The sequence below is a fragment of the Pseudomonas sp. KH_046_1 genome, assembly GCF_057839025.1.
The window spans coordinates 2,140,905-2,249,824 of sequence record NZ_CM174481.1; the positions used below are offsets into that span (position 1 = coordinate 2,140,905).

At 58.7% G+C, this 108,920-nt stretch carries 116 protein-coding genes, 9 tRNA genes and 2 pseudogenes (2 of these 127 cut by a window edge); 88 read left to right on the plus strand and 39 right to left on the minus strand.

Annotation, left to right across the window (positions count from 1 at the left end):
• Positions 1-325 carry the start of an MDR family MFS transporter gene (locus AC3IT9_RS09815; protein WP_489272825.1) on the minus strand. It extends 1,226 nt beyond the left edge of the window, so only the first 325 of its 1,551 coding nucleotides appear in the window; it begins with the start codon at positions 323-325; its stop codon lies off the left edge, out of view.
• Complete coding sequence (locus AC3IT9_RS09820; RefSeq protein WP_150755144.1) at positions 315-1,403, minus strand: HlyD family secretion protein; 1,089 nt, start codon at positions 1,401-1,403, stop codon at positions 315-317. Before AC3IT9_RS09820 ends, AC3IT9_RS09815 begins: the two co-directional genes overlap by 11 nt.
• Positions 1,404-1,633: 230 nt before the next feature.
• Here AC3IT9_RS09820 and gltX point away from each other — a divergent pair, with 230 nt between their 5' ends.
• The 10 genes from gltX to AC3IT9_RS09870 all read left to right on the plus strand — a co-directional run bounded on the left by gltX (position 1,634) and on the right by AC3IT9_RS09870 (position 7,602).
• A complete protein-coding gene (gltX, locus tag AC3IT9_RS09825; protein ID WP_150755143.1) occupies positions 1,634-3,115 on the plus strand; it encodes a glutamate--tRNA ligase in 1,482 nt (493 codons plus the stop codon).
• A 202-nt stretch (positions 3,116-3,317) separates the two neighbouring features.
• Positions 3,318-3,393, plus strand: a tRNA-Ala gene (locus AC3IT9_RS09830).
• A gap of 79 nt (positions 3,394-3,472) precedes the next feature.
• Positions 3,473-3,548, plus strand: a tRNA-Glu gene (locus tag AC3IT9_RS09835).
• Between the two features lie 53 nt (positions 3,549-3,601).
• Positions 3,602-3,677, plus strand: a tRNA-Ala gene (locus AC3IT9_RS09840).
• A gap of 80 nt (positions 3,678-3,757) precedes the next feature.
• Positions 3,758-3,833 (plus strand) — tRNA-Glu (locus AC3IT9_RS09845).
• Between the two features lie 185 nt (positions 3,834-4,018).
• The gene (locus AC3IT9_RS09850; RefSeq protein ID WP_057715584.1) at positions 4,019-4,558 is read left to right on the plus strand and encodes a TetR/AcrR family transcriptional regulator; all 540 of its coding nucleotides are present in this window, start codon (positions 4,019-4,021) and stop codon (positions 4,556-4,558) included.
• Positions 4,559-4,587: 29 nt separating this feature from the next.
• Positions 4,588-5,421, plus strand: coding sequence for an alpha/beta fold hydrolase (locus tag AC3IT9_RS09855; protein WP_150759153.1), 834 nt, complete (start codon positions 4,588-4,590; stop codon positions 5,419-5,421).
• A gap of 49 nt (positions 5,422-5,470) precedes the next feature.
• Entirely contained in the window at positions 5,471-5,920 is a 450-nt protein-coding gene (locus tag AC3IT9_RS09860) for an acyl-CoA thioesterase (RefSeq protein WP_150756484.1), read from the plus strand.
• Positions 5,921-6,074: 154 nt separating this feature from the next.
• Positions 6,075-7,034: a tRNA dihydrouridine synthase gene (locus AC3IT9_RS09865; RefSeq protein WP_150756483.1), complete on the plus strand. Its 960-nt coding sequence runs from the start codon at positions 6,075-6,077 to the stop codon at positions 7,032-7,034.
• 121 nt (positions 7,035-7,155) lie between these two features.
• Positions 7,156-7,602: an Hsp20 family protein gene (locus tag AC3IT9_RS09870; protein ID WP_057715580.1), complete on the plus strand. Its 447-nt coding sequence runs from the start codon at positions 7,156-7,158 to the stop codon at positions 7,600-7,602.
• Between the two features lie 46 nt (positions 7,603-7,648).
• Here AC3IT9_RS09870 and AC3IT9_RS09875 read toward each other — a convergent pair whose 3' ends face one another.
• Together AC3IT9_RS09875 and AC3IT9_RS09880 are read right to left on the minus strand one after the other, a co-directional pair.
• Positions 7,649-10,927, minus strand: coding sequence for a sensor domain-containing protein (locus AC3IT9_RS09875; protein WP_150727100.1), 3,279 nt, complete (start codon positions 10,925-10,927; stop codon positions 7,649-7,651).
• A gap of 65 nt (positions 10,928-10,992) precedes the next feature.
• Complete coding sequence (locus AC3IT9_RS09880; protein WP_008047336.1) at positions 10,993-11,883, minus strand: LysR family transcriptional regulator; 891 nt, start codon at positions 11,881-11,883, stop codon at positions 10,993-10,995.
• A gap of 147 nt (positions 11,884-12,030) precedes the next feature.
• Here AC3IT9_RS09880 and leuC point away from each other — a divergent pair, with 147 nt between their 5' ends.
• The 27 genes from leuC to AC3IT9_RS10015 all read left to right on the plus strand — a co-directional run bounded on the left by leuC (position 12,031) and on the right by AC3IT9_RS10015 (position 40,126).
• A complete protein-coding gene (gene leuC / locus AC3IT9_RS09885) occupies positions 12,031-13,461 on the plus strand; it encodes a 3-isopropylmalate dehydratase large subunit (RefSeq protein ID WP_489272828.1) in 1,431 nt (476 codons plus the stop codon).
• 2 nt (positions 13,462-13,463) lie between these two features.
• Positions 13,464-14,108 (plus strand): 3-isopropylmalate dehydratase small subunit, encoded by a 645-nt coding sequence (leuD, locus tag AC3IT9_RS09890; RefSeq protein ID WP_095943682.1) that lies wholly within the window; start codon positions 13,464-13,466, stop codon positions 14,106-14,108.
• Positions 14,109-14,252: 144 nt separating this feature from the next.
• Positions 14,253-15,020 (plus strand): class I SAM-dependent methyltransferase, encoded by a 768-nt coding sequence (locus AC3IT9_RS09895; protein WP_489272829.1) that lies wholly within the window; start codon positions 14,253-14,255, stop codon positions 15,018-15,020.
• A gap of 51 nt (positions 15,021-15,071) precedes the next feature.
• Entirely contained in the window at positions 15,072-16,154 is a 1,083-nt protein-coding gene (leuB, locus tag AC3IT9_RS09900; RefSeq protein WP_056722174.1) for a 3-isopropylmalate dehydrogenase, read from the plus strand.
• A 66-nt stretch (positions 16,155-16,220) separates the two neighbouring features.
• Positions 16,221-17,333, plus strand: a complete 1,113-nt coding sequence (gene asd / locus AC3IT9_RS09905) for an aspartate-semialdehyde dehydrogenase (RefSeq protein WP_007975660.1) — start codon at positions 16,221-16,223, stop codon at positions 17,331-17,333.
• Positions 17,334-17,573: 240 nt separating this feature from the next.
• Positions 17,574-18,584, plus strand: coding sequence for an aspartate-semialdehyde dehydrogenase (locus AC3IT9_RS09910; protein WP_489272831.1), 1,011 nt, complete (start codon positions 17,574-17,576; stop codon positions 18,582-18,584).
• A gap of 205 nt (positions 18,585-18,789) precedes the next feature.
• Positions 18,790-21,390, plus strand: coding sequence for a motility hub landmark protein FimV (locus AC3IT9_RS09915; RefSeq protein WP_489272833.1), 2,601 nt, complete (start codon positions 18,790-18,792; stop codon positions 21,388-21,390).
• 289 nt (positions 21,391-21,679) lie between these two features.
• On the plus strand, positions 21,680-22,504 hold the full coding sequence (gene truA, locus AC3IT9_RS09920) for a tRNA pseudouridine(38-40) synthase TruA (RefSeq protein ID WP_032829430.1): 825 nt from the start codon (positions 21,680-21,682) through the stop codon (positions 22,502-22,504).
• Between the two features lie 62 nt (positions 22,505-22,566).
• The gene (locus tag AC3IT9_RS09925; protein ID WP_353742524.1) at positions 22,567-23,193 is read left to right on the plus strand and encodes a phosphoribosylanthranilate isomerase; all 627 of its coding nucleotides are present in this window, start codon (positions 22,567-22,569) and stop codon (positions 23,191-23,193) included.
• Positions 23,194-23,410: 217 nt separating this feature from the next.
• Entirely contained in the window at positions 23,411-24,331 is a 921-nt protein-coding gene (gene accD, locus AC3IT9_RS09930; protein WP_008047319.1) for an acetyl-CoA carboxylase, carboxyltransferase subunit beta, read from the plus strand.
• Positions 24,328-25,635 (plus strand): bifunctional tetrahydrofolate synthase/dihydrofolate synthase, encoded by a 1,308-nt coding sequence (gene folC, locus AC3IT9_RS09935; protein WP_489272834.1) that lies wholly within the window; start codon positions 24,328-24,330, stop codon positions 25,633-25,635. Before accD ends, folC begins: the two co-directional genes overlap by 4 nt.
• Positions 25,619-26,287, plus strand: a complete 669-nt coding sequence (locus AC3IT9_RS09940) for an SPOR domain-containing protein (RefSeq protein ID WP_489272835.1) — start codon at positions 25,619-25,621, stop codon at positions 26,285-26,287. The genes folC and AC3IT9_RS09940 overlap by 17 nt, the downstream gene beginning before the upstream one ends.
• 98 nt (positions 26,288-26,385) lie before the next feature.
• On the plus strand, positions 26,386-26,946 hold the full coding sequence (locus tag AC3IT9_RS09945) for a CvpA family protein (RefSeq protein ID WP_110661803.1): 561 nt from the start codon (positions 26,386-26,388) through the stop codon (positions 26,944-26,946).
• A 41-nt stretch (positions 26,947-26,987) separates the two neighbouring features.
• A complete protein-coding gene (gene purF / locus AC3IT9_RS09950) occupies positions 26,988-28,493 on the plus strand; it encodes an amidophosphoribosyltransferase (RefSeq protein ID WP_007975670.1) in 1,506 nt (501 codons plus the stop codon).
• 73 nt (positions 28,494-28,566) lie between these two features.
• Positions 28,567-29,778, plus strand: coding sequence for an O-succinylhomoserine sulfhydrylase (locus AC3IT9_RS09955; protein ID WP_489272836.1), 1,212 nt, complete (start codon positions 28,567-28,569; stop codon positions 29,776-29,778).
• Entirely contained in the window at positions 29,775-30,551 is a 777-nt protein-coding gene (locus AC3IT9_RS09960; protein ID WP_489272838.1) for an SDR family oxidoreductase, read from the plus strand. The genes AC3IT9_RS09955 and AC3IT9_RS09960 overlap by 4 nt, the downstream gene beginning before the upstream one ends.
• A gap of 245 nt (positions 30,552-30,796) precedes the next feature.
• Positions 30,797-30,872: transfer RNA gene (locus AC3IT9_RS09965), tRNA-Val, on the plus strand.
• Positions 30,873-30,925: 53 nt separating this feature from the next.
• Positions 30,926-31,002: transfer RNA gene (locus AC3IT9_RS09970), tRNA-Asp, on the plus strand.
• A gap of 105 nt (positions 31,003-31,107) precedes the next feature.
• A tRNA-Asp gene (locus AC3IT9_RS09975) sits at positions 31,108-31,184 on the plus strand.
• A gap of 378 nt (positions 31,185-31,562) precedes the next feature.
• The gene (locus AC3IT9_RS09980) at positions 31,563-32,072 is read left to right on the plus strand and encodes a sigma-70 family RNA polymerase sigma factor (protein WP_489272839.1); all 510 of its coding nucleotides are present in this window, start codon (positions 31,563-31,565) and stop codon (positions 32,070-32,072) included.
• Entirely contained in the window at positions 32,069-33,019 is a 951-nt protein-coding gene (locus AC3IT9_RS09985) for a FecR domain-containing protein (protein WP_489272840.1), read from the plus strand. The genes AC3IT9_RS09980 and AC3IT9_RS09985 overlap by 4 nt, the downstream gene beginning before the upstream one ends.
• 67 nt (positions 33,020-33,086) lie before the next feature.
• Positions 33,087-35,510 carry a TonB-dependent siderophore receptor gene (locus AC3IT9_RS09990; protein ID WP_489272842.1) on the plus strand — a complete coding sequence of 808 codons (2,424 nt, stop codon included), beginning with the start codon at positions 33,087-33,089 and terminating at the stop codon, positions 35,508-35,510.
• A gap of 78 nt (positions 35,511-35,588) precedes the next feature.
• A complete protein-coding gene (locus tag AC3IT9_RS09995) occupies positions 35,589-36,530 on the plus strand; it encodes an ABC transporter substrate-binding protein (protein WP_489272843.1) in 942 nt (313 codons plus the stop codon).
• A complete protein-coding gene (locus tag AC3IT9_RS10000; protein WP_150727116.1) occupies positions 36,530-37,519 on the plus strand; it encodes a FecCD family ABC transporter permease in 990 nt (329 codons plus the stop codon). The genes AC3IT9_RS09995 and AC3IT9_RS10000 overlap by 1 nt, the downstream gene beginning before the upstream one ends.
• Positions 37,512-38,543 carry a FecCD family ABC transporter permease gene (locus tag AC3IT9_RS10005; RefSeq protein ID WP_489272844.1) on the plus strand — a complete coding sequence of 344 codons (1,032 nt, stop codon included), beginning with the start codon at positions 37,512-37,514 and terminating at the stop codon, positions 38,541-38,543. Before AC3IT9_RS10000 ends, AC3IT9_RS10005 begins: the two co-directional genes overlap by 8 nt.
• A 12-nt stretch (positions 38,544-38,555) precedes the next feature.
• A complete protein-coding gene (locus AC3IT9_RS10010) occupies positions 38,556-39,347 on the plus strand; it encodes an ABC transporter ATP-binding protein (RefSeq protein WP_489272845.1) in 792 nt (263 codons plus the stop codon).
• Positions 39,344-40,126, plus strand: coding sequence for an IucA/IucC family C-terminal-domain containing protein (locus AC3IT9_RS10015; protein ID WP_489272846.1), 783 nt, complete (start codon positions 39,344-39,346; stop codon positions 40,124-40,126). Before AC3IT9_RS10010 ends, AC3IT9_RS10015 begins: the two co-directional genes overlap by 4 nt.
• Before the next feature lie 76 nt (positions 40,127-40,202).
• Here the strand turns inward: AC3IT9_RS10015 and aldA are convergent, their stop codons facing one another.
• From aldA to AC3IT9_RS10035, 4 genes are read right to left on the minus strand one after another with little or no spacing between them, the layout of a single operon-like run.
• Positions 40,203-41,636 (minus strand): aldehyde dehydrogenase, encoded by a 1,434-nt coding sequence (gene aldA / locus AC3IT9_RS10020; protein ID WP_489272847.1) that lies wholly within the window; start codon positions 41,634-41,636, stop codon positions 40,203-40,205.
• Positions 41,637-41,655: 19 nt separating this feature from the next.
• Positions 41,656-42,456: an aldolase/citrate lyase family protein gene (locus tag AC3IT9_RS10025; RefSeq protein ID WP_489272848.1), complete on the minus strand. Its 801-nt coding sequence runs from the start codon at positions 42,454-42,456 to the stop codon at positions 41,656-41,658.
• Positions 42,457-42,470: 14 nt separating this feature from the next.
• Entirely contained in the window at positions 42,471-43,655 is a 1,185-nt protein-coding gene (gene rhmD, locus AC3IT9_RS10030; protein WP_008067008.1) for an L-rhamnonate dehydratase, read from the minus strand.
• A gap of 33 nt (positions 43,656-43,688) precedes the next feature.
• Positions 43,689-44,984 (minus strand): MFS transporter, encoded by a 1,296-nt coding sequence (locus AC3IT9_RS10035; protein ID WP_489272849.1) that lies wholly within the window; start codon positions 44,982-44,984, stop codon positions 43,689-43,691.
• 125 nt (positions 44,985-45,109) lie between these two features.
• On the opposite strand from AC3IT9_RS10035, the gene AC3IT9_RS10040 reads away from it, so the two are divergent.
• From AC3IT9_RS10040 to AC3IT9_RS10060, 5 genes are all read left to right on the plus strand, one after another.
• Positions 45,110-46,051, plus strand: coding sequence for a LysR family transcriptional regulator (locus AC3IT9_RS10040; protein WP_489272850.1), 942 nt, complete (start codon positions 45,110-45,112; stop codon positions 46,049-46,051).
• A 176-nt stretch (positions 46,052-46,227) separates the two neighbouring features.
• A complete protein-coding gene (locus AC3IT9_RS10045; RefSeq protein ID WP_489272851.1) occupies positions 46,228-49,059 on the plus strand; it encodes a xanthine dehydrogenase family protein molybdopterin-binding subunit in 2,832 nt (943 codons plus the stop codon).
• A complete protein-coding gene (locus AC3IT9_RS10050) occupies positions 49,052-49,591 on the plus strand; it encodes a (2Fe-2S)-binding protein (RefSeq protein ID WP_007982256.1) in 540 nt (179 codons plus the stop codon). Before AC3IT9_RS10045 ends, AC3IT9_RS10050 begins: the two co-directional genes overlap by 8 nt.
• Positions 49,592-49,593: 2 nt before the next feature.
• Complete coding sequence (locus AC3IT9_RS10055) at positions 49,594-50,832, plus strand: c-type cytochrome (RefSeq protein ID WP_489272852.1); 1,239 nt, start codon at positions 49,594-49,596, stop codon at positions 50,830-50,832.
• A gap of 1 nt (position 50,833) precedes the next feature.
• Positions 50,834-51,805 (plus strand): XdhC family protein, encoded by a 972-nt coding sequence (locus AC3IT9_RS10060; RefSeq protein WP_489272854.1) that lies wholly within the window; start codon positions 50,834-50,836, stop codon positions 51,803-51,805.
• Between the two features lie 131 nt (positions 51,806-51,936).
• Here AC3IT9_RS10060 and AC3IT9_RS10065 read toward each other — a convergent pair whose 3' ends face one another.
• The gene (locus AC3IT9_RS10065; RefSeq protein WP_489272855.1) at positions 51,937-53,220 is read right to left on the minus strand and encodes an NAD(P)/FAD-dependent oxidoreductase; all 1,284 of its coding nucleotides are present in this window, start codon (positions 53,218-53,220) and stop codon (positions 51,937-51,939) included.
• Between the two features lie 184 nt (positions 53,221-53,404).
• On the opposite strand from AC3IT9_RS10065, the gene AC3IT9_RS10070 reads away from it, so the two are divergent.
• Together AC3IT9_RS10070 and ltrA are read left to right on the plus strand one after the other, a co-directional pair.
• Positions 53,405-53,481, plus strand: a tRNA-Val gene (locus tag AC3IT9_RS10070).
• 492 nt (positions 53,482-53,973) lie between these two features.
• The gene (ltrA, locus tag AC3IT9_RS10075) at positions 53,974-55,395 is read left to right on the plus strand and encodes a group II intron reverse transcriptase/maturase (RefSeq protein WP_151213490.1); all 1,422 of its coding nucleotides are present in this window, start codon (positions 53,974-53,976) and stop codon (positions 55,393-55,395) included.
• A 116-nt stretch (positions 55,396-55,511) separates the two neighbouring features.
• On the opposite strand, the gene AC3IT9_RS10080 is transcribed toward ltrA, so the two are convergent.
• Entirely contained in the window at positions 55,512-55,643 is a 132-nt protein-coding gene (locus AC3IT9_RS10080; protein WP_489272857.1) for a hypothetical protein, read from the minus strand.
• A gap of 1,676 nt (positions 55,644-57,319) precedes the next feature.
• Here AC3IT9_RS10080 and AC3IT9_RS10085 point away from each other — a divergent pair.
• Positions 57,320-57,976 (plus strand): S1 family peptidase, encoded by a 657-nt coding sequence (locus AC3IT9_RS10085; protein WP_150727128.1) that lies wholly within the window; start codon positions 57,320-57,322, stop codon positions 57,974-57,976.
• 282 nt (positions 57,977-58,258) lie between these two features.
• Here AC3IT9_RS10085 and AC3IT9_RS10090 read toward each other — a convergent pair whose 3' ends face one another.
• Entirely contained in the window at positions 58,259-59,683 is a 1,425-nt protein-coding gene (locus tag AC3IT9_RS10090) for a DUF1254 domain-containing protein (protein ID WP_489273498.1), read from the minus strand.
• A gap of 388 nt (positions 59,684-60,071) precedes the next feature.
• Here AC3IT9_RS10090 and AC3IT9_RS10095 point away from each other — a divergent pair, with 388 nt between their 5' ends.
• A complete protein-coding gene (locus tag AC3IT9_RS10095; RefSeq protein WP_150727129.1) occupies positions 60,072-60,266 on the plus strand; it encodes a hypothetical protein in 195 nt (64 codons plus the stop codon).
• Between the two features lie 75 nt (positions 60,267-60,341).
• On the opposite strand, the gene AC3IT9_RS10100 is transcribed toward AC3IT9_RS10095, so the two are convergent.
• Positions 60,342-61,094 (minus strand): carbonic anhydrase, encoded by a 753-nt coding sequence (locus AC3IT9_RS10100; protein ID WP_150752681.1) that lies wholly within the window; start codon positions 61,092-61,094, stop codon positions 60,342-60,344.
• A 203-nt stretch (positions 61,095-61,297) separates the two neighbouring features.
• Between AC3IT9_RS10100 and AC3IT9_RS10105 the strand changes: the two genes are divergently transcribed.
• Positions 61,298-61,753 carry a DUF2214 family protein gene (locus AC3IT9_RS10105; RefSeq protein WP_489272859.1) on the plus strand — a complete coding sequence of 152 codons (456 nt, stop codon included), beginning with the start codon at positions 61,298-61,300 and terminating at the stop codon, positions 61,751-61,753.
• A gap of 186 nt (positions 61,754-61,939) precedes the next feature.
• Here the strand turns inward: AC3IT9_RS10105 and csrA are convergent, their stop codons facing one another.
• Complete coding sequence (gene csrA / locus AC3IT9_RS10110) at positions 61,940-62,131, minus strand: carbon storage regulator CsrA (RefSeq protein WP_053161267.1); 192 nt, start codon at positions 62,129-62,131, stop codon at positions 61,940-61,942.
• Between the two features lie 250 nt (positions 62,132-62,381).
• Between csrA and AC3IT9_RS10115 the strand changes: the two genes are divergently transcribed.
• On the plus strand, positions 62,382-62,747 hold the full coding sequence (locus AC3IT9_RS10115; protein ID WP_150727132.1) for an SPOR domain-containing protein: 366 nt from the start codon (positions 62,382-62,384) through the stop codon (positions 62,745-62,747).
• Between the two features lie 89 nt (positions 62,748-62,836).
• Here the strand turns inward: AC3IT9_RS10115 and AC3IT9_RS10120 are convergent, their stop codons facing one another.
• The 3 genes from AC3IT9_RS10120 to AC3IT9_RS10130 form a co-directional block, all read right to left on the minus strand.
• Positions 62,837-63,526: an endonuclease gene (locus AC3IT9_RS10120; protein ID WP_489272861.1), complete on the minus strand. Its 690-nt coding sequence runs from the start codon at positions 63,524-63,526 to the stop codon at positions 62,837-62,839.
• A gap of 4 nt (positions 63,527-63,530) precedes the next feature.
• A complete protein-coding gene (locus AC3IT9_RS10125) occupies positions 63,531-63,800 on the minus strand; it encodes a DUF1654 domain-containing protein (protein WP_489272862.1) in 270 nt (89 codons plus the stop codon).
• A gap of 182 nt (positions 63,801-63,982) precedes the next feature.
• Positions 63,983-65,071 carry an asparaginase gene (locus tag AC3IT9_RS10130; RefSeq protein WP_095943655.1) on the minus strand — a complete coding sequence of 363 codons (1,089 nt, stop codon included), beginning with the start codon at positions 65,069-65,071 and terminating at the stop codon, positions 63,983-63,985.
• A 353-nt stretch (positions 65,072-65,424) separates the two neighbouring features.
• Here AC3IT9_RS10130 and AC3IT9_RS10135 point away from each other — a divergent pair, with 353 nt between their 5' ends.
• The 8 genes from AC3IT9_RS10135 to AC3IT9_RS10170 all read left to right on the plus strand — a co-directional run bounded on the left by AC3IT9_RS10135 (position 65,425) and on the right by AC3IT9_RS10170 (position 73,123).
• Positions 65,425-65,886, plus strand: coding sequence for a hypothetical protein (locus AC3IT9_RS10135; protein WP_150752678.1), 462 nt, complete (start codon positions 65,425-65,427; stop codon positions 65,884-65,886).
• A 192-nt stretch (positions 65,887-66,078) separates the two neighbouring features.
• On the plus strand, positions 66,079-67,035 hold the full coding sequence (locus tag AC3IT9_RS10140) for a sugar ABC transporter substrate-binding protein (RefSeq protein WP_150752677.1): 957 nt from the start codon (positions 66,079-66,081) through the stop codon (positions 67,033-67,035).
• A gap of 55 nt (positions 67,036-67,090) precedes the next feature.
• Positions 67,091-68,644 (plus strand): sugar ABC transporter ATP-binding protein, encoded by a 1,554-nt coding sequence (locus AC3IT9_RS10145; protein ID WP_489272863.1) that lies wholly within the window; start codon positions 67,091-67,093, stop codon positions 68,642-68,644.
• On the plus strand, positions 68,641-69,618 hold the full coding sequence (locus AC3IT9_RS10150) for an ABC transporter permease (protein ID WP_150727138.1): 978 nt from the start codon (positions 68,641-68,643) through the stop codon (positions 69,616-69,618). Before AC3IT9_RS10145 ends, AC3IT9_RS10150 begins: the two co-directional genes overlap by 4 nt.
• Before the next feature lie 3 nt (positions 69,619-69,621).
• Positions 69,622-70,641, plus strand: coding sequence for a LacI family DNA-binding transcriptional regulator (locus tag AC3IT9_RS10155; RefSeq protein ID WP_489272864.1), 1,020 nt, complete (start codon positions 69,622-69,624; stop codon positions 70,639-70,641).
• A 91-nt stretch (positions 70,642-70,732) separates the two neighbouring features.
• Complete coding sequence (gene rbsK / locus AC3IT9_RS10160; RefSeq protein ID WP_150727140.1) at positions 70,733-71,650, plus strand: ribokinase; 918 nt, start codon at positions 70,733-70,735, stop codon at positions 71,648-71,650.
• The gene (gene rbsD, locus AC3IT9_RS10165; protein ID WP_150727141.1) at positions 71,647-72,051 is read left to right on the plus strand and encodes a D-ribose pyranase; all 405 of its coding nucleotides are present in this window, start codon (positions 71,647-71,649) and stop codon (positions 72,049-72,051) included. Before rbsK ends, rbsD begins: the two co-directional genes overlap by 4 nt.
• 94 nt (positions 72,052-72,145) lie before the next feature.
• Complete coding sequence (locus AC3IT9_RS10170; protein WP_489272866.1) at positions 72,146-73,123, plus strand: nucleoside hydrolase; 978 nt, start codon at positions 72,146-72,148, stop codon at positions 73,121-73,123.
• A 43-nt stretch (positions 73,124-73,166) separates the two neighbouring features.
• On the opposite strand, the gene AC3IT9_RS10175 is transcribed toward AC3IT9_RS10170, so the two are convergent.
• On the minus strand, positions 73,167-73,358 hold the full coding sequence (locus AC3IT9_RS10175) for a hypothetical protein (RefSeq protein ID WP_150752671.1): 192 nt from the start codon (positions 73,356-73,358) through the stop codon (positions 73,167-73,169).
• 132 nt (positions 73,359-73,490) lie between these two features.
• On the opposite strand from AC3IT9_RS10175, the gene AC3IT9_RS10180 reads away from it, so the two are divergent.
• Together AC3IT9_RS10180 and AC3IT9_RS10185 are read left to right on the plus strand one after the other, a co-directional pair.
• Positions 73,491-73,796 (plus strand): hypothetical protein, encoded by a 306-nt coding sequence (locus tag AC3IT9_RS10180; protein ID WP_150727144.1) that lies wholly within the window; start codon positions 73,491-73,493, stop codon positions 73,794-73,796.
• A 165-nt stretch (positions 73,797-73,961) separates the two neighbouring features.
• Entirely contained in the window at positions 73,962-74,282 is a 321-nt protein-coding gene (locus AC3IT9_RS10185; RefSeq protein ID WP_489272867.1) for an I78 family peptidase inhibitor, read from the plus strand.
• A gap of 70 nt (positions 74,283-74,352) precedes the next feature.
• Here the strand turns inward: AC3IT9_RS10185 and AC3IT9_RS10190 are convergent, their stop codons facing one another.
• Together AC3IT9_RS10190 and AC3IT9_RS10195 are read right to left on the minus strand one after the other, a co-directional pair.
• Positions 74,353-74,565, minus strand: coding sequence for a cold-shock protein (locus tag AC3IT9_RS10190; protein ID WP_003179963.1), 213 nt, complete (start codon positions 74,563-74,565; stop codon positions 74,353-74,355).
• Positions 74,566-74,857: 292 nt separating this feature from the next.
• Complete coding sequence (locus AC3IT9_RS10195) at positions 74,858-75,160, minus strand: hypothetical protein (RefSeq protein ID WP_150727146.1); 303 nt, start codon at positions 75,158-75,160, stop codon at positions 74,858-74,860.
• Positions 75,161-75,535: 375 nt separating this feature from the next.
• Here AC3IT9_RS10195 and thrS point away from each other — a divergent pair, with 375 nt between their 5' ends.
• The 9 genes from thrS (at position 75,536) to AC3IT9_RS10240 (ending at position 82,989) form a co-directional block, all read left to right on the plus strand.
• Positions 75,536-77,458 carry a threonine--tRNA ligase gene (thrS, locus tag AC3IT9_RS10200; RefSeq protein WP_423504612.1) on the plus strand — a complete coding sequence of 641 codons (1,923 nt, stop codon included), beginning with the start codon at positions 75,536-75,538 and terminating at the stop codon, positions 77,456-77,458.
• Positions 77,458-78,009 (plus strand): translation initiation factor IF-3, encoded by a 552-nt coding sequence (gene infC / locus AC3IT9_RS10205; RefSeq protein ID WP_172668659.1) that lies wholly within the window; start codon positions 77,458-77,460, stop codon positions 78,007-78,009. The genes thrS and infC overlap by 1 nt, the downstream gene beginning before the upstream one ends.
• A 60-nt stretch (positions 78,010-78,069) precedes the next feature.
• The gene (gene rpmI / locus AC3IT9_RS10210; RefSeq protein ID WP_002553160.1) at positions 78,070-78,264 is read left to right on the plus strand and encodes a 50S ribosomal protein L35; all 195 of its coding nucleotides are present in this window, start codon (positions 78,070-78,072) and stop codon (positions 78,262-78,264) included.
• Positions 78,265-78,292: 28 nt separating this feature from the next.
• Positions 78,293-78,649, plus strand: coding sequence for a 50S ribosomal protein L20 (gene rplT / locus AC3IT9_RS10215; protein ID WP_007905879.1), 357 nt, complete (start codon positions 78,293-78,295; stop codon positions 78,647-78,649).
• Positions 78,650-78,758: 109 nt separating this feature from the next.
• Positions 78,759-79,775, plus strand: coding sequence for a phenylalanine--tRNA ligase subunit alpha (gene pheS / locus AC3IT9_RS10220; protein ID WP_007975711.1), 1,017 nt, complete (start codon positions 78,759-78,761; stop codon positions 79,773-79,775).
• A 26-nt stretch (positions 79,776-79,801) separates the two neighbouring features.
• A complete protein-coding gene (gene pheT, locus AC3IT9_RS10225) occupies positions 79,802-82,180 on the plus strand; it encodes a phenylalanine--tRNA ligase subunit beta (RefSeq protein ID WP_489272869.1) in 2,379 nt (792 codons plus the stop codon).
• Positions 82,181-82,183: 3 nt separating this feature from the next.
• Positions 82,184-82,486 (plus strand): integration host factor subunit alpha, encoded by a 303-nt coding sequence (ihfA, locus tag AC3IT9_RS10230; RefSeq protein WP_002553164.1) that lies wholly within the window; start codon positions 82,184-82,186, stop codon positions 82,484-82,486.
• Entirely contained in the window at positions 82,467-82,823 is a 357-nt protein-coding gene (locus tag AC3IT9_RS10235) for a MerR family transcriptional regulator (protein ID WP_003179985.1), read from the plus strand. Before ihfA ends, AC3IT9_RS10235 begins: the two co-directional genes overlap by 20 nt.
• 89 nt (positions 82,824-82,912) lie before the next feature.
• Positions 82,913-82,989, plus strand: a tRNA-Pro gene (locus tag AC3IT9_RS10240).
• An 89-nt stretch (positions 82,990-83,078) separates the two neighbouring features.
• Here AC3IT9_RS10240 and AC3IT9_RS10245 read toward each other — a convergent pair.
• Positions 83,079-84,191 (minus strand): tyrosine-type recombinase/integrase, encoded by a 1,113-nt coding sequence (locus AC3IT9_RS10245; RefSeq protein ID WP_489273499.1) that lies wholly within the window; start codon positions 84,189-84,191, stop codon positions 83,079-83,081.
• Complete coding sequence (locus AC3IT9_RS10250) at positions 84,191-84,403, minus strand: hypothetical protein (protein ID WP_090318852.1); 213 nt, start codon at positions 84,401-84,403, stop codon at positions 84,191-84,193. The genes AC3IT9_RS10245 and AC3IT9_RS10250 overlap by 1 nt, the downstream gene beginning before the upstream one ends.
• Before the next feature lie 386 nt (positions 84,404-84,789).
• Here AC3IT9_RS10250 and AC3IT9_RS10255 point away from each other — a divergent pair, with 386 nt between their 5' ends.
• Together AC3IT9_RS10255 and AC3IT9_RS10260 are read left to right on the plus strand one after the other, a co-directional pair.
• Complete coding sequence (locus tag AC3IT9_RS10255) at positions 84,790-85,206, plus strand: hypothetical protein (protein ID WP_489272870.1); 417 nt, start codon at positions 84,790-84,792, stop codon at positions 85,204-85,206.
• Positions 85,207-85,208: 2 nt separating this feature from the next.
• Complete coding sequence (locus AC3IT9_RS10260; RefSeq protein WP_489272872.1) at positions 85,209-85,664, plus strand: hypothetical protein; 456 nt, start codon at positions 85,209-85,211, stop codon at positions 85,662-85,664.
• Positions 85,665-86,309: 645 nt separating this feature from the next.
• Here AC3IT9_RS10260 and AC3IT9_RS10265 read toward each other — a convergent pair.
• The gene (locus AC3IT9_RS10265) at positions 86,310-88,133 is read right to left on the minus strand and encodes a DNA cytosine methyltransferase (RefSeq protein ID WP_489272873.1); all 1,824 of its coding nucleotides are present in this window, start codon (positions 88,131-88,133) and stop codon (positions 86,310-86,312) included.
• Positions 88,134-88,192: 59 nt separating this feature from the next.
• Between AC3IT9_RS10265 and AC3IT9_RS10270 the strand changes: the two genes are divergently transcribed.
• The 3 genes from AC3IT9_RS10270 to AC3IT9_RS10280 all read left to right on the plus strand — a co-directional run bounded on the left by AC3IT9_RS10270 (position 88,193) and on the right by AC3IT9_RS10280 (position 90,049).
• The gene (locus AC3IT9_RS10270) at positions 88,193-88,585 is read left to right on the plus strand and encodes a hypothetical protein (protein WP_489272874.1); all 393 of its coding nucleotides are present in this window, start codon (positions 88,193-88,195) and stop codon (positions 88,583-88,585) included.
• 63 nt (positions 88,586-88,648) lie between these two features.
• Positions 88,649-88,828, plus strand: coding sequence for a hypothetical protein (locus AC3IT9_RS10275; protein WP_489272875.1), 180 nt, complete (start codon positions 88,649-88,651; stop codon positions 88,826-88,828).
• 105 nt (positions 88,829-88,933) lie between these two features.
• Complete coding sequence (locus AC3IT9_RS10280) at positions 88,934-90,049, plus strand: GTP pyrophosphokinase (protein ID WP_489272877.1); 1,116 nt, start codon at positions 88,934-88,936, stop codon at positions 90,047-90,049.
• A gap of 411 nt (positions 90,050-90,460) precedes the next feature.
• Here the strand turns inward: AC3IT9_RS10280 and AC3IT9_RS10285 are convergent, their stop codons facing one another.
• The 9 genes from AC3IT9_RS10285 to AC3IT9_RS10325 form a co-directional block, all read right to left on the minus strand.
• Positions 90,461-90,922, minus strand: coding sequence for a hypothetical protein (locus AC3IT9_RS10285; protein WP_489272878.1), 462 nt, complete (start codon positions 90,920-90,922; stop codon positions 90,461-90,463).
• On the minus strand, positions 90,919-91,161 hold the full coding sequence (locus AC3IT9_RS10290; RefSeq protein WP_489272879.1) for a hypothetical protein: 243 nt from the start codon (positions 91,159-91,161) through the stop codon (positions 90,919-90,921). Before AC3IT9_RS10290 ends, AC3IT9_RS10285 begins: the two co-directional genes overlap by 4 nt.
• Before the next feature lie 85 nt (positions 91,162-91,246).
• A complete protein-coding gene (locus AC3IT9_RS10295) occupies positions 91,247-91,909 on the minus strand; it encodes a lambda exonuclease family protein (protein ID WP_489272881.1) in 663 nt (220 codons plus the stop codon).
• Positions 91,909-92,898: a RecT family recombinase gene (locus AC3IT9_RS10300; RefSeq protein WP_489272883.1), complete on the minus strand. Its 990-nt coding sequence runs from the start codon at positions 92,896-92,898 to the stop codon at positions 91,909-91,911. Before AC3IT9_RS10300 ends, AC3IT9_RS10295 begins: the two co-directional genes overlap by 1 nt.
• A gap of 53 nt (positions 92,899-92,951) precedes the next feature.
• Positions 92,952-94,079 carry a coiled-coil domain-containing protein gene (locus tag AC3IT9_RS10305; protein ID WP_489272885.1) on the minus strand — a complete coding sequence of 376 codons (1,128 nt, stop codon included), beginning with the start codon at positions 94,077-94,079 and terminating at the stop codon, positions 92,952-92,954.
• Between the two features lie 158 nt (positions 94,080-94,237).
• Entirely contained in the window at positions 94,238-94,372 is a 135-nt protein-coding gene (locus AC3IT9_RS10310) for a hypothetical protein (RefSeq protein WP_414924193.1), read from the minus strand.
• On the minus strand, positions 94,369-94,602 hold the full coding sequence (locus AC3IT9_RS10315) for a hypothetical protein (RefSeq protein ID WP_489272887.1): 234 nt from the start codon (positions 94,600-94,602) through the stop codon (positions 94,369-94,371). The genes AC3IT9_RS10310 and AC3IT9_RS10315 overlap by 4 nt, the downstream gene beginning before the upstream one ends.
• Positions 94,592-94,846, minus strand: coding sequence for a hypothetical protein (locus tag AC3IT9_RS10320; RefSeq protein ID WP_489272888.1), 255 nt, complete (start codon positions 94,844-94,846; stop codon positions 94,592-94,594). The genes AC3IT9_RS10315 and AC3IT9_RS10320 overlap by 11 nt, the downstream gene beginning before the upstream one ends.
• A gap of 519 nt (positions 94,847-95,365) precedes the next feature.
• Positions 95,366-95,629 (minus strand): hypothetical protein, encoded by a 264-nt coding sequence (locus AC3IT9_RS10325; RefSeq protein WP_489272889.1) that lies wholly within the window; start codon positions 95,627-95,629, stop codon positions 95,366-95,368.
• A gap of 470 nt (positions 95,630-96,099) precedes the next feature.
• Between AC3IT9_RS10325 and AC3IT9_RS10330 the strand changes: the two genes are divergently transcribed.
• Both AC3IT9_RS10330 and AC3IT9_RS10335 read left to right on the plus strand, forming a co-directional pair.
• The gene (locus AC3IT9_RS10330; protein WP_489272890.1) at positions 96,100-96,408 is read left to right on the plus strand and encodes a DUF1654 domain-containing protein; all 309 of its coding nucleotides are present in this window, start codon (positions 96,100-96,102) and stop codon (positions 96,406-96,408) included.
• A 319-nt stretch (positions 96,409-96,727) separates the two neighbouring features.
• A complete protein-coding gene (locus tag AC3IT9_RS10335; RefSeq protein ID WP_489272892.1) occupies positions 96,728-97,333 on the plus strand; it encodes a hypothetical protein in 606 nt (201 codons plus the stop codon).
• A 57-nt stretch (positions 97,334-97,390) separates the two neighbouring features.
• On the opposite strand, the gene AC3IT9_RS10340 is transcribed toward AC3IT9_RS10335, so the two are convergent.
• The 5 genes from AC3IT9_RS10340 to AC3IT9_RS10360 form a co-directional block, all read right to left on the minus strand.
• Positions 97,391-97,906, minus strand: coding sequence for a DUF4411 family protein (locus AC3IT9_RS10340; RefSeq protein WP_489272893.1), 516 nt, complete (start codon positions 97,904-97,906; stop codon positions 97,391-97,393).
• Positions 97,906-99,081 carry an ImmA/IrrE family metallo-endopeptidase gene (locus tag AC3IT9_RS10345; protein ID WP_489272895.1) on the minus strand — a complete coding sequence of 392 codons (1,176 nt, stop codon included), beginning with the start codon at positions 99,079-99,081 and terminating at the stop codon, positions 97,906-97,908. Before AC3IT9_RS10345 ends, AC3IT9_RS10340 begins: the two co-directional genes overlap by 1 nt.
• A 221-nt stretch (positions 99,082-99,302) precedes the next feature.
• Positions 99,303-99,512 (minus strand): hypothetical protein, encoded by a 210-nt coding sequence (locus tag AC3IT9_RS10350; RefSeq protein WP_489272897.1) that lies wholly within the window; start codon positions 99,510-99,512, stop codon positions 99,303-99,305.
• A gap of 103 nt (positions 99,513-99,615) precedes the next feature.
• Entirely contained in the window at positions 99,616-99,804 is a 189-nt protein-coding gene (locus tag AC3IT9_RS10355) for a hypothetical protein (protein WP_489272898.1), read from the minus strand.
• Between the two features lie 70 nt (positions 99,805-99,874).
• A complete protein-coding gene (locus AC3IT9_RS10360) occupies positions 99,875-100,750 on the minus strand; it encodes a LexA family transcriptional regulator (protein ID WP_489272900.1) in 876 nt (291 codons plus the stop codon).
• Positions 100,751-100,833: 83 nt separating this feature from the next.
• On the opposite strand from AC3IT9_RS10360, the gene AC3IT9_RS10365 reads away from it, so the two are divergent.
• The 8 genes from AC3IT9_RS10365 to AC3IT9_RS10400 all read left to right on the plus strand — a co-directional run bounded on the left by AC3IT9_RS10365 (position 100,834) and on the right by AC3IT9_RS10400 (position 104,872).
• A complete protein-coding gene (locus AC3IT9_RS10365; protein ID WP_489272901.1) occupies positions 100,834-101,073 on the plus strand; it encodes a helix-turn-helix domain-containing protein in 240 nt (79 codons plus the stop codon).
• A 29-nt stretch (positions 101,074-101,102) separates the two neighbouring features.
• The gene (locus AC3IT9_RS10370; RefSeq protein WP_457265776.1) at positions 101,103-101,291 is read left to right on the plus strand and encodes a hypothetical protein; all 189 of its coding nucleotides are present in this window, start codon (positions 101,103-101,105) and stop codon (positions 101,289-101,291) included.
• An 18-nt stretch (positions 101,292-101,309) separates the two neighbouring features.
• Positions 101,310-101,489, plus strand: coding sequence for a hypothetical protein (locus AC3IT9_RS10375; protein WP_457265775.1), 180 nt, complete (start codon positions 101,310-101,312; stop codon positions 101,487-101,489).
• Between the two features lie 85 nt (positions 101,490-101,574).
• Complete coding sequence (locus AC3IT9_RS10380) at positions 101,575-102,432, plus strand: replication protein (protein WP_489272902.1); 858 nt, start codon at positions 101,575-101,577, stop codon at positions 102,430-102,432.
• Positions 102,422-103,216 carry an ATP-binding protein gene (locus AC3IT9_RS10385; RefSeq protein ID WP_489272904.1) on the plus strand — a complete coding sequence of 265 codons (795 nt, stop codon included), beginning with the start codon at positions 102,422-102,424 and terminating at the stop codon, positions 103,214-103,216. Before AC3IT9_RS10380 ends, AC3IT9_RS10385 begins: the two co-directional genes overlap by 11 nt.
• A complete protein-coding gene (locus AC3IT9_RS10390; protein ID WP_489272905.1) occupies positions 103,216-103,617 on the plus strand; it encodes a recombination protein NinB in 402 nt (133 codons plus the stop codon). The genes AC3IT9_RS10385 and AC3IT9_RS10390 overlap by 1 nt, the downstream gene beginning before the upstream one ends.
• Positions 103,617-104,198, plus strand: a complete 582-nt coding sequence (locus AC3IT9_RS10395; protein ID WP_489272906.1) for a recombination protein NinG — start codon at positions 103,617-103,619, stop codon at positions 104,196-104,198. The genes AC3IT9_RS10390 and AC3IT9_RS10395 overlap by 1 nt, the downstream gene beginning before the upstream one ends.
• Positions 104,195-104,872 carry a hypothetical protein gene (locus AC3IT9_RS10400; protein WP_489272907.1) on the plus strand — a complete coding sequence of 226 codons (678 nt, stop codon included), beginning with the start codon at positions 104,195-104,197 and terminating at the stop codon, positions 104,870-104,872. Before AC3IT9_RS10395 ends, AC3IT9_RS10400 begins: the two co-directional genes overlap by 4 nt.
• Before the next feature lie 99 nt (positions 104,873-104,971).
• Here the strand turns inward: AC3IT9_RS10400 and AC3IT9_RS10405 are convergent, their stop codons facing one another.
• A complete protein-coding gene (locus AC3IT9_RS10405) occupies positions 104,972-105,106 on the minus strand; it encodes a hypothetical protein (RefSeq protein WP_489272909.1) in 135 nt (44 codons plus the stop codon).
• Positions 105,107-105,500: 394 nt separating this feature from the next.
• Positions 105,501-105,890 carry a hypothetical protein gene (locus AC3IT9_RS10410; RefSeq protein WP_489272910.1) on the minus strand — a complete coding sequence of 130 codons (390 nt, stop codon included), beginning with the start codon at positions 105,888-105,890 and terminating at the stop codon, positions 105,501-105,503.
• Positions 105,891-105,969: 79 nt separating this feature from the next.
• On the opposite strand from AC3IT9_RS10410, the gene AC3IT9_RS10415 reads away from it, so the two are divergent.
• Both AC3IT9_RS10415 and AC3IT9_RS10420 read left to right on the plus strand, forming a co-directional pair.
• Positions 105,970-106,299: an MFS transporter gene (locus AC3IT9_RS10415; RefSeq protein WP_489272911.1), complete on the plus strand. Its 330-nt coding sequence runs from the start codon at positions 105,970-105,972 to the stop codon at positions 106,297-106,299.
• Positions 106,296-106,643, plus strand: coding sequence for a hypothetical protein (locus AC3IT9_RS10420; protein ID WP_489272912.1), 348 nt, complete (start codon positions 106,296-106,298; stop codon positions 106,641-106,643). The genes AC3IT9_RS10415 and AC3IT9_RS10420 overlap by 4 nt, the downstream gene beginning before the upstream one ends.
• A 117-nt stretch (positions 106,644-106,760) precedes the next feature.
• Here the strand turns inward: AC3IT9_RS10420 and AC3IT9_RS10425 are convergent, their stop codons facing one another.
• On the minus strand, positions 106,761-107,171 hold the full coding sequence (locus AC3IT9_RS10425; RefSeq protein WP_489272913.1) for a hypothetical protein: 411 nt from the start codon (positions 107,169-107,171) through the stop codon (positions 106,761-106,763).
• 450 nt (positions 107,172-107,621) lie between these two features.
• Between AC3IT9_RS10425 and AC3IT9_RS10430 the strand changes: the two are divergent.
• From AC3IT9_RS10430 to AC3IT9_RS10445, 4 genes and pseudogenes are all read left to right on the plus strand, one after another.
• Positions 107,622-107,837 (plus strand): annotated as a pseudogene (locus AC3IT9_RS10430) (putative metallopeptidase); the annotation flags it as partial.
• 67 nt (positions 107,838-107,904) lie between these two features.
• On the plus strand, positions 107,905-108,150 hold the full coding sequence (locus AC3IT9_RS10435; RefSeq protein WP_489272914.1) for a hypothetical protein: 246 nt from the start codon (positions 107,905-107,907) through the stop codon (positions 108,148-108,150).
• A gap of 89 nt (positions 108,151-108,239) precedes the next feature.
• Positions 108,240-108,776 (plus strand): hypothetical protein, encoded by a 537-nt coding sequence (locus AC3IT9_RS10440; RefSeq protein ID WP_489272915.1) that lies wholly within the window; start codon positions 108,240-108,242, stop codon positions 108,774-108,776.
• A 68-nt stretch (positions 108,777-108,844) separates the two neighbouring features.
• Positions 108,845-108,920: pseudogene (locus AC3IT9_RS10445) on the plus strand (putative metallopeptidase); it runs 548 nt beyond the window's last position.

Genomic DNA, 108,920 nt, shown 5'->3' on the forward strand with positions numbered 1-108,920 from the left:
TTTCCAGGCTCCACGCCATGGAGCAGAGCAGGGAGGCTGCGAGAAACCCGAGGGACACCCACACCGCCAGGCGCCGGGCTGACAGCAACTGCACGAGCCAGGCGGTGAGCGGGATCATGATGATTTCCGCCACCAGGTACGAGGTGGAAATCCATGAGCCTTCTTCCAGGGTCGCCGACAGCGCGCCCTGGATGTCCTTGAGCGAGGAGTTGGTGATCTGGATGTCCAGCACCGCCATGAACGCACCGAGCATCACGCTCATCACCGCAATCCAGTCCCGCCGGGTCGGTTCGCCGACCGGGCGGATCAGTTGATCACCGGCCATCGTCTGGGGCGTCTTTGTGGCTCACTTTGGGGGTGACATCTTCAGGGGCGTCCTTGATGTTCACCTTGGCGGTGACCGACATGCCCGGGCGAATCTTGCCGCGCAGCGGATTGTCCGCGGCGAAGGTCAGTTTTACCGGAATCCGTTGGACGACTTTGGTGAAGTTGCCCGTGGCATTGTCCGGCGGTAACAGGCTGAACTGTGCACCCGAGGCGGCGAACAGGCTATCGACCCGGGCTTTGATCGGGGTGTCGCTATAGGCGTCGAAGGTCAGTTCGGCTTCCTGGCCGGGCTGCATGTGGCCAATCTGGGTTTCCTTGAAATTGGCCTGAATCCAGATGTCTTCGTCCGGCACGATCGACAACAGGTAAGCGCCGGCCTGCACGTATTGGCCTTCGCGGGCTGCTCGCTGGCCGATCAGGCCGCTGATGGGCGCGTGGATTTCGCTGCGGGTCAGGTTCAGTTCGGCCTGGGCCAGATCGGTTTTGGCATTGGCGATCTGCGCATCCAGGCGTTTGATCTCGGCGGTGAGTGCGTTGACTTGCTGGCGCTGACTTTGCGCGTCGGCCTGGGCCTTGGCCACTTGCGAGCGGGCAATGTGGTTGTCGGCGGAGAGGGTGGTCACCCGTTCTTCCGAGATATAGCCGGGTTTGCGCAAGGTCTCGGCGCGGGTCAGGTCAATCTGCGAGCGACCCAGGCTGGCCTGGCTGGACGCGACCTGCGCTTCGCTGGCGGCAATCAGGCTGGCCTGCTGGGTCAGTTTGCTCTGGGCTTGCAGACGCTCGGCCTCGCGGGTGGCCAGGGCGGCATTGGCGCGGTCGACAGCGAGGCGGAAGTCGTCGCCTTCGAGTTTGACCAGCAACTGGCCTTTCTCGACATGCTGGTTGTCCTGCACCAGTACCTGATCGATACGCGCGCCCAATTGGCTCGACACGCGGGTGATCTCGCCCTGGACATAGGCGTTGTCGGTGCTTTCATAAAAGCGCCCCTTCAAGAGCCAATGGGCAAACAGGCCCCCGGCAATCAACAGGACAATCAGCAGGAACGAGAAGAGGCGACGCTTGAGTTGGGCAGGCATGAGGCAAACTGTAGTCGAGAAATTGTAAGAGAAGTTATCAGCAGGCAAATCTGGCATACAGCCGATAAGCGGTAAATGCCATCGGCTGATATTCGGCCATTCACCTCCCTATACGGGCGTTACAGACGCAACCTTGGCTTAAATGCCCTGTTCACTGGAGCCGGGCGGGTGTCGCCTGTTACCATTCGCGCCTTGTTTGAACTTCGCTTTTATTCTTTTCGAGACATGCCATGACCACCGTCCGCACTCGCATCGCGCCATCGCCTACCGGGGATCCCCACGTAGGTACCGCTTATATCGCCTTGTTCAACTACTGCTTTGCCAAGCAGCACGGCGGTGAGTTCATCCTGCGGATCGAAGACACCGACCAACTGCGTTCGACCCGCGAGTCCGAACAGCAGATTTTCGACGCCTTGCGCTGGCTCGGGATCGACTGGAGCGAAGGCCCGGACGTCGGCGGCCCGCACGGTCCGTACCGTCAAAGCGAGCGCGGCGATATTTATCAGAAGTATTGCCAGCAGCTTGTGGAGCTCGGTCATGCCTTCCCGTGCTTCTGCACCGCCGAAGAGCTGGACCAGATGCGCGCCGAGCAGATGGCTCGCGGTGAAACCCCGCGCTACGACGGCCGCGCGCTGCTGCTGTCCAAGGAAGAAGTCGCCCGTCGCCTGGCGGCAGGCGAACCCCACGTTATCCGCATGAAAGTGCCGAGCGAAGGCGTCTGCGTGGTGCCTGACATGCTGCGTGGCGACGTTGAAATCCCGTGGGACCGCATGGACATGCAGGTCCTGATGAAGACCGACGGCCTGCCGACGTACTTCCTGGCCAACGTAGTCGACGACCACCTGATGGGCATCACCCACGTATTGCGTGGCGAAGAGTGGCTGCCATCGGCACCGAAACTGATCCTGCTGTACGAATACTTCGGCTGGGAACAACCGGAGCTGTGCTACATGCCGCTGCTGCGTAACCCGGACAAGAGCAAACTGTCCAAGCGCAAGAACCCGACCTCGGTAACCTTTTACGAGCGCATGGGCTTCATGCCGGAAGCGATGCTCAACTACCTGGGCCGCATGGGCTGGTCGATGCCGGACGAGCGCGAGAAGTTCTCGTTGCAGGAAATGGTCGACAACTTCGACCTCAAGCGCGTGTCCCTGGGCGGGCCGATCTTCGACATCGAGAAGCTGTCGTGGCTCAATGGCCAGTGGCTGCGTGACCTGCCGGTGGAAGAGTTCGCTTCGCGGGTACAGAAGTGGGCGCTCAATTCCGAATACATGATGAAGATCGCGCCGCACGTGCAGGGCCGGGTCGAAACCTTCAGCCAGGTGGCACCACTGGCCGGGTTCTTCTTTGCCGGTGGCGTGAACCCCGATGCCAAGCTGTTCGAATCCAAGAAGCTCTCGGGCGATCAGGTCCGCCAGTTGATGCAGTTGATCCTGTGGAAGCTCGAAAGCCTGCGTCAGTGGGAGAAGGACAGCATCACCGCAACCATTCAGGCGGTGGTCGAGTCCCTGGAGCTGAAGCTGCGTGATGCCATGCCGCTGATGTTCGCTGCGATCACCGGCCAGGCCAGCTCGGTGTCGGTGCTCGATGCGATGGAAATCCTCGGGCCGGACCTGACCCGTTTCCGTCTGCGTCAGGCGATTGACCTGCTGGGCGGCGTGTCGAAGAAAGAAAATAAAGAGTGGGAAAAGCTGCTGGGCGCTATCGCCTGATTGCGTTTGCCTCTGCGGTAATGGCCGAAGGCCGGGATCTTTTGCTCCCGTTCTTCGGCGCTTCCCCTGAATTTACGAGGGGGAGGGCGGTAAGTGGTTGTTATGTCGGCAAAAAATTTTGAAATTTTTCAAAAATAAGTTTGACAGACTTTCGATACGCCCTTAAGATTCGCCCCGTCCTCAGCGATGACATCAACGATGAGGGGCTATAGCTCAGCTGGGAGAGCGCTTGCATGGCATGCAAGAGGTCGACGGTTCGATCCCGTCTAGCTCCACCAATTTACACTTCAAGGCCTGGCCACACCGGTCTTGAAGCGATCAACACTCAGCGTTGATCAGTTGTATAGAAGGGTTTGCGTCCCCTTCGTCTAGTGGCCTAGGACACCGCCCTTTCACGGCGGTAACAGGGGTTCGAGTCCCCTAGGGGACGCCAGTTTTACAGAAGCGATGTTGCAAGATGTCGCTCCGCCGCGAGGCGAAAAATCCGGGGCTATAGCTCAGCTGGGAGAGCGCCTGCATGGCATGCAGGAGGTCAGCGGTTCGATCCCGCTTAGCTCCACCAATTTTACAGTTCAAGGTCTGGCCACACCGGCCTTGAATCGATCAGCACTCAGCACTGATCAGTTGTATAGAAGGGTTTGTGTCCCCTTCGTCTAGTGGCCTAGGACACCGCCCTTTCACGGCGGTAACAGGGGTTCGAGTCCCCTAGGGGACGCCACGATTACCCGCTCTGCGGGATTTTATAAGGGTCATTCAATTATTGAATGGCCCTTTTGTTTGTCTGGCGTTTGGCCAAATTCCTCCATTTCCAAAAAAACTGTTCTTCAGACCAGCGGTCACGCCCATGACTTGCTAAAATTTATTATGAGAATAATATTTCAATCGTAATATTCGGAGGCAACGATGAACGATAAAAAAGCTCAAACCCGCGAACGCATCCTCAAGGCTGCCAGCGCAGCGCTGATTCAGCGCGGCCCGGCCGAGCCAAGCGTGGGCGAAGTGATGGGCGCGGCGGGCCTGACGGTCGGCGGCTTTTACGCCCACTTCGAAAGCAAGGACGCGATGATGCTCGAGGCGTTCAGGCAATTGCTCGGTCACCGCCGCGACCTGATTGCCGACATGGACGCGGAATTGACCGGCGAAGAGCGCCGCGCGTTGGTGGCTGCGTTTTATCTGTCGCGCAAGCACCGTGATTCCTCCGAGTCGGCCTGCCCGATCCCGGCATCGGTCGGCGAACTGGGGCGGCTGCCGGAAGCGTTTCGTGTCGCGCTCAATGAGCATGTGGAATTGATGGTCGCGCAGTTGGCGGCCAGCCCTGAAGAAACCGAAAAAGCCCTGGCCGACATGGCCTTGATGGTGGGTGGGTTGGCTCTGGCGCGGGCGCTGGGGCCTGGAGAGTTGTCCGATCGATTACTGCGCGCCGCCAAATCGGCAGTGCGTTGACCTGAAGGCTGCGGCCTGAGGAGAATGCGATGAGCGCGTTAAAGTGGGTTCGTGGCGTTAATGGCACCTTGGGCTGGTTTGCCCCGAAACTGGTCGCCAGCAAAATGCGACAGGCGTTCATGACGCCACGGGATCTGCCGCTGCGTGATTGGGAGCTGCCACTGTTGGCCAGGTCCGAGCGGATCACCCTGCGTTTCGGTCTCTCGGCCTTGCGCTGGGGCCAGGGCCCGGCAGTCTTGCTGATGCATGGATGGGAAGGGCGGCCGACGCAGTTTGCCAGCCTCATCACCGCGCTGGTCGATGCCGGTTACTCGGTCGTGGCCCTGGATGGTCCGGCCCACGGTCGCTCGCCGGGCAGCGAAGCGAATGTGGTGCTGTTCGCCCGCGCCATGCTTGAAGCTGCTTCCGAACTGCCACCCCTGCAAGCGGTCATCGGCCACTCCATGGGCGGCGCCAGTGCGATGCTCGCGGTCCAGTTGGGCTTGCGCACCGAAACCCTGGTCACCATTGCCGCTCCGGCGCGAATTCTCGGCGTGTTGCGTGGTTTTGCCCGCTATGTCGGGCTGCCACCGAAGGCCCGCTCGGCGTTCATTCGCCAGGTCGAGCAAGACGTCGGCATGCGAGCCGAGACGCTGGATGTCGCACACTATCAACTCGACATGCCTGGCCTGATTGTCCACGCCGAAGACGACAACTTCGTCTTGGTGAAGGAATCCCAGCTGATTCACGAAGCCTGGTTCGACAGCCGCTTGTTGCGTTTGAAAGACGGTGGTCATCAGCGAGTGTTGGCCGACCCGCGGGTGATTGATGGCGTGTTATCACTGCTGGCCGGGCGCAGTCTGCAATCACGCCAATCCGCCTGAGCTTCCGTTACACTGCCCCGGTCGAAATTATCTGACCAGGGAGTCGGGCATGGGTTGGGATCGGGAAACGCCGTTCATCATTGATCTGCAAGTGAGCGCCGAGGACATTGACGGGTTGGGGCACGCGAACAACGCGGTCTACGTGACCTGGCTCGAACGCTGTGCCTGGCGCCACTCCCAGCGCCTTGGTCTGGACCTGGTCGAATATCGGCGGCTGGACCGGGCGATGGCGGTGGTGCGGCACGAGATCGATTACCTGGCGGCAGCCTATGAGGACGACGAGTTGCAATTGGCGACCTGGATCGTCGATTGGGACCAGCGGCTGAAAATGACCCGACACTTCCAGTTGATCCGCCCCAGTGACAACACCACGCTATTGCGCGCGCAGACCACGTTCGTCTGCATCGAGCTGTCCACCGGCAAGCCCAAGCGCATGCCGGTAGAGTTCATTGAGGGCTATGGCCCGGCGTTGCATGCTTTGGAATCAGCAAAAATCTAATGTGGGAGCGAGCCTGCTCGCGAAGGCGGCGGAAAATCCAGCATCAATGTATCTGACAGAGCGCTTTCGCGAGCAGGCTCGCTCCCACAAGGGGTCTGCGGTTTCTCGCGCAATCCAGTAAACTGCCGCACGTTTTTCCTCGAGTGTGTTTTTCATGCAAATTGCTTTGGCGCCCATGGAGGGGTTGGTCGACGACATCCTGCGCGATGTGCTGACCCGCGTGGGTGGTATTGACTGGTGCGTGACCGAGTTCATTCGGGTCAACGACCAGTTGCTGACACCTGCCTATTTCCACAAGTTCGGCCCGGAGCTGCTCAACGGTGCCCGGACAGCCTCCGGCGTGCCGCTGCGTGTGCAACTGCTCGGTTCCGACCCGGTGTGCCTGGCAGAAAATGCCGCGCTGGCCTGCGAGCTGGGGTCCGAAGTGATCGACCTGAACTTCGGCTGTCCGGCCAAGACCGTCAACAAATCCCGTGGTGGCGCGGTATTGCTCAAGGAACCCGAGCTGCTCAACCAGATCGTCGAGCACGTCCGTCGTGCCGTCCCCGCGCACATTCCGGTCACCGCCAAGATGCGCCTGGGCTTCGACAGCCCGGACGGTTCGCTGGTGTGTGCCACGGCCCTGGCCGAAGGCGGCGCCGAACACATCGTGGTGCACGCGCGGACCAAGGTGGATGGCTACAAGCCGCCGGCGCACTGGGAGTGGATTCCGCGGGTGCAGGACGTGGTCAAGGTGCCAGTGTTCGCCAACGGCGACATCTGGAGCGTCGAAGACTGGCGTCGTTGCCGCGAGATCAGCGGCGTGGAAGACATCATGCTCGGTCGTGGTCTGGTTTCGCGTCCGGATCTCGCCCGGCAGATCGCCGCGGCGCGGGCCGGTGAGGAGGTCGTCGAGATGACCTGGTCCGAGTTGCTGCCACTGATCCAGGACTTCTGGCTGCAAGCCAAGGCACAAATGACGCCACGCCAGTCGCCGGGTCGCCTGAAGCAATGGCTGGCGATGCTGACCCGCAACTATCCCGAGGCAGTGGAGCTGTTCACCGTCCTGCGTCGTGAGACCGAGCTGGATAACGTCTCGCGCTTACTGGGGCTGCCGGTGGCGGAAGCGGCCTGATAAAAATCTGGAAATAATCTCTTGAAATGCAATCAGCGGTCCCTATCTAAGGGTTACGCGATGCCGAATTCGGGTCGCGGAGACAAAAAACCTTGCTGATTGTTTTCAGGAGATTTGCATCATGGCTACTACATTATCCCTGGCCCCACTGTTCCGTTCCTCGGTAGGTTTCGACCGTTTCAACGACCTGTTCGAGACCGCCCTGCGCAACGAGCCAGGCAGCAGCTATCCACCCTATAACGTGGAGAAACACGGCGACGATCAATACCGCATCGTGATTGCCGCGGCCGGTTTCCAGGAAGAAGATCTGGAACTCGAAGTCGAGAAAGGTGTGCTGACCATCAGTGGCGGTAAACGCGACGCGAACGAAGACGTCACTTATCTGTATCAGGGCATTGCGCAACGTGCCTTCAAACTGTCCTTCCGTCTGGCGGACCACATCGAGATCAAGGCTGCCGGCCTGAGCAACGGTCTGTTGAGCATCGACCTGCTGCGGGTGATCCCGGAAGAGGCGAAAGCCAAACGCATCCCGATCAACGGGACGCAAAAACCGGCTCTGCAACACTAAGTCAGAGCAAGAAGAAGGGCGCCATTGGCGCCCTTTTTTGTGCTCGTCACTTCAGCAGTTTTTGAAACTCTTCCACCGGCAACGGCTGGCTGTGCAAATACCCCTGATAGAAATGGCATTCCAACCCCTGCAAGAACTCCAGCTGCTCCGCTGTTTCCACCCCTTCAGCAATCACCTTCAAATCCAGGCTGTGGGCCATGGCGACGATGGCGCGGATGATCTCGGCGTCGTTCGGGTCGCTGGTGGCGTCGCGAATAAACGACTTGTCGATTTTCAGGGTATCGACCGGCAAGCGCTTGAGGTAGGTCAGTGAGGAGTAGCCGGTGCCGAAGTCGTCCATGGCGAAGCTCACACCGAGTTTTTTCAGGCGGCGCATTTTGCTGATGGTGTCTTCCAGGTTCTGGATGACGATGCCTTCGGTGATTTCCAGCTTCAACAGGGAGCAGGGCAGGCCATAGCTGGTCAGGCTGTTTTCAATCCGTTCGACGAAGTCGTTCTGGCGGAACTGGCGCGGGCTGATGTTCACGCACAGGCTGAATCTTAGCGGGTCTATCAGGCCGTTTTCGATCAATTGTTTGAAGGCCTGGCAGGCTTCGTCGAGGATCCAGGTGCCGACCTCCAGAATCAGCCCGCTGTCTTCCAGCACCTTGATGAACTCGTTGGGTGACTGCGGGCCGAGCTCCGGATGATTCCAGCGTACCAGGGCCTCGGCACCGACGATGCGGTCGCCCCGGGCGTCGACCTGGGGTTGGTAATGCACGCGAAACTCGCCCCGGGAAAGCGCCAGGCGCAGGTCGGTTTCCATGCGCAGGCGTTCGCTCGCGGCCTTCTGCATGGTGTTGTGGTACATCTGCGCGGTATTGCGACCAGAGTCCTTGGCGCGATAGAGCGCGATGTCGGCGCGCTTGAGCAGGTCGGTCGGGGTCGAGCCGTGATCGGGGATCAGTGCAATGCCGATGCTTGGCGTCACTTGCAGGCGCTGGCCGTCGAGGAACATCGGTTCGGACAGCAGCTCGCGGATGGTGTCGGCCAATTCGCGAACCTGATCGCTGACCTCGCTGCGCGAGCCTTCAAGGCCGCTGAGCAGTATCACGAATTCGTCACCGCCCAGGCGCGCGACGGTGTCTTCCATGCGCACGCTGGCCTCCAGGCGCGCGGTGATGATTTTCAGCACGGTATCGCCCACCGGGTGCCCGAGGGAGTCGTTGATGTGCTTGAAATGGTCGAGGTCGAGGAACATCAGCGCCCCGCGCAGGTTATGCCGTTTGAGCAGGGCGATCTGCTGGCTCAGGCGGTCCATCAGCAAGGCGCGGTTGGGCAGGTTGGTCAGTGGGTCGTGGTAGGCCAGGTGGCGGATCTGCGCTTCGGCGTTTTTCAGCAGGCTGACGTCTCGTGCGGTCAATAGCAGGCAGGCGGTTTCGTTGAGGGTGATCGGTTCCACCGAGACTTCGACGGTGAGCAGTTCACCGCGCTTGTTGCGCCCGAGCATTTCCTGGTGATGAACCCGACCCTTGATCTGCAATTCGGCCAGCAGCGCCGAGCGTTGTTTTTCTTCAGCCCAAATCCCGACCTGATACACCGTGCGGCCCACTACTTCCTCGGCGCGGTAACCGGTCAGGCGGCAGAAACCGTCGTTGACCTCCAGATAGCGTCCGGTGTCGCGCTCGGTGATGGTGATGGCGTCGGGGCTGGAGTGGAAGGCCTTGGCGAATTTCTCTTCACTGGCCTTGAGCGCCGCTTCCGAGCGCTGTTGCTGGGTGATATCGCGCAGCGTAGTGACGATGCAGGCCTGGTCGCCGACGCTGATCTGGCGGCTGGAAATCACGCAAGTCAGGACCTGTCCGTCCTTGTGCTGGACGAGAATGGCCACGTTGTTCAGGCCTTGTTCGCGGATCACTTGTTCGATCCGTCGCAGGCTTTTCGCCGAAGCGTCCCACAGGCCGATTTCGTCGGCGCTGCGGCCGATCACGTCGGCAGTGCTCCAGCCGAAGGTCTGGGTGAAGCTGGAGTTGATTTCAATGAACTGGCCGGAGTCCTGGTGGGTGACGCAGATCGGATCGGGGCTGACCTGGAACAACGTGGCGAATTTTTCTTCGGAGGCCACCAGCCGTTGCTCGCGCTCCACCTGGTCGGTGATGTCGAGCAATGTGCCGGCCATGCGCACCGGCACGCCGTTGTCATCGCGGTAGAGGCGGGCGCGGCTTTCCAGGTAGCGCGGGCTGCCGTCGGGCAATTGCACGCGATAGGTCAATTGATAGTTGCCGGCCGGGCCTTCACGCAGGCTGCGGTAAGCGTCGCGCATGGTGTCGCGTTCTTCGCCGGGCACGCCTTCGAAGAACTCGTCGAAGGACTCGTGAAAGGGTTTGGCGTCCAGGCCGTGCAGTTGGGCGGCCCGTGCCGATCCGTAGAGCATGCCGCTGGGAATGTGCCAGTCCCAGGTACCGAGCTGTGCCGAATCCAGGGCCAGGTCGAGGCGTTCCTGGCTGTCCTTGAGGGCCTGTTCGGCGACTTTGCGTTCGGTGGTGTCAAGGAACGTGCTCAGTAGATAGGGTTGGCCTTCGAGCTCGACTTTCTGCGCACTGAGGATGCCGTCGTGGACCTGGCCATTGCTGGCGCGAAACTGCACTTCCATGCTGACCAGGTCGCCTTTGGCTTTGGTGGCCTTGACCAGGTCGTCCCGTTGCTCGGGATGCACCCACAGGCCCAGCTCCAGGGTGGTGCGGCCGATCGCGTTTTGCACCGGCCAGCCGAACAGGCTTTCGAAATACTGGTTGGCTTCGGAGATCAGGCCGTCTTCCTGGCGGGTCAGCAGGACCATGTTCGGGCACAGGTGAAACAGGGTGGCGAAGCGTTTTTCCGAGCTGCTCAACGCCTGTTCGCGCTGGCGCTGGTGGGTAATCTCGCGGATTACGCCGATCATCCGTGGCCTGCCGTGCTTGTCCGGTAACAGGCTGCCGTTGATTTCCAGCCAGTGCAGGCTGCCATCGGGCCAGCGGATGCGGTGACGCATCGCTTGCTCCAACGGCGCGCCAGCGATGACCGCGTGGAAGGCGCGAAGGGTTTTCGCGCGATCCTCCGGGGGCAGCAGGTCGAGGTATTCCAGATCCCGTGGCAACGGTTTGCGGGGGTCGAAGCCGAACAGCGCCTGCGTACCCCGGGACCAGCTGATCTGCCCGCGCTCGATGTCCCAATACCAGGCACCCAGGCGCGCGCCGTTGAGCGCGGCCAACAGTTGCGAGGCACTTTCCCAGCTCTGTTCGGAGTTTTTCGGGTCAAGTGCCTGTATACGCGGCATTGGCGGAATACGGTCAACAGATTTGGGCATTGGCAAGCCTTAGGCTGAATGGGCGTTTGGCACAGGGGGTCGCGGCTCTATAGGAGTAGCACAAGTCAGCCTTGAGTCCCTGGCGGATCGAGTTGAGCATCCAGCAAGGCCATGAAAGCCCGAGCAGCATTCGACAGCGTCCTTTCCGTGTGCAGGATATAGCCTAGCTGGCGAGTGAGCTGTATGCCCGGCAAAGGTATGCGCGCCACCTGGTCATCGAGCATGGTGCGCGGCAAAACGCTCCAGGCCAGGCCGATCGAGACCATCATCTTGATGGTTTCCAGGTAGTTGGTGCTCATGGCGATGTTCGGCGTCAGGCCCTGGGCTTCAAACAGCCGCTGCACAATGTGGTGGGTAAAGGTGTTACCGCCGGGGAAGACCGCCGGGTGTCGGGCGATATCCGCCAGGCTGACCTTGCCGTTATTGAGCAACGAATGCTCTGGGGCAACCACGAAATCCAGCGGGTCGTCCCACACCGGGGTGGCCTTGACCAGCGCATGGGGTTCCGGCGCGAGGGTAATGACCGCCAGTTCGGCACGGCCATGGAGAATTTCCTCGTAGGCCACTTCCGAATCGAGGAACTGAATATCCAGCGCCACTTGTGGGTAGCGTCGGGTGAACTCCCTCAATAAGGGTGGCAAACGGTGCAGGCCGATATGGTGACTGGTGGCCAGGGTCAGACGGCCGGTCACTTCGCCTGTGAGGTTGGTCAAGGCGCGGCGCGTATCATCGAGGACATTGAGAATCTGGTAGGCCCGCGGCAGCAGGGCGCGCCCGGCCTCGGTCAGGCCTACTTCACGACCCAGGCGATCGAACAACCGCACCTTCAATTGCTGCTCCAGCCCGGCAATACGTTTGCTGATCGCGGGCTGGGTCAGGTGCAGCCGTTCGCCGGCGCCGGAGAAGCTTCCGGTCTCGGCGATGGCAATAAAAGCATTGAGGTTGGCCAGGTCCATGGTTGTATTCCAGTTGGTTATCCAAAGCATAAAAAATATGAATTTGAGTTATTTAATGTAACCCCATAGGATCAGCCTCACAAGCCAAAGGGTTATTGAGCACTTCAAGATCCGGGGCATAGAAACAAGCTGATGAGGAACCGTCTGATGGCCGGCAAAACGCTCTACGACAAGCTCTGGGATTCGCATTTGGTCAAGCAGCGCGACGATGGCTCTGCGCTGATCTACATCGATCGTCACATCATCCACGAAGTGACCTCGCCGCAAGCCTTCGAAGGCCTGCGTCTGGCCGGGCGCAAGCCATGGCGCATCGATGCCAACATCGCGACCCCGGACCACAACGTACCGACCACGCCGGAGCGCAAGGGCGGCATCGACGCCATCGTTGACCAGGTCTCGCGCCTGCAAGTGCAGACCCTCGACGACAACTGCGATGAATACGGCATCGTCGAGTTCAAGATGAACGACGTTCGCCAGGGCATCGTCCACGTCATCGGCCCGGAGCAGGGCGCAACCTTGCCGGGCATGACTGTGGTCTGCGGCGACTCCCACACCTCGACCCACGGCGCATTCGGCGCATTGGCGCACGGTATCGGCACATCCGAGGTCGAGCATGTGCTCGCCACCCAGTGCCTGGTCGCCAAGAAAATGAAAAACATGCTGGTGCGCGTCGAAGGCCAATTGCCGTTCGGCGTGACCGCCAAGGACATCGTGCTCGCCGTGATCGGCAAGATCGGCACCGCCGGCGGTAACGGCCACGCCATCGAATTCGCCGGCAGTGCGATTCGCGACCTGTCCGTGGAAGGCCGCATGACCATCTGCAACATGTCCATCGAAGCCGGCGCTCGCGTAGGCCTGGTGGCCGCGGACGAAAAGACCGTGGCTTACGTAAAGGGCCGTCCATTTGCTCCGAAAGGCGCGGAATGGGACCTTGCCGTCGAAGCCTGGAAAGACCTGGTGTCTGACGCTGACGCCACCTTCGATACAGTAGTTGAGCTCGATGCCACCCAGATCAAGCCGCAAGTCAGCTGGGGCACCTCGCCGGAAATGGTGTTGGCGGTAGATCAGAACGTGCCGGACCCGGCGAAGGAAATGGACCTGGTCAAGCGCGGTTCCATCGAGCGCGCCTTGAAGTACATGGGTTTGACCGCCAACCAGGCGATCACCGACATTCAGCTCGACCGTGTGTTCATCGGTTCCTGCACCAACTCGCGGATCGAAGATTTGCGTGCGGCGGCCGTGATCGCCAAGGGCCGCAAAGTGGCCTCGACCATCAAGCAGGCCATCGTGGTGCCGGGCTCGGGTCTGGTTAAGGCGCAGGCCGAATCGGAAGGCCTGGACAAGATCTTCCTCGAAGCCGGTTTCGAATGGCGTGAGCCGGGTTGCTCGATGTGCCTGGCGATGAACCCGGACCGCTTGGAGTCCGGCGAGCATTGCGCCTCGACCTCCAACCGTAACTTCGAAGGCCGTCAGGGCGCCGGTGGTCGTACCCACCTCGTCAGCCCGGCCATGGCCGCGGCCGCCGCTGTGAACGGTCGTTTCATCGACGTCCGTGAATTGATTCAGGGAGCGCAGTAAGCATGAGAGCATTTACCCAACATACTGGACTTGTCGCGCCTTTGGATCGTGCCAACGTCGACACCGACCAGATCATCCCGAAGCAGTTCCTGAAGTCGATCAAGCGCACGGGCTTTGGCCCGAACCTGTTCGATGAGTGGCGTTACCTGGATGTGGGGCAGCCTTACCAGGACAACTCCAAGCGTCCGCTGAACAAGGACTTCGTCCTCAACGCCGAACGTTACCAGGGCGCCAGCGTATTGCTGGCCCGGGAGAACTTCGGTTGCGGCTCCAGCCGTGAACACGCGCCGTGGGCGCTGGAAGAATACGGTTTCCGCAGCATCATCGCGCCGAGCTATGCCGACATCTTCTTCAACAACAGCTTCAAGAACGGCTTGCTGCCGATCATCTTGAGCGATGCCGAAGTCGACGAACTGTTCCAGCAGGTCGAGGCCAATCCGGGCTATCAGTTGCAGGTCGATCTGCAAGCCCAGACCGTGACCCGCCCTGACGGCAAGGTGTTGAGCTTCGAAATCGATGCGTTCCGCAAGCACTGCCTGCTCAACGGCCTGGACGATATCGGCCTGACCTTGCAGGACGGCGATGCGATTGCGACGTTTGAAGCCAAGCATCGTGCGAGCCAGCCTTGGTTGTTTCGCGACGCTTGATTTTGCGTAAGGCGTAATGACGCCATCGCGAGCAAGCTCGCTCCCACATTGGATTTGCGGCGTTCACAAAACCTGTGGGAGCGAGCTTGCTCGCGATGAGGCCAGAACAGACACCCCAAGACTCACCCCCAAAAGGAAGTCCCCATGACCAGCACCGCCCAGCACACCCAGGTAGTCCAGAAGCAATTCGGTGAACAGGCTTCGGCCTACCTGAGCAGCGCCGTCCACGCTCAAGGCACTGAATTCGCGCTGCTACAGGCCGAGCTGGACGGGCAGGGTGATGCCCGGGTCCTGGACCTTGGCTGCGGCGCCGGTCACGTGAGTTTTCACGTAGCCTCATTGGTGAAAGAAGTGGTGGCCTATGACCTGTCGCAGCAGATGCTCGACGTGGTGACCGCTGCCGCTGTCGATCGTGGCTTGAGCAACGTGACCACGGTCAATGGTGCCGCTGAGCGCCTGCCGTTCGCCGATGGCGAATTCGATTTCGTCTTCAGCCGTTATTCGGCGCACCATTGGAGCGATCTGGGCGTGGCCCTGCGGGAAGTGCGTCGAGTCTTGAAGCCGGGCGGTGTGGCGGCGTTCGTCGACGTGTTGTCACCGGGTAGTCCGCTGTTCGACACGTACCTGCAAAGCGTCGAAGTGCTGCGCGACACCAGCCATGTGCGCGATTATTCCGCTGGCGAGTGGTTGCGCCAGGTCAGCGAGGCGGGGCTGCACACCCGCAGTACCACCCGTCAGCGCTTGCGCCTGGAGTACAACAGCTGGGTCGAGCGCATGCGCACACCTGAAGTGATGCGCGCGGCGATCCGCGAGTTGCAGCAGTCGATGGGCAATGAAGTGCACGGATATTTTGAAATTGAGGCCGATGGTTCGTTCAGTACCGATGTACTGGTGCTGATGGCTGAACGATAGAATTTTTCCGGGTGCGTCCATGGGCGCACCGACTGATGACATGAGGAAAGCATGAGCAAGCAGATTCTGATTCTCCCAGGTGACGGTATTGGCCCGGAAATCATGGCCGAAGCGGTCAAGGTGCTGGAGCTGGCCAGTGACAAGTTCGCCCTGGGCTTCGAGTTGAGCCATGACGTGATTGGTGGCGCTGCCATCGACAAGCACGGCGTGCCGTTGGCCGACGAGACCCTGGAACGTGCCCGCGCGGCCGACGCCGTGTTGCTGGGCGCCGTTGGCGGCCCGAAATGGGATGCCATCGAACGTGACATCCGCCCTGAGCGCGGCCTGCTGAAGATCCGTGCGCAACTGGGCCTGTTCGGCAACCTGCGTCCGGCGATCCTGTACCCGCAACTGGCCGAGGCTTCCAGCCTGAAGCCGGAAATCGTTTCCGGGCTGGACATCCTGATCGTTCGCGAACTGACCGGCGGCATCTACTTCGGCGCGCCTCGTGGCACCCGCACCCTGGAAAACGGCGAGCGTCAGTCCTACGACACCCTGCCGTACAGCGAAAGCGAAATCCGCCGCATCGCCCGTGTCGGTTTCGACATGGCCATGGTTCGTGGCAAGAAGCTGTGCTCGGTGGACAAGGCCAACGTACTGGCCTCCAGCCAGCTGTGGCGTGAAGTGGTCGAACAAGTGGCCAAGGATTATCCTGAAGTCGAACTGAGCCACATGTACGTCGACAACGCCGCGATGCAGCTGGTGCGCGCACCGAAGCAGTTCGACGTGATCGTCACCGACAACATGTTCGGCGACATCCTGTCCGACCAGGCCTCGATGCTCACCGGTTCCATCGGCATGCTGCCGTCGGCGTCCCTGGACACCAACAACAAAGGCATGTACGAGCCGTGCCACGGTTCGGCGCCGGACATCGCGGGCAAGGGCATCGCCAACCCGTTGGCGACCATTTTGTCGGTGTCGATGATGCTGCGCTACAGCTTCAACCAGCAAGCCGCGGCCGATGCCATCGAGAAAGCGGTCAGCCTGGTGCTGGATCAGGGTTTGCGCACCGGTGACATCTGGTCGGCCGGTTGCACTAAAGTCGGTACGCAGGAAATGGGTGACGCAGTAGTCGCCGCGCTGCGGAATCTGTAATCTCTCGGGCCCGCTGCCAAATTCAAGACAAGGTAGCGGCCCACATTTCAAGAAGGTGTAGTTGCGATGAAACGTGTAGGTCTGATCGGTTGGCGCGGTATGGTCGGTTCCGTGCTCATGCAGCGGATGCTGGAAGAGCAGGATTTCGATCTTATCGAGCCGGTGTTTTTCACCACTTCCAATGTCGGTGGCCAAGGCCCGTCCGTGGGCAAGGACATTGCTCCGCTCAAGGACGCTTACAGCATTGAAGAGCTGAAAACCCTCGACGTGATTCTGACCTGCCAGGGTGGCGACTACACCAGCGAAGTCTTCCCCAAGCTGCGTGAAGCCGGCTGGCAGGGTTACTGGATCGACGCCGCTTCCAGCCTGCGCATGCAGGATGACGCGGTGATCGTTCTGGATCCGGTCAACCGCAAGGTGATCGACCAGCAGCTGGATGCGGGCACCAAGAACTACATCGGCGGCAACTGCACCGTCAGCCTGATGCTGATGGGTCTCGGTGGCCTGTTCGAAGCTGGTCTGGTGGAGTGGATGAGCGCCATGACCTATCAGGCGGCCTCCGGTGCCGGCGCGCAGAACATGCGTGAACTGATCAAGCAAATGGGCGCGACCCACGCCGCTGTTGCCGATCAACTGGCCGATCCGGCCAGCGCGATCCTCGACATCGACCGTCGTGTGGCCGAAGCCATGCGCAGCGACGCGTACCCGACCGAAAACTTCGGCGTACCGCTGGCCGGCAGCCTGATCCCGTGGATCGACAAGGAACTGCCGAACGGCCAGAGCCGCGAAGAGTGGAAGGCCCAGGCCGAGACCAACAAGATCCTCGGTCGCTTCAAGAGCCCGATCCCGGTCGATGGCATCTGCGTGCGTATCGGCGCCATGCGCTGCCACAGCCAGGCGCTGACCATCAAGCTGAACAAAGATGTACCGATCGCTGATATCGAAGGGCTGATCAGTCAGCACAACCCTTGGGTCAAGCTGGTACCGAACAGCCGTGAGACCAGCATTCAGGAGCTGAGCCCGAACAAGGTCACCGGCACCCTGAACATCCCGGTTGGCCGTCTGCGCAAGCTGAACATGGGTTCGCAGTTCGTCGGCGCGTTCACCGTCGGCGACCAGTTGCTGTGGGGTGCGGCCGAACCGCTGCGTCGCATGCTGCGGATCCTGCTTGAGCGTTGATCGGTTGATGAAATGAAAGAACCCGCGCCTTGAAAGAGGCGCGGGTTTTTTTATCGAAGAAATGTTGTCAGGCCCGACGCCTTCGCGAGCAGGCTCGCTCCCACATTGGAATGCATACCCCTGTGGGAGCGAGCCTGCTCGCGAAGGGGCCGCCACAGGCACCACAAGCCCCGGCGGAATTGCTTGCATGCCACCCACCCGGTAAAGTGCCGCTCCCCCCGTTTCGCCAGAGGTCAAACCATGAGCCAGTCCATTGATATTGCCGTGATCGGCGCCACCGGTACTGTCGGCGAAACACTCGTGCAGATTCTCGAAGAGCGCGATTTCCCGATCGGCACCCTTCACCTGCTGGCCAGCAGCGAATCGGCCGGCAGTTCGGTGCCGTTTCGCGGCAAGAACGTGCGGGTGCGGGAGGTCGATGAGTTCGACTTCAGCAAGGTGCAGTTGGCATTCTTTGCCGCCGGCCCGGCGGTCTCGTTGAGTTTTGCTTCCCGGGCGACAGACGCCGGTTGCTCGGTGATCGATCTCTCCGGTGCCCTGCCGGCCGAAAAGGCGCCACAGGTCGTGCCTGAGGCCAACGCCCAAGTGTTGACCGGCTTGAAAAAACCCTTTCAGGTCAGCAGCCCAAGCCCGTCGGCCACCACCCTGGCGGTGGTGCTCGCACCATTGATGGATTTGCTCGATTTGCAGCGCATCAGCCTGACCGCCAGCCTCGCGGTATCGGCCCAGGGGCGCGAAGCCGTGAGCGAGCTCGCCCGGCAGACCGCCGAGCTGCTGAATGTGCGGCCGCTGGAGCCGAAATTCTTTGATCGGCAGATGGCCTTCAACCTGTTGGCCCAGGTCGGCAAACCGGATGAGCAAGGTCATACGCTGCTGGAAAAACGCCTGGTGCGTGAGCTGCGCCAGGTCATGGCGCGGCCTTCATTGAAGATTTCCGTCACTTGCATTCAAGCCCCGGTGTTTTTTGGCGATAGCTATAGCGTGACCCTGCAGTCCGCGAGTGAAATCGACCTGGGGAAAGTCAATGCAGCCCTGGAAGACGCACCCGGCATCGAGCTGGTGGAAGCCGGCGATTACCCGACCCCGGTGGGCGATGCGGTAGGGCAGGATGTGGTCTACGTTGGTCGGGTTCGCCAGGGGATTGACGACCCGTCGGAACTTAATCTGTGGTTGACGTCAGATAACGTACGCAAAGGCGCGGCGCTCAACGCTGTGCAGCTGGCCGAGTTGTTGCTTAAAGACCTGCTGTAAAAGATACTTTGCAACAATTTGTCGAATGATTCCGCGCGAGCCTATGCTTGCCGGAGTGCTGAAGGCGAGCCACCCTGCGTGGCTTTGCCGGGCATCAATGAAATGATCGCGCGCGACGACCCACGCCGTTGCGCGCAATGCCTTACGGCAGCGACTATCAATACCTTCTCGCTGGCCGAGGAATGTTCAAACTAAGGATGAGCTAATGGTTCAAGTTCGCAAACTGGTGTTAGCAATAGCGGCCGCGTCGGCGCTGTCCTCCGGTATGGCGCATGCCCTCGGGCTCGGGGAACTGACCCTGAAATCGACGCTCAACCAGCCGTTGGTAGCGGAAATCGAGCTGCTCGATGTCAAGGACCTCACCGCCGCCGAAGTGGTGCCGAGCCTGGCCTCACCAGACGATTTCGCCAAGGCCGGTGTCGACCGCCAGGCGTTTCTCAACGACTTGACCTTCACCCCGGTGCTCAACGCCAGCGGCAAAAGCATCCTGCGCGTGACCTCCAGCAAACCACTTTCCGAACCCATGGTGAAGTTCCTGGTTCAGGTCATGTGGCCGAACGGCCGCTTGTTGCGCGACTACAGTGTGCTGCTCGATCCGTCCAAATTCTCGCCGCAAACCGCTGAAGCGGCTGCGCAACCAACGTCAACGGTTGCCGCGCCCGTCACCGGTGCGACCAAACCGTCCCAATACACCACCACGCCGCGCGATACCCTGTGGGAAATCGCCGCGAAGGCGCGTAATGGCGGTTCGATCCAGCAAACCATGCTGGCCATCCAGGCGTTGAACCCGGATGCCTTTATCGACGGCAACATCAACCGCCTGAAAACCGGCCAGGTGTTGCGCCTGCCGGACCAGGCACAGAGCACGGGCCTGCCGCAAGCCAAGGCCATTGCCGAAGTGGCTGCGCAGAACACCGCATGGCGCCAGGGGCGTCGCTATGTAGCGAAACCCGGGGCAGGGCAGCAACAGCTTGACGCCACCAGTCGCGCTCGTACCGATGGTGCTCCGGCGCAAGCGACTACCGACAAGCTGAGCCTGGTGTCTGCCGAGTCCGGCAAGAGCCGTGGCAAAGGGGCTGCCGGAGATGCCAAGGCCCTCAGCAACAAGCTGGCGGTGACCCAGGAAAGCCTCGACAGCAGCCGTCGTGATAACGCCGAACTGCAAAGCCGCATGGCCGATCTGCAAAGCCAGGTGGACAAGCTGCAACGCCTGATCGAGTTGAAGAACAATCAACTGGCCAAGTTGCAAACCGAGGGCGCTGCGGCTGCACCAGCGGCTGCGACAGCTCCGGCGATGTCGGCCGAGCTGGCTGCCAACCCGGCAGCGCCTGGTCCGGCTGACACTGCACCAGCGCCCGAGGCAACTGCGGCGCCGGCCGAGAAGCCCGTTGAGGTGACACCGGCAGCATCCGACGATCAGAAATTCAATGAGTTGCTGACCAATCCGGCGCTGCTGGGCCTGGTGGGTGGCGGTGCGGTGATTCTGCTGCTCCTGCTGCTGTTGCTGGCGCGCCGCCGCAAAGCCCAGCAAGAAGCCGAAAAGCATATGCGCATGGCCCGTGCCTTGGCCGAAGAGCAGCCATTCCCGGCCGATTTCGACTTGCCGGAAAGCAGCTTCGAAGGCCTTGAAGTTCCGTCGCCGAGCGTGAAGCTGGCGACTGCCCCGACGCCTGCTCCCGCGCCAGCGCCGGTGGTTGCTCCGGTGGTGATGACCACGCCGATCGCCGCACCATTGGTGTCTCCGGCCGCCGAGCGTTCCGACGACGTGCTGGGCCAGGCTCAGTCGCACATCAATGCCGGTCGCCTGAACCAGGCTGCCGCGTTGCTGGAGGACGGCGTCAAGCAAGAGCCGAAGCGCAGCGACTTGCGCTTGAAACTGATGGAAGTCTACGGCCAGCAAGGCGACCGCGATGCGTTCGTCGGCCAGGAGCGTCAGTTGGTGGCCAATGGCGACAACTTCGCCCAGGTTGAAAAGCTCAAAAGCCGCTTCCCGGCCATGGCGTTGGTGGCTGCCGGTGGTATCGCCGCAGCGGCCGTTGCTGCCGAGCTGGACGCGCAATACGTCAAGGATCTGTTGCTCGATGAGCCGCAAGCACCGGCGCCAGAGCCAGAACCAGCGGCGTTCGAGGATGACCTCGACAGCGCCTTCGATCTGAGCCTGGACGATCTGGACGCGATGACGCCTGTGGCGCCTGCACCTGTGCCGGAGCTTGAAGTGGCGGCGCTGGCAGGCCTGGACGAGTTCCCGCTGGATGACGATCTGAGTTTTGAGTCGGTGTTGCAGCAACAGACTGAAATCAAGGAAAACCTCGACGATCTGTCGGACTTCGACCTGGACCTGGATCTCGGTGCGCAACCGTCGCCAGTGATGTTGGCTGAAGATGATTTCCTGCTGGATCTGGACGAAGGTGTGAAGGATTTCCCGGCTACCGAAACCCCGGCTATTCCCGAGGTCGCGCTGGATGACCTGGAATTGCCGGCCGATTTCGATCTGTCGCTGGCCGACGAAATGGACGCACCGGATGCGTTCGCAGCCGAGCTGGATGATGTCAACGCCGAGCTGGAGAGCTTGTCCAGCAGTATCGGCGAGCCGACGTTTACCGAAGCTGATGCAGCGCTGGGTGACGATGATGACTTCGACTTCCTCTCGGGTACTGACGAAGCCGCTACCAAGCTCGATCTGGCCCAGGCCTATATCGACATGGGCGACAGCGATGGCGCTCGCGACATCCTCAATGAGGTGGTAAGCGAAGGCAGTGCCGAGCAGAAGAGTGAAGCCGAGGAAATGCTTTCGCGCCTGGCTTGAGTGATCGGTAGGTTGTAAAAAAAGCGGCAGCCCATTGAGGCTGCCGTTTTTATTTGGCCGATGAGTTGATGTCGTCTGCTGTGGCTCCTTCGCGAGCAGGCTCGCTCCCACAGGGGTCTATGCCAGGCATCAATCGCTGTGGGAGCGAGCCTGCTCGCGAAGAGGCCCTAACATTCACTCCAGTCCCTCAGTTGTACTGGCATCCCCTCCAGTCAGCCTTATAATGCCCGCCTTTGGTACATCATCAGGCTGTCCCTCCTTGGCAAATATAGATAACCCGGCCGCCGAAATGGCAGCCGACGGCTTTTTCCGGATCGCGCTGGGCGTCGAATACAAAGGCTCGCGCTACCGCGGCTGGCAGCGCCAGGCGTCCGGGGTGCTCACCGTGCAGGAAACCCTCGAAAACGCCTTGTCCAAAGTCGCCGACTCACCCGTTTCGCTGATGTGCGCCGGACGTACCGACGCCGGGGTGCATGCCTGCGGACAGGTGGTGCATTTCGACACCCAGGTCGAGCGTTCGATGAAGGCCTGGACCATGGGCGCCAACATCAACTTGCCCCACGACGTCAGTGTCAGTTGGGCCAAGGTCATGCCGGCGCACTTCCATGCGCGGTTCAAGGCCATTGCCCGGCGTTATCGCTACGTGATCTACAACGATCAGATCCGTCCGGCGCACCTGAACGAAGAAGTGACCTGGAATCACCGTCCGCTGGACGTCGAGCGCATGGCCGAGGCCGCTCAGTACCTGCTCGGCACCCATGATTTCAGCGCTTTTCGCGCCGGCCAGTGCCAGGCCAAGTCGCCGATCAAGGAACTGCATCACCTGCGCGTCACCCGTCACGGCAAGATGATCGTGCTGGATATTCGCGCCAGCGCCTTCCTGCATCACATGGTGCGCAACATTGCCGGCGTGCTGATGACCATTGGCGCCGGAGAGCGTCCGGTGGAGTGGATGAAAGAGGTGCTGGAGAGCCGGATTCGTCGGACCGGTGGCGTGACCGCGCATCCATTCGGTTTGTATCTGGTTCAGGTCGAGTACCGTGACGAGTTCGAATTACCCGAGCGTTACATCGGTCCACACTTCCTGACCGGTTTCTCGGAACTTGGCGGCTGACGCCCTCGAACGCTTTTGTTACCATCCGGGACTTTCCGGATTTGTCTTGGAGTTGTGTCGACATGTCAGCCGTTCGCAGCAAGATCTGTGGGATTACCCGCATAGAGGATGCGTTGGCAGCCGTCGAGGCCGGGGCGGATGCCATCGGATTGGTGTTCTACGCCAAAAGCCCTCGTGCGGTGACGTTCCAGCAGGCGCGCTCGATCATCAAGGCGCTGCCGCCGTTCGTGACCACCGTGGGCTTGTTCGTCAATGCGAGCCGTTGCGAATTGGGTGAAATCCTCGACGCGGTGCCCCTGGACCTGCTGCAGTTTCACGGCGATGAAAGCGCAGAGGATTGCGAAGGATGGCACCGCCCGTACATCAAGGCGTTGCGGGTCAAGGCGGGTGATGACATCGCCGCGGCCTGTGATGCTTATGCCAGTGCCAGCGCAATCCTGCTCGATACCTATGTCGAAGGCGTTCCCGGAGGAACCGGCGAGGCGTTTGACTGGTCACTGATACCGCACGGCTTGAGCAAGCCGATCATTCTGGCGGGCGGTCTGACGCCGGATAACGTCGCCGAAGCGATTGCCCGCGTCCGGCCTTATGCCGTGGATGTCAGCGGCGGGGTAGAGGCGAGCAAGGGCATCAAGGATCACGCAAGGATTCAGGCATTTATCAAAGCGGTACGCGGTAGCACCTGTTGATGTGACGGCTGGCAGACTGCCGCCGTCCACTGCACTGTACAAAGCGGATGCACTGCACACAGCAGGCAGATCCGAGGGTTTGTGGTTGCACGCAGGTCATGTTTCGCGCTGACCGTGGCAGTCCATCGACCCTCTTCGCACACATGAATTTAGCGCTAGGGCATACACGGGGCTGCGAACCAGAGCGTTCGGGCCACCGGTACTGGAGAAAGAAAGCATGAGCAACTGGTTAGTAGACAAACTGATCCCTTCGATCATGCGTTCCGAGGTCAAGAAGAGCTCGGTGCCTGAAGGTCTTTGGCACAAATGCCCGTCTTGCGAGGCTGTGCTGTATCGTCCGGAGTTGGAAAAGACCCTGGACGTTTGCCCCAAGTGCAACCATCACATGCGTATCGGCGCCCGTGCCCGTATCGACATCTTCCTCGATGTTGAAGGCCGTGCCGAGCTGGGTGCGGACCTGGAGCCGGTTGACCGTCTGAAATTCCGCGACGGCAAGAAGTACAAGGACCGCCTGACCGCTGCACAAAAGCAGACCGGCGAAAAAGACGCACTGGTTTCCATGAGCGGCACTTTGCTGGGCATGCCAGTCGTGGTCTCGGCGTTCGAGTTTTCCTTCATGGGCGGTTCGATGGGCGCCATCGTCGGCGAGCGTTTCGTGCGCGCCGCCAACTACGCCCTGGAAAAACGTTGCCCGATGATCTGCTTTGCCGCTTCCGGCGGTGCGCGGATGCAGGAAGCGCTGATTTCCCTGATGCAAATGGCCAAGACCTCCGCGGTGCTGGCTCGTCTGCGTGAAGAAGGCATCCCGTTCATCTCCGTGTTGACCGATCCGGTCTACGGCGGCGTTTCCGCCAGTCTGGCGATGCTGGGCGACGTGATTGTCGGCGAGCCGAAGGCGTTGATCGGTTTTGCCGGTCCGCGCGTGATCGAGCAGACCGTGCGTGAAAAACTGCCGGAAGGCTTCCAGCGCAGCGAGTTCCTGCTGGAACACGGTGCCATCGACATGATCATCGACCGTCAGGAGCTGCGTCCGCGCCTGGGCAACCTGCTGGCGCAAATGATGGGCCTGCCGACGCCGAAGTTCGTGGCTGCACCTATCGAGCCGATCGTGGTTCCACCGGTACCCGCCAGCCTATGACCCAACGTACCCTTGGCGAATGGCTCGCCTACCTTGAGCAGTTGCACCCTTCGGCCATCGACATGGGCCTGGAGCGGTCGCAGCAGGTAGCGTCCCGCATGGGACTGGGCAAGCCGGCGCCTCGGGTGATCACGGTCACCGGGACCAACGGCAAGGGTTCCACCTGTGCGTTCGTGGCGTCCTTGCTGCGGGCCCAGGGCTTGAAAGTGGGGGTCTACAACTCCCCGCACCTGCTGCGCTACAACGAGCGGGTAACGGTCAATGGCGTCGAAGCCACGGATGCCGAGTTGTGCGAGGCCTTTGCCGCGGTAGAGGCCGGGCGCGGCGACACTTCCCTGACTTACTTCGAAATGGGCACTCTGGCGGCATTCTGGCTGTTTCAGCGCTCCGGGCTCGATGCGGTGGTGCTGGAAGTCGGTCTGGGCGGTCGTCTGGACACGGTCAACGTGGTGGACGCCGACATGGCGCTGGTCACCAGTATTGGCGTTGATCATGCGGATTACCTCGGTGATACCCGAGAGTCCGTGGCCTTCGAGAAGGCCGGTATTTTCCGTCAGGGCGCGCCTGCGCTCTGCGGCGATCTGAATCCTCCACAACCTCTGCTGGACAAGGCGCGCGAGCTCAATTGCCCGTTTTTCCTGCGGGGGCGCGATTTTGACCTCGGTGTGACCGATCACCACTGGCAATGGCGCGGTGTCGATGCGCAAGGGCGCTCGGTTGAACTGCGCGACTTGCCGCTGCTCGATCTGCCGATGGAAAACGCTGCGCTGGCGTTGCAGGCGTATCTGCTGCTCGGCTTGCCTTGGGTGGATGCGCAGATTATCGAAACGCTGCGGGCTACCCGGGTGGTCGGTCGTCTGGATCGCCGCGAGTTCGAGTGGCAAGGCAAGCGCCTGAATCTATTGCTGGATGTGGGGCATAACCCCCATGCGGCGGAGTATCTGGCTCGTCGCCTGGCCAGTCGTCCGCCGGTCGACAGGCGTCTGGCGGTGTTCGGGCTGCTGGCGGACAAAGACCTGGGTGGTGTTGTCGGCGAATTGAATGCTAGTGTCCAGCACTGGGCCGTTGCACCTCTGGATTCGCCTCGGGCGCGTCCGGTTGCGGATTTGCACGATGCGTTGCAAGGTCTTGGTGCGTCGGTTACGTCATACGGCAGCGTAGCGGCCGCCCTGGAAGGGCAGTGCGCGCAGGCCACGAGCGACGACGAAATCCTGTTGTTCGGATCATTTTATTGTGTCGCCGAGGCCCTTGAATGGCTGGCCCGGCGCTCCACGGAGGACGCGGCGAATGGCATTGCTGGATAAGGCATACAAGCAGCGCATGGTTGGCGCCCTGGTGTTGGTCGCGCTGGCGGTGATTTTTCTGCCGATGCTGTTTTCCCGCCAGGACGAACAGCGCCAGGTGACGGTCGAAGCGCCTGCGGCCCCGCAGGCGCCGGCGATGCCCCAGGTACAGGTCGAGCCTGTGGTTGTGCCCGAGCCGCAAGCCTTGCCTCAGGAACCCGTGCCGAGCGATGACGAAATCGCCCAGCAGGAATCGGCGGTGCCAACTGCGCCGGTGGTCCCAGCGCCTGCAGTTCCAGCGCCAGCAGCCAAGCCGCCTGCACCAGCGCCGGTCCCGGCTCTGGCCGCTAAACCTGCGACAGCGCCTGCCCAGCCCATCACGGCGGCACCGGGCAAGCCGGACACCACGCAAAGCCGTGTCGATGCCAATGGTTTGTCTGTCAGCTGGTCGGTGCAACTGGCCAGCCTGTCGAATCGTGAAAGCGCAGAAAAGCTTCAGAAAACCCTGCGCAGCCAGGGTTACAACGCCTACATCCGTACCGCCGACGGCAAAAACCGGGTGTTTGTCGGACCGCTGATCGAGCGCGCTGAAGCCGACCGGCTGCGTGACTTGCTGAATCGCCAGCAGAACCTCAAGGGGTTTGTCGTGCGCTTTCAGCCAGAACGTGGCTAAAACTATCGCCCCGATATGAAATGCACAGACAATCGCAGCTTACCGATAAGCACGGGCTCTGCTAAAATGCGCCGCCTTATCCGTCTGTAGGCTGCACTGTGCCATTTACCTGGGTTGACTGGGCGATCGTTGCAATCGTCGCCATCTCCGCATTGATCAGTCTGAGCCGCGGCTTCGTCACAGAAGCACTGTCGCTGCTGACCTGGATCATCGCAGGAGTCGTAGCCTGGATGTTCGGTGGCTCACTGTCCGAGTACCTCGGCGGGTACATTCAAACGCCATCGGCACGTATAATCACGGGCTGTGCCATCATGTTTGTCGCCACTTTAATCGTAGGCGCAATGATCAATTATCTTATCGGCGAACTGGTTCGCGTCACCGGGCTCTCCGGGACCGACCGATTCCTCGGCATGGCCTTCGGCGCCGCGCGTGGCGGGTTGCTGGTGGTTATCGCCGTCGGGCTGTTGAGCCTGGGGCCGGTACAGCAGGACGGGTGGTGGAAAGAGTCACAGCTCGTGCCAAAATTTCTATTGGTTGCAGACTGGTCCAAAAACCTGATCCTCGGGTGGAGCAGTCAGTGGCTTGCCAGCGGAATCAGCGTACCCGCTGATATTCCGTTCAAGGAGCAACTCTTGCCGACGGCCAAAACGCCTCAGTGAGTAGTGCTCAGTTCAGATCCATTAAGTAGGGGTTGCGTCGCATGTGTGGCATCGTCGGTATCGTCGGTAAGTCGAACGTCAATCAGGCGCTGTATGACGCGCTAACCGTCCTCCAGCACCGCGGCCAGGACGCTGCCGGTATCGTGACCAGCCATGATGGCCGGTTATTCCTGCGCAAGGACAACGGCCTGGTGCGTGACGTGTTCCAGCAACGTCACATGCAGCGCCTGGTCGGTCACATGGGTATTGGCCATGTGCGTTATCCAACCGCGGGCAGCTCGACGTCGGCTGAAGCTCAACCGTTTTACGTCAACTCGCCTTACGGCATCACCCTGGCGCACAACGGTAACCTGACCAACGTTGAACAACTGGCCAAGGAGATTTACGAATCTGACTTGCGCCACGTCAACACCAGTTCCGATTCGGAAGTGCTGCTCAACGTGTTCGCGCACGAACTGGCCCAGCGCGGCAAGTTGCAGCCGACCGAAGAAGACGTTTTCGCCGCCGTCACCGACGTGCACAACCGTTGCGTCGGTGGTTATGCCGTCGTGGCGATGATCACCGGCTACGGCATCGTCGGCTTCCGCGATCCGCACGGCATCCGCCCGATCGTTTTCGGTCAGCGTCACACCGACGAAGGCGTCGAGTACATGATCGCCTCGGAAAGCGTTTCCCTGGACGTGCTCGGCTTCACCCTGATTCGCGACCTGGCGCCAGGCGAAGCGGTCTACATCACTGAAGAGGGCAAGCTGTACACCCGTCAGTGCGCGACCAACCCGTCCCTGACGCCGTGCATCTTCGAACACGTCTACCTGGCGCGTCCGGACTCGATCATCGACGGCGTGTCGGTCTACAAGGCCCGTCTGCGCATGGGTGAGAAACTGGCCGAGAAGATCCTGCGCGAGCGTCCGGATCACGACATCGACGTGGTCATCCCGATTCCCGACACCAGCCGCACCGCGGCGCTGGAGCTGGCGAACCACCTGGGTGTGAAGTTCCGCGAAGGCTTCGTGAAGAACCGCTACATCGGCCGGACCTTCATCATGCCGGGCCAGGCCGCGCGGAAGAAATCCGTACGCCAGAAGCTCAATGCCATCGAGCTGGAATTCCGCGGCAAGAACGTGATGCTGGTGGATGACTCCATCGTTCGCGGCACTACTTGCAAGCAGATCATCCAGATGGCCCGCGAAGCCGGCGCCAAGAACGTCTACTTCTGTTCCGCGGCGCCAGCGGTTCGCTACCCGAACGTCTACGGCATCGACATGCCGAGCGCTCACGAGCTGATCGCCCACAACCGTTCGACCCAGGACGTGGCTGACCTGATCGGCGCCGACTGGCTGATCTATCAGGATCTGCCTGACTTGATCGAAGCGGTCGGTGGCGGCAAGATCAAGATCGACAAGTTCGATTGCGCGGTGTTCGACGGCCAGTACGTCACCGGCGACGTCGACGAGGCTTACCTGAACAAGATCGAGCAGGCACGCAACGATGCCTCCAAGGTCAAGACGCAGGCAGTCAGTGCGATCATCGATCTGTACAACAACTGAGTTTCTACCGGCCCTGAGGGGCCGGTTTTGTATCTGGCTTTTCATTTACGAGAATAGGGAAAGGAGTGACAGCATGAGTCAGGATTGGGATGCCGGTCGGCTGGACAGCGACCTCGAAGGCGTAGCGTTCGATACCCTGGCCGTACGTGCCGGTCAGCACCGTACGCCGGAAGGCGAACACGGTGATCCGATGTTCTTCACTTCCAGCTATGTATTCCGCACCGCTGCCGACGCCGCCGCGCGTTTTGCCGGGGAAGTGCCGGGCAACGTTTACTCGCGCTACACCAACCCGACCGTACGCGCCTTCGAAGAGCGCATTGCCGCCCTGGAAAGCGCTGAGCAAGCCGTGGCGACTGCCACCGGCATGGCCGCGATCATGGCGGTGGTGATGAGCCTGTGCAGCGCCGGTGATCATGTGCTGGTTTCGCGCAGCGTATTCGGCTCGACCATCAGCCTGTTCGAGAAGTACTTCAAACGTTTCGGTATTGAAGTCGATTACGTGGCCCTGGCGGACTTGTCCGGTTGGGATGCAGCGATCAAATCCAATACCAAATTGCTGTTCGTCGAGTCGCCGTCCAATCCGCTGGCCGAATTGGTAGACATCGCCGAACTGTCGAAAATCGCTCACGCCAAAGGCGCGATGCTGGTGGTCGACAACTGCTTCTGCACCCCGGCCTTGCAGCAGCCGCTGAAAATGGGCGCGGACATCGTCGTGCACTCGGCCACCAAGTTCATCGATGGCCAGGGCCGTTGCATGGGTGGCGTGGTCGCTGGCCGCAGCGAGCAGATGAAAGAGGTGGTTGGCTTCCTGCGTACTGCCGGGCCGACACTGAGCCCGTTCAACGCCTGGATCTTCCTCAAGGGCCTGGAAACCCTGAACCTGCGGATGAAGGCCCATTGCGCCAACGCCCAGCAACTGGCCGAGTGGCTGGAGCAGCAGGAAGGTATCGAGAAAGTCCATTACGCGGGCCTCAAGAGCCATCCGCAGCACGAACTGGCGCTGCGCCAGCAGAAGGGCTTTGGTGCTGTCGTCAGCTTTGAGGTGAAGGGCGGCAAAGAGGGCGCCTGGCGCTTTATCGATGCCACGCGCCTGATTTCGATCACCGCCAACCTGGGCGACAGCAAGACCACCATCACCCATCCGAGCACCACGTCCCATGGTCGCCTGGCGCCGCAAGAGCGTGAAGCGGCGGGCATTCGTGACAGCCTGATCCGCGTGGCGGTCGGCCTGGAAGATGTGGCGGACCTGCAAGCCGATCTGGCGCGCGGCCTGGCTGCGTTGTGATCGAGTTGTCTGTGCCGACCACTGGCTCAAATGGCCGCGTAGCGCTGGTGACTGGAGCTGCGCGAGGCATTGGCCTGGGGATCTCGGCCTGGCTGATCAGCGAAGGCTGGCAAGTCGTGCTGACCGATCTGGACCGGGAGCGCGGTTCGAAAGTGGCGAAAGTGCTGGGCGATAACGCTTGGTTCATCGCCATGGATGTCTCGAATGAAGGGCAAGTCGCACTTGGGGTGGCCGAGGTGCTCGGCCAGTTCGGGCGCCTGGATGCGCTGGTATGCAACGCAGCGGTTGCCGATCCGCACAACATCACCCTGGAAAGCCTCGACCTGGCTCACTGGAATCGGGTGTTGGCGGTGAACCTCAGTGGGCCGATGTTGCTGGCCAAGCACTGTGCGCCGTACCTGCGCGCTCACAGCGGTGCCATCGTCAATCTGGTCTCGACCCGCGCCGGGCAGTCGGAGCCTGACACAGAGGCCTATGCGGCGAGCAAGGGCGGTCTGTTGGCTCTGACGCATGCGTTGGCCATCAGCCTTGGCCCGGAGATCCGGGTCAACGCGGTCAGCCCTGGCTGGATCGATGCGCGCGACCCCAGGGTGCGGCGTGCCGAACCGTTGACCGAAGCCGATCATGCCCAGCATCCGGCGGGCAGGGTAGGGACGGTCGAGGATGTCGCGGCGATGGTGGCCTGGCTGTTGTCGAGGAACGCCGGGTTTGTCACCGGCCAGGAATTCGTGGTCGATGGCGGCATGACCAAGAAGATGATTTACAGCGAGTGATGGGGGCAGGGTGCGGTCTTCAGCATTTGATGTTGAATGTGCTGCCCTCATCGCGAGCAAGCTCGCTCCCACAGAGGGAGAGAGCATGCTTTTAACTGTGGGAGCGAGCTTGCTCGCGATGGCGGACTGATGGTTGCCGACACTGGCCGGAATGAAATGATTTTGTCTTTTTCAGAAAAACTTCAATCCTGCTATTGACTTAGGTTCGCTACCTGCGTAAATTTCGCGGCCTCGGAGATGCAAACGGGTGATTAGCTCAGCTGGGAGAGCGTCTGCCTTACAAGCAGAATGTCGGCGGTTCGATCCCGTCATCACCCACCACTTCCGAGATACTTGCGAAAGCAAGAGGTAGGCTGAAATGCCTCCACCGACGCGCAGCGGTAGTTCAGTCGGTTAGAATACCGGCCTGTCACGCCGGGGGTCGCGGGTTCGAGTCCCGTCCGCTGCGCCATATTTTCCGAGCCAGGCATGCCCTGATTCGAGATTGAAAGAGAGATTGAAAAGTCTCAGAGCTTTTAATCAGACGAGTTAATTGAGCGTCAGCTCAAAGCGATACGCAGCGGTAGTTCAGTCGGTTAGAATACCGGCCTGTCACGCCGGGGGTCGCGGGTTCGAGTCCCGTCCGCTGCGCCATATCTGCCCCGAGGCCCACTGAACGCCTTGGAGCTACGAAGAAACCACTGGTTACTTCGAGTCGATAGCAAAGACCCTGGTCGAAAGACCGGGGTTTTTTGTGTCTGCGATTTGGCTTTTTCTCCCTCCTCACGACCCTCACGGTTTCGCATCTGCCGACCAAGCGCGGATGGCCAGTGAATTGCGATGCCTCCTGAATTTCCCCCTCAATAATTCACAGCCTTGATAAACCGGCACCGCGCGGCCGAAATACCTGCTCGTCATCAAATTATTCAAGCATTTACCGGGTGCAAATCGCACAAAGGACTTGGTTTGACCTCTCAACACTAATTAGAATGAGTCGCATTTATAATATTTCTTCGCGCAGGGTTTCTTTAGATGAGTGATGCAGCGTTGCCGCCGGAGCAAACCTTCCACGACCTGTACCGCGATCACCGGAGCTGGCTCGAGGGATGGTTGAAACGACGCATGGGCAATGGCAGCGACGCGGCGGACCTGAGCCAGGACACCTTCGTTCGTTTGCTCGCCAGTTCTCAGCGCATCGCCGACCTGCAAGAGCCTCGCGCCTACCTGGCGACAGTCGGCAAGCGGCTGCTGGCCAACTTCTACCAGCGCCGCAGCCTGGAGCAAGCCTATCTCGATGCATTGGCGTTGCTGCCCGAGGACTGCGTGCCGTCCCCCGAGCAACGCTGGATCCTGCTGGAAACCCTGCAAGCCCTGGACGAATTGCTCGATGGCTTGCCGGGCCCGGTACGCCGAGCGTTTCTCTTGAGTCAGCTGGAAGGCCTGGGCTATCAAGAGATTGCCGAGCGACTGCAAGTATCGGAACGCACGATCAAGCGTTACATGGCTCAAGCCTACGAGCATTGCCTGCTGGTGGACCTGTGAACGGTTCGGCACCTTCGGCCCAGGCCCGGCAAGTCGTGCGGGCCGCTGCGCAGTGGCTGGCCCTCATGGAATCCGGCTGCGCCAATGAACAGGACCGGGCGCAGCTGCAGAGCTGGCGCGATAGTCATTACAGTCACGAGCAGGCCTGGCAGAAAGCGCAACTCTTGCGCCAACGCTTTGCCGACCTGCCATCGGCCCTGGCCATGGCCAGCCTGGACCGGCCACAAGTCAGTCGACGTACCGTGCTCAAACGCGCCGTCGGGGCGGTGGCGTTGCTGCCGACCGCCTGGCTGATCAGTCGACAGTTGCCTCTGGATGCCTGGAGTGCCGACCTGCGGACCGCCACCGGGGAAAGCAAAAAAGTCCGGTTGGCCGATGGAGGCTCTGTGCAACTGAACACTGCCAGTGCCGTCGATATCGACCTGAAGCACCGGCGCCTGACCCTCGTGGAAGGCGAAATGGCACTGAATGTGCCCGGGGTCTCGCCGCTGACGATTCTCACGCGCTTCGGGCAAGTGGTCGTCAATCAGGGCGAAGTATGTGTTCGTCAGGGGCAGGCGGGTTGCAAGGTCTCGGTGCTCAAAGGCACGGTGCAGTTGCAGCCTTTGCACGGATCGGTCTTTTCGTTGCGCGGTGGCCAGCAGGTCAGCCTTCAAGCGACGGGTGCCGGTGCCGTGGAGCCATTCGACGTGCTGGCCCCGGGCTGGCGTGAGGGTGTGCTGATGGCGCAGAACCAGCCCTTGGGGGATTTTCTGCGCGAACTCAACACCTATCGTCCGGGCGTGTTGCGTTGGGAGCCCGAGCTGGAATCGCTGCGCATCACCGGCAGTTTTCGTCTTGAAGACACTGATCGCATTCTGGCTCTGCTGGCGGCCAGCCTGCCGCTGGAGGTGCATTCGCGTACGCGTTACTGGGTAACGCTGGTGCCGCGCAAAAATAGTGTTTAAAGCGTGTCCCCTTTTTTCGCCTCGCTTGTCATTCAAGGTAAGCGAAACGAAATCAGAGAGATTCACAATGCCCGCAGTGATGTCTAGCAGTATGCGTCCGGCTCCATCCAGGTTGCGCCCGTTGTTGCACTTGAGTCTGTTGTTGAGCCTGAGTGCCTGTCCGTTGTTCATCACTGCCGGTTGGGCCGAAGACGCGCCGCGCCGCAGCTATCAGGTGCCAGCCGGTAGCCTCGACGCTGCGCTGACCCGTTTCGCCGGGCTGGCCGGGGTCAATCTGTCAGTGGACCCGGGGCTGGTGAGCGGGCGCACCAGCCCCGGTCTGTCCGGCGACTTCGCGGTGGAGGAGGGCTTCGCCCAACTGCTACAGGGTTCCGGTCTGCAACTGCAGCCGGTGGGCGAACAGGCGTACATGCTGACCCCGGTGCCAACAGGCAGCAGCCTGCAATTGGGCGCTACCTCTATTTATGCGACGGCGGACACGGCGCACGGTGATCCGTATGTCGGCGGGCAGGTGGCACGCCGTGGATCGCAAGGCTTGCTGGGCTCGAAGGACTTCATGGAGACGCCGTTCAGCGAGACTACCTACACCAGTGAGTTGGTGAAAAACCTGCAGGCGCGTACCCTGGGCGACCTCGTGGCCAGCGATCCCTCGGTTCGCGCCACCAACCCGGCGGGTGGGCGGTATGAGCAGTTCACCATTCGCGGAATGAGCCTGTTCAACAGTGATGTCTCCTACAACGGTCTCTACGGCATCCTGCCGACGTACACCATCGACATGGAAATGGCCGATCGCGTCGACATCCTCAAAGGCCCGAGCCAGCTGATCAATGGCATCTCGCCGCGGGGCAGCGTGGGTGGCGGGATCAACGTGGTGCCCAAGCGCGCCACCGACGTGCCCATTACTTCGTTTACCGGCAACTACGCTTCCGACAGCCAGGTCGGCGGGGCCGTGGACATCGGACGGCGCTTTGGTGAGGGGGACATGTTCGGTGTTCGTTTCAACGGCGTGAAGCAGTCCGGTGACACCGAATGGGATCACCAGAGCGTTGACCGCGAGATGGCTGTGCTGGGCCTGGATTTTCGCGGTGAACGCCTGCGGCTCTCGACGGACGTCGGACATAACGAGCGTGACACCGACGCCCCGCAGGAGCGTGTGCAGGTGGGTGCCAACGCGCAGGTTCCGCACGCCAGCGATGTTCGCCACAACTATGCGCAGCCGTGGAGCAAGGCGCGGACCAAGGACACCTTCGGTACGGTGACCGGCGAGTACGATGTCAGCGATTCCGTCATGGTGTACGCCGGTGCGGGCGCGCGTAAAAGCAATCATGACTTCCTCCGGCACGCCGTAGCGGTCACCAACGACGCGGGTAATTTCAGCGTTCTGCCACGTGACTTCACCCGTGACGAAAATGTCCGGACAGCCAACGCCGGGGTACGCAACTGGTTCCATACCGGTCCGGTGAGCCATGAAATCAACCTGGCTGCCAGCTATTTCTACATGGACTTCGAAAACGGCGGCGCCCGTTATGCCGCTGCCCCGAGCAACATCTACAACCCGGTGCAAACACCGACACCCATCACTCCCACGCGCCTTGATTCCGAGGTGTATACCGAGAACCGTTCCAGCAGCGTGGCGTTGTCCGACACATTGGGTTTCTTCGATGACCGAGTGCTGTTGACCCTCGGCGCCCGCTGGCAGCGAGTGCAGGTCGACGACTGGACGGATAATGTCAAAGGCGACACGGGCTACGACGAAGAAAAGGTTTCGCCCTCGGGCGGCATCCTGTTCAAGGCCACCGATAAGCTCTCGTTGTATGCCAACTACATGGAGGGCCTGAGCCAGGGCAAGATCGCGCCGTCGACCTCGGTGAACGAGGACGAAATCTTCCCACCGTTCATCAGTCGGCAGGTCGAGGTCGGTGCCAAATATGATGCGGGTGCGTTCGCCATTACCACTGCGGTGTTCCGGATCAAACAGCCAGCCTATGAAACCAACGCCACGACGCGGGTTTTCGGCCCGAACGGCAAACGCGAAAACAAGGGTGTGGAAGTCAGTGTGTTCGGTGAGCCGCTCAAAGGCTTCCGCCTGCTCGGCGGCGTCATGTACATCGACAGCGAGCTGACCGATACCACCAACGGCACCTTTGACGGCAACCGCGCTCCCGCCACGCCGGAATACAACGTCAACCTCGGCGCCGAGTGGGACGTGCCGAGCGTGCAAGGCTTGACCCTGACCAGCCGCGGCATCTATTCCAGCTCGCAGTATCTGGACCAGTCCAATAACAAGGAAATCGATGCCTGGACGCGTGTCGACGTGGGCGCGCGCTACGCGTTCAAGGTCGAGGAAAAGAACATCACCCTGCGGGCCAATGTCGAGAACGTGGCCGACAAGCGCTACTGGAGTTCTGCCGGGGCCTCGGATGACAGCGAGCCTGGATTGACGCTCGCGACGCCACGAACCTACCTGCTTTCGGCGACCGTCGACTTCTGAATCGATTCAACCGTGCGTTGCGCCACAGGGAAGGGCGCTGCCGGGTTGTGTCCTGCATCGATTGCAGAGGACCAGAGCATGCCCAGCCTCACTAACCCGCTCAAGAACGAACAGGTCAACACGCCCTCCAGGCGCACGCTGCTGCGCCTGTCCCTGGGCGTGCTTGCACTGAGGTTTACCCCATCGGCGTGGGCTCTGGCCGACGCCGCGCCGCTGCGGGTGATCACCCTGTTTCAGGGCGCCACCGACAGCGCCGTGGCGTTGGGCATTACACCCTGCGGCATCGTCGACTCCTGGAGTGAAAAGCCCACCTATCGCTATCTGCGCTCGGCGCTGGAGCCGGTGCCCCATGTCGGCCTGGAAACCCAGCCGAGCCTTGAGGACATCGCGCTGCTGAAACCGGACGTGATCATCGCCTCGCGTTTTCGCCATGAGCGCATCGCACCCTTGCTCAAGCAGATCGCCCCGGTGGTGATGCTGGAGGAGGTGTTCGAATTCAAGAAGACCCTGGCACTGATGGGCCTGGCCTTGCACCGCCAGCAGCGGGCCGACGAGGTGTTGGCCCGCTGGCAACTGCGTACGGCGCAACTGCGCCGGCAACTGCAGCAGAAGTTTGCCGGGCGCTGGCCGCCTACGGTGTCGATTCTGGATGTCCGTGAAGACCATATCCGCAGTTATTTGCCGGCCAGTTTTCCAGGTTCGGTGGTCACTGAGCTGGGGTTGGGTTGGAGTGAGGCCAGTGGGGCGGCGAGCGGGGTATCGATCAAACTCACCAGCAAGGAAAGTCTGGCGGTGGTCAATGCCGACATTTTCTTTGTCTTCTTGCGCGCGGAGAAACCGGCAGTGCAGCGAAACTATGAAAGCCTGGTGCAGCATCCGCTGTGGCAGCAAATGCGTGCGCCGCAGCAGGGGCAGGTGTGGCGGGTCGACGGGGTGGCCTGGAGCCTGTCGGGCGGGATGCTTGGGGCGAACCTGATGCTCGATGACGTTGCGCGGCTGGTCACGGCGGATGCGGCCTGATGAGCAATGGTTTGAAGCTGTGCTGTGCCGGGGTCGTGTTGCTGCTCAGCAGCGTGCTGAGCCTGGCGGTCGGAGCGACCTGGATTCCGTTGTCGCAAATTGCCGCAGCCTTCGTGCATCCCGACCCGCTCAGCGTCAGCCATGTGCTGGTGACCACCACACGCCTGTCGCGCACCTTGATGGCGATGGCCGTAGGCGCGAGCCTGGCCGTGGCGGGGGCCTTGATGCAGGCGCTGACGCGCAATCCGCTGGCGTCCCCCGGCTTGTTCGGGATCAATGCCGGCGCGACTTTTTTTATCATCCTGTGTTCCTCGCTGTTTTCCCTGTCATCCCCGGATGCCTGGCTGTGGTGCGCGTTCATCGGCGCGGCCGTGGCTGGCAGCCTGGTGTGGCTGATCGGCAACATGGGACAGGGCAGTCTCAGCCCGTTGCGCATTGTGCTGGCGGGGGCGGCGATGGCCGCGTTGTTCTCTGCATTCAGCCAGGCGTTGCTGGTGGTCAATCAGGATGGCCTGGACACGGTGCTGTTCTGGCTGGCGGGCTCGTTGACCGAGCGCAGCCTGTCGGTCGCCGCGCCAATGCTGATCTGTGGCGTACTCGGGCTGTTCGGCGCGATGTTGTTGGCGGGGCAGGTTAACGTACTTAACGCAGGCGAGGAGATCGCCACCGGCCTGGGTCAGCGAACCGGTTTGATCCGGCTGCTGATGAGCGTGCTGGTGGTCTGTCTGGCGGGCAGTGCCGTGGCATTGGCCGGCAGCATCGGGTTTATCGGTTTGCTGGTGCCGCACATGGTGCGCAAGGGCTTGTCCATCGATCATCGCTGGTTGCTGCCGGGGAGTGCGCTGCTCGGCGCGATTGTCCTGCTGCTGGCCGATACCTTGTCGCGGGTGTTGATCCTGCCGCAGGAGGTGCCGGTTGGGGTGATGACGGCGTTGTTCGGCGCACCGTTTTTCATTCTGTTGGCCCGGCGTGGAGGTCGTTATGGATAAGGTCCTGACCTGGCGTCGCAGCGGATTTTCCCGGCGGATCAATGTCACCACGTTGTGGCGGTTGCTGGCGGCGTTGCTGGTGACGGCGCTGATCATGCTCGGCTCGTTGTCGCTGGGCAAAGTCATGCTCTCACCGCTGCAGGTGCTGCGGATTTTGCTGTCGAGCCAGGACCCCAGCCTGACGTTCATCGTCGAGCAACTGCGCTTTCCGCGCATGCTGCTGGCGGCGCTGGTGGGGGCGGCGTTGGCGGTGTCGGGGCTGATTCTGCAAAGCATCATCCGCAACCCGCTGGCATCGCCCGACCTGCTGGGTATCACCAGCGGCGCCAGTGCGGCAGCGGTGCTGTACCTGTCGTTTTTCTCTGTTGCGCTGGGCCAACAGTATCTGCCGCTGGCGGCGATGCTCGGCGCGGGGCTGGCGGCACTGGCGATCTATCTGCTGGCCTGGAAGCAGGGGGCCTCACCGCTGCGCCTGGTGTTGATCGGGGTCGGCATCAGCGCGATGTTGACCGCCGCGACCACCTTCATCCTGGTCTTCAGTCCGCTGACCACAACCCTGTCGGCCTATGTCTGGCTGACCGGCAGCGTGTACGGCGCCAGTTGGCCGGAACCGCTGGCGCTGGGGCGCTGGTTGTTGGGTATTTGCCCGCTGCTGGTGCTGCTGGCCCGGCAGGTGATGGTGCAACAGCTGGATGACTCTCTGGCCCAGGGCATTGGTGTTCGCGTGCAGTGGCTGCGCGCCGGTCTGTTGCTGGTGAGCGTGGCCTTGGCCGGTGCCGCGATTGCCTGGGGTGGGGCGATAGCGTTTGTCGGGCTGATTGCACCGCACATTGCCAAGCGTCTGGTGGCCCCGGGTTTCGGCGGTCAGGCGCTGATGGCGGCGTTGGTCGGGGCGAACCTGGTGGTATTGGCCGACCTCGCCGGGCGTGTGCTGTTTTTGCCGCTGGATCTGCCGGCCGGGATTTTTGTCGCCGTGCTGGGCACACCTTTTTTTCTCTATTTGTTGATTAAACAGCGTCATTGAGGAATTCAACGTATGACGTCGATTGCAAGTCGCGGCCTGACCCTGAGTTATCAGCGCCAGGTGATTATTGACACGCTGGACATGCAACTGCCCCAGGGCAAGATTTCGGTACTGATCGGCAGCAACGGCTGCGGCAAAAGCACCTTGCTCAAATCCTTCGCCCGACTGCTCAAACCGCAGCAGGGCTCGGTGATTCTCAACGGTGTGGATATCCAGCAAAAGTCCACGGCCGCCGTTGCCCGGGAGTTGGCCATTTTGCCTCAGACTCCCAGCGCGCCGGAGGGCATCACCGTCAGGCAGTTGGTGGCGCTGGGGCGTTATCCGTATCAGAGCTGGATGCAACAGTGGTCGGCGCAAGACGAAGCCATGGTCAACCGCGCGCTGGCGCAAACCAGTCTGCAGGCCCTGGCGGACCGACCGGTGGACGCGTTGTCCGGCGGCCAGCGCCAACGCGCGTGGATTGCCATGACCCTGGCCCAGGACACCGGCATCGTGCTGCTCGACGAACCCACTACCTTTCTCGACCTGGCGCATCAGATCGAAGTGCTGGACCTGTTGCGCGACCTCAACCGGCTCGAAAACAAAACCATCATCATGGTGCTGCACGACCTCAATCTGGCCTGTCGTTACGCCGACCACATGGTTGCGGTGCACAACCGGACGGCTTTTGCCCAGGGGCGGCCCGACGAGGTGTTGACCGAGGCCCTGGTCAAGACCGTGTTCGACCTCAATTGCCGAATCATTCCCGATCCGTTCTTCGCAACGCCGCTGTGCATTCCGTTTGGCCGGGAGTTGCCGCAATGAATCTGGCCTGTTATTTCACGGCGTCGGAGTGGGCGCTTTTGTCCGGTGGCTTGCGGCTCAAGGACAGCGACGAGCGCGACCCGTTGCGTTCAATGAAGGCCCGAGACTTGTTGCAGGAAGACGTGTGCGAGCAACTACTGGATGCGCTGGGCCCGGTGATCGGTTCGCCAACCCGGGCGATCACGGCCTCGCTGTTGGGCAAGCGCTTGTCGTTTCTGGCGACCGGCGCCTGTTTGTATGCGATGTCGGCGTATGACAAAGGGTTGTTGCTGACGCTCGACAACGCGGTGATTGAATACGGCCACGATGACGGGTTGTGGACGTCTTCGATGCCGCTGCATCACGGTCAGCCGCTGACGTATGGGACCAATGAACGCGAGGCCTGGCGGGAAGCCTTGGTGCAGGGACTGTTCGCCGGGCTGCTGAAACCGCTGTGGCAAACCTTCAATCGTGTCACCGGTGTTTCCCGGCGCATTCTCTGGGAAAACACCGCCGTGCGTATTTATTCGCTGTATGAAAAGCGCATGGCGAAAATCGAAGACTCTTCAATTCGCGAGCGCTGTGAAGCGGACTTCAATTGGTTGCTGACACAAGCCGAGCCTGCGTTGTTCGGCCTCGATTACAACCCGCTGAGCCATTTCCGCCGACCGCCGAGGCTGGTGGACGACGGGCAGCGCAGCATTCGCTTTCGCCGAACCTGTTGCTTTTATTACCTGGCCACCGAACCCGCTGAGTACTGTTCAACCTGCCCATTGCTACGTCCGGGGAAATGCCGATGAGATGCTCATTCCAGGGGGATGGGGCAGGCGCCTAAGCGATGGCATAGGCGCGTACCCTTCACAGAAAGGGCGTGGCTCAGCCTTGCAGATAGACCGCGTGGGTATGGGTGTATTCGTACAGCCCATGCTTGCCATCCGCGCCACCGATACCGGACTTGCGCACGCCGGCGTGGAAACCCTGCATCGCTTCGAAGTTCTCGCGATTGACGTAGGTTTCGCCAAAATCCAGCTCACGCATCGCCTGCAGGGTTTTGCTCAGGTCGCGGGTGTAGATCGACGAAGTCAGGCCATAGTCGCAGTCGTTGGCCAGGGCGATGGCTTCGTCCAGGTCGTCGATTATCTGGATCGGCAGCACCGGACCGAAAATCTCTTCGCGCATGATCTCCATGTCCGCGCGGCAACCGGCCAAAACGGTGGGCTGGAAGTGGAAGCCATTCGGCAGGTCGGCAATCTGTCCGCCGCTGATCAGGTTTGCGCCCTGGCTCAACGCGGTGCGGACTTTGCGGTTGACGCTGTCCAGCCCCTGGCGGTTGATCAGCGGGCCCATCTCCACGTCCGGCTGGGCAATCGGGTCGCCATAGCGGGTCGCGCTCATTGCTGCCGCGATGCGCTCGATGAACTGATCCGCCACCTTACGTTCGACGTACACCCGCTCGGCGCAATTGCACACCTGGCCGCTGTTGATGATGCGCGAATCGCGGATCGCCCTGACCGCCAGGTCGAGGTCTGCATCCGCCAGCACAATGGCCGGCGCCTTGCCGCCCAGTTCCAGGTTGAGTTTGGTGATGTTTGGCGCGGCGGCGGCCATGATCCGCGAGCCGGTGTCGACGCTGCCGGTGAAGCTGATCATGTCCACGCCTTTGTGTCCGCTCAATGCCGCGCCGACTCGGCCGTCACCGCAAACCACGTTGAATACACCGGGCGGCAGATCCGTTTCGGCCACCAGTCGGGCGAACTCGAAGCAGTTGTTCGGGGTTTCTTCGCTGGGCTTGATGACGATGGTGTTGCCGGTCAGCAGGGCCGGGGCCATCTTGCGGGCAATCAGGAAGAAGGGGAAATTCCACGGCAGGATCCCGGCCACCACGCCCAGCGGTTTGCGCAACAGGAAGATGTTTTCGTTCTGGCGGTCGCTGGTGATGATCTCGCCTTCGATGCGCCGGGCCCATTCGGCCATGTAGTCAAGGTAGTCGGCGGTGAAATTGACTTCGACTTCCGCCAGCCCGCTGATCTTGCCTTGTTCCAGGGTGATGGTGCGCGCCAGGTGCGCGACGTTTTCCCGCAGTTTGGCGGCGATCCGGCGCAAGTAGCCGGCGCGGTCATTTGCCGGTTTGCGCGCCCAGTCTTTCTGCGCTGCACGGGCGGCAGCGAGGGCGCGCTCGACGTCCTCGGCGGTCGAGGCGGGGACTTTCGACAGCACGGCGCCGGTGGCCGGGTTGATCACATTGAGGTGGGCAGCGCTGGCCACGAACTGGCCGTCGATGAAGTTTTCGTAAACAGGCACGGATGACATGGTGCGACTCCTTGGCAGATCAGTAAGTGCGTGACGGCGCTAGGGTGGTAGCGGGTTCTCGGTAGCGGGCGAGGGTGGCCATGGCGCTTTGGCGCAGCAGGCTGATGTCGATGGCTACCGCAATGAACTGGCAGCCCCAGCGCTGGTAGCGGCGGGCGTCTTCTTCGTTGGGTGCGAGAATCCCGCAGGCCTTGCCGGCCGCCAGCGTGGCGTTCACGGCGTGTTGAATCTGCTCCTGAACCTCCGGATGGCCGGGGTTGCCGGCATGACCCAGGCCGATCGACAAATCCGCCGGCCCGATAAACACCGCATCCACGCCCTCGACGGCGGCAATCGCTGCGACGTTTTCCACGCCGGTGCGCGATTCCACTTGCACGATCAGGCAGAGCTGTTCATGGGCGGTATTCAGGTAATCCGGCACACCGTCCCAGCGGGTGGCGCGGGTCAGGCCGCCGCCGACTCCGCGAATGCCGTGGGGCGGGTAGCGCATGGCGCGCACCAGTGCCTGTGCCTGCTCGGCGGTTTCGACCATCGGGATCATCAGCGTCTGTGCGCCGATATCCAGCAGTTGCTTAATCAGGTTGGCATCGCCATTCACCGCACGCACTACCGGCGCGGTCGAGTAAGGCGCCACGGCCTGCAACTGGGCAAGTACGCCGGGCACTGTGTTGGGTGCGTGCTCGCCATCGATCAGCATCCAGTCGTAACCGGTGGTGGCGACGATCTCGGCGCCGTAGCCAGTGGCGAACCCGGCCCAGATGCCATATTGGGTCGCTGAGCTGTTCAGCGCGGCCTTGAACGCGTTGTGCGGCATGTTCATGTCGAACTCCTTTCTCAGCGGTTATACGGCCGATGCAGTTGGCATTCGGGGTTGAGGGTCACGCCGAAACCTGGCTGGTCGAGCGCGGACAGGCGCATGCGGCCATTGACCGGCACCGGTTCGCCGAGCAATTGCGGGTGGAACATCGGCACCACTTCGTCAGCCTTCGGCGCCATCATCAGGAACTCGGCGAACGGGCTGTTATGCCGGGTGGCGACGAAGTGGTAGCTGTACACCGATGAGCCGTGAGGGATGACCAGTGCGTTGTGGGCGTCGGCCAGGGCCGAGATCTTCACCAGTTCAGTGATCCCGCCGCACCAGCCGACATCCGGCTGGATAATGTCGCAGCAGCCCATCTCCAGGAGCATGCGGAAGCCCCAGCGCGTGGCTTCGTGTTCGCCGGTGGTCACCAGCATGCCTTTTGGTACGTTGTTGCGCAGGGCTGCGTAGCCCCAGTAATCGTCCGGCGGCAGGGCTTCTTCGATCCATTTCAAGCCGTATTCGTGGGCGCCGACCGCCAGTTTCGTGGCGTAGTTGAGGTCCAGGCTCATCCAGCAATCGAGCATCAGCCAGAAGTCCGGGCCGACACGTTCGCGCATGGTCGCCAGCTCTTCGAGGTTCTTGCGCAGGCCTTCCTCGCCTTCGGCCGGGCCGTGGTGCAGCGGCATCTTGCCGCCGATGAAACCCATTTTCTGCGCCAGGTCCGGACGGGCGCCGGTGGCGTAGAACTGCAATTCGTCGCGCACCGCACCGCCGAGGAGCTGGTGCACCGGTTCCTGGCGGATCTTGCCGAGCAAGTCCCACAGCGCCAGGTCAACGCCGGAGATCGTGTTGATGACGATACCCTTGCGCCCGTAATACAGGGTCGACTGGTACATCTGGTCCCAGATTTTTTCGATGTCGGTGACCCGGGCGCCTTCAAGGAAGCGCGCCAGGTGCTTTTCGACGATGTAGGCGGCAGGCTCGCCGCCAGTGGTCACGGCAAAACCGACGGTGCCGTCGCTGGCTTCGATTTCCACCACCAGGGTGCCGAGTACGTTGATGCCGAAGGTGCGGCGGCTCTGGCGGTACTCGGGGTATTTGCTCATTGGCGTGGCAATGTGATCGTCGATCCAGTGGCCGTCGGCCTGGTCGTGATAATCGGCGCCGCCGCCTCGCAGAGTGAAAGCGCGGACGTGTTTGATGGTTGGAATGCCCATGGTGTGACTCCTTTTTTTAAACGGCGGTCAGGTTTAAACGGTGGCCGGTTTGTTCGAGGCTTTATGGCCGGGCGCGCGTATGCCCAGCACCAGCAACGCGGCGATGACGGTGGTAGCGGCCAGCACGTACAAGCCTGCTGCCGGTGAATGGAAGGCGCCTTCGGCCCAGTTCTTCAGCACCGGGGCGATGAAGCCACCGAGGGCGCCGAACGAGTTGATCAGGGCGATCCCGGCCGCGGCGGCGCTGCCGGCGAGGTAGCTGGAGGGGAAGGTCCAGAACACCGGTTGCACAGCGATGAAGCCGGAGGCGGCAAAGCACAGGGCGATGATCCCCAGCAGCGGGTTGCTGAAGGTTACCGAGCAGGCAATGCCGGCAGCAGCCATCAACAGGGTCAGGCAGGCGGTGCGGCGGCGTTCGCCGGTGCGGTCGCTGTAGCCGGGAATCAGGTACGCGGCGATCAATGCGCAGACCCACGGGATTGCCGTCACCAGGCCGACCATCAGCCCGACCTTGGTCCCCAGCAGTCCGCCAACCTGACTCGGCAGATAAAACACCACGCCGTAGACGCTGGCCTGGATCAACAGGTAGATCAGGCACAGGTACAGCACCGAGGGTTGGCAGATCACATTGAGCAGGCTGCGGCCATGATTCTGTTTATGGCTGTCTTCCTGATCGAGCAGGCTCTGCACTTGCTGGCGTTCCTCGACGGTCAGCCACTTGGCGTCGGCCGGACGGTTGTCCAGGTACCAGTAGGCCCAGATGCCCACCGCCGTGGCCATCAGGCCTTCAACGGCAAACAGCCACTGCCAGCCGTGGAAGCCGGCGAAGCCGTCCAGTTCCAGCAGCAGGCCGGACAGCGGACTGCCGAAGATGAACGCCAGCGGCGCACCGAAATAGAAGAAACCCATGGCCTTGCCGCGCACGGCGCTGGGAAACCAGTAGGTGAGGTAGAGGATCACCCCGGGGAAGAAACCGGCTTCGGCCACGCCCAGCAGAAAGCGCAGGATGTAGAAGCTGGTTTCAGTGTGGGCGAAGACCATGGCGGCGGAGACCAGGCCCCACGTGACCATGATCCGGCACATCCACAGGCGGGCGCCGACGCGGTGCAGGATCAGGTTGCTTGGCACTTCGAGCAGTGCGTAGCCGGCGAAGAACACGCCGGCGCCGAAGGCGAAGGCGGCATCGCTGATGTTGGTGTCGGCCTGGAAGGCTTGTTTGGCGAACCCGACGTTGGCGCGGTCGAGGAAGGCCATGATGTACATCAGCAGGAGAAACGGGAGTAGCCGCCAGGAAATTTTGGCGAGCAGAGGCGCGGGTAGAGTCTTCATCGCAGTTTTCCTTTGGTAGGGCATTTGTTCTTATGGGGAAGACTGTACGGCCGCTGATCGATGCGTTACAAATCGAATCTAGCTAACAACTGATACCCTCAAGGTATCGATAAAAAAGGCCCGCCATGACCACGCCGACCATCTCCCGCAGTCTGCTCAATCGCCTGCGCTACAAGCATTTGCACATGCTGGTGACGCTCAGCAGCAGCCAGAACCTGCACCGCGCTTCGCAAAGCCTGAACATGTCGCAACCGGCGGCAACCCGCATGCTCCATGAGATTGAAGACATGTTCGGCTGCGATCTGTTCGAGCGCCTGCCGCGGGGGATGCGCCCGACAGCGCTGGGTCAGGAGCTGATTCGCTTTGCCGAGTCGGCCATCAGTGGCCTCGACCGTTGTGCCGAGGACCTGATGGCACGGCAGCAGGGCGGCTACGGCTATCTGTCGATCGGTACCATCATGGGCGCGGCGCCGGACCTGGTCATGGATTCGATTGCCGAGATCAAGGCGCTCAATCCGCAGTTGCGGATTCGCATCATGGGCGACACCAGCGACCAGGTGATCCAGTTGCTGGAACAAGGCCGCATCGACCTTGCCATCGCCCGGCGCAATGCCGCCACCGACAGTGAGCATTACGTCTTCGAGCAATTGGGTAACGAACGCTTGCTGGTGGTGGTGCACGCAGGCCACCCGCTGGTGCGGCGCAAAAAACTGGAAATGGCGGAGCTGGTCAGCGGTTGGCCGTGGATCCTGCAACCGGAAACCAGTCCGGCGCGCATCGGTCTGGATCAGGCGTTGCAGCGCCTGGCGTTGCCGTTGCCGGCAGACATCATCGAGTGCAGTTCGGTGTACTCCATGCAGCAACTGATTCAGCTGACCGACGCGATCATGGTGCTGTCGGAAACCGCATTGCGCGACTATCTTAAAATGGGCCTGGTGGTGGCGCTGCCGGTGGAACTGGATGTGCAGATGGCGCCATTCGGGTTGTTGTTGCGCAAGGGCGAGCACATCAGCCGGGAGTTGGGGTTGTTCATCGATCTGCTGCGTCGAAAAGTCGCGGTTTTTTGATTCCTTGGTCAGTTTTTGGTTTTCCGCGAAGGCATAAGCCTATAAACTTAACCTTTCGGTCAGCTTTGCACTGTCAACAACAGCCCTTTGCATCGTCGAAAAGGGCTTCTGCAAGACTCGAGATTTCCAGAACATAACCAGAAGGGCGGGCCCCATAACCGCCCAGAGGATGATCCATGTCCAACCGTGATATATCCCGGCGCTCGTTCCTTCAGGGCGGGCTGGTAGCGGGTGTGAGCGTGACGCTCACGCCATTGAGCAGCCAGGCGCTGGCCGCCTTGATGGAGAACAGTGTGACCGTGCCGTCCGAGCAGTGGCTCGGCAACAACGGCAAGGCGCGCGCCCGTAACGATGCCTTGTCCAAGGTCTGCGGCAGCAAGGTGTTTGCCCGCGACATCCGCGCCAAGGACATGCCGGGCTGGCCGCAGCAGCAAGGCCACGCCATGCTGCTGAAAACCATCAAGGCCGACCACATCTTTGCTGGCATCGACCTGTCGTGGCTCGGTGCCGAGTTACAACCGGACCGCATCGTCACCGCCGAAGACCTGGTCAAGGACGGTATCGTGTTCCCTGAGGAGCACGCCCCGGATCCACTGTTGCCGGCCGGCAAGGTGCCGATGTTCATCGGGCACCCGGTGGCGATCCTGATCTGGAACGATTTCGAGCGCTTCCGTCAGGCCAAGAACCAACTCAAGTTCAATGACAAGGCAATCCGCTACGGCGAGAAAGCGCCGTTCTACGAAGGCGATCCCTACGGCAGCTTCCGCTACGTGCGCGTTGGCGGCGCGACCTCGGCGGACGAAGACGAGTTCGCCAGCCTCAAGGATTCGATTCTGTTCCCGATGCTGAAAAACCGTCGTCCGGTGTGGAATGCCCAGCCGAACCTGCACGGCAACCTGACCGAGCGCGGGCTGTTCTACGCCGAGCGCATGAAGCAGCAGATCGATACGCCGCCGGACAACTGGCTGGTGTTCGACGAGCGCTACAAGACCCCGTCGATCGAACCGGCCGCCCTGGAGCCGGACAACGGCAACGGCTGGTACGACCCGGCGACCAAGACCCTGCATTTCGTGGTGGCGACACAGTGCCCGCTGGAAACCGCGACCGAGACCGCGAAGATGATCGCGCCGTCGCGTTTCGGCCTGGCCAACCTGAACATGCACCCGGGTTACACCGTCGGTTACGGCTCCAAGGACCACAATATTTTCGTCTACTACGCAGCGCTGGCGGCGTTGTACGGCGCTGGCGTGCCGGTGCGCCTGGCCAACGACCGCTACGAGCAATTCCAGAGCGGCATCAAGCGTCACCCGTTCGACATTCGCTACCAATTGGCGGTGGACAAGACCGACCACAGCTTCAAGATTTTCCGCTCCGAGATGAGTGTCGACGGTGGCGGGCGAATCAACTACAGCCCGTCGGTGGCGGCGGTGGGCGCCACGGCCGCACAGTCGATCTACTACATGCCGCAGAACGATCTGCAGGTCACGGCCTATCACTCCCGCGCCGTTGAAGCCGGGTCGATGCGTGGCTATGGCACCCTGCAGAGCATGGCGGCGACCGAGATGATGGTCGACGAAATCGCCGATCGCCTGGGTGTCGATGCCATTGAGCTGCGCCGCAAGAACGCATTGCGCTCGGGCATGAAAAACACCCAGGGCGCGATCCCGGCCGGTGCCTTGCGCCTGCACGAGATTCTCGACAAGGCGGCCGTCCACGACACCTGGAAAAACCGCGACGCGATCAAGAAGCAACGCGAAGCCGCCGATCCGGACAACTGGTACGGGGTGGGTTTCGCCATCTGCCAGAAAGACTTCGGCACCGGTTCCGAAGCGCCGATGGCCAGCATTGAATTCACTGCCGAAGGTCGCATCAGCCTGCGCCACATCGGTATCGAAATCGGCACCGGCATGTCCACCTCCCAGGCCATGGTCGTGGCCGATTTCCTCGGTATTGCGGCGCACGAAGTGAAGACCGGCGAAACCGAATGGAAAGAGTTGCAGCTGGTCAGTGGCGGCAACCCGTACATCATGAGCCAGGCCGAGCAGGACAATTTCCTGCGCAATCCGCGCTGGGTCGGCAAAGTCGCTTCGGCTTCGTCGGCCACCAACTCGGCGTACTACTTCAGCCATGCCACCCGTGAAGCGGCGCGCGTGCTGTTCAACCACGGCCTGTGGCCGGCGGCGCTGGAGATCTGGCGACAAGGCCCTTACGGCGGTCAGGCCAACCCTTATGTGGTTCGCCGCGAAGAAGCCCATTGGGTCGACGGCAAGCTCACCGCCAACGGCATGGAGCCACTGCCATTCGCCATGCTCGCCAAGCGCGTTCACGAACGTGGCCTGGTGAGCGGCGCCACCGTGCATGGTTTCAACCGCTGGAGCTGGGCCGAGGCCGAGTTCAGCATCGACGGCGTGCGTGAGCGCTTGCCGCTCGACGGCCTGGCGGTGAAGTACGGTGACGGTGCACCGAAGGCGAAGAAGGCGCAGATGAACAGCGCCGGTTTCCATCTGCTGGATCGGCAGGGCATCGCCTACCCGGCGACCCAGCTGAACAACGCGGCGGTGACTTACTACAGCCCGGTCGCGACGCTGGTGGAAGTGAAGGTCAACAAGGGTTCGAACGAAGTGTCGGTACTCAACCATCACTCGTGGGTCGAGTGCGGTCGGGTGCTGGTGGAAGAACTGGTCAGGGGCCAGCTCGAAGGCGGGATCGCCATGGGCATCGGCCATGCGCTGATGGAAGAGATGCCGTTGTACGAAGGCGGGCCGGGGGAGGGGGACTGGAACTTCAACCGTTACCGCTTGCCGATGGCGCGCCACGTCGCGGTGTGGAAACAGACGGCGGACATCCTGCCGCCATTGTCGCCAAGCGACCCGTCCAAGGGCATCGCCGAGGTGGTGATGATCCCGGTGGTCGGTGCCATCGGCAACGCCGTGGCCCATGCCATCGGTAAACGTGTCCGCGACCTGCCTATCACTTCTGCACGCATCAAGGAGGCCCTCAATGGCTAACCGTCCGCTTCAACTGACCCTCAACGGTCAATCCGTCGGCCCGGTGGACATCCCTGATGACCTGCCGATGATCGACTACCTGCACGAATACAAGAACCTCACCGGTTCGCGCCTGGGCTGCGGCCAGGGCATCTGCCACGCCTGTGTGGTGATCGTCGACAACCCCGACGGCACCAGCGAAGAAGTGCGCACCTGCATCACTGGCGCGCACTATTTCGAAGGCAAGAAGGTCCGGACCATCGAAGGCCATGCGACCCGCGACGAGCAGGGCAAGGTCACCGAGCTGAACCCGATCCAGCAGCGCTTCGTCGACGAATTCGCCTTCCAGTGCAGCTACTGCGCGCCGGGCTTCGTCAATGCCGCGACCGTGCTGGTGGAAAAGCTGCAGCGTCAGCCGATCGTCAAGAGCCAGCTGGAAAAAGTCATCGAGGACAGCCTCGGTCATCACATCTGCCGTTGCACCGGGTACGTGCGCTACTACAGCGCCACCCGCAACGTGCTGACCGATCTCGGCCTGGTCAAGGAGGGTTAAGCATGAAGCTTCTACTTAGCCGCCTGGCGTTGGCGGTTGGTCTGGCTGCGCCTGTGGTAGCGGCTCACGCGGATGATGCGCAGGTCAAGCAAGGCGAGTACCTCGCCCGCGCCGCCGACTGCATGGCGTGCCACACCGCACCGGGTGGCGCGCCCTATGCGGGCGGCCTGCCGATCGTATCGCCGTTCGGCACGATCTACGGCACCAACATCACCCCGAGCAAAGAGCACGGTATCGGCCTGTACAACGATGACGAGTTCTTCGCCGCGCTGACCGAAGGCAAGCGCCGCGATGGCGCGAACCTGTATCCGGCAATGCCGTACACCTCGTATCACCTGATCCCGCGTGCAGATTCCGACGCGATTCATGCCTACCTGAAAACCGTCGAGCCGATCGAGCGCGCCGCGCCGGTCACCAGCCTGAGCTTCCCGTTCAACGTGCGCCTGGGGCTGATGGGTTGGAACATGATGTACGGCAAGGACGTGAAGCTGGAGCCTGCCGAAGGCAAGAGCGAAGCCTGGAAGCGCGGCCAGTACATGGTCGACGTGCTGGGTCACTGTGGCGAGTGCCACACGCCTCGCGGTCTGCCCGGTGCGATGCAGATGGACAAGCGCATGACCGGTGGCATTCTCAATGGTTATCTGGCACCGAGCCTGCTGGCCACTGACCTGGCGGCCCGTGGCTGGAATCATCAGGACCTGAGCTCGTTCCTCAAGCACGGCATGAGCGCCCAAGGCACGATGTTCAACGAGATGTTCCCGGTGTTCCACAACAGCACTCAGGGCCTCACTGATCCGGATTTGGCCGCCATGGCGACGTTCCTGCTCGGCGATCAGCCGCCAGCGGCGAAAGTCCTCACTGAAGTGCCGTTGGACAAGCTGAGCCCAAGTGCCCAGCGCGGCCGTCAGGAATATTTGAATGTCTGCGCCGGTTGCCATGCGCCGGGCGGTGAGGGCAAGCCGCACATCGCCGTGGCCATGCGCGGCAACACCACGCTGCGCCTGGAAGATCCGCGCAACCTGGTACGGGTGATCGACGACGGTATCGGTGAGCAGAAGTTCTCCGGGTTCGAACACATGCAACCGATGCCGGGATTTGTCGACAAGTTGAGCGACGCGCAACTCACGGATCTACTGAACTACCTGCGTCAGGGTTGGGGCGGTCAGCCGAATGATCTGGCTGTAAACGACGTGCAGAAGTTGCGGGCCGATGCGCCGCCGCTCGAGCACAAGGCCCACTGATATGCAGCATCTGGATCTGCAAGTGGTGCGCCGGGCGCTGGAGTGGTCGGCGGCTGGTCAGCGCATCTGGCTGTGTACGGTGCTGGCCACTTACGGCTCGGCACCGCGCGCGCCGGGTTCGCTGCTGGCGGTGAACACGCAGGGGCACTGGATTGGCTCGTTGTCCGGTGGCTGTGTCGAGGAAGACTTTCTCGAGCGAGTCGCCGAGGGCGCGTTTCTGGAGCCGGTCAGCGTTGTTCGTTACGGCGAAGGCGACGATCCACGCTCGCGCGTCAGCCTGCCCTGTGGCGGGGTGCTGGATGTGCTGGTCGAGAAGCTTGACGCCGATTGCGAGGTGCAAGCGCATCTGCGGGAACTGGAGTCGGCGCTGCTGGGCCGACGTCGGTTGATCCGCGAGGTTGATTTGCTCAGCGGTGCGCGCAGCCTGTTCGATGATCGTGAACAGGGTGTGCGAATCGAACGTGAAATCGACCGGGTGCGCGTGCGCGTCGGCGCGGCCCAGCGCTTGCTGCTGGCGGGGTATTCCAGTGTCGCCCAGGCCTGTGCGGAGTTTGCCGTGGGGCTTGGGTTCGAGGTGATTCTGTGTGACCCGCGGGACGAAGTGCTGGAAGGCGTCGTGCTGGAAAACGTGGAGATTCGTCGCCAACTGCCGTCGGTGTTCATCGCCGACGGTGGCTGTCACAGCGACACGGCGGTGGTGGCGTTGACCCACGATCCACGCATCGATGACCTGGCGATGATGGAGGCAGTACGCACCGAAGCGTTTTACATCGGTGTGATGGGCTCCATGCAGACCTCGCAAAAGCGCTTCGAGCGCTTGCGGCGTATTGGTGGACTGGGGGATGTCGAGTTGGGGCGGATTCATGCGCCAATCGGGCTGAACCTGGGCAGCAAGACGCCGGCGGAGATTGCTTTGGCGGTGCTGTCCGATATCTTGCGGATTCGAAGCGGTATCCCACGAGATCGTCTCTAACCCAAAACCCCTGTGGGAGCGAGCCTGCTCGCGATGAGGTCGTAGCATCCAACATATTCGTTGGCTGCTAGACCGATATCGTCGGATCGCCGCCCGGAGCCGGCTCGCTCCTACAATGTATTGCGTGCCGCTTAGTACCCGAACCTGTCGCGCAATCCGTAGTACCAGGCGCCCAGCGCCGCGAACGGGGTACGCAGCATTTGTCCGCCCGGGAACGGATAGTGGGGCAGCTCGGCAAACGCATCAAAACGTTCTGCCTGGCCGCGTAACGCTTCGGCCAGCACCTTGCCCGCCAAATGCGTGTAGGTCACCCCATGGCCGCTACAACCCTGGGAATAGTAGATGTTGTCGCCCAGCCGTCCGACCTGAGGAAGACGCGACAACGTCAGCAGGAAATTGCCCGTCCACGCGTAATCGATCTTCACGTCCTTGAGCTGCGGGAATGCCTTGAGCATCTTCGGTCGGATGATTGCTTCGATGTTCGCCGGATCCCGCGCGCCATACACCACGCCGCCACCGAAAATCAGACGTTTGTCGCCGCTGAGGCGGTAGTAGTCGAGCAAGTAATTGCAGTCTTCGACACAGTAATCCTGAGGCAGCAGGGTCTTCGCCAGTTCTTCGCCCAACGGCTCGGTGGTGATCACCTGTGTGCCGCAAGGCATCGACTTGGCGGCCAGTTCCGGCACCAGGTTGCCCAGATAAGCGTTGCCGGCGACGATGATGAATTTGGCCCGGACCTTGCCCTGCGGCGTGTGCACCACCGGATTCGCGCCGCGCACGATGCGCACAGCGGGCGACTGCTCGTAAATCGTGCCACCCAGGGACTCGACCGCCGCCGCTTCACCCAGCGCCAGGTTAAGCGGATGGATGTGGCCGCCACTCATGTCGAGCATCCCGCCGACATACTGATCGCAAGCCACTACTTCGCGGATGCGACGTTGATCCATCAACTCAAGCTGGGTGTGACCGAAACGCTCCCACAGGCGCTTCTGGGATTCGAGATGCCCCATCTGCTTGGCGGTCATCGCGGCGAACACGCCACCGTCCTTCAAGTCGCACTGAATGTTGTACCTGGCGACCCGCTCACGAATGATTCGCCCACCCTCGAACGCCATCTGCCCCAGCAACTGGGCCTGCTTGGGACCGACCGTGCGCTCGATGACATCGATATCGCGGCTATAGCTGTTAACGATCTGGCCGCCATTACGCCCGGACGCCCCGAAACCCACCCCGGCGGCTTCGAGCACCGTGACCTTGAAGCCGTTCTCCAGCAGAAACAGGGCAGAGGACAGCCCCGTATAACCGGCGCCAATTACACAGACATCGGTCTCCACGTCATCCTGCAACGCCGGGCGCGGTGGAACCGCATTGGCCGATGCGGCGTAGTAGGACTCGGGGTAGGGAGTGTTAGCCATCCGGCAGCCTCTGTTTAATATATTTTACGAGTGCATCGATCCTACCCGAGTTGAAAATCGCCCGCCAGCCACCCGGAAAATCTTCTTTGCACGCGCAAAATTAAATATTTTGCATATTCATAGGGTTAGCTCGAAAAAAGGTGTTGACACCCCTCCGGAATTCCGTAGAATGCCGCCTCACAGCAGGCACGTAGCTCAGTTGGTTAGAGCACCACCTTGACATGGTGGGGGTCGTTGGTTCGAGTCCAATCGCGCCTACCAAACAAAATCCGCTCTGCTGGGCGGTCTGGAAGGGCTCACCGAAAGGTGGGCCCTTTTTTGTTGGTGCGCCAGGCATGGCGCGTTGCGCGAAGCGCAACCAGCTTGGCTGTGGTGGCCTCGCTGGTGACTTGGAGGTGTAAGTCCTCTACACACCCGGCAAGGGGAAGTGTTAGCCAGAGGCAAGGGTGTCGCGGGCGACTGCGAATCTGAAGGAAGCCCGAGGCAAAAAAATGCTGGCCTGACGAACAGGAAGCGGATAGAGGCGGCGCAGCGGGGTAAGAAGGCCAATATCTTCAAAGCCCAATACTTGCACGGAACGCTGTGACGTAGATCCGACAGGCATAAGCAGGAAGGTCGCGCGAATTACCCTGGGAGATCTGTGGGTTTGCCACTGTGCTACCGAGCGTCGAGAGGCGACGGGATGAGCCCACAGAAGTCAGCTGAGGCCGTAGTAAGTGGCGGATTACCGCGTCACCAAGGGCCGAACAGGTTATGCCGCCAGTAGGCGTCAGAGTCTCGTCGAATGTTGAAACGCAGAATATTCTCCAAGAGAAAACTGTTACCCCAGGTCCTGGACGGTATCCGAGGATGAAGGCTGACAGGGCGCAAACATCGACGGCGTCTGTGGCGTGGACGAACGCGGAGCCGGACACGCTGATGGTGCGGGTGCTTGCACCCGCCAACCTCAAGCGTGCGTATCAACGCGTGGTCAGCAACAAGGGCGCACCGGGTGCCGATGGCATGACGGTCGACCAGCTGGCGGGCTACGTGAAACAGTATTGGCCGATCCTCAAGACTCGGCTGCTGGCCGGCGAATACCACCCGCAAGGTGTACGCGCCGTCGATATCCCCAAACCCAAAGGCGGTACAAGACAGCTGGGTATCCCCAGCGTCGTGGATCGCCTGATCCAGCAGGCGCTGCTGCAACAGCTCACGCCAATCTTCGATCCGCTGTTTTCGGACTACAGCTACGGCTTTCGTCCGGGCAGAAGCGCTCATCAAGCCATCGAAACCGCCCGCGCCCATGTGGCGGCGGGCCACCGCTGGTGCGTGGAACTCGATCTGGAGAAGTTCTTTGATCGGGTCAACCACGATGTATTGATGGCCTACATCGAGCGTCAAATCGAAGATAAACGTGTGCTTATGCTGATCCGTCGTTATCTCGAAGCGGGAATGATGTCGGGCGGGATCGCCAGCCGACGGCAGGAAGGGACGCCGCAAGGCGGCCCGCTCTCACCGTTGTTGTCGAACATCCTGCTCAATGAACTCGACCGCGAACTGGAACGGCGGGGCCATCGTTTTGTACGCTATGCCGACGACGCCAACATTTATGTGCGCAGTCGTCGTGCTGGCGAGCGAGTGCTGGTCAGGGTTGAGCGCTTCCTGAATCAACGCCTGAAACTGACGTTGAATCAAGAAAAGAGCCGAGTAGCACGGCCGTGGGCGTGTGATTACTTGGGTTACGGGATGAGCCTGCATAAACAGCCGAGGCTGAAAGTAGCTACGATGAGCCTGAATCGCTTGCGCGATCGGCTCAGAGAACTGCTGCGCGGAGCGCGGGGCCACAAGATGGCAAGCGTCATTGAACGGATTAACCCGGTGCTACGTGGTTGGGCGGGTTACTTCAAGCTCAGCCAGAGCAACCGCCCCCTTGAGGAGTTGGATGGCTGGATGCGCCGTAAACTTCGCTGTGTCATTTGGCGTCAATGGAAGCAGCGCCCAACGAGGGCGCGCAACCTGATACGTCTGGGGATCAGCGAAGCACGCGCCTGCAAATCAGCGTTCAACGGGCGCGGGCCATGGTGGAATTCGGGAGCGTCACATATGAATCACGCGCTGCCGAAGAAGCTGTGGGACAGCCTGGGGCTGGTCCCAATACTGGATACGATAAAACGGCTTAACCGCATAACCTGAACCGCCGTATACGGACCCGTACGTACGGTGGTGTGAGAGGACGGCGGCTGTGAAGCCGCCTCCTACTCGATTCTGCGATTTGCAAAACTTTTGCAAAACTTTTGCAAAAGCCTCACTCAAAACGCCAAGTGCCATTGCTCGATCCAGCGGATGTACCCATCAACGTCCAGGCTGCCGCCTTTTTTCCAGATCGAAAACGCACTGTTGTCGAAGACGAACGACTGGCAGGCAGCAGCGACAATGCCCATGTCGTTTTGGCGCGTGAACGACGCCGGCGCATGCCGCCCGGCAAGGAAGCGAGCCCCGTCCTGCCGGGTTTCGCCGATTGGTGTGTCGATAAGTATTCACACGGGGTCCTCGCCCGCCATTCAACTGCAGGCTCAATGTTAATTTTGTTCAGGATTGTCTTCGGGACACTTGGCGCTGCGCTGGGTAAAGTCATGACCGCTCGCCCGGCCTGGTGTGTTTCAGATGGATTACTGAATGGCCAGCAACTGGTCAGGGTGGGCACCCATTCAGGCAAGATGCAGGCGACAAGCCAGTTAGTTCTGCTTCTGCATAACACCGACGCTGTTAAAGTCCCCGGTGATTCTGGTGACCCAGGCATCTGGTTCGGCTGTAGGCCCTGCCGCGCGAGTGAGGCCTCGCCACACTCCAATCATGTTGCGAGAGCCCGTAACATGTAACCATGTCGGCTCCTTGGCCAGCGAAAAACTGGTTAAGACTTTAGATCAAACACAATCCCGCATTAGTTTCTAGCGAGCCGCCATCCGCAGTAATCTGACCGCTTGCACTTGTCCAACTCATGTCTCCCTGAAAGCAATGTAGAATAGTGCAATAAGTGGGCGCTCTTTTGTATGTTCCTTCGAGAATTTCACTGGAATAGTTCCGGCCTTCATTTCGCATGCCAGTGGACATTATGCGGCCCACGGTTTATCCAGCCGTCTCCGTTATTGTCGCGGGCAACCGAAGCATTGTTAGATGTGTTAGTTGCGCAGTCGGTTTAACGGCCACCACGAGTGCCCCATCCGATTACAGCGTGATCTATTATCGTACCGGCACCATAGACGCAGCATACCCGGCCGATATCGTTATTTTCTCTGTTGCCATTGACTTGAGCGTTTCTTGATTCGAACCAAGAGGGCGCCCGGCTATCTATTGCAACTGGCAGGCCGGTGCGGGTAAAGGCCGAGAAGTTTTCAGATGTCACAAAGTCTACGTTTGATCCCGCTTGCCATAGCAGGATAGATACCAAGGGGTTCTCGTCTTGGATAATTACTCCCCTTGGAATCACCAGGGTGCTTGCTACGCACGTTCAAGCCCCAAGTAGCACGGTTCCGCCAGATGGGCCGAGAGCAGCAACTGCTTGTGCCACGAGGTACGAAAGGAATAAGAGAAGATTCCTGGTCGGGATCAATCAGGTCTTTTACATGTGGAATAATTTCAGTCAGCTGAGTTGATTTACTATCAGTTATATTAACCTCAAGTTATGTCGACCCCAAGACAAGGTTTTTTCAAGCTTTCTAAGTTGGATGAGTCGTGTCCAACTTGGCTAAATATAAAGCCAGTTGCGGCGCTACTGCGGTGCAGGACGATCGGACTACCATCAGGCTTCTTGTCGCTCTTGTGGGTGACAGGCATAGCGATTGATTCAGGCAGGCACCACTAACGAAGGAGTCTATAGAAACTCTTGTTTTTTTTCCTCGTTTTTAACATTTTTCAGGCGCCAAATATTTGAACTTTGGAGTTGATCGAAAAGCGATTGGCCTTAGCGCGATTTATTCATACGCGTCATTACAAACTCAGCCATAAGTAAGAAAACGTCCAACTAGAACAAGCGGCGAGGAGTACTGCAACCCGACAAAAGCCAAAATACTGACAACAAAAAACAGTCACATTCTCCCAATTAAGTCGGTGATATATCATGATCAAGATCATGGCCTACTTTTTAATTGGAGCTGTAACTGCAGGATGCAACGGCATCGTAAAACCCGACTTTTCGGGTCCTGCCAATGATTCATACTTTTCAGTCTATTCGGGGTTTCCCGCACCGTATCTATACATGGCCTCGGCCGTGCAATGGAACGATGACTATGCGGTAACCACCCGCCACACTCCGTTCATCCCCAACGTGAAGTACAGCTGCAGCACAGGCTGCGATCTCGTCTTCATCCTGCACAAGGCCAACGGCCGCTACCCATCATGGCGCGCACCGCGTGTGGGCGAGAGCATCACTGCCGTTGGGGCGAGTCCTTACCTCATGACCGCTACCGGGAAAGGCAAGGTGTATCAAACGCCGTTCGTCAATGCCGATGAACACAGCGGTGATCTCTATGCCATCCATGATGCCCCGCTGGTCAAGGGTATGTCGGGTGGGCCGGTCCTCACCAGTGACGGCTGTGTTGTCGGCATCAATATCGGTTTCTATTCAACCACTCTGAACGATGTGAGCAATAACTCCGGTGTAAAGGGGGCTGAGAGGATCAGCATTTTCATTCCTTATTCGATCATTCAGCGCGAGTGGGGGATATTGCAGGCAAAACTTAACGATCCACAGGGTGCGAGGTATGTGGTGAAGTAGCTTTCAGCTATCAACCAAATGGCCATCGTGCCTAACAAAAAAATCCGCTCTACCGGGCGGTCTGGAAGGGTTCACCGAAAGGTGGGCCCTTTTTTGTTGAAATGTGAGCAGGGATGGAATCCCTTTAAAGGCGTGCGCTGGTAGTCAATTCTGCAAACAGGGCTACAGGGTCATAATTGACGTATGACCCTGTGTTAAGACCGGATCGAATGCGCTTATTTCGCATCCGACTCCCCGTATCCTTTTGTTGGCCCCTGAGTGGGTGGCGGTACAACAACTTGCTCAATTGACTTTGACGATCTCGGGCGGGCTCCACGTCCCTTTGCCGGGAGGCAGGATGGAAGGCGCTTGCGTCTTTGGCCAATACAGCCGCATGACGAGGTAGATCAGATCATTCGGTGCGGGCAGCCAGTTGCTTTCCTTATCCGCGCCCGGTGAATCCTTCTGGATGTACAGCGTCAACGAGCCGTCCGCATTCTTTTTCATCTCGGGCAGCATCGGCGAGTTGATGAGGTAGCGATTGATCGGATTTTTGATCAGCAGTTGCGATTTACCGTCGTACATGGTCACTGACCAGAAGGCGTTGACTGGCGGGAATTGTCCGGCGGGCAGGGTGATGGCGTAGTTGTGCTTGCTGCCGTCAAGCGGCTCGCCATCGGGCAGGGTTTTGGACAGCGGATACGTGGCTTCCTCGGCATCGTTGGCATAGATGCCCGCTTGCGCGACGGCGGCACGCTTGAGCCAGTCGCCGTTGTAGAAGGCGCTGTCGCCGCCGGCACCGACAATGTTCCAGCCATTGATCTTCGTGCCGAGATTCTTGATCCCTTCCTCGACCTGTGCGTGCCCGGCCTGCATGCCCTGAACCACTGCGGCCTTTTGCTCGGCGGACAGATCCTGGAAGTTGAAGTCCTTGCCAGCGCCAATGCCGATCCGGGCAAGTTTCTCCCGGATCGCCACTTCATCCGGTGCGGCCGGGGCGTACTGCAAGGCAAAGTCGAGATACTTGAAGAAGCCGGTCTTCGCGAGGTCCGTGTTGATCTTCGGGAAGTCGAGCGCCAGCGCGGCAGGCGGCGCAGGTTGCTTGAGAAAGGCTGATAGCGGCTGTGCCTTGTAGCCTGACTGGACCTTTATTACGTTCGGCAGGTCAGCCGGGTTGAAGAGCTGGGTGCGAAAGAGCGCAAAGGGGAATTGCGTGCCGGAACGAAAAACCTTCTTGATGCCCGGCGGGGTCGCGCCCTTCCAGTCGGGTCCGACTACCATGTAGTCGCCAGCTTCGTTGCCGGTGGCGCGGCTGCCGATGTAACCGTAGTTGTAGGTGTTGCCGTCGATGAGCTGAACCGAGTAATACCGCGGTTTCTCTACCGCCGGAACCGATAACACCATTGGCTCGCTGCGCAGGTCCATGAATAACATCGAATAGGGCGTGTCGCTGTTTGGCGATATTACAGCTGTGTCCATGTAGGTCGCGACATGGTGCAGGTTATGAATCTGGTTGAACGGCGCCTTGAACTGTCCGGAGTGTTTGTCTACGGCATAGTCGTACATGATCGCGTAGTTCATCACGATGGGCAGGCCGTAGATGTAGCCTTCCGTGGCGATAGCCTTCATTTCAGCGGGAGTGATATCAGCTGCGTGGGTGAAAGTGGATATGAATGACGCCAGCAATATCACCGTACCGCCAAGGGCTTTCGGTAGTGGGTTTTTCATGAACATGCATCTCCATTCGTCAAGCCGGATAAGTGAGTAGGTACCAAGAATCATTACCGATCTTTGGGGAAGCTGACTGTGGGGTTATGTCTAGTCCATGGATTTTCAATCCACAAGTCATTGCGTGTTATTTGCTGAGCCTGGCATCCAGTTGGCAGTCACTTCGCTGTGTTTGAAAGATGAGATGCCCGGACAAGTAAAGTAGGACGGTACCTCGAAGCTCCGGCGCTGCAACACGCGATCTGTGCAAGCCACAAGCCACGGATGCGGGCGAATTCCTCGTTGTGTTTTGGCAGGCGACGAATGGCGGACCACTGAGAGTGATGGCCAGGATTCTTGGTCATTCGGGCGTAAACTAGTAGTGCTGCCTCATTGAAAGGAGCCGCCTATGAACGTCGATCAAATCATCAAACCGGCATCTGTGGACAAGGCTGTCTGGGATCAATACTTCTGCGCTGCATTGATTGCCGAAAGCAATTTGACTGCCCCGGTTGTTGGCGGGGCTACTCACGAAGACAGGCAGAACCTGTTGATCGAGAGGGCCAAAACACTCGCCGACAAAATGATGGAAAATCGAAAATAACCAGAGCCCAGCCGTCGCGCTGGGCTCTTCGCATGTGCGGATATGCACCGATGCTGGTGATGTGCGCGTTGTGGGTCAAACGATCAGCTCTACCTTGCCGCTTGCCAGACGATAGATACCGCCCACGATCTTCAGCGCGCCTTTGCTCTGCGCATCAGTCAGCAGTGGCGAGGCCTGTTTCAGGCTGTTGACCGAATTTTTGACGTTTTGCGCGGTGGCGTTCTCCATCAGGTTTCCGGGCTGCTTGAGTACTGCCTCGACGGCTGACTTGAGTGCGTCAGTCAGTTTCGGGATATGGCCGGGGAAAATCGTCTGATCCTTGACGGCCTTGATACCGGCCTCGATGGCGCCGCAGCTCTCATGTCCAAGTACGAGAATCAGCGGGGCGCCAAGCACGGCAACCCCGTATTCAAGACTGGCCAAGCCTTCCGGGGTAACGAAGTTGCCGGCGACGCGGATGGAGAAAAGATCGCCTCGTGCGGTGTCAAACGCATATTCCGGAGCGATGCGCGAGTCAGAGCAGCTCAGCACGGCCACGAACGGATTCTGACCGGACACCAGGGCCTCTCGCTCCGCCTTGAAATCATGCGTCTTGGAAGTACCGCTTACATATCGTTCATTGCCCTCCATCAGTCTTTTCAACGCCATATCAGGACTGATTACGTTTTGAGGTTTGGGTGGGGCTGACGTTTTTTCGGCTGCCTGGAGGATCTTGCCGGGCAGTGTGCCGGTCAGCAGCAGGGCGCCTGCGCTCAATCCGGCAAATTGTAGAAAACGACGACGGCCTGTTGTGTTTGAAGCAGAGCTTGAATCACATGATTCACACATGATTTTGTTTACTCAGTTCAATGCAGTGAGAGTGAGTTGCTGTCGGGGCCGGCACTGCCACGGACGCTCAATACCAGCGCAGTGGAGTCTAGTTGGTCTGTCATTTTTTGTTCCGGACATTGTCCACAGATGCCGTGCAAGCAGCCATTTCATGGGCTACTACTGACAGGCTCATACAACTTCGACCTGGCAGGAGTTTCTCGATGCTGACTCACTGGTTTCTGGCGGCGGTTCATCTTCTGGCATTGGCCCTGGGATTTTGGGCGGTGTTGGTTCGAGGCACGGCTTTTCGGCGTTTGGCCGACGGGGCGGCAGAAGTGCGCAGTGTTCTGATGGCGGACAATATCTGGGGTATTTCAGCTGTCGTTTTACTGATCAGTGGGGGGATGCGAGCCTTTGGCGGGTACGAGAAAGGCACGGACTATTACCTGCATCAGCCGCTGTTTCATCTGAAGATGACGCTGTTCGTCCTGATCTTGCTGCTGGAAATTGCACCCATGGTGACGCTGATCAAATGGCGGATAGCGCTGGGCCGTAAAGTGGCGATCGATACCGGCCGGGCGAAGCTGTTTGCACGGATCAGTCATATCGAGGCGTTGCTGGTGCTGCTGATGGTGGTGGCGGCGACTGGCATGGCACGTGGCGTGATGCTTGGTTAACCACGCAGCGAACGCGTCCTTCCCTGGGGTAAACCAGAAACGTCTGACAGCAAAAGAGTGGAGCTTGCCGCTAGTATCGGCCCCTGAGGTTTGAGTGGGAGCGCAAGCGGAGGGCGATGGGGGTGATGAATCTTTAGCCAGCCGTGGTTCCGGGCTGAACGGGCTGGCTACTGACTGCAGCAGAATTCAGGGTTGCGGCTTTTCCGGGGCGGTGAGGCCGGCCTGAATGCGCTGATAAATTTCTTCACGATGCACTGCAACGTCCTTCGGGGCGTTGATGCCGATCCTGACTTGCTGGCCGCTTACGCCCAGGATGGTGATCGTAATGTCATCACCAATGTTTATGCTTTCACCGACTTTGCGGGTGAGTATCAGCATGGTCTTCTCCTTGATTGCTTTGTGGGGCACCTGATTCGGACAGTGCAGAGGTCGGTGGTATGTATAGATTAGTGCGAAGTCTCACGGTTTGGGTGCCTCTTTCTGACGCGCAGACGCGGCATTAATTCCCAAGGCGTAACTATACAGAGGCCGCAACCATCAATCTCGTTGTTTTGAGCCCATTTTACGGCACTCGCGAAGTATTCATGGATGTTAAAATCTCCGCTTTATGCATTTGGAGGGAAGCGTCGTGCGCAAAATGGTTTTGGTAATCGCGATATTGGCACTGGCGGGATGTGGTGAGGGCAGCAGTGTGGATGCGCCGAAGCCTAAGCCGGCCATGGCTGCCGTACCCGCGCCAGTGTCCGGCCCGCAATGGGATCTTGAAGTGCGAGGTGAAACCCCTCAAGCGGTCAGCGATCTGAGTGGCTGGCTGATCGAGCACAGCTTCATGTCCAGCGTCGTCAAGGAAAATGGAAATACCCGAGTCCTGATGGGGCCGTTCAATTCGAAAGCCGAAGCCGAAGCCAAGCAGGATGAAGTCCGCGCGGCGCTCACTCGCGCGAAGAAGCAGAACATCGAATTGCTGGTGCTTGAGCGTCCGGTCGCTCAATAACGTTCTGTAGCGCAGGCGTTGAAGAAACAAAAAAGGCCTCGGGTGTTTAACCTCGAGGCCTTTGTCGTTTCAGGTGTCCCGTTCTGGATTCAACCGCAGGCCTTCATGTCTACCGGGCCGACGAACTCGTTGCCGCGTCCCATGGCGCACCCCACGCTCTGGTTCCGCTGGCGCTCCCAGGCTTGTACCGGATAGGTCTTGTCCCAGGCTTCATACAGTTGCCGATCCTGTTTCGACAGGCGCAAGCCGTATTGCTTGCTCATGTAGAAGTAGGTCCTGGCGATCATGCCGCGAATGGAAGGGCGGGGCATGACTTTCTTTGCCTTGAAGTCGACCTGGGTCAGGCAGGAACCATATTGCCCCGACTGCTCGGGCAGCCATCCGAAGCTGAAGTTGCTGCGATCGCCATTGACCTCGCCAATGCTGGGCACCAGGTTGTGCAAATCAGCCTCGGCCTTCTGGTAAACCGGGTCGTAGCGGGTGCAGTTCTTGCGGCCGCCCTCTTGCCAGCACTGGCGTTGATGACCAATTTGCCAGGCCGGAACAATATGTTCCCACTCGATGCGGGCTGCGCGTTTGGCATTTTTACGTGGCACATAACCGCAGGCGGCAAGGTTCACCCGGTTGCCGGTGTACTTGCAGCCACAGTAAAACTCGGTGGATTGGGGAGCGTAGAGCTTCCACGCCACCTTTTTCGCTTCAGTGAAGGTGCGCGGAGCGTCGGCTTGCGCGCCCACGACAAAAAACAGAAACAGCAAAGCAAACCAGCGGACACTCATCGACTCAATCTTCCTTCGGCAAAACCCAGAAAATCTGCACGCCGCCATCGTCGCGATAGGCGAGGGTGACGTTGTCGTTCTCGTCGATTTCTTCCAGCAAGCGTTCCCATTCATCCACTGGTTCGTCAGGAAGGCGGAAGATCAGTGCTGCCCTGGCCTTTTGTGCGGTGGGAGAGTTGATGATTTTCTGAACGCGCAGGCCCATGCGTACATAGGTCTCAGGAGAGGAGGAGGTGGTATCCACGGAATTATCCTTATTAAGCTGTACGTGCATACAGTATTTAACTGTAGGCCATTTCGCAACTGCTTAAAAAACAAGAAAACCCTCTGACAGCGGTTTGTTCCGTTTGGCGTAAGACGAAGGGAGTTTTTTTGTCAGATCCAGCGGCAGCCACTCGCCAAGGCTGGCGAATGGCGCACGGGGTGCCCGACCGGATCCGGTCGGGCGAGGGCGAATCAGTATTCCCAGAACATCCGTTGCAGTTCTTTGCTGTCATTGGTTTTGGTCAACGCGACCATTGCCAGGATCCGCGCCTTCTGCGGGTTCAGATCGTGGGCCACGACCCAGTCGTATTTATCGTCAGGCTGTTCGGCGTTGCGCAATACGAAGCCACCGGCGTTGACATGGGAGGAGCGAATGATCTGCACGCCGTCCTTGCGCAGGGCTTGCAGGGACGGGACTACCCGCGAGGAGACCGAGCCATTGCCGGTGCCGGCGTGAATGATGGCTTTGGCGCCCGATTGAGCCAGGGCCTTGTAGGCGGTATCGCTGACGTTGCCGTAGGAATAGGCGATCTCGACGTCAGGCAGGCTCTTGATGGTCTTGATGTCGAACTCGGAATCCATGGTGTGACGCTTGGCTGGCAAGCGGAACCAGTAGGATTTGCCTTCTACTACCATGCCCAACGGACCCCAGGCGCTTTTAAACGCTTCGGTCTTGATGTTGATCATTTTACTGACGTCGCGACCCGACTGGATTTCATCGTTCATGGTCACCAGCACACCTTTGCCCCGCGCGTCTTTGCTGCTGGCCACGGCCACCGCGTTGTACAGGTTCAGCATGCCATCGGCGGACATCGCGGTGCCCGGGCGCATGGAGCCCACGACGATGATCGGCTTCTCGGTTTTTTCCACCAGGTTCAGGAAGTATGCGGTTTCTTCCAGGGTGTCGGTGCCGTGGGTGATCACGATGCCATCGACGTCTTTGCTGTCGGCCAGCTCGGCGACACGGCGACCCAGTTGCAGCAGGTTTTCGTTGGTAATGCTTTCGGAGGCGATCTGCATGACCTGTTCGCCGCGAACATTAGCCAGTTGGCTCAGTTCAGGAACGCCGGCGATCAACTGTTCAATGCCGACTTTCGCCGCTTGATAGGTTGCGCTGTTGGCGGCGCTGGCGCCCGCGCCGGCAATGGTGCCACCCGTGGCCAGGATTACTACGTTGGCCAGTTTTTGTTGGGTTTCGGCTTCTTTGGCCTGAAGGGCAGTGGGCAGAAGCAGCAGGAGGGCCAAGGCGCCCGGAACAAAGGTCTTGAGTGCAGATGTCATTATTTTTCTCTTCTAGTTGTGAGACGGTGCAGATGCAAGTTCATCTAGATACGACCCAGGCGAATCTGAACGCCGGGGGTGCGAGAGGAAGAGCAGGATCTGTACCAGTAATACCCTGAATCGAAAAAACACGCCTAACTTAATGATTTGTAACGGTATTGCTGTTTGTGTCCGGAGGCGGTTTCGGGGCTTGGCGTCCGGATTACCGAACATGTTTAACTTTCGCGTTCGGCTCTCCGAAACGGATGGCAGCCATGTTTAAGATTTCAACGCGTCAAATCGTCGTTAACGACTAAAGAAACGAGTGCGTCGGTCGATGCTCCTTCAAGGGATCTTTTTCTGCAGGAGTTCACATGTCGTTATCTATTGGCTTCCCAAATGCCGCGGGCATCACCATTGGGGGAAAGTCTGCGACGACCATTCGTGCTTTAGGCGATGTGACAGAGGATGCGGCTGCTCAGGCGCTGGGTACAAAGAAAAGCGACGGCACTCAGGTCAAGACGGGCCCGGTAGGTCTGGGAGAAAGTGCCGGCGCACAGGCCGAATCGCAAACCGGCGATAACACCAGCGTTGCGGTGAAGGTCTTGCTCAAGCGTCTGAAGGAGCTGCAGCAGCAATTGCGCGAGCAACAGCAGCAATTGGCGCAAGCCCAGGCGGCGTCCTATCCGACTCCGCAAGCCAAGACCACCGCAGTAGCGGCCATTGAGGGGCAGGTTGCCGACACCAACGGCGCCATCCTGCAAGTGAGCGCGAGCCTGATCAAAGAACTGGCCAAGGGTTCTGGCACGGGATCGGTGGTCAACACCACGGCATGAACTGAATGCCGTTTTTCGCTAAACATCCGTGAAAGCACTTTTCCGGTCGTTGACAAATACCGGCAGGGTTCGCATAGTTTGGTTTACGCAAACGTTTGCGCGACGCCAGTGATGACTTTTCATCGCGCTGGGTCGTGAAGCTTACGCCAGCGCAAGCGTTGCTCACAATAATCATAAGATCGGAGTGAACCCATGAAGCTGCCATTCGCTGGACGTCTTCTTGCTGTCGCTATGCTGGCTGCCGCATCCGCTGCATTGCCTGTCTCCTCGGCTTTTGCTGAAACCACTGAAAAGCCGAAAGTCGCACTGGTCATGAAATCCCTGGCCAATGAGTTCTTCCTGACCATGGAAGACGGCGCCAAGGCCTACCAGAAAGATCACTCCGGCGAATTCGAGCTCATCTCCAACGGCATCAAGGATGAAACCGACACCGCGGGCCAGACGCGCATCGTCGAGCAGATGATCCTGGCCAAGGTCAACGCACTGGTGATTGCACCGGCAGACTCCAAGGCCATGGTCCCGGTGATCAAGAAAGCCATCGATGCCGGTATCACCGTGATCAACATCGACAACCAGTTGGACCCAGCCGTCGTCAAAAGCAAAAACATCAATGTTCCGTTCGTAGGCCCGGACAACCGCAAGGGCGCACGGCTGGTGGGGGATTACCTGGCCAAACAGCTGAAGGTCGGTGACGAAGTCGGCATCATCGAAGGTGTGTCCACCACCACCAATGCCCAACAGCGGACCGCAGGTTTCAAGGATGCGATGGAGGCGGCGCAGATCAAGGTCGTGTCCCTGCAATCCGGTGACTGGGAGATCGACAAGGGCAACAAGGTCGCCGCATCGATTCTCAGCGAATACCCGCAAACCAAGGCCCTGTTGGCCGGTAACGACAGCATGGCGGTCGGTGCGGTATCTGCCGTGCGCGCCGCGGGCAAGGCCGGCAAGGTGCAAGTGGTCGGCTACGACAACATCAATGCCATCCAGCCAATGCTCAAGGATGGTCGCGTGCTGGCCACGGCGGACCAGTTTGCGGCCAGACAGGCGGTGTTCGGCATCGAGACTGCATTGAAAATTCTCAAGGGCGAGCAGGTCGACGGCGGTGCCAATGGCGTGATCGAAACGCCGGTAGAGCTGGTCACCAAGTAGCCTTCTGGCGACATAACGGCGCTCGTCCAGCTGGACGAGCGTATGGAGAGTTTTTATGTCAGTTTGCGCTCCGAACGCTGTCCTCTCGGTCAGCGGTATCGGCAAGACCTACGCCCAACCGGTTCTTACCGGCATCGACCTGACGCTCATGCGCGGGGAAGTGCTGGCGTTGACCGGCGAGAACGGTGCAGGCAAAAGCACGCTTTCGAAGATTATTGGCGGGCTGGTCACGCCGACCACCGGCCAGATGCAGTTTCAGGGGCAGGACTATCGTCCGGGCAGCCGGGCTCAGGCTGAAGCGCTGGGTATCCGCATGGTCATGCAGGAACTCAATCTGCTGCCGACCTTGTCGGTGGCGGAAAACCTGTTTCTCGACAACCTGCCCAGCAAAGGTGGCTGGATCAGTCGCAAGCAGTTGCGCAAGGCTGCCATCGAGGCCATGGCGCATGTCGGGCTCGACGCCATTGACCCGGACACCCTCGTCGGCGAACTGGGCATCGGCCACCAGCAAATGGTGGAGATCGCCCGCAACCTGATTGGCGATTGTCATGTGCTGATTCTCGATGAGCCGACCGCGATGCTCACTGCACGCGAAGTCGAAATGCTGTTCGAGCAGATCACTCGCCTGCAGGCTCGCGGCGTATCGATCATCTACATCTCCCATCGCCTCGAAGAACTGGCACGAGTCGCGCAGCGTATTGCCGTGCTGCGCGATGGCAACCTGGTTTGTGTGGAGCCGATGGCCAACTACAACAGCGAGCAACTGGTCACGCTGATGGTCGGTCGCGAGCTCGGCGAACATATCGATATGGGGGCGCGCAAGATCGGCGCTCCGGTGTTGACGGTAAAGGGCCTGAGCCGTGCCGACAAGGTTCGCGACGTGTCGTTCGAAGTCCGTGCCGGAGAGATTTTCGGCATTTCCGGTTTGATCGGCGCGGGGCGCACCGAATTGCTGCGTCTGATCTTCGGTGCCGATATCGCCGACAGCGGCACGATTGCCCTGGGGGCGCCGGCGCAGGTCATCAATGTGCGCTCGCCAGTGGATGCGGTCGGGCATGGCATCGCGTTGATCACTGAAGATCGCAAGGGCGAAGGCCTTTTGTTGACGCAATCGATCGGCGCCAATATCGCCTTGGGCAACATGCCCGGCATCTCCAGCGCGGGCTTTGTCGACCACGATGGCGAAAACGCCTTGGCCCAGCGTCAGATCGACGCCATGCGCATTCGCAGCTCTGGTCCGGCACAGTTGGTGTCCGAGTTGTCCGGCGGTAATCAGCAGAAGGTCGTCATCGGCCGTTGGCTGGAACGCGATTGCTCGGTACTGCTGTTCGACGAGCCGACTCGCGGCATCGACGTCGGCGCCAAGTTCGATATCTACAACCTGCTCGGCGAATTGACCCGCCAGGGCAAGGCGCTGGTGGTGGTTTCCAGCGACTTGCGCGAGCTGATGCTGATCTGCGACCGGATCGGCGTGCTGTCGGCGGGGAGGCTGATCGATACCTTCGATCGCGACAGCTGGACCCAGGATGAGTTGCTCGCCGCTGCTTTCGCCGGCTACCAAAAACGTGATGCGCAGCTCATTGAAGCCGCGCCTAGGGATCTTCCATGAAAACCGCTTCTTTCGCCGGCACACGCAGTGGCAACTTCTACGGCCTGGGCACCTATCTGGGGCTGGCGGGTGCTTTGTTGGCGATGATCGTGCTGTTCTCGGTGCTGAGCAGTCATTTTCTGTCCTACGATACTTTCAGCACCTTGGCCAACCAGATTCCGGACCTGATGGTGCTGGCGGTCGGCATGACCTTTGTGTTGATCATCGGTGGCATCGACCTGTCGGTAGGCTCGGTGCTGGCGCTGGCGGCCTCGACCGTGAGCGTGGCGATTCTTGGCTGGGGCTGGGGCGTGCTGCCGGCGGCGCTGCTGGGCATGGCCGTCGCGGCGCTCGCCGGTACCATCACCGGCTCGATCACGGTGGCGTGGCGGATTCCGTCGTTCATCGTGTCCCTGGGCGTACTGGAAATGGCTCGCGGGGTGGCGTACCAGATGACCGGTTCGCGTACGGCCTACATCGGCGATGCGTTCGCCTGGTTGTCCAACCCGATTGCCTTCGGCATTTCGCCGTCGTTCATCATTGCGTTGCTGATCATTTTCGTCGCCCAGGCCGTGTTGACCCGCACGGTGTTTGGTCGTTACCTGATCGGTATCGGCACCAACGAAGAGGCCGTGCGGCTGGCGGGGATCAATCCGAAGCCATACAAAATCCTGGTCTTCAGCCTGATGGGGTTGCTGGCCGGTATTGCCGCGTTGTTCCAGATTTCTCGCCTGGAAGCCGCTGACCCGAATGCCGGCTCCGGACTTGAGTTGCAGGTGATCGCGGCCGTCGTGATCGGCGGGACCAGCCTGATGGGCGGGCGCGGTTCGGTGATCAGCACGTTTTTTGGCGTTCTGATCATTTCCGTGCTGGCCGCGGGGCTGGCGCAGATCGGGGCAACCGAGCCGACCAAACGCATCATTACCGGCGCGGTGATCGTGGTGGCGGTGGTGCTGGACACTTATCGCAGTCAACGCGCAAGCCGGCGGACCTGAGTCATGGCGACTATCAAAGATGTGGCAGCCCTTGCCGGCATTTCCTACACCACGGTTTCCCATGTGGTGAACAAGACCCGCCCGGTCAGTGAAGAAGTCCGGATCAAGGTCGAGGCGGCAATCCAGACCCTCGACTACGTCCCCAGCGCGGTGGCCCGTTCGCTCAAGGCCAAGACCACGGCAACCATCGGCCTGTTGGTCCCCAACAGCCTCAACCCGTATTTCGCCGAACTGGCCCGGGGTATCGAGGATTACTGCGAGCGAAACGGTTACTGCGTCATCCTGTGCAACTCCGACGACAATCCGGACAAGCAGCGCAGCTACCTGCGGGTGCTGCTGGAAAAACGCATCGACGGCCTGATAGTCGCCTCGGCCGGCGGCGACAGTGGCCTGGTGCAAGGTCTGAAAGGTGTCCGCACGCCAATGGTGATCGTCGACCGCGGACTGGACGGTGTCGATGCGGACCTGGTGCGCATCGACCATGAATACGGCGCGTATCTGGCGACCCGGCACCTGCTGGAGCTGGGCCACCGGGATATCGCCACCATCAGCGGGCCGGAAAACACCAGTGTGGCGCAGATGCGTCTGGCGGGTTATCGCCGGGCCTTGAAGGAGGCGGGCGTCGAAGTCTCTCCCGAGCGCATGCTGGAAAGCGATTTCACCAGCACCGGCGGTTACAGTGCCGCCGCGACTCTGCTGGAAAGCAATCCGCCCAGCGCCATTTTTGCCGCCAACGACATGATCGGCATCGGCGTGCTGCGGGCCGCCGCCGAGCGCAATATTCGCGTACCGAGCGAGTTGTCGGTGATCGGCTTCGACGATATCCAGATGAGTCGGTATGTCTACCCGTCGTTGACCACGGTCGGGCAATCGATCCTGCAACTCGGCGAAATGGCTGCCGAAGTGCTTTTACGGCGAATCGCCACGCCGGGCCTGGCGACCGATCAGCGGGTCGTGACGCCGAGTATCGTCATGCGTGAATCGACGGCGCCGCTGGCCGGCGTGTTTGCCCAATTCCGTTGAAACAAAAAGCCGTTGAAAACAGACAGCCGTTGAAAACGGAAAGCCGCTGAATCTACAGCGCCGCCGAAACAGAATCGATGAGTAGCAATGTATGCCAGCAAAAGTAGTGGTAATAGGCAGTTTGAACATGGACCTGGTGACCCGGGCGCCACGCTTGCCCAAGGGCGGTGAAACGCTGATTGGTCAGTCGTTTACCACCGTCTCCGGCGGCAAGGGTGCCAATCAGGCCGTGGCTGCGGCGCGGCTGGGAGCCCGGGTGTCGATGATCGGCTGCGTGGGCAACGACGCTTATGGTGAGGCGCTGCGCGGCGCGCTGTTGGCCGAGCAGATCGATTGCCAGGCGGTGAGCACCGTTGACGGTTCCAGCGGCGTGGCGTTGATTGTGGTCGATGACAGCAGTCAGAACACAATCGTGATCGTCCCCGGTGCCAACGGTGCATTGACCGCTGAAGCCATTGACCGTTTTGATTCGGTGATACGCGCGGCGGACGTACTCATCTGTCAGCTGGAAGTGCCCGATGCTTCTGTTGGACATGCGCTCAAGCGCGGCCGCGAACTGGGCAAGACAGTTATCCTCAACCCGGCCCCGGCCAGCCGTCCGCTGCCAGCGGACTGGTACGCGTCCATCGATTACCTGATTCCCAACGAGAGCGAAGCGTCGGCCCTGAGCGGACTGTCGGTGGACTCCCTGGACACCGCGCAAGCGGCGGCGACCCGCCTGATTGCCCTGGGCGCCGGCAAGGTGATCATCACCCTCGGTGCGCAAGGTTCGCTGTTTGCCGATGGCCAACGCTTCGAGCATTTCCCTGCGCCCGTGGTAAAAGCTGTCGATACCACGGCGGCCGGCGATACGTTTGTGGGCGGTTTCGCTGCGGCGCTGGCCGCGGGTCAAGATGAGGTGCAGGCGATCCGCTTCGGGCAGGTGGCTGCGGCGCTGTCGGTTACCCGTGCCGGCGCGCAACCTTCGATTCCCGCCTTGAGCGATGTACAGGCGTTTAAAACTCCATGAAAAAGACACCTCTGCTCAACATTGCGCTGTCGCGATTGATCGCGTCTTTGGGACACGGCGACTTGGTTGTCATCGGGGATGCGGGCCTGCCGGTTCCACCGGGCGTTGAATTGATCGACCTGGCCCTGACCCATGGCATTCCGGATTTTGTCAGCACCTTGAAGGTCGTGCTCAGCGAGATGCAGGTCGAAAGCCATGTGCTGGCTCAGGAAATCTTCGATAAAAAGCCGTCGGCCCTGGTCGCGCTGGAAGCGCTGGATGGCGAAGGTGTGTTGGGTCGGCGTGAGTTGCTCACCCATGAGCAATTCAAGGTCCTGAGCCGACAAGCCAGAGCGATTGTTCGTACAGGCGAATGCCAACCGTACTGCAACATTGTGCTGGTCGCCGGCGTTACGTTTTGATGGGCTGTCTGCGTTTTGATGTTCCCGGTACAAGGCGTGCGCCCCGTATCGCTATGCTCAGAAACTGCACCCACTGCTCTGGAGCCTGCTGCTTTTGACCCTGAAGACCGCAACGAACGCCCACGCGGCACCAAAGATCGACCTGATCATCGACACCGATCCGGGGGCTGACGACGTTGTTGCCCTGTTGTTCGCCCTGGCATCGCCGGACGAATTGAATGTCCGGGCATTGACCACCGTTGCCGGCAACGTTCGCCTGGACAAGACTTCGCGCAATGCGCGACTGGCCCGGGAGTGGGCGGGGCGCGAAGAGGTTCCGGTCTATGCGGGGGCGCCCAAACCCCTGGTGCGCACACCCATCTATGCCGAGGATATTCATGGCAAGGAGGGGTTGTCGGGCATTGCCGTGCATGAGCCCAGGAAAGGCCTGGCCAAGGGCAGCGCCATCACTTATCTGATCGATACCCTGAAATCTGCCGAGCCCCACAGCATTACCATCGCCATGCTAGGCCCACAGACCAACCTGGCCCTGGCGCTGATCCAGGAGCCGGGTATCGTTCAGGGCATCAAGGAAGTGGTGGTCATGGGCGGCGCGCACTTCAACGGCGGCAACATCACGCCGGTGGCCGAGTTCAACCTGTTCGCCGATCCGCAAGCGGCCGAAGTGGTGCTCAACAGTGGCGTGAAGCTGACCTACCTGTCGCTGGATGTGACCCACAAGATCCTTACCAGCGAAGCGCGCCTGAACCAGATTGCCGCGCTGAATAACAACGCCAGCCGATTGGTGAGCGGCATTCTCAATGAATACATCAAGGGCGACATGGAGCACTACGGCCTTCCAGGCGGCCCGGTGCATGACGCCACGGTTGTCGCTTATCTGCTCAAGCCGCAATTGTTCAGCGGTCGCTCGGTCAACGTGGTGGTCGACAGCCGCGAAGGACCGACCTTTGGACAAACCATCGTTGACTGGTATGACGGCTTGAAAGCGCCAAAGAACGCCTTTTGGGTAGAAAGCGGCGACGCCCAGGGCTTCTTCGATCTGCTGACCGAGCGCCTGGCCCGCCTGAAGTAAGCATCATCTCCCGCAGGTGGTTTCACGCCCTCGCGCTAACCGCTTAGGTCTTTTGGTCCGACAGATGTTTCTCGAAGATCTGCTCGATGAACGATTGGGCGGCTTCGGTTCCAAGGTCCCTGACCAGCAGGTCGATACCGATAATGGCGAGCTCTTCCGTGCTGCCTGGGCTGTAGGAGCTGTGGCCGTCTTGCCACTTGGCCTTGATGTCAGCGTCGATGCTTACGGTGGTCATGATGGCACTCGTGGGGTCGGGGAAGTCTGAGTGCCGAGTTAACCATTTTGCGGGGCTTTTGACACGTCGACTTAGGCATGAAAGGAGGGCTGTGCGACACTTGGTCTCTGACGAATATTCAAGGAACGCGCTGTGCAGATCGATTTGAACTCCCCGGATGGCCTGACCCTCGAGGCGGTGCGTCAGTTGCTGGCCGGCGCCAGTGACGATGAGCACACCCAGTTGCGGGTCACCAAAGGCGGCATTGCCTACATCTCCTCGGGTGTCGTGGGCGGCACCGATATCGACGGGTTGTTGTTCCGGCTCGAAACCTGGGCCAAGGGCTCCGGTTATGTCGGGCGGGTCGCGGCCAGCGATGAAGTCTGGGTCATGCAAATCTTCAATGCCTTGAAAGAGAACTGGCCCAATCCGCCTTTCGACTATATCGACATATATTGAGCGTCGTTCATATTCAGTCACGATTCAGTGGTTAAGGGTAGGGCGACGCTCAGGCAGAATCGCGGCTCGTCCGGATCATGGGCAGGGTGCCAGTGCTCCCTGTGAAACCAAACGCCAGTCTGGTTGTCGCACGATCTCAGCCTAATCATTGAATAAGGAGGCTTCATGCCTTGGAAGCTCGCGTCATTGGGTACTTTGTTGGCCGTTGCCATGCTGGCCGGTTGCAGCACTGCCTCTACGGAGTCGGCAACCACTGATGTTGCGACGACTGACACGGGTCACAGTCGCTGTGAGGCAAAGGCTGCCGAGTTCACCATCGGTAAACAGGCGTCGCCGCAGCTGCTCGAACAGGCGCGTACCCGCGCAGGGGCGCAAAGTGCACGGTTCCTGCTGCCAACCGATATGGTGACGCTGGAATACCGTTCCGATCGCCTGAACCTGAACACCGATGCCAGCCGGGTAGTGACCCGCGTCAACTGCGGCTGATCGCCCGGCTTTTGTTTCACCCATAAAAAACCCCGTCACATGGACGGGGTTTTTTTAGTGCGCCTGGAAATTACTCTGGGCGAACTTGAGCAGCTTGCATACCCTTTTGGCCTTTCTCAGCCACGAAGGAAACAGTCTGGCCTTCTTTCAGGCTTTTGAAACCGTCGCTTTCGATAGCTTTGAAGTGTACGAACAGGTCGTCACCGCCACCTTGAGGAGTGATGAAGCCGAAGCCTTTTTCATCGTTGAACCATTTAACGGTGCCGGTTTGGCGATTAGACATGGTGTATCTCCAAGAAACATATATTTTCAGTAGTACTGTGCTGCTCAGGCCAACTGGGCACACCCGAGTATCATAGTCGAAATGTTCGCTTTGGGACCCCCCCGGACGCACTGTTTGCCATCCAGTCGTATTTTCTTTGTGTCCTTTAGCAGCTGAAAGCCCCGTTCTATAAGGCTTTCGGCCGAAAGTTAAGGCGATAAAAAAAGCTGAAAAACCTGAATAAATTGTACGAAAGGACCTGTTTCAGCAGCTTTTTAACAGTATTTCAGGGACTGAAAGCGTGGGGGCGGGCTTATTTTTGCTCTTTTTTGGTGGCCTTGCAGGCTGCAATTTTGCTCAGTGCCTGCTGCTTCAATGTGTCGCTGGCCGTGTTGTTCATCAGGGCCTGAATATCGGCGGCAGGGTACGATTTGATGGCATCGGCACCGCAGGCGCAGTGGGATTTCGCTGCTGGCGTACCAATCTTCTCGGCAGCGGCAGGAACGCACTGAGCCATGTATTTCTCTCGTTCGCCTTTCGGCCATTCTGCATGGGCGGCCAGTGGCAGCAGGAGAATGACGGGGGCGACTACGGCAAATAAACGATTCAGACGCATGCTGAGATACTCCTTGTGGGTCAAATATCTTGTTATCTGAGGGGGATAGTGCGCTTCAAGTTCAGCACTCTGGCATAAAAACAGCCAATTTACCCCGCTGCAAAACCTGCGCACCGTGGCAACCGTTCATCTGTGCTAGCATGCGTGGCTCGGGCGTTTGCAGGCTCCGACGGACCTTCAGTCCCGGTAGCGGCAGATGCACGATTAACCCTGATTTGAATCCCAGTCACTCTGGTTCGGTTTTCCGGTTGGCCGCAAGGCTCCTGCCGCTGTAAGGCAGGCGTTCGTCATTGAACGGCCTGGACCGGATCTTGTACTGGCTCATCCCAACCCACGTGACCTTTGGTAGGGGTCACCACTAGGAGAGGAGGCGCCATGCCAACTATTACTCTTCCCGACGGCAGTCAACGTTCATTCGATCACCCGGTTTCCGTAGCCGAGGTCGCCGCATCCATCGGTGCTGGCCTGGCCAAGGCCACCGTTGCCGGCAAGGTCGATGGCAAGCTGGTCGACGCCAGCGACATCATCGACGGCGACGCGTCGCTGCAAATCATCACGCCAAAGGATGAAGAGGGGCTGGAGATCATTCGCCACTCTTGCGCCCACCTGGTTGGCCACGCGGTCAAGCAGCTGTACCCGACCGCCAGGATGGTCATCGGTCCGGTCATCGACGAAGGTTTCTATTACGACATCGCCTTCGAACGTCCTTTCACCCCGGACGACCTGGCCGCCATCGAACAGCGCATGCAGCAGCTGATCGAGAAAGATTACGACGTGATCAAGAAAGTCACTCCGCGAGCCGAAGTGATCGAAGTGTTCAAGGCCCGTGGCGAAGACTACAAGTTGCGCCTGGTCGAAGACATGCCGAACGAGCAGGCCATGGGCCTGTACTATCACGAAGAATACGTCGACATGTGCCGCGGTCCGCACGTGCCGAACACCCGCTTCCTGAAATCCTTCAAGCTGACCAAGCTGTCCGGCGCCTACTGGCGTGGCGATGCCAAGAACGAGCAATTGCAGCGCGTCTACGGCACCGCATGGGCGGACAAGAAACAACTGGCCGCTTACATCCAGCGCATTGAAGAAGCCGAAAAACGCGACCACCGCAAGATCGGCAAGCGCCTGGGCCTGTTCCACACCCAGGAAGAGTCGCCGGGCATGGTGTTCTGGCACCCGAACGGCTGGACTTTGTACCAGGTGCTCGAGCAGTACATGCGCAAGGTTCAGCGCGACAACGGCTACCTGGAAATCAAGACGCCGCAAGTCGTTGATCGCAGCCTGTGGGAAAAATCCGGGCACTGGGCCAACTACGCCGACAACATGTTCACCACCCAGTCGGAAAACCGCGACTACGCGATCAAGCCAATGAACTGCCCTTGCCACGTGCAGGTGTTCAACCAGGGCCTGAAAAGCTACCGCGAGTTGCCGATGCGCCTGGCCGAGTTCGGTGCATGCCACCGTAACGAGCCATCGGGTGCCTTGCACGGCATCATGCGCGTGCGCGCGTTCACTCAGGACGATGCCCACATCTTCTGCACCGAAGAGCAGATGCAGGCCGAGTCCGCCGCGTTTATCAAGCTGACCATGGACGTCTACGCCGATTTCGGCTTTAAAGATGTCGAGATGAAGCTGTCCACTCGTCCGGAAAAACGCGTCGGTTCCGACGAACTTTGGGATCGCGCCGAAGCTGCACTGGCCGCAGCCCTTGATAGCGCGGGCCTGCCGTACGATCTGCAACCGGGCGAGGGTGCGTTCTACGGTCCGAAGATCGAGTTCTCGCTGAAAGATTGCCTCGGTCGCGTCTGGCAATGTGGTACCCTGCAGCTCGATTTTAACCTGCCTGTCCGTCTGGGAGCCGAATACGTCTCCGAAGACAACAGCCGCAAGCACCCGGTCATGTTGCACCGGGCGATCCTGGGGTCCTTCGAACGTTTCGTCGGAATCCTGATCGAGCACTACGAGGGCGCGTTCCCCGCGTGGCTGGCTCCGACCCAGGCAGTGGTGATGAATATCACTGATAAACAGGCTGATTTTGCCGCCGAAGTGGAAAAAACTCTCAACGAAAGCGGGTTTCGTGCCAAGTCTGACTTGAGAAATGAAAAGATCGGCTTTAAAATCCGCGAGCATACTTTGCTCAAGGTTCCTTATCTCTTGGTTATCGGAGATCGGGAAGTCGAGATGCAGACTGTCGCTGTGCGTACTCGTGAAGGTGCTGACCTGGGCTCGATGCCCGTCGCCCAGTTCGCTGAGTTTCTCGCGCAAGCGGTTTCCCGGCGTGGTCGCCCAGATTCGGAGTAATTATTATTAAGCGTGAAATGAGACAAGATAAACGAGCTGCACCGAAAGCCCCGATCAACGAGAATATCTCGGCCCGCGAGGTTCGGTTAATTGGTGCTGAAGGTGAACAGCTTGGGATTGTGTCAATTGAAGACGCGCTTCTTAAGGCTGAAGAGGCCAAGCTGGATCTGGTGGAGATTTCCGCCGATGCAGTACCACCTGTTTGCAAACTGATGGACTACGGCAAATCGATCTTCGAAAAGAAGAAGCAGGTTGCTGCGGCCAAGAAAAACCAGAAGCAGATTCAGGTTAAAGAAATCAAGTTTCGTCCAGGGACGGAGGAAGGGGATTACCAGGTAAAACTGCGCAACCTGGTACGTTTCCTGAGTGATGGGGACAGGGCCAAGGTATCCTTGCGATTCCGCGGCCGTGAGATGGCCCACCAGGAGCTGGGGATGGAACTCCTCAAGCGAGTTGAAGGTGACTTGCTCGAGTACGGTTCGGTCGAACAGCATCCTAAGATGGAAGGACGCCAGCTGATCATGGTCATCGCCCCGAAAAAGAAGAAGTAATCAACAGGGCACGGCAGGCCTTCTGATTATGTTTATCAACTGAATGCGGAGTATCCGAACATGCCAAAAATGAAGACCAAAAGTGGTGCTGCTAAGCGGTTTCTGAAAACTGCTAACGGTATCAAGCACAAGCACGCTTTCAAGAGCCACATCCTGACCAAAATGTCGACCAAGCGTAAGCGTCAACTGCGCGGTAGCAGCTTGCTGCATCCGTCTGACGTGGCAAAAGTCGAGCGCATGCTGCGCCTTCGTTAATTTTAGTCAAGAATAGAGGAAGTAACTCATGGCTCGTGTAAAGCGTGGCGTCATTGCCCGTAAGCGTCACAAAAAAATTCTGAAACTTGCTAAAGGCTACTACGGCGCACGCTCCCGCGTATTCCGTGTTGCCAAGCAAGCGGTAATCAAGGCAGGCCAATACGCCTACCGTGACCGTCGTCAGAAAAAACGTCAGTTCCGCGCTCTGTGGATCGCTCGTATCAACGCTGGTGCTCGTATCAACGGTCTGTCCTACAGCCGTTTCATCGCCGGCCTGAAAAAAGCGTCCATCGAGATCGACCGTAAGGTTCTGGCTGATCTGGCAGTGAACGAAAAAGCGGCGTTTGCTGCGATTGTCGAGAAAGCTAAAGCCACCTTGGCTTAAGTACCCCCGACAGTCACCCGGCCTCGCATCTGTGGGGCCAGGTGTTAAACGTCATAAATAGGGGAAGAGCCTTCAAGCTCTTCCCCTATTTTGTATCTGGAGTCTGTACATGGAAAACCTGGATGCGCTCGTCTCTCAAGCTCTAGAGGCTGTGCAAAGCGCTGAAGATATCAATGCCCTGGAGCAAATCCGGGTTCACTACCTTGGCAAGAAGGGTGAATTGACTCAGGTGATGAAGACCCTGGGGAATTTGCCGGCAGAGGAGCGTCCGCAGGTCGGTGCGCTGATCAACGTTGCCAAGGAGCGTGTCACAGAGGTCCTTAATGCGCGCAAGGCATTGTTTGAAGAAGCCGATCTGGCTGCCAAACTCTCCGCCGAGTCCATTGACGTGACCCTGCCTGGCCGTGGTCAGACCTCCGGTGGTCTGCATCCGGTTACCCGCACTCTGGAACGCGTCGAACAGTTCTTCACCCGTATTGGCTACGGCATCGCCGAAGGCCCTGAGGTCGAAGACGACTATCACAACTTCGAAGCGCTCAACATCCCAGGCCACCACCCGGCCCGGTCGATGCATGACACCTTCTATTTCAATGCGAACATGCTGTTGCGCACCCATACCTCGCCGGTACAGGTCCGCACCATGGAGTCGAAACAGCCACCGATCCGCATCGTCTGCCCAGGCCGTGTATACCGCAGCGACTCCGATATCACCCACTCGCCGATGTTCCACCAGGTCGAAGGCCTGCTGATCGATCGCGACATCAATTTCGCCGACCTCAAAGGCACCATCGAAGAGTTCCTGCGGGTGTTCTTCGAAAAGGAACTGGCGGTACGTTTCCGTCCTTCGTACTTCCCGTTCACCGAGCCATCCGCTGAAGTCGACATGGAATGCGTGATGTGCAGCGGTAAAGGCTGCCGCGTCTGCAAGCAGACCGGCTGGCTGGAAGTGATGGGCTGCGGCATGGTTCACCCGAACGTGCTGCGCATGTCCGGGATCGATCCGGAAGAGTTCTCGGGCTTTGCCTTCGGCATGGGCGTAGAGCGTCTGGCCATGCTGCGTTACGGCGTGAACGACTTGCGTCTGTTCTTCGACAACGACTTGCGGTTCCTCGCGCAATTTCGCTAGTCGTAACGAATTCTTAGGAGAGCAGGATGAAATTCAGTGAACAATGGCTGCGTGGCTGGGTTAGCCCGCAGGTAAGTCGCGACGAGCTGGTTGCTCGTCTGTCGATGGCCGGTCTTGAGGTCGATAGCGTTACGCCGGCCGCCGGTGTTTTCAGTGGCGTGGTCGTTGGCGAGGTGCTGAGCACCGAGCAGCACCCGGACGCCGACAAATTGCGCGTGTGCCAGGTCAGCAACGGTTCGGAAACCTTCCAGGTTGTTTGCGGTGCGCCAAACGTGCGCGCGGGCCTGAAGATTCCTTTCGCCATGATCGGCGCCGAGCTGCCAGGCGACTTCAAGATCAAGAAGGCCAAGCTGCGTGGCGTTGAGTCCAACGGCATGCTGTGCTCGCAATCCGAGCTGCAGGTCGGTGAAGGTAATGACGGTCTGATGGAGCTGCCGGTCGATGCGCCGGTAGGCAAGGATTTCCGCGTTTATCTGGACCTGGAAGACGCCAGCATCGAGGTCGATCTGACCCCGAACCGTGGTGACTGCCTGTCCCTGGCCGGTCTGGCCCGTGAAGTCGGCGCGCTGTACGCCGCTCCTGTGGTCCGTCCGGTGGTGGCTTCGGTTCCTGCCGCGCACGACGAAGTGCGTTCGGTAGAAGTGCTGGCGCCCGCCGCTTGCCCGCGCTACCTCGGTCGTGTGATCCGTAACGTCGACCTGTCCAGGCCTACGCCGCTGTGGATGGTTGAGCGCCTGCGTCGTGCCGATGTGCGCAGCATCGATGCTGCCGTCGACATCACCAACTACGTGATGCTGGAACTGGGTCAGCCGCTGCACGCCTTCGATCTCGCCGAAATCAACGGTGGCATCCGTGTGCGCATGGCCGAAGAGGGCGAGAAGCTGGTGCTGCTCGACGGTCAGGAAGTCAGCCTGCGTAGCGATACGCTGGTGATTGCCGACCACTCCCGCGCACTGGCAATCGCCGGTGTCATGGGTGGCGAGCACAGCGGTGTTTCCGCGACCACCCGTGATGTGTTCCTGGAAAGCGCTTTCTTCGACCAGATCGCCGTAGCAGGCAAGGCCCGTTCCTATGGCCTGCACACCGATGCATCGCATCGCTATGAGCGTGGCGTGGACTGGCAACTGGCCCGCGAAGCCATGGAGCGCGCGACTGGCTTGCTGCTGGAAATCACCGGTGGTGAAGCGGGTCCGATCATCGAGACCGTCAGCGAACAGCACCTGCCGAAAATTGCGCCGGTCACTTTGCGCGCGCAGCGCATTACCCAGATGCTGGGTATGGAAATGGATTCGGCCGAAGTGGAGCGTCTGCTCAATGCCTTGGGCCTGACCATTACTGCCGACGGGGCAGGGCAGTGGCGTGTAGAAGTGCCAAGCCATCGCTTCGATATCAGCCTGGAAGTCGACCTGATCGAAGAACTGGCACGCCTGTATGGCTACAACCGTTTGCCGGTTCGTTACCCGCAAGCGCGTCTGGCGCCGCAAGCCAAGGCAGAAGCCCGTAGCGACCTGCCTGAACTGCGCCGCCTGCTGGTTGCCCGTGGGTATCAGGAAGCAATTACCTACAGCTTCATCGATCCGAAACAGTTCGAACTGTTTAATCCGGGTGTGGAGCCGTTGCTGCTGGCCAATCCGATCTCCAATGACATGGCTGCCATGCGTTCGTCGCTGTGGCCGGGTCTGGTCAAGGCGCTTCAGCACAACCTGAACCGTCAGCAGGATCGCGTGCGTCTGTTTGAAAGCGGCCTGCGTTTCGTTGGTCAGCTTGAAGGTTTGAAGCAAGAGCCGATGTTGGCGGGTGTTGTTTGCGGCAGCCGCCTGCCGGAAGGCTGGGCGCAGGGTCGCGATACCGTCGACTTCTTCGACGTCAAGGCTGACGTGGAATCGGTGCTGGGCTTCGCCGGTGCTCTGGATACGTTCACTTTCGTGCCGGGCAAGCACCCAGCGCTGCACCCGGGTCAAACCGCGCGCATCGAGCGTGACGGTCGTCTGGTCGGCTTCATTGGCGCGATCCACCCTGAATTGTCGAAAACCCTCGGTCTCGACCGTCCGGTCTTCGTCTTCGAATTGGTTCTGGCGGAAGTGGCTTCGGGCAAAATGCCTAAATTCCACGAGTTATCGCGCTTTCCTGAAGTGCGTCGTGACCTTGCACTGATTGCGCACAAAGACGTTGCAGCCACGGCTGTACTGGACGTAATCCGTGAAAATGCAGGCGAATGGCTGACAGACCTCAGGCTATTTGACGTGTATCAGGGTAAAGGCATTGATCCTGATAGAAAAAGCCTTGCAGTCGGCTTGACCTGGCAGCATCCATCGCGCACTCTTAATGACGATGAGGTGAATACCGCAACGCAAAACATCCTCACCTCGCTCGAACAAAGGTTGAACGCCACGTTAAGGAAGTGACGTATGGGGGCTCTGACGAAAGCTGAGATGGCGGAACGTCTGTATGAAGAGCTGGGCCTGAACAAACGGGAGGCCAAGGAATTGGTCGAACTGTTTTTTGAAGAAATCAGGCACGCTCTTGAAGACAACGAACAAGTCAAATTGTCCGGTTTCGGCAATTTCGACCTTCGGGACAAACGCCAGCGGCCTGGCCGCAATCCGAAAACGGGGGAAGAAATCCCGATCACGGCTCGCCGTGTGGTCACCTTTCGTCCAGGGCAGAAGTTGAAGGCCCGAGTTGAGGCTTATGCTGGAACCAAGTCATAACGACGAGCTCCCCGTCATCCCGGGCAAACGCTACTTCACCATTGGTGAAGTCAGCGAGCTGTGTGCGGTAAAACCGCACGTGCTGCGCTACTGGGAGCAGGAGTTTCCTCAACTCAACCCTGTCAAACGCCGCGGAAACCGCCGGTATTATCAGCGCCAGGACGTGCTGATGATCCGGCAGATCCGCGCGCTTCTCTACGATCAAGGGTTCACCATCGGCGGAGCGCGCCTGCGCTTGTCCGGCGATGAAGCCAAAGACGACACTACCCAATACAAGCAAATGATCCGCCAGATGATCGCCGAGCTCGAAGATGTTCTGGTGGTACTCAAGAAATAAATTCCTGCTTTTAAATACTTCCAGTTTTCAAAAGCTTGCGATATATTCTTGAGCGTTCCTCGAGATGAGGAACAGGTTTCACGCCTAGTCGGGGCGTAGCGCAGTCCGGTAGCGCACTAGCATGGGGTGCTAGGGGTCGAGTGTTCGAATCACTCCGTCCCGACCATTATTCCTGAGTAAAATCAGACACTTAAGCCGATCAGATGGATCGGCTTTTTTGTGCCTGCGCAAAACCCGCGCAAAACTAGCGCAAAACTACCCGGTGATTTCGCTGATATTCAGGTCCGGAATCGCCTCGGACCAGATGACTTCCTCGTGGTCGCGTTGGTAGTTTTTGGTCATGCCCTCGCTTGCATGACCTGCAATTTTCTGCCCGTCCTTTCCAGCTTTCTTGTACAGGTGCAGTGACAGTGCTCGCACTTCGTGAAAGCCCGGCATCTCTTCTTCCTTCCATCCGGCGTAACAGTTCGCCGCCTCCCTGGCTTCCTTAAAAGCACGCGTCAAATACCTTTCCTCAACCTTCGTCCAGTGGTCCTTGGTCTGCGCCTGCTTCTGTTTTCGGCGATCAGGCTTTCGGTGCACTAGGTAGGGCGATACGACATCGTCACGGCAGCGGCTGATGACCGCCTGCAACTCGGGCGTCACGCGAAAGCGGATCCACGCCGCGTCACTGGCTTTCGCCGTCTTCTTTTGTACTAGGTATAAGAATCCCTCACGAACGCCGTCAAAACGCATATCGAGAATGTCGGTGCGGCGCTGTGCAGTGATCAGGGCAAGGTCGATTGCGTTCTGCAACCACGCTGGCGCTTTCTCCCTGATGGCTTTCAGACCCTCTACGGTGTGCCGCTTGCGCTGCTTCCTCTCGATGCGATTGATTGTGCTCGCGGCTGGATTGTCTGGGCACAACCCCTTCGCAGCGGCATGGTTGAAAATATCGATCAGTAGGGCCCGGCACTGGTTCGCAGTGCGCGGTGTGAGCGCGTCCAGCATCTCCGCAATCATGCGGATCGTGACCTGGTCCACGGCCTTGCCATCGAACTGCTTGCGGAAGCGTCGGAAGTGCACGGCGTACAAGCCTAGGGTGCCCTTGGCTAGTTCACGCGGCGGCAGGACATCTCGCTCGTAAGTGTCGAGGAAGCCGGCGAACGATTCTGAGGGGTTGTTCATTACGGCGCCGACAAGGTCGGCACCGCGCATGAACTCAAGGTTCAGCTGCTTCGCGGCATCAATCGCTTTGAGGCGGTCGGCACCGAAAGGAAACCACTTCCCGTCGGTAGGCCGCCGGTAGCGATAGGTCGAGCGCCGCGCGTCATAGTACAGATTCTGCGGAAGTCCCTTGTTCGCAGGGTTGCGCGGCCGTGGCACCATCATGCAGCTCCTTTCAATACCATTGCGACCAGGTCATTGCCGTTCGATCGGCTGAATGCGGCCCAGTCAACGTACCAGAGTTTGCCGATCTGCTCGCCGGGCACCATTCCGTTCCTGATATGGTTGCGGATAGCCTGCGGGCATTGGGGCGTGCCGCCTTCGCCCCAGCGCCGGCGCTGAAACTCGCTGATCTTGATCAGTTCTTTTTTCATTGGATGCTCCATGCCGCGCGTGGCGGTGGAAGAGGGTGATAGGGGTTATGTAGTGCCGAATAAGTCGAGCTGGTCAGACTCGACCTTCTGCTCTAGCTGATGGGCGACTTGATCCTCGATGCGAGTCCGGGCGATCGCGGTGCAGTGCTCGTCGATCTCTCAACCTATGAGCTGGAAGTCTTCATATGGAGTCACTTTGCTGGCGTTGCCCAATTCCATGAAATGATCTCCAGACGCCTAAGGCGACACAGCGCGGATCTGAAAGAATCTAATTTGTTATTCGGATGTCTGGTTAACTTGAGAGTTTACTGAGATGATTAGCAGTCGCCTTAGCTGCGAAGACGTTATGATCATTTGGCTAGATTATTTATTTGCAGGAATATTTTGTGAAAATAAATCCGAAAAAAAAGCCTTCAGAGTATCCTATCGAAAGATACGTGGAAATCTGTGAGGCGCTTGGTTATAAAATAGATGATACGGAGAAAGATTCTATCTATTTCTATGCGCCAGATGGATTTATGTATTATTTGGCTCGGGAAGAAACTGGTGCGCACTTTGTAAGCGTAAGTTTGCGCGTCGGGGTAGATGATTCAATATCGCTAGATAAGCAGGTCGAAGTTGAGCGCTATGTTAATTCTGAGTTTAAGTTGGTTAAGTGCTACTACGAGGTAGGTGCAATAGTTCTGGCGTGTGAAGGTTTTGATACAGGGATAGATGAATGTAGATCTTTTATTGAGTATGCAGTTTCGGCCACTAATTACGCATTCAACGATGCCACTGAAAAATTTCCTGATTCGGTGTAGCTGTGGATAAGGATATCGCTCTTCCTAACGGTCGTTTCTCAGCTCTTTTTGCGGCTGCTATCGGTTCGGTTATGGTGTTTTTTGTTAACCGAGCAGAAGCAGATTCGCTAACAAAATTACTGGTGTACTTTATTCCTGCCTTGACTCTCCTGATGTCATCGGTCTCGGCAGAGATGGAAGATATGCTAGTACTTAAGTGGAGACTCTTTAGGTCAAATTTTTCAGTAAAGGATTTTTTGGAGCATTGCGATAGAATGCTTGCTGACAATAGCCTTAATGATGCTCAGCGCGAACAAATTGTGGCGCATAGAAATCAATTGCGATTCAATGCTCTAGAGTCCGCATATGATAATATCAATAAATCCCTGAGTGGCTCAGGTATGAAGCAAGCTCCCTTAAGGAAGCCTGCAATAAAAGCCACAAATAGAAAAAAACCTGCTGCCACTCAGGATGTCTAAAGATCTTTGATCTTTCGCCAGTTTGGCTTTTCCTGTCCGTCCATGTTGGCGGGCTTGAGCAGTGAGTGGGGTCTTCAGGTTTTTTTTATCGCCGCCAGCGTTGCGCCATGTCATTGTTCAGGCGTTCGCTTGGCCGGCGGTAAAGGCAGAAGTCTATCGCCACCACATAACCGTTTTCGCATTCCAGAAAGATATCTGGTATTCACGCCGGCCTGCCCGCGCGGCTCATCGAAATGGTGGGTCTATTTTGTTCTGATAACCCACCGCCTCCCCGTCATTAGTTCCAGAATTGCGCGCACCATCGGGGCCGAGAACAAATCGGCGCGTTCCGCTATTTCAGACATGACTTCGTCCTTGCCGCTAAAGCGGCTTACTTTGAAGGGGGAGGGAGTTTCAGAGAGGTGGGGTACAGATGTACTCCTTTTGGGTCGATGGACTGCGCCGATCATTGTTTGAAAAAAGCTAGCGCAATCCCCCCGATCCCGGTTCAGGAAGCACTTGGGGCTACCTGAACCTGAGAATTTCAAATGAAAAAGCTGATGGAAGAACTCGTGACCCAATTGCTCATAGACCAATTGATGAAGGCCGTATACCACCTGGCTGAATGGCTTTTTGCCTTTCCTTGGGAATTGCTCTATGCATGATCTAAGCCGCGAGGCGCTGGTAGAGTTCGATGATGTCGGCGGCGTTGGCGGCGACCAGTGCCTCGGCTTCATCCGGACAGACACTGTTACCGATCAGCCGGACTTGGTCCGTCTTGTTGATGTCGCGCCATTCTTCGACGCCGGTGACCGGGTCGACGAATAGCCCGCGGTCAATGATGTAATCCTTGTCGAAACCCTGCGCAGCCTTCAGCTCTGGCGGCTGCAGCATGCGCAAGGTGATATCCACCAACACATAGCCGCCGACCATGACTAGGTCGGCCGGATCTTTGAAGTGCTCCGGCAGATGTTCGTGCATGAAAGCGGCACAGCGGCGGGCGCCTTCCATCTGTTCCTGCGTTAGCGTGTCCGGCACCTGCACGACTTCGACCAGCGCAACCCGGTCTTTCGTCGGCAGGGTGTGCATTGGCTCGGTCAGCGAAATGCCGTCCTTCTCGTTGCCGTAGTACTTCACCAGGTAGGCGTTCACCAGTCGCTGGTTGGCGCCCGATTGGCAGATGGTCGAGATCGGGTCGCATGCCGATCGGCCGTCGCCTTTGTAGAAGCCGTCATTGGCTTGCTCGAAGAGCGCAGCTGATACCGCATGATACCCGGTACTGGTTGCTATCATGCTGATCGGTCCGGCAACGTCGGCGCCGACAGAGCCGACAGAGCCGACAGAGCCTTTCCGCAATGTCACCATGTTCGCGGCGGCCATTGCAAAGTGCCCACCCTTCACCTGTGCCACTTGAGTTCGCAGCGGCTCTTGTGCGCTGAAGTTGCGCTGTGAAGATCCGTTGGCGCACTCGGTGAGGAGCGGCGCCGCTACAGGCTGCACCAGTGCATGATGCGTGCCGCCGGCGCTGATGGTCGATAACGCCTCGTCGACGCCATGGGTGCTGGTGTGTGCTTCCGATGTTCCGCGCATCGGCACAATGAACGGCTTCGCGCTGGTCAGCACATGGCGCCAGCAGCCCTTGGCGACGCGGCGCATGGTGTTCACGGCCATCGGCTTGTCACGGAAGATCGTGCGGCCAAGATTGCTCCAGTCGATGCACTCGGCAGCAGTGCGCCAAGGCTGCTGCTTTGCCGTCGGCACTTTGTGGCGCGTTGGCGCTGGCCAGACGATCGGCTTGCCGTCACTGCGTGCCACTAGGTAGAGGCGTTTGCGTATCGTCGGGGTACCTGCGTTGGCCGCAATGCGTTCGCGCCATTCGACGTTGTAGCCAAGGCCGCGCACCAGACTTTCTACCGGCACAAACTCGCCGATCGATTGCAGTATCTCCGGCATGTCCGGGTGATCGGCCGCCAGCCCGGTGCTAAGTGCGGCAATGAATGACTTGAAGGTGCGCCCACGCTCGGCCTTGATCGGTTGGCCGTCTTCGTCAATTGGACCCCAGTCGCAGAACTCTTCGACGTTCTCCAGGAACATCAGGCGCGGCCGGGTGGCGTGTGCCCATCTCACCACTACCCAAGCCAGGCCACGAACACCGCGGTCGCGCGGCGCGCCACCCTTGGCCTTGCTGTGGTGGCGGCAGTCTGGTGATGCCCAGAGAATGCCCACTGGTTGGCCACCCGTGGCGTGGATTGGATCAACCTCGAACACGTCGGCAACGTAGTGCGCTGTTTCTGGGTGGTTGGCTCGGTGTACGGCCAACGCGATTGGGTTGTGGTTTACCGCGACATCTGGCTCCCGGTACGCCCGGGCAATGCCGGTGCTAGCGCCGCCGCCACCGGCGAACAGATCCACCACCAATTCTTTCTGGAAGGGCAGGCCCATGCTTGGCTGGCTATGGATGAACTGGTGTTTCTTCTGTTGTGCGGACATAGGAGTGCCTCGTCGCCGAACGGCTACAGTGTTTTATGGTCAGGGTGGAGGAATGCGTGATGCTGAAAGGTGCAGAGAATTCGGAGCGGATTGCTGAGTTTTACGAGTACATCCAGGACGGCGAGGTCAAAGAGGCTTTCGCCTTGCTGGTTGGAACTTTCACTTGCCTGAAAGGTGTTTCTTGCAGGGTGACCTCACAGAAAGTCCGATCTATTGCGGTCGACCTAGATGGGAAGTGGTGCTTTTCGATCATGCCTTCCCGCAAGAAGTTGGTTTTCCAGTGGCGCCCGCCCGTGATCAAGATGAAGCGGTATAAGAAGGACAGGTTGAAGGCTCAGTTCCCCGACAGCTTCATTGATGACTCGCACAAAGCCGATGATGAGCATTGGGCTATAAAGGTTAAATCGCTCGATGATGCACTACTGCTCCTTTTGATCCTTGGTCTCAACTGATCCTCGCCGGCTGGCGTGATTCGTTGAAGTGGGGTATTTGTGCTGCCTCACAAAGGAGGCGGTATGGATACGAACAAGCTGCTCAAACTCTTGATAGCTACCAATCTGATTACGCTGGCCTTAGCTGGCGCGTCCGTATACTTCGCCATGGAGGCCCGGGATTTTGCTGATTACGCTTACTCGGAAGCAGTGTCTGCCAGCAAATCCGCGAGCAACATCGAATACATACTCAGCCGTCGATGAGCCAACATTGCCGCCCTCCGTGACCGGATGCGACATTGGGGCAGAAAATTGATAAAGTACTAAATATTCATAACAGAATCGTGCGTAATAAGTTGGAGTAGTAATATGGAAGCAAACCAGATTGTCCAGGACTACAACTCTAAGCGAGAGATTTACGATAATTTTGCCGCCACAGTAAGTAATCTCCTGGCTAGGTTGATTAGTGCAGAGGGGATTGCAGTTCACTCAATCGCGCATAGATGCAAAACTGCTAGTAGTTTGAAAGAAAAGGTGGAAAGAAAAAGATCCTATTCTAGTCTGAGTGATATTACTGATTTGGCTGGGGTGCGACTAATTACGCATTATGAAGATGATGTGGATAAGATAGCTAAAATAATTGAGTCAGAGTTCTTAATTGATGATGAGAATACTATCGATAAAAGGAAGTCGCTGGAGCCTGAGAAGTTTGGGTATCTTTCGTTGCATTATGTGCTTAAGTTGCGCCCTGATAGGCTTGCACTAAAGGAGTATAGTGTATTTGAGTCAATGAAGGCAGAGATTCAAGTTAGGTCGATACTTCAGCATACTTGGGCGGAAATAGAGCATGATACTGGATATAAGTCGGAGATAGAGGTTCCTAGGCATATACGCAGAAGATTTTCTCGGCTAGCCGGATTGTTGGAGATAGCCGATCAGGAATTTATTGGTATACGCAATGACTTAAATGAGTACTCAAGCTCCGTTGCGTTGCTTGTGGAGTCAGCGCAGGAAAATAATGTAGGGGATGATCCTGATGAGAAGCTGATGCTTGACAAAATTTCTCTAGAGAAATTTGTTGAGCTGGATGTTCAGCTCAGGAAGTTGGAGCTAAGAGCTGCTTCAGATTTAGGGGCGACTATTGATGGTGAAATGATTTTCGATTCTAAAGATATCGCGCGATTCAATAAATTGGGGGTTCGCAGTCTTGCTGAGCTAAAGAGGAGTTTGTTGGGTGAAGTGGAGCTGATTAATTTTAGAGTTGTACAAATTAAAAAGAACTTCGAAAGATTGAGGTTTGAAGCTAGCCTTCAGCATGGGTTTTTGCTGTATGTTTTGATGCATGTGTTGATTATGCGGAATTTTCTTGAAGAACCGATCGAAAGTGTCATGGAGGAGTTTGATTTTAATATGACTCCAGAGTTCTTGGAGCATTTGGAGGAACTGCGAGCGGAAATTATTAAGCAAAGGCCTTACGCTTCATGAGTCAGGGTGCAAATCTTAATATAGTTGTCACGGCGATCACGTCTGAGCTGCGCCTAGCTTTCCTCCAGATCATCCGCGCCACGGTTTCGTTTATCTGCACTTTGTGGCGCGGACTTTGAACCTCTTGATATGACAGAGTCGGCCCGAGTACATGAGCGTTCAAAGTCAGGTTTTCACCGATTCGTTAATTTCCTCGATGGCGTTTTCGACCATCAACTCAGAAAACTTCTGTTTTGCTTCTGGCCTGAATTGGTGCCGCAATTCCTTCTCGTCGTACTCGATCCGTTTCGCGCCAGCCTTCGCAGATCGTTCTTGTCCACTCTTGGCTATTGCCTGCCTCCTCAATTCCGTGGGCCGGTAGATCCAGCCATGTCTGTCGTCGGCGCTGGCGCACCTGGTTGCTGATGAGTCTCATGCTGCCCTCTGCTGATTCCAGACACCCACGGCGTCGAACACTCGGGCGGCCTGCTCTTCAGTCAGCGATATTTCGGCGGGAATGGCGATCCAGCTCGAAGCGACCCGATGATTCGGATTGCTCTCGGCAACCAGGTCCTTGTAGGTTTCCTCGATCACGTCTTCGAGGTGCGCGGCCAGATAGTTGCCTTGGGGGGCAACCTCTACTGATTTAGTGTAGCGGTGCCCTCGTTGATCGCGACACTGGACGCTGAGGTAGATCGTCCAGCGGTGAGCAAAGTCGCAGACCGCGTCCGCGATGCGCTGGCCGGGCGGGATGCTCTTGCAGCTCTTCCAGTTGATCATGCCCTGGCGGCCGCTGGGATCGATGTTCACCACCGCGACGTGGTTGGTGCTGAGCAGTGCCCGGCACGATCGCTCGACCCGGGCACGCATGTTGTTGGGCTTGCGCTTGCTCATAGTGAGTCCGCCATTTTGCGTAACGCCTGCCGCTGCGCCCAATTCAAGCCTTTGGGTTTGCGCTTGAGCACGGTTTCGGGATCGATTTTCTGTGAGCGGGGAGGCGGTAGCGGATTGCGCGGCGGGCTTCTCAGTTGGGCGATCTGCCCGCCGGCTGCCAGGTACTGGGCGATCCGGTCATTGATTGATTCAGTGCTTTGTCGCTGCTGCTCGATGAGGTTGAGGTGGTTGCTAATCATGCTGACTCCCTCGTTGTGTTCACATCCTTCCGGATTTTCTTTGCGGCGACCAAGCCAGACTTGAGACTGTCGAATCCGTGCATGATCAGCCTCCTAACCGATAGGCTTGCGCTCGAGTTTTGTCCGCAACCTCATCAACCATGCGATTCAGTTCCAGGTTGAACTGAACCAGCTCTTTGTGAAGGTTGGCGATGTAGCCTTCGTCGCGGTAAATCGTCTCGATGTAGAGCTGACACTCTTCATCTTGACGAGAATCGAACGACAGAAAGTCCCACCATTTTCGTCCCGTAACGAACATGCAACCTTGGACCTGTGGCATGTGTTCCTCGGGCATGCCTTCGAGCCAAGTCTTGACGTGTATCGCCTCATTGAAGGGGCACTTTGACTCGGTTCCACCGTCATCGTTGATCAGGCCGTCTGGCGAGCAGCCGAGCCAGTCGTACTTCGGGTGGACGATGAACTCTGACGGTATGACGATGTTGCCGGTCAACATCTCGTAGGCGTCCTGAGCCTTCTGTTCTTCGGTGTGGCCCCACTTCATGGAAGCGCTGCTGACGTTGTGCTTGGACTTCTTTGCCAGTCGCTCGAAGCACAGTTCGCGCATGTATGAGGTACGCGCGCCCATAGGCTCGCGCTTTCCATTTTTGTCAGGCTTCCCCCAAGCAATCACATCTTTAAACCGGCTGGCTGTCACTCGGCCAGATCGGTCTGCATGCCATTTTTCAGTGCCCTGAAGTTCCGTTCTCATTACGCCGCTTCCTCGGCCTGAGACAGGTTGTCGTTGGTGCCAGTCAAATCGGTAAAGTCGCCATCAACGGTTGCTGCCATGTTCTTGAGTGCTTCGTGGCACTCCAGGCCGATCGCTGCGCGCTGCTTAGGCTTGAGACCTGCCCAGGCTGTCGCATAGGCTTCGATGTCCTGCCGTTTTGCGACGACCAAAAGGTCTGCGAATACTCCGTCGACTTCCGGCGATGGGGATTTCGGGCCGAACGACACACCAGCAGCGGCAGCGGTGTTTGAAGCCTGCTTCGCAGGGGTGATATCGATTTCGCCGCCGTACGAGTCTTCGAATTCATCGGGTGTATAGACGCCGAGGATGACGTCAGGGCAGAAGAGTCGCGCCCATTTTTTAGTCACCAAGTAGGCGATTTGCTGCTTGGGGTCCTCCGCCCAAAGCGTAGAGTTCCGCGTGCGGACCTGGGTAAGCAGAAGTTCCAGAATGCGCGGCTCGTCTTCGCCTTTGAAGGTTGCCCAGACCCTGATCCCGAGACCTCTCTCATCGTCAAAGCCCCAGGCCGGAACGCGGTACTTCTTGAACTCGCCAGTGTCCTCGTCCTTCTTGGTCTTGCTGGTGACTTCGCGCATTTTGCCAATGACGTTTTCCCAAGTGCCGAACCACTCGAAGTTCAAGCGACCCTTGACTGGTGCCTTGGCGGTGATCACTGCGTTGACGAGCTGCGCCTCATAGCTCAATGCACCGCCGTTGACGATGAACGTCTTCTGCGCAACAGCGAATGGGTTCATCTGCCACTGCATTGCTTGTAGCACCACCGCCATGCAGTCAGCTTGATTGCCCTTCAGATGCTTGGGGACTGTTGTCACGCCCTTCGACATCATCAGCGCGAGGTCACTCATCGACTTCATGGTGCCTGGATCGAGAATGAGCGCTGCCGCGTTGTGCGATGGATCGTGGTACGTGGCGAGGCCGGTTGGTGTTTGGGTGTCTGAATCGGTCATTGCGCTCTCCGTGGCCGACAAGGAGTGGGTCGACCTTTAGATGGAAAGGGTGGTTAGAAGCGGATGGCACGAAGCCAAGCGCGAGCAGTGTCGAGGTCCACGTCGAAGCCCAGGGCTACAACCTCGACAATGTCGTCAACCGATGGCGCGGTCGTAGTCACATCGTCGGATTCAGCGGCGATCGCATGTGCGCTGACCTGTGCGACCTCGACCTTCTCTGTATCCACGGGCACAGCTACTGAAGTGGTTGGAGCGGGTGCGGAAGCCTGGGCGCGCAGGCGGGCCAGTTCCTCCTGGTCACGCTGATACTGGGCGTCGCGCTCACGCTGTTGGCGTTGCTGTGCTTCCATGTCGCGGCGCTGCTGATCCAGCTCGTCCTGCTGTTGCTTCAAGCGCTTGCGGTCCTCCTCGGCGCGCTGCTTACGCAGCTCCTCAGCTTCAGCGTCGGCAATGCGTTGCTTCTCGCGCAACTCGTCGAGTTCTTTCTGCTGGGCCAGCAGCTTGGCGGCAGCCTCTTCTCGTTCAACGGCAGATTTGTGTAACGTTTCAAGCTGATCAATGGCGTTGTCGCGAGCGATGGTGCCTTCAGCTTCGAACTCGGCATATTCTTCGGGCAGGATCACCGATTCCTTGACGCCTTGCAGAATGCTTGCGACATCTGCAGCGCTACGGCTTGCGTATGCGGCAGCGACGGAACTGAATCGGGTTATCTTCGCCCGGATGGCTTCGACACGTTCAGCTTCGACACGCTCGCGCTCGGCTTTGGCGTCAGCTACACGCTTTTCTTCGGCCTTGATTGCTTCGTCAACAGGCGCCTCGATCGCCAAGACTCGATCCTTCAGCGCCTCGCCGAATTCCTTAACCTGATTGACGCGAGCCTGGGCATCCTTGACCTTCTGCTGATAGGGAATCAGCGCCGTCTTGGTGGTGTTCGCTAGGGCATAGCGCACGTCGCGGATATCGACGCGAACCTCTTTTGCATTCGCCAAGCCTTCGCTGGTCGAGCAATCAACGACCAGCTTTCCGTAAGTGGTCTCCAGACGAACGATCTGCTCCTCGTGCGGCCGATATTCGGCGATGTCGGTGACGGCAACCGCAGGGACTACAGGTGTTTGTGCGTCGTCGGTTTCGCTCATTTTGAGCGATTCTTGTGTGAGTGCTTGTTTAGTATTTGCGGACATGACAATTCCTTGCCGCGCGGTGCGCAGTCTTGAAGGGTGTGGGGGTTATTGAGTGACGCAATCAGCAAGGGCGCTGAGCAGTATCAGGAAAGCGAAGACGGTGATGGCGGGAAAGGAACCGCGCCAGATGAACAGGCGTTTTGCCCGCTGCCGCTGAGTCACGACAACTGCGCGATGAGCATACCGCGCCGAGACTGGATCTTGATGCGGGTTGGCAGATCAGCGACCAGAAAAAAGCCCTGTCGGTGCAGGGCTTCGGTCATTGCTTTGGCGTTGCGGGCGATGATGGTCATGCTGCGACTCCCTGTTTGATCGATGCGTTGTAGGTGGCGTAGATCTGGTCGATTCGCGCCCTGTAGTGCCGGTGCTCGGCTTCACTGATGACGCGCAGCAGGAAGGCCAGGGTGATGACCGATGTCGCTGCTGAGCTGGCGTTGGGTTTGCCGAGGTCGCGGATCATGTTGTCGATCTCGCCCTCGATCCAGTTGACCGCCGTCTGGTGGTCGCGCTGTTCAGCGTTCATGTGCGCCTCCGCTGGGCGGGCAGACCATTTCCATTTTCGCCATGGCCAGGCCAATGCGCCGCTTGAGGCTCTTGCGCTCTTCCAGCAAGCGAGCTTCCCGATCGGCCAGCGCCTGGGTCCGGATCTGCTCGGCAGCCTCATAGTCGTGAAGCTCTTCGGGCTGCGATTTCTTCTCGCGCCCCCAAGCGTCGTAGCGCCTGTCCCACTCTCGGGCCTGCGCACTGTCTGCGTAGCTGGTTGCCATGGTCACCTCCAAGAGTGGCGGGTGTTGATCCAACAAAACTCGGCTGCACTCATCCATTCCGCTGGTTGCCATTGGGCGCGGAGGGGAGTGCATGCGGGTGGTGTCGGGGGAGGGCCGCTTACGGCGGCAAGTCGGCTTGCTTGTGGCTCACTGCAAGCAGGTGTTTCGACTCCCTAGTGAGATAGGGCTGCCATTCCTTGCTGCCGATACCCGACAAGGCTGGTCGAGAAATCATCTAGCCAGCGCTAGTAACGCTGGCTTCACTGATCGGCTCTGTGGGTTGACGCAGGTGGGCGGTTATAGGCCGCAGTTTCGTCCGCATCGGCCAACACCATCGGCAGGAGACTCCGCTGACCGGGATCTCACAAACCCTTGCGTAGATTGTTCAGGTCTTCGCTAGGGCACCGGCACTATCGTCCGGGGCACAGCACGCAAGTCAGTTGCGTGGATGGTGCTGGCCGATGCGCTCTCGTCGAGAGGATCGGGCAGTTATCGTCAGGCTGACGTGGCGCTGGTTGTTCAGTCGAGGCCGGTTTCCGTTGGCGTGATTCGAACCATCATCGCCATCCGCTCGAACGTGGAGGCCAGCTCTTCGCGACGCGCTTTCGACTTCGGCAGCCAGAAGGTAACCGCACTGCGGTCGTCGTCTTCTGGCGGGTGGTGCAGCTTCTCGCTGCTGTGCAGGATCATTTGAACGGCGCTGTAGGTCAGCCCGGTGTTGCTGAGCTTTTGAATCTCAACTACTTCACTGGTCAGCTCTTGGCTGTACACGTTGATTCGCATGGTCGTACTCCGGTTGATTTCCCGTCTGGCCCTGTCGCCAAGGCCAGCCAGTGAAATCTGTTGTCCGCCCCCATGCTCGGCGCCGCGGTTTCCCCACCTGGCCGGCGTCACACATTTCGTGTTCGGTGTTCTTCGCCGGCTGGCTTGCATGGTTTGGCGTTCTCCCTTGTAGGGAGCCCGGCCAGTTCCAGAGCTGGCATGGAGATCGAAATTTGTGTTTCGCGCTGTACCCGTTGCCGGGGATCGATCCGCGAAGATTCCAAGCTGTTAAAGAGCGGCGGGTCTGTTGAGGCCCTGGCGCCTTCTTGTTCGTTGGCGACAAGGCAAATATGTACCAGTGGTTCACACTGGTCAAGTACCTAAAGTACATAATTTAAGAAAAGATGAACCAGCCTTGACGGTTTACCTTCTCGGAATACTCAGGCTATTATCCTGTTTGCTGGATATGCATACAGTATTTAGGGGGCGGTATGGCGAAGGTGCAGAAGCAGAAGAAGCCGGTGGAACGGCAGGAAATGACAGGGTTGGAAAAGCTTGGCCTGCGCGTTTCCTCGATGATCAATCACCCGGTTGCGCAGGCTCAGCGCTGGGTAACGATTCACCGCTTGGACATGGATGGTGATCGCGAGTGGGAGGAGGTTATGGGCTTGCTATCCGAAACAGACGGTATAGACCTGACATTCAACGACGATGAGTCGGTGACGCTGAGGTGGGAGGTGAGCGCGGATGAAGACCGTGTGATGGAGGTCGACAGCATGGAAGAGGTGGCTCCTTTCTAACGGACAACAAAAAGCCCGCGCTTGGCGGGCTCTCGGTATGGGGTCGAATCCTTTCGTCAGTTCAATCTGCGCTCCATTCTGTGAGCGTTTCGTGAAAAGCATGTCGCAGATACGAAAAAACCCGGCGTCGGCCGGGCTCTCTGTAGATGGGCCAAATCCCTTTGGCTGACTGCATTGTGCTGGGTAGGTGTGACGAATGTGTGACGAGGCAGATACGAAAAGCCCAGTGCTGGGCCACGATTGGCGAGGCGCTGGGAGATTAGCAATCGAAAACCAATGACTCTGCTAAAGTCGTTCCACTACTGCATTGGAGAAGGTTATGAAAGGAATTGCTGTTCTTGCTATCGCCACCGTGGTTCTGAGTGGGTGCGCAGGGTCTGTATGGAAAGCCACTGGCAGTACGGACAAGTTCACTGACCAAACCACGACCATGGTGACCACCGGGGACTATTCAGCGGGAACTTCAATCATCACCAGCTCGCTCAAGTTTTATCCGGTGGTAAGGAAGGAGGGCGGTGAAATCTATGTGGGGCTCATGTCAGGCGGCCGTTTCAAAATCCCCGTCGGCACTATTCAGCTAAGGATTGATCAGAACGACGCGTGGACGATCACTCCTCAGGAAACACCAATCTCAATGGTCACTGCGGCGCCGGAAATTGCGCTTGGATTGCCGGTCGAACAAGCAGAGATGATCAAGAAGGCCCAGGCTCAAAGCTTGGACAGTATTTACAAAATGATGAGCCCATACACTGTCACGGGTGGTGACAAAGCGAAGGAGATTCTGCGGCAGATGGTGACAGGTAAAACTCTTATCTATCGCACAGTCGGGATCAACCAAGCGGCTTCAACTACAGGCGAAATCGAACTGGACGATTCCTTGCATCAGTCGCTGAAATTGATCGGTATCAATCCATCGACGATCTGATTCCAGAATGAAAAAGCCCGGCGCTGGGCCGGGCTTTAGTCATCGCTTGGATACAACTTACTTGTCCCATCCAGTTTTGAAGTCGAGTGCGCGCATCATACTGAAGACATCACAGCACTGTGCGCCCAGTGATTTACACACGTCAGGGACCTTCCTATTTTGCCTTTGCGCTGAAGGCTTAGATGTTTCAAGAGAGACTACGCATCTATCAATAGGGCTGGATAATGCGTAGGAAATCAGAAATGGATCTCGCCCAATATAAGCGAGTTCATTTTCATTGAGATCTACGGCATACCCGTTATAAGTAACGTGCGCAACAGTTCCAGGGTCTACATTTTCTTGAAGCACTAGATTATTTTTAACCTCCGGCATTTTAAGCCAGCCAGTTAAAATATCTTCTTTGCCCGCCAAAATTTCTTCATAGATTTCGACGGGCATCTTTATGCGACCATTTTGGCTCTGATGCAAAAGCCATGACCACAGCTCTGGTACCATCGTTTGCGGATAATAAACACCGTGAGAGGTGATTAACGTGTTTGCATCCAGCAGGTAAAGCTTCCTATCAAGCGCCATTATAATGTGCCAACCAAGTTATAGACATTGGCGGGCTTTACGCCCAGTACTCTTCCGGCTTTTGTCGCCGTTAATGCGCCTTCGCGCATCGTTCGCTGGACAAGATTTACGATGGCCCCGCCGAGCTTATGCCGCCGAACAACGTAATAGCTTGGACCGCCAGATCCGTCTCGACCGTCTTTTTCTGCCGTTTTCTGAGCAGCCCACATTTCTCGGAATTTCTGAGAAAGGATAGTCCACGTTTCTTGCTGAATTACCCCAGAAGTTAGCAGCCTGTACGCGACCAAGGAGCTGCTGACATTTATGCTTCTCGCGAACCCGGAAATTTTATGAGTGAGAATATCTATGTTTTCTGCATGCCAATTCTGATTATTCAAATCAGCTGGCGGAAGTAATAAAAGACTCGCAATATCGTTGCAATACCGCTCGATTTTTTGTTCTGCGCGGCTCCCGCTTAAACCAGTGACCCCAATCAATATGTGCGCATATTCATGAAGGAGTGTAAAAGATCTGGCGGGTGGCGCGTCCTGATCGTTGATAACAATGAATGGGGCTATTTTGTCAGATAGTGCAAACCCCCTGAACGCTTCGACAGGTATGTTTGTATGGTGACTACCAAGGTTTCCAATGAGAAGAACAAACGTCCCCATTTCCTCAATTAGTTTTCTAAGATAAGCAAAAGCCTCCTCAGATTTTCCATAACGCCGAAACTGATTAATGTCGAAACCGATCAATTTACCCAGATAGTCAGAAACAGAAGCAGGCTCCAAGTCAGCTTTCACGCTGCCGACATAATCACGAGGGAAGGCTTCCTCAACATCTTGAAGGACATTTTTGATCAGATCTTGCCGCACATAAATATCGCGCACTAGCGCATCAAGGGGCCCTTTGCTTTCAATGCGGAGCTCTTCAGGGAGTGTGCGGAAATCTTCGCCTCGCTCTGCTTGAGCTGGAGGAGATGGCAGATAGAAAACAAGAAGCGGGCGACGATACACCCCAGCCATTTTTGCGATAAGCGTTCTGGAGGCCTCCTTTTCGCCTTCCTCGTAACGCCGGAGCATTTCAGAGCCAGGAACCTTGCTCCCACCAATAGCTAGAGCTTTGGCGGCCTTTTCTCTGCTAAGGCCGGCAGTCTCTCGTGCCCATACAAGCACTTCAGGGTTAATTCCCGGCATACATCACCGCTTCAGCTCCGTCTTCATTTGCGCAATCATCCATTATCACAGTAGCGGGTTTTGCAGGATACTGAACTTCTCTACCGTCTATCGCAAGTGCATTTGCCATGCTCTGCGTGGCTAATCAGCCTTTCCCCGCACAATACTTCCCGACTTCATCTCATCAGCGTAAGCCGTCAGCCGATGCTCATCAGTATGAAAAACGTAGCATAGCCTTGGCTTCAATGAAGAGTTTTAACCCTGCGACTTTCGCCAATCCTGATCCGGTCGAGTGCCCGGTTTAGAGAATCTAAGGCATCTAGAAGGGCTTTCGCCTCCGCCTCTCGGCCATCACCCCAAAGGCGTTCAGCCATCTTATTCAGGGCTTGGATAGAGCGCTCAATTTCGGCGGCAGTCGTTGCTGCTCTACTTTCCGTCGGTTTCTTCGTCATCGAGTAACCCGTTTGCAGGGCATTGCTTGTCTTTCAGTTTTGAGCGCGAATACATGACCCGCCAGCTCGCATGCCCTAGGACCGAGTGCCATTCGTCGATCCCTCAATCCGCCAAAGCAATTCTCAACGCTACCACCGCTTCAAGCAGCTTATTTGCTTGGGCTGAGACGGCTAAAGCCAGGTCTTCATCCCCTGCATCTCTAAGCGTTGCTGCCAAATCGAGCAGCTTCCCCACCTCAGCCTCAATGGTGCGGACGGATTCGCCAATCTGGTATCGAAGTGAGTGCGCCATTCCATCAACCCTCGCTCCAGATTATCTACAAATCACTCCCACGCGAGTTCCGCCGGATTATGGTGATAGCTCAGACCAGATGGGCGTTCCACACCAACAACACGCGCGCCTGGATGAATGTCATGTCTCGACGGATCATCCGATCCTTGTGCTTGGTGTTATCGGAAATCATCTCGAAGTGATCCTCATCAGCCACCTGCAGGCGTTTGATGTAGATGTGGTCATCCCATGAGAAGAGGTAAATCCCATCACCAGCGAACTCGCGAATGCTCACGTCAACAATCAGGGGGTCGCGATGCTTGATGGTGGGCTCCATGGATTGACCCCAGCCGGTGACCATCTTCAAGTGGTAGTGCTGATCGAACTCCACGCCGAGTTCGCGTAGGTGTCGCGGGCTGACCCTGACGTCCTTGAACATTTCTGGGTAGTCGGGTGGTATCTGACCGCCCCCCATGGCGCCCCGGATGTCGTAGTGCGCGATCCACACCTCATCGCCAACGAGTCCTGGGCGAGAGAAGTCAACCGTAATGACATTCGCAGCGCCCAGTTCAGATGCAGTCTCCTGCACCGCTTCGGCAATTTTTTGCCGGGCCTCATCGGAAAGATTTTTGCCATGCTTCGCAAGCATGTTGCGGACGATATCTGCAGATGATGCCGCGGCTATCTCAGCCGACCTTTCTTCCTGCACATCGCCGGCAGGTAAGGGGGCATCCCCAACTCCGTGTTGAAGCCATTCGATTTTCACACCAAGCGCATCCGCTATAGCGCTCATCTTGGCAGGTCCAGGCATGGACTCACCATTTAGCCACTTGCTGGAGGCCTTCGGCGTGACCTTGGCTATTTCGGCCAGTCGAGCGCCTGCGCCCCACTGATCAATGCCGTGGGTAGACAAGGCTTTTTTAAGCCGAATAACGAATGCCGCGCGAATATCTTCGATCTGAACCATAGGTTCAGCATCGCACGCCCTTGCATGTACTTTCAGTTCCGACATAATATGTACTGCAAGTTCATATTTGACTCGGAGGCCTTATGCGGCCGCTCAAGAAATCGATTGATGATGCCGGTGGTGTTTCTGCTGTGGCTTTGGCCTGCGGAAAGACCCCGAGAGCTATCTATAAGTGGCTTGTTGCCGACGCATTGCCGCGCACCGAGTACACCGGCGAAACCCAATACGCCCAAAAAATTGCCGAATTGGCCGCCATTAAAGGCAAGCCATTCGATTGCGCGTGGCTTCTTGCCGAGGCGCACCCGAAAAAATCAGCCGCTTAACCATTCCGTAAGCCAGGAGCATCGACCGCATGTACGCCAATCCCAAGCACCTCCATGACCGCGAGATCAAGGTCCGTGTTGATGAGGACACGTTTGATCTTATTCAAGCGCTGGCGAAATTCCATCGCACGCAGCGCGCAGTCCTTTGTCGGGAGCTCTTAGAGGCCCAGCTTGCCGCCTTGTCTTCTGAGGATACAGCTGAGCACAACGCGGCCTGAAGGCCCGAAGGAGGCCCCATGCCAATCGAACAGGTCGGCTTGGACCAGGCCCTGATGGATCAGCTGGAGCGTGAAGCAGAGAAGAGGGGGGTTACCCCCGAAGAGCTGGCTGCTGAGTTGATGCGTCGAGAACTGGCCAACCGAACCAAGCCCCGAAATCCGCGGGGAACCGTAGCACCTTTCCATCGAAAGGCCTGAGTAGGCCCTGATAAGACCAAATTTCAGGCACAAAAAAGCCACCGGGCATGGTGGCTGATTCGTTGACGCTGTTAGCGAGGTAACTATGACAAACATCATTCCCATTGACAAGTCCAGGGGGTTCACCCGAATGGACAACAGCCTCATGGAGTCGTTGGCCACGGTTGATCTGCCCGCGCGCGACCTGCGCGTTCTGATGGCCATAGCGCGCCAGACGATTGGCTATCAGCTAGACACCAAGCGGCTCACTGCCGACGAGATCGGCAAGCTCACCAACATGCGTCGGGATGTCACTTCAAAGTCGATCAGCCACTTGCTCGAGCGCCGGATCATCTACCGGGTTGGTGGGAGCCGTGGCGACATTGGCATTTCCCCCATCTCCGAATGGTCTTTTTTCGAAGAGAAAGCATCCCGTCTCACTGAGACCAAAACGTCTCACTCAGCTCAAATCGTCTCACTGAGATCTGAAACGAGTGAGACCAAATCGGCAACTTGCCTTCTTTATACAAAGAAAGAACCCCTATTAACTCTTCCTTCGGAAGAGATTAATCCGCCCCAAGAGCAACCGACCCCCTCGAAGCCTGATCGAAAGACTCCGTTCGGCATGGCCCAACTGCTGGCCGACAACCCGCACAACGTGCCGGAGCAACTGCTGGCCGACTGGCTGACCCAGCGCAAGGCCAAGCGTGCTGCGGTGACGTCCACCGTCTGGTCGACCGTGAATGCCGAGCTGACCAAATGCGTTGAGGCTGGGGTCACACCAGCCGACGCAATTACCGAGGCACTCAATTCGGGCTGGCAAGGTTTCAAGGCGTCCTGGGTGATCAAGCGCTTTGCCGAAGCCGCATCGCAAGTCGCCGCACCATCCCGCCATAACGGCTTCTCTGATCGCGACTACACCGCCGGCCTGACCCGTCGGGAGGATGGAACCTATGCGTTCTGAAAAATTGATCGCCATGCCCAGCTGCATTGCCGATCCGCAGAAAACTACCGGGGTCTGCATCGACCACGGCCAGTTCGCCCAGACGATCAACGTGATTCTCGGCAAGGAGTTCAAGACCGGTTGCCCTGATTGCCTGTTGATCGCCAAGGAGGCTGACGCGGCCCGCGTGAAGCAGCAGGCTCGCGACGAACTGGTCTACAAGCTCGGCTCTGCACTGATCCCGAAGCGCTTCGTCAGCAAGACCTTGGACGGGTACACCGCAGAATCGCCGGAGCAAAAAGAGGCCCTGCGCATCTGCCGCAAGTACGCGGACAAGTTTCCCGAGATAGCCCAGACCGGTCGCTGCTTGTTGCTACTGGGCAAGCCAGGCACCGGCAAGACGCACTTGGGTGTGGCCATTGCCAACGAAGTCATGCGCAGGACCGCCGCCACAGCCGTCTACCGCACGATCGGTTCAGTCCTGCAGGACATTCGCGCCACCTACGAAAAATCCAACGACCGCAGCGAGAGCTGGATTCTGTCCGGGCTGATCAGCCCGTCTCTACTGATCCTCGATGAGATCGGCGTCAGCAAGGAAACTCCGAGCGACTTCGAGCTGACCACGCTGTTCGCGATCATCAACGGCCGTTACGAGCAACTGCGCCCGACGGTGATCATTTCCAACCTGGACGCCAAGACGCTGCCGGCCGCCATGGGTGAGCGCTGCGCCGACCGCCTGCGCGAGGGCGGGGTGATTGTGGTTCCGTTCGAGTGGCAGTCGCAGCGCGGCAAGGAGGGGTTTTGATGAGTGCCGAATTCGCGATCCGCGATCAGCGCGACATCAACCGTCTGATTGGCGCCCTGCATGCCACCGACTTCACCAAGCCGAAGGTGGTGGTGATCCGCGATGAGAAGCGGCCGGACATCTGCAACCGGAAGATGTGGGCAATGCTCAAGGACGTTTCCAGCCAGGTCGAGTGGTACGGCAAGAAACTGTCCGACGAAGACTGGAAGCACGTTTTCAGCTCGGCGCTGATTAAGCAGGACGTGGTGCCCGGAATCGATGGCGGCTATGTCGTCCTGGGCGTGTCGACCCGCAAGCAATCGCAGAAGTGGTTCAGTAATCTGTTCGAGTTGATGCATGCCTTTGGCGCGGAGCATGGCGTGCGCTGGACCGAGCAGGAAAAGTGGGGAGGGCGGTACTGATGCGCGTAGCCCCCAAACCGCCCCGCCCGAAGAAGTGCAAGAACCCGGACTGCGGCATCAATTTCCCGCCGCAGCGCCTCGATCAGGCCGTGTGCAGCCCCAAGTGCGGCCTAGCCATCAAGAACATAAATCAGGAGAAGGCGCGCAAGGCCATCGCGGACCTCGGGCGTCGGGAGATCCGTGCAGCAAGGGAGCGGATCAAGACCCGCGGAGAACACACGAAGGAAGCACAGGCCGCGTTCAACGAGTGGGTTCGTGTGCGTGACATCGCGCTGCCGTGCATCAGTTGTGGCCGGCATCACCAGGGCAAGTACGACGCTGGGCATTACCGCACGGTTGGGAGTAATCCCGCTCTGCGATTCGAGCCGCTCAACTGCCACAAACAGTGTGTCCCGTGTAACCAGCACAAGTCCGGCGACATCGTGAACTACCGCATCAACCTAGTGCAGCGGATTGGCGCCGACCAGGTTGCATGGATCGAAGGGCCTCATGAGCCCCGGCGCTACACCATCGAAGAGTTGAAGGCCATCAAGGCTGAATATCGGGCAAAGACCAGAGAACTGAAGAGGGCAGCAGCATGAAGCTAATCGGAGCACGTCAGGCATGGACTGACTCTCAGCACGAATCGAACGCCTCGATCACCGCGGCAGCCATCGACTCTGCACAGTCGGCGGCAGCGGTAAAAAAGACCCGGTCACGGCAGCATGAGGTGGTGTTTGCCGCGACGGGTGAGGATAAAGCTGAGCGGATCCTGGCTACCCGCCAGCGGATCAGCATCAGCGAGACACGCCGGACGCCGATCGGGCGCTCAACCGCCCGTGCCGCTCATCTGGTCACCATGGGTAAAATCCAGCGCGCCATCGGCACCTTGCCATTTCAGGTGCAGCAGTTCGGCCATTTCCTCTACCACCCGATGATGACCATGCAGCACGTCATGAATGCGGTGCTGCTGGTGGCGTCAAAAGCAGAGCTTCTTGATCTGACCTCTGCGAAGCGGGTGAAGGTGCATTACCTAGTGACCCTGGCGCTTCAGTCGTACAAGGCCCGGGTGAGCGGGGCGGCAGAGTGGGGGCCGGCCCGGGTCGCCACCGAGATGAACAGTTTCTTCGGGGTGACGATCGATCCTAAGAACTGGACGCGTGACTGGCTGGGCTTGTGGGAATCCCTGAAAGAAGTGATCGCTGAAGTTGATATTCAGGCACAACAACCGGTTTGGCAGGTAATTCACGCGGAAAAAGACGAAAATGCGGCATAAGAATGTTGACGTGACGGGGTTTTCTGCGTACTTTTCCCATAGTGCACAAATAATGCGAAACGCACACGAAACCCTGAGCCCGACCACTGCGTCGGGTTTCTATTTGAGTTCGCTGAAATCTCCGCAAGCATCGCAGTACAGATATTTCCTTTCTTCATCTTTGCGCTTGGCGAAAAAGTATCCGGCAGCTTCTTTGATTAGAGCGACTACGGCCGAAACAGCAATCGTCTCCATGAGCGCTCCTGCAGCGGCAGCATGTTTCGTGGTTAGGTCTTTTCTAAGGATGACTGCGGCCGATCGCTCCCCGCAGTGCTTGCATTTTATTTTCATGATCTGGCCCTTTTTGGTAGTTTTTTATTATTGCGTAATCATTCAAGCCCATCCATCGAGTTGGGTTTTTATTGCCTCAAGAAAACCACTGCAGCCAGGGCAGCCTTCGGGAAGGCCAGGATGTCGATAGCCGGACAGTGCACCGTACGGAATCAACACCGGCAGCCCGCGCACCCTGACCTCACATGCTGTCAGGGTGGCGCGAGACTGGATCAGCGAGATCGATGCAATGGGGCGTCGACACAGAGCAGATCTTTGGCAGACAGCGCGGAAAGACGCGCGCACCTATTTCAGAGCTTCAGAAGTCTTTCTTCTTGAAGCTTTTGTCTCCGGACTGATCGTTGCTAATCGTTAGCACGCCGTTCGACACCGAGTACGTTGTCGACGCATCTCCCTCTGAGTAGCGATTTCTCCATCGACCCCATTTGTTTTCATCGTTCATAAATGCTGACCAGATCACACGGTCCTCACTCACTTGGCATCGATAGCGAAACGAGTCTCCATCTGGTCGCCGATAAGAAATCTCGGGGTCCGGCTCTGCATGCTTGGTTTTCATCGTTTTCGTTGGTCGGCCCATCTCTACCGAAATTGCTGCCTTGCAAATATCAGCACTTGAGAAAGTGTCTGCATATGCGTTGGTGGTGAGACCAATGAGGGTGAGGATCCCTACCACTATTTTTCTATTCATGCCCTTGTCCTTGAATTGTTGGCGGGGGGAAGTTTACATGGCCGAAGGCCAATTCTCATGCCACCACGGAGTCGAGCGCATGGAGTTTCTACAGCGCCTGTTCGATAAGCTCGACTGGGCATTCGCCGGACTGTTGGGGGCTATTGCCGCCAGCTTCTGGCACCGGGATGACCTAGTCGACCGAAAGGCCTGGGCCATCTTCATTTTCTCGGGGGCTGTCTGCGCGCATTACCTGACGGGCCTGATCAGTTCCTACTTCGGAGTGGTCGAGCCGCGTAGCGTTGCGGGTGTCGGCTTCCTGCTCGGCACGTTCGGCGGTTCACTCATCGCCGCAATCACCCGCGCCATCAAAGCCGCCGACCTCTGGGCGCTCATCCGTCAGAGGTTCGGGGGAGGCAATCCACCATGAACCTTGAACTGATCAACACCATTGCCTGCGGCCTGATCGCCTTGTGGGCCACCTGGTGCGTACTGAGTGGGAAGGTGAGGGATGGCATACTCGGGAAGCTGATCTATTCGGCGATCTCCATCAGCGGCTTCGTTGTTATGTCCCGTAGCGAGAGCATCTTCATTGCGCCGACCACTGCAGGTCTGACGCTGCATGTGTCCCTGGCTCTGGCCGGTGCCCGCCACATCTTCATGGTCACCTGGTGGCAGAGGGTGAAGGTCTGGTTGTGTCGGATATTGAACTGCGAGCATTGCCTGGCGTGTGACAAGCACCTACCGGGCAAGAGAGACCACCAGAAACCGTAAGCCGCGACACGTTTCACGACTCAGCAAATTGTGTCGCGACACGCAACGTGGAGAGCACTACGGGACGCTTATCCGATTAGACCGGCACCTGCATCATGCTCTCCCGCTGGACCCGGGCTACTCGGCTTTATAGCCTGTGCGTGCAAACGTGTGCTTTTCATTCAGGCCAATGAACTCGTCGGATGGGTCGCTTCTATGTAGCTCGGCATATTTCTCTGATTCTTCGCGGGTAAGGCCGACGAAGATTTCTCTACCCATTGAATCGGTTGAGAGAGCGCGAGTCAGTCTCAATAGCGCCCTATTAAAATCCGGGAGGTAGAGAATTATCTTTCCGTCGTTCAGTTCATCGCAAGCCGCCCTAGCTTCTCCTTCGGTGGAATAGGGGCCTCCGATGTAATCACCGTCAGCAAAGGAGTCTTCGATCTGGAAGCAGTATTGGTCAATGGGAGTGCCGAGTCGCTGAACGCCAAACTCGATAGCGCTCAGCTCAACACGCGGGCGATGCACGACGTTGTATCTATCAGCCATAAAGGTCTTCCTCGCATTGAGTTGAGCGCCATCAATACCGGTAACCCGCTACTGTTTCAATCCCTGCTTTAAGCTGAGCGAAGTCAATTCAAGACAACCAAGCAACCCGACTGGGAGGCCATTGAACTAGCCTACTGGGCTGGGCTGGGCTGGGCTGGGTTGCGTTTCGTTACGGTCTACTGAGCTCATACAAAGCGGCCAACCCGAGGGTCACGATCAATATGGTTTTTGTGGTGAAAATCCTCTTCAGCTTTGACCAGGTAAGGATTGCTAGGCCAAGCACACTTAAGACGATATCTACATTGGTCATGTTGTAGCTCCGGTTTTAGGGAGGCTCCTATTCTCTAGAGCGATTTCACTCTATGTGTGGAGTTGATGACGAATTGTTGCAACTTTCGAGATTTTCTTTGTTTTCGCGCAAAAAAAAACGTCGTGATAAGTAGGTGCTCCATGGTAAGGCCGATACCTCCCATAGACCTGCTGGAATCGGTTGTAGCCATCCTACGTCCTACTCCAGAGGTGTGGGACTGGATCACTGACCAGATCCTCGCCGCCATCGGCAGCATTCACGACGAAGAGCACGCCCACCTGCTCGATGCCAACATCGGTGTGCTTTGGGCATCCTCCGGTTTCGCCAAGCAGGGCAGGGTGGTACTTGGCCAGGCCTATGGTGTGTTGGGCATTCTGGTGATGGTTGCCCGGGTGATCCTTCAGCCGAAGCTGAGCAAGTGACATGAAGGTCGTCGAGTTCAAACGTGAAGACTGGCGTGACCCGGTACGCACCCCGCGCAAGATCGCCGATGATCTTGAGTCTGGCGAGCTGGGCACATGTAAGGTCTGCGTGCTGGCAATGCTCATGGATGGCGGCGAGGTTAAAGCCTTCGGCTTCGGTCCGTCTGTTGACGACCTGCAAGCGATCGCCCTGTACCGACTGGGCGAGCAGAAGCTGATTGATGTGTTACTGGAAGTTGATCACTAAGCGGAATAAATTACTTACACAGCTCGTGGACAGTTCTGAAAAGGTCGCTAGGCTCTGCTTGATATCGTAGTCAAGGAGAGTCTAATACTATGCCAAAAAAACTGAATTTCGCGATCGCAGTATTCTGTTCTATGTCTGTCGAGTCTAGCTTTGGAGCCACCGCTGATAGCTTCCCAAAAGTCACGAAATACCAACTTGCATTCGAGAGTAAAAAGAGTTCGGATGAGCAAATGAATGCAGCTTTAGAAGATTATAAAGAGGTAAGCGTGTTTTGCCGAGATGTTCACAATCTCTACGAAAAAAACTCAAAAAAAGCTGAGAGTTGGAGGCTTGGGATCGGCCTTACTGGTGGGGTGCTCGGAGTCACAGGTGCGATGTTGGCTGCAGCTGGTACCGGAGGTTTTGCCGGAGGCGTAGCTGCTGGGCTTGCTGGCGTTGCAAGCACCACCTTGGGAAATGCTAAAGACGGTCCGCTTGATACCAGCTTCTATTCCAGTCAGCGTGCGCTTATCGCAAAATCAATAACCACATCCGCAGTGAAAGTTGAAGGCTCTGACAGCGCTATCGGTATTCATAAAACTACGCTAGCGCTGGCGGCTTTGTGCTCCACGCCAGCTCCAGCCTAACGCGAATGTAAAGAACCCATTAAGCGCGACTTGATACGCATCGAATCGATTGGAATGGAGGGCGTCGATTGAACAGACCGCGCCCGCACCCGTCAGCATTTTCCTTCTATGAAGCGTCCGACTTCAGTATTCGCCTAACTCCAG

Bases quoted from the DNA above. Each gene is read 5' to 3' on its own strand.
- AC3IT9_RS10375 (WP_457265775.1), top strand. From the start codon at position 101,310: ATGCCAATCGAACAGGTCGGCTTGGACCAGGCCCTGATGGATCAGCTG.
- purF (WP_007975670.1), top strand. From the start codon at position 26,988: ATGTGTGGCATCGTCGGTATCGTCGGTAAGTCGAACGTCAATCAGGCG.
- AC3IT9_RS10190 (WP_003179963.1), bottom strand. From the start codon at position 74,565: ATGTCTAATCGCCAAACCGGCACCGTTAAATGGTTCAACGATGAAAAA.
- AC3IT9_RS09860 (WP_150756484.1), top strand. From the start codon at position 5,471: ATGGGTTGGGATCGGGAAACGCCGTTCATCATTGATCTGCAAGTGAGC.
- AC3IT9_RS10400 (WP_489272907.1), top strand. From the start codon at position 104,195: ATGAAGCTAATCGGAGCACGTCAGGCATGGACTGACTCTCAGCACGAA.
- AC3IT9_RS10040 (WP_489272850.1), top strand. From the start codon at position 45,110: ATGACCACGCCGACCATCTCCCGCAGTCTGCTCAATCGCCTGCGCTAC.
- AC3IT9_RS10275 (WP_489272875.1), top strand. From the start codon at position 88,649: ATGGATACGAACAAGCTGCTCAAACTCTTGATAGCTACCAATCTGATT.
- AC3IT9_RS09955 (WP_489272836.1), top strand. From the start codon at position 28,567: ATGAGTCAGGATTGGGATGCCGGTCGGCTGGACAGCGACCTCGAAGGC.
- AC3IT9_RS09855 (WP_150759153.1), top strand. From the start codon at position 4,588: ATGAGCGCGTTAAAGTGGGTTCGTGGCGTTAATGGCACCTTGGGCTGG.
- AC3IT9_RS10405 (WP_489272909.1), bottom strand. From the start codon at position 105,106: ATGGAGACGATTGCTGTTTCGGCCGTAGTCGCTCTAATCAAAGAAGCT.
- pheS (WP_007975711.1), top strand. From the start codon at position 78,759: ATGGAAAACCTGGATGCGCTCGTCTCTCAAGCTCTAGAGGCTGTGCAA.
- AC3IT9_RS10130 (WP_095943655.1), bottom strand. From the start codon at position 65,071: ATGACATCTGCACTCAAGACCTTTGTTCCGGGCGCCTTGGCCCTCCTG.
- AC3IT9_RS10065 (WP_489272855.1), bottom strand. From the start codon at position 53,220: ATGGCTAACACTCCCTACCCCGAGTCCTACTACGCCGCATCGGCCAAT.
- gltX (WP_150755143.1), top strand. From the start codon at position 1,634: ATGACCACCGTCCGCACTCGCATCGCGCCATCGCCTACCGGGGATCCC.
- AC3IT9_RS10300 (WP_489272883.1), bottom strand. From the start codon at position 92,898: ATGACCGATTCAGACACCCAAACACCAACCGGCCTCGCCACGTACCAC.
- AC3IT9_RS10325 (WP_489272889.1), bottom strand. From the start codon at position 95,629: ATGCGAATCAACGTGTACAGCCAAGAGCTGACCAGTGAAGTAGTTGAG.
- AC3IT9_RS10015 (WP_489272846.1), top strand. From the start codon at position 39,344: ATGAATCTGGCCTGTTATTTCACGGCGTCGGAGTGGGCGCTTTTGTCC.
- AC3IT9_RS10320 (WP_489272888.1), bottom strand. From the start codon at position 94,846: ATGGCAACCAGCTACGCAGACAGTGCGCAGGCCCGAGAGTGGGACAGG.
- AC3IT9_RS10035 (WP_489272849.1), bottom strand. From the start codon at position 44,984: ATGAAGACTCTACCCGCGCCTCTGCTCGCCAAAATTTCCTGGCGGCTA.
- pheT (WP_489272869.1), top strand. From the start codon at position 79,802: ATGAAATTCAGTGAACAATGGCTGCGTGGCTGGGTTAGCCCGCAGGTA.
- AC3IT9_RS10330 (WP_489272890.1), top strand. From the start codon at position 96,100: ATGGCGAAGGTGCAGAAGCAGAAGAAGCCGGTGGAACGGCAGGAAATG.
- leuB (WP_056722174.1), top strand. From the start codon at position 15,072: ATGAGCAAGCAGATTCTGATTCTCCCAGGTGACGGTATTGGCCCGGAA.
- rhmD (WP_008067008.1), bottom strand. From the start codon at position 43,655: ATGGGCATTCCAACCATCAAACACGTCCGCGCTTTCACTCTGCGAGGC.
- rplT (WP_007905879.1), top strand. From the start codon at position 78,293: ATGGCTCGTGTAAAGCGTGGCGTCATTGCCCGTAAGCGTCACAAAAAA.
- AC3IT9_RS09995 (WP_489272843.1), top strand. From the start codon at position 35,589: ATGCCCAGCCTCACTAACCCGCTCAAGAACGAACAGGTCAACACGCCC.
- AC3IT9_RS10085 (WP_150727128.1), top strand. From the start codon at position 57,320: ATGATCAAGATCATGGCCTACTTTTTAATTGGAGCTGTAACTGCAGGA.
- AC3IT9_RS10440 (WP_489272915.1), top strand. From the start codon at position 108,240: ATGCCAAAAAAACTGAATTTCGCGATCGCAGTATTCTGTTCTATGTCT.
- AC3IT9_RS10315 (WP_489272887.1), bottom strand. From the start codon at position 94,602: ATGAACGCTGAACAGCGCGACCACCAGACGGCGGTCAACTGGATCGAG.
- AC3IT9_RS10155 (WP_489272864.1), top strand. From the start codon at position 69,622: ATGGCGACTATCAAAGATGTGGCAGCCCTTGCCGGCATTTCCTACACC.
- AC3IT9_RS10410 (WP_489272910.1), bottom strand. From the start codon at position 105,890: ATGAATAGAAAAATAGTGGTAGGGATCCTCACCCTCATTGGTCTCACC.
- AC3IT9_RS10195 (WP_150727146.1), bottom strand. From the start codon at position 75,160: ATGCGTCTGAATCGTTTATTTGCCGTAGTCGCCCCCGTCATTCTCCTG.
- AC3IT9_RS10270 (WP_489272874.1), top strand. From the start codon at position 88,193: ATGCTGAAAGGTGCAGAGAATTCGGAGCGGATTGCTGAGTTTTACGAG.
- AC3IT9_RS09865 (WP_150756483.1), top strand. From the start codon at position 6,075: ATGCAAATTGCTTTGGCGCCCATGGAGGGGTTGGTCGACGACATCCTG.
- AC3IT9_RS10235 (WP_003179985.1), top strand. From the start codon at position 82,467: ATGCTGGAACCAAGTCATAACGACGAGCTCCCCGTCATCCCGGGCAAA.
- accD (WP_008047319.1), top strand. From the start codon at position 23,411: ATGAGCAACTGGTTAGTAGACAAACTGATCCCTTCGATCATGCGTTCC.
- AC3IT9_RS10185 (WP_489272867.1), top strand. From the start codon at position 73,962: ATGCCTTGGAAGCTCGCGTCATTGGGTACTTTGTTGGCCGTTGCCATG.
- AC3IT9_RS10355 (WP_489272898.1), bottom strand. From the start codon at position 99,804: ATGGCGCACTCACTTCGATACCAGATTGGCGAATCCGTCCGCACCATT.
- AC3IT9_RS09820 (WP_150755144.1), bottom strand. From the start codon at position 1,403: ATGCCTGCCCAACTCAAGCGTCGCCTCTTCTCGTTCCTGCTGATTGTC.
- AC3IT9_RS09870 (WP_057715580.1), top strand. From the start codon at position 7,156: ATGGCTACTACATTATCCCTGGCCCCACTGTTCCGTTCCTCGGTAGGT.
- leuD (WP_095943682.1), top strand. From the start codon at position 13,464: ATGAGAGCATTTACCCAACATACTGGACTTGTCGCGCCTTTGGATCGT.
- AC3IT9_RS09980 (WP_489272839.1), top strand. From the start codon at position 31,563: ATGAGTGATGCAGCGTTGCCGCCGGAGCAAACCTTCCACGACCTGTAC.
- AC3IT9_RS10105 (WP_489272859.1), top strand. From the start codon at position 61,298: ATGCTGACTCACTGGTTTCTGGCGGCGGTTCATCTTCTGGCATTGGCC.
- AC3IT9_RS10090 (WP_489273498.1), bottom strand. From the start codon at position 59,683: ATGAAAAACCCACTACCGAAAGCCCTTGGCGGTACGGTGATATTGCTG.
- rbsK (WP_150727140.1), top strand. From the start codon at position 70,733: ATGCCAGCAAAAGTAGTGGTAATAGGCAGTTTGAACATGGACCTGGTG.
- AC3IT9_RS10335 (WP_489272892.1), top strand. From the start codon at position 96,728: ATGAAAGGAATTGCTGTTCTTGCTATCGCCACCGTGGTTCTGAGTGGG.
- AC3IT9_RS10250 (WP_090318852.1), bottom strand. From the start codon at position 84,403: ATGAAAAAAGAACTGATCAAGATCAGCGAGTTTCAGCGCCGGCGCTGG.
- AC3IT9_RS10285 (WP_489272878.1), bottom strand. From the start codon at position 90,922: ATGAGCAAGCGCAAGCCCAACAACATGCGTGCCCGGGTCGAGCGATCG.
- AC3IT9_RS10145 (WP_489272863.1), top strand. From the start codon at position 67,091: ATGTCAGTTTGCGCTCCGAACGCTGTCCTCTCGGTCAGCGGTATCGGC.
- csrA (WP_053161267.1), bottom strand. From the start codon at position 62,131: ATGCTGATACTCACCCGCAAAGTCGGTGAAAGCATAAACATTGGTGAT.
- AC3IT9_RS10050 (WP_007982256.1), top strand. From the start codon at position 49,052: ATGGCTAACCGTCCGCTTCAACTGACCCTCAACGGTCAATCCGTCGGC.
- AC3IT9_RS10095 (WP_150727129.1), top strand. From the start codon at position 60,072: ATGAACGTCGATCAAATCATCAAACCGGCATCTGTGGACAAGGCTGTC.
- AC3IT9_RS10385 (WP_489272904.1), top strand. From the start codon at position 102,422: ATGCGTTCTGAAAAATTGATCGCCATGCCCAGCTGCATTGCCGATCCG.
- AC3IT9_RS10140 (WP_150752677.1), top strand. From the start codon at position 66,079: ATGAAGCTGCCATTCGCTGGACGTCTTCTTGCTGTCGCTATGCTGGCT.
- rbsD (WP_150727141.1), top strand. From the start codon at position 71,647: ATGAAAAAGACACCTCTGCTCAACATTGCGCTGTCGCGATTGATCGCG.
- AC3IT9_RS10060 (WP_489272854.1), top strand. From the start codon at position 50,834: ATGCAGCATCTGGATCTGCAAGTGGTGCGCCGGGCGCTGGAGTGGTCG.
- AC3IT9_RS10175 (WP_150752671.1), bottom strand. From the start codon at position 73,358: ATGACCACCGTAAGCATCGACGCTGACATCAAGGCCAAGTGGCAAGAC.
- AC3IT9_RS10305 (WP_489272885.1), bottom strand. From the start codon at position 94,079: ATGTCCGCAAATACTAAACAAGCACTCACACAAGAATCGCTCAAAATG.
- AC3IT9_RS10135 (WP_150752678.1), top strand. From the start codon at position 65,425: ATGTCGTTATCTATTGGCTTCCCAAATGCCGCGGGCATCACCATTGGG.
- AC3IT9_RS10025 (WP_489272848.1), bottom strand. From the start codon at position 42,456: ATGAACATGCCGCACAACGCGTTCAAGGCCGCGCTGAACAGCTCAGCG.
- AC3IT9_RS10295 (WP_489272881.1), bottom strand. From the start codon at position 91,909: ATGAGAACGGAACTTCAGGGCACTGAAAAATGGCATGCAGACCGATCT.
- AC3IT9_RS10380 (WP_489272902.1), top strand. From the start codon at position 101,575: ATGACAAACATCATTCCCATTGACAAGTCCAGGGGGTTCACCCGAATG.
- AC3IT9_RS10265 (WP_489272873.1), bottom strand. From the start codon at position 88,133: ATGTCCGCACAACAGAAGAAACACCAGTTCATCCATAGCCAGCCAAGC.
- AC3IT9_RS09990 (WP_489272842.1), top strand. From the start codon at position 33,087: ATGCCCGCAGTGATGTCTAGCAGTATGCGTCCGGCTCCATCCAGGTTG.
- AC3IT9_RS10395 (WP_489272906.1), top strand. From the start codon at position 103,617: ATGCGCGTAGCCCCCAAACCGCCCCGCCCGAAGAAGTGCAAGAACCCG.
- AC3IT9_RS09910 (WP_489272831.1), top strand. From the start codon at position 17,574: ATGAGCCAGTCCATTGATATTGCCGTGATCGGCGCCACCGGTACTGTC.
- rpmI (WP_002553160.1), top strand. From the start codon at position 78,070: ATGCCAAAAATGAAGACCAAAAGTGGTGCTGCTAAGCGGTTTCTGAAA.
- folC (WP_489272834.1), top strand. From the start codon at position 24,328: ATGACCCAACGTACCCTTGGCGAATGGCTCGCCTACCTTGAGCAGTTG.
- AC3IT9_RS10415 (WP_489272911.1), top strand. From the start codon at position 105,970: ATGGAGTTTCTACAGCGCCTGTTCGATAAGCTCGACTGGGCATTCGCC.
- AC3IT9_RS09925 (WP_353742524.1), top strand. From the start codon at position 22,567: ATGTCAGCCGTTCGCAGCAAGATCTGTGGGATTACCCGCATAGAGGAT.
- AC3IT9_RS10290 (WP_489272879.1), bottom strand. From the start codon at position 91,161: ATGATTAGCAACCACCTCAACCTCATCGAGCAGCAGCGACAAAGCACT.
- leuC (WP_489272828.1), top strand. From the start codon at position 12,031: ATGGCCGGCAAAACGCTCTACGACAAGCTCTGGGATTCGCATTTGGTC.
- AC3IT9_RS10150 (WP_150727138.1), top strand. From the start codon at position 68,641: ATGAAAACCGCTTCTTTCGCCGGCACACGCAGTGGCAACTTCTACGGC.
- AC3IT9_RS10055 (WP_489272852.1), top strand. From the start codon at position 49,594: ATGAAGCTTCTACTTAGCCGCCTGGCGTTGGCGGTTGGTCTGGCTGCG.
- AC3IT9_RS10310 (WP_414924193.1), bottom strand. From the start codon at position 94,372: ATGACCATCATCGCCCGCAACGCCAAAGCAATGACCGAAGCCCTGCAC.
- thrS (WP_423504612.1), top strand. From the start codon at position 75,536: ATGCCAACTATTACTCTTCCCGACGGCAGTCAACGTTCATTCGATCAC.
- AC3IT9_RS09895 (WP_489272829.1), top strand. From the start codon at position 14,253: ATGACCAGCACCGCCCAGCACACCCAGGTAGTCCAGAAGCAATTCGGT.
- AC3IT9_RS10365 (WP_489272901.1), top strand. From the start codon at position 100,834: ATGCGGCCGCTCAAGAAATCGATTGATGATGCCGGTGGTGTTTCTGCT.
- AC3IT9_RS10005 (WP_489272844.1), top strand. From the start codon at position 37,512: ATGGATAAGGTCCTGACCTGGCGTCGCAGCGGATTTTCCCGGCGGATC.
- AC3IT9_RS10125 (WP_489272862.1), bottom strand. From the start codon at position 63,800: ATGCACGTACAGCTTAATAAGGATAATTCCGTGGATACCACCTCCTCC.
- AC3IT9_RS10245 (WP_489273499.1), bottom strand. From the start codon at position 84,191: ATGGTGCCACGGCCGCGCAACCCTGCGAACAAGGGACTTCCGCAGAAT.
- ltrA (WP_151213490.1), top strand. From the start codon at position 53,974: ATGCCGCCAGTAGGCGTCAGAGTCTCGTCGAATGTTGAAACGCAGAAT.
- truA (WP_032829430.1), top strand. From the start codon at position 21,680: ATGGCAGCCGACGGCTTTTTCCGGATCGCGCTGGGCGTCGAATACAAA.
- AC3IT9_RS10280 (WP_489272877.1), top strand. From the start codon at position 88,934: ATGGAAGCAAACCAGATTGTCCAGGACTACAACTCTAAGCGAGAGATT.
- AC3IT9_RS10120 (WP_489272861.1), bottom strand. From the start codon at position 63,526: ATGAGTGTCCGCTGGTTTGCTTTGCTGTTTCTGTTTTTTGTCGTGGGC.
- AC3IT9_RS09850 (WP_057715584.1), top strand. From the start codon at position 4,019: ATGAACGATAAAAAAGCTCAAACCCGCGAACGCATCCTCAAGGCTGCC.
- AC3IT9_RS09915 (WP_489272833.1), top strand. From the start codon at position 18,790: ATGGTTCAAGTTCGCAAACTGGTGTTAGCAATAGCGGCCGCGTCGGCG.
- AC3IT9_RS10045 (WP_489272851.1), top strand. From the start codon at position 46,228: ATGTCCAACCGTGATATATCCCGGCGCTCGTTCCTTCAGGGCGGGCTG.
- AC3IT9_RS10100 (WP_150752681.1), bottom strand. From the start codon at position 61,094: ATGTGTGAATCATGTGATTCAAGCTCTGCTTCAAACACAACAGGCCGT.
- AC3IT9_RS10435 (WP_489272914.1), top strand. From the start codon at position 107,905: ATGAAGGTCGTCGAGTTCAAACGTGAAGACTGGCGTGACCCGGTACGC.
- AC3IT9_RS09880 (WP_008047336.1), bottom strand. From the start codon at position 11,883: ATGGACCTGGCCAACCTCAATGCTTTTATTGCCATCGCCGAGACCGGA.
- AC3IT9_RS09875 (WP_150727100.1), bottom strand. From the start codon at position 10,927: ATGCCCAAATCTGTTGACCGTATTCCGCCAATGCCGCGTATACAGGCA.
- AC3IT9_RS10360 (WP_489272900.1), bottom strand. From the start codon at position 100,750: ATGGTTCAGATCGAAGATATTCGCGCGGCATTCGTTATTCGGCTTAAA.
- AC3IT9_RS10345 (WP_489272895.1), bottom strand. From the start codon at position 99,081: ATGCCGGGAATTAACCCTGAAGTGCTTGTATGGGCACGAGAGACTGCC.
- AC3IT9_RS09940 (WP_489272835.1), top strand. From the start codon at position 25,619: ATGGCATTGCTGGATAAGGCATACAAGCAGCGCATGGTTGGCGCCCTG.
- AC3IT9_RS10350 (WP_489272897.1), bottom strand. From the start codon at position 99,512: ATGACGAAGAAACCGACGGAAAGTAGAGCAGCAACGACTGCCGCCGAA.
- aldA (WP_489272847.1), bottom strand. From the start codon at position 41,636: ATGTCATCCGTGCCTGTTTACGAAAACTTCATCGACGGCCAGTTCGTG.
- AC3IT9_RS10010 (WP_489272845.1), top strand. From the start codon at position 38,556: ATGACGTCGATTGCAAGTCGCGGCCTGACCCTGAGTTATCAGCGCCAG.
- AC3IT9_RS10000 (WP_150727116.1), top strand. From the start codon at position 36,530: ATGAGCAATGGTTTGAAGCTGTGCTGTGCCGGGGTCGTGTTGCTGCTC.
- AC3IT9_RS10390 (WP_489272905.1), top strand. From the start codon at position 103,216: ATGAGTGCCGAATTCGCGATCCGCGATCAGCGCGACATCAACCGTCTG.
- AC3IT9_RS10340 (WP_489272893.1), bottom strand. From the start codon at position 97,906: ATGGCGCTTGATAGGAAGCTTTACCTGCTGGATGCAAACACGTTAATC.
- AC3IT9_RS10425 (WP_489272913.1), bottom strand. From the start codon at position 107,171: ATGGCTGATAGATACAACGTCGTGCATCGCCCGCGTGTTGAGCTGAGC.
- AC3IT9_RS10370 (WP_457265776.1), top strand. From the start codon at position 101,103: ATGTACGCCAATCCCAAGCACCTCCATGACCGCGAGATCAAGGTCCGT.
- AC3IT9_RS10420 (WP_489272912.1), top strand. From the start codon at position 106,296: ATGAACCTTGAACTGATCAACACCATTGCCTGCGGCCTGATCGCCTTG.
- asd (WP_007975660.1), top strand. From the start codon at position 16,221: ATGAAACGTGTAGGTCTGATCGGTTGGCGCGGTATGGTCGGTTCCGTG.
- AC3IT9_RS10080 (WP_489272857.1), bottom strand. From the start codon at position 55,643: ATGGGCATTGTCGCTGCTGCCTGCCAGTCGTTCGTCTTCGACAACAGT.
- ihfA (WP_002553164.1), top strand. From the start codon at position 82,184: ATGGGGGCTCTGACGAAAGCTGAGATGGCGGAACGTCTGTATGAAGAG.